The sequence below is a fragment of the Micromonospora lupini str. Lupac 08 genome (genome assembly GCF_000297395.2).
Classification (GTDB): domain Bacteria; phylum Actinomycetota; class Actinomycetes; order Mycobacteriales; family Micromonosporaceae; genus Micromonospora; species Micromonospora lupini.
Map to the genome: position 1 here is coordinate 6,476,053 of NZ_HF570108.1, position 91,106 is coordinate 6,567,158.

91 protein-coding genes, 4 tRNA genes and 1 riboswitch are annotated in these 91,106 nt (G+C 70.5%); of the genes, 13 read left to right on the forward strand and 82 right to left on the reverse strand.

What is annotated here, in order from left to right; translation table 11 throughout:
* On the reverse strand, positions 1–2,324 hold a 2,324-nt coding region (locus MILUP08_RS30690), incomplete at its 3' end, for a sensor histidine kinase (RefSeq protein WP_083915947.1).
* Positions 2,325–2,770: 446 nt separating this feature from the next.
* Between MILUP08_RS30690 and MILUP08_RS30695 the strand changes: the two genes are divergently transcribed.
* The gene (locus tag MILUP08_RS30695) at positions 2,771–3,952 is read left to right on the forward strand and encodes an ABC transporter substrate-binding protein (protein WP_007465184.1); all 1,182 of its coding nucleotides are present in this window, start codon (positions 2,771–2,773) and stop codon (positions 3,950–3,952) included.
* 195 nt (positions 3,953–4,147) lie between these two features.
* On the opposite strand, the gene MILUP08_RS30700 is transcribed toward MILUP08_RS30695, so the two are convergent.
* Complete coding sequence (locus MILUP08_RS30700; RefSeq protein WP_007465186.1) at positions 4,148–5,008, reverse strand: ABC transporter permease; 861 nt, start codon at positions 5,006–5,008, stop codon at positions 4,148–4,150.
* A 100-nt stretch (positions 5,009–5,108) separates the two neighbouring features.
* Entirely contained in the window at positions 5,109–6,140 is a 1,032-nt protein-coding gene (locus MILUP08_RS30705) for an ABC transporter substrate-binding protein (protein WP_039909027.1), read from the reverse strand.
* Positions 6,141–6,411: 271 nt separating this feature from the next.
* Between MILUP08_RS30705 and MILUP08_RS30710 the strand changes: the two genes are divergently transcribed.
* From MILUP08_RS30710 to MILUP08_RS30725, 4 genes are all read left to right on the forward strand, one after another.
* Positions 6,412–7,197, forward strand: a complete 786-nt coding sequence (locus tag MILUP08_RS30710; RefSeq protein WP_007465190.1) for an ABC transporter ATP-binding protein — start codon at positions 6,412–6,414, stop codon at positions 7,195–7,197.
* 2 nt (positions 7,198–7,199) lie between these two features.
* Positions 7,200–8,150: an LLM class F420-dependent oxidoreductase gene (locus tag MILUP08_RS30715; protein WP_039906933.1), complete on the forward strand. Its 951-nt coding sequence runs from the start codon at positions 7,200–7,202 to the stop codon at positions 8,148–8,150.
* Positions 8,147–8,455 (forward strand): cupin domain-containing protein, encoded by a 309-nt coding sequence (locus MILUP08_RS30720; protein WP_007465195.1) that lies wholly within the window; start codon positions 8,147–8,149, stop codon positions 8,453–8,455. Before MILUP08_RS30715 ends, MILUP08_RS30720 begins: the two co-directional genes overlap by 4 nt.
* A gap of 77 nt (positions 8,456–8,532) precedes the next feature.
* Complete coding sequence (locus MILUP08_RS30725; RefSeq protein ID WP_144057044.1) at positions 8,533–12,084, forward strand: hypothetical protein; 3,552 nt, start codon at positions 8,533–8,535, stop codon at positions 12,082–12,084.
* A gap of 100 nt (positions 12,085–12,184) precedes the next feature.
* Here MILUP08_RS30725 and thiC read toward each other — a convergent pair whose 3' ends face one another.
* The 7 genes from thiC to thiE all read right to left on the reverse strand — a co-directional run bounded on the left by thiC (position 12,185) and on the right by thiE (position 18,289).
* On the reverse strand, positions 12,185–13,777 hold the full coding sequence (gene thiC / locus MILUP08_RS30730) for a phosphomethylpyrimidine synthase ThiC (protein WP_007465199.1): 1,593 nt from the start codon (positions 13,775–13,777) through the stop codon (positions 12,185–12,187).
* A 17-nt stretch (positions 13,778–13,794) separates the two neighbouring features.
* Positions 13,795–14,580, reverse strand: coding sequence for a bifunctional hydroxymethylpyrimidine kinase/phosphomethylpyrimidine kinase (thiD, locus tag MILUP08_RS30735; protein ID WP_039906935.1), 786 nt, complete (start codon positions 14,578–14,580; stop codon positions 13,795–13,797).
* Positions 14,577–15,317 carry a thiamine phosphate synthase gene (locus MILUP08_RS30740; RefSeq protein ID WP_083916085.1) on the reverse strand — a complete coding sequence of 247 codons (741 nt, stop codon included), beginning with the start codon at positions 15,315–15,317 and terminating at the stop codon, positions 14,577–14,579. Before MILUP08_RS30740 ends, thiD begins: the two co-directional genes overlap by 4 nt.
* An 89-nt stretch (positions 15,318–15,406) precedes the next feature.
* On the reverse strand, positions 15,407–16,177 hold the full coding sequence (locus MILUP08_RS30745) for a thiazole synthase (protein WP_007465204.1): 771 nt from the start codon (positions 16,175–16,177) through the stop codon (positions 15,407–15,409).
* Between the two features lie 5 nt (positions 16,178–16,182).
* Positions 16,183–16,383 carry a sulfur carrier protein ThiS gene (gene thiS / locus MILUP08_RS30750; protein ID WP_007465206.1) on the reverse strand — a complete coding sequence of 67 codons (201 nt, stop codon included), beginning with the start codon at positions 16,381–16,383 and terminating at the stop codon, positions 16,183–16,185.
* On the reverse strand, positions 16,374–17,669 hold the full coding sequence (thiO, locus tag MILUP08_RS30755; protein WP_007465208.1) for a glycine oxidase ThiO: 1,296 nt from the start codon (positions 17,667–17,669) through the stop codon (positions 16,374–16,376). Before thiO ends, thiS begins: the two co-directional genes overlap by 10 nt.
* Complete coding sequence (gene thiE, locus MILUP08_RS30760; protein WP_007465211.1) at positions 17,666–18,289, reverse strand: thiamine phosphate synthase; 624 nt, start codon at positions 18,287–18,289, stop codon at positions 17,666–17,668. The genes thiO and thiE overlap by 4 nt, the downstream gene beginning before the upstream one ends.
* A riboswitch (TPP riboswitch) is annotated at positions 18,284–18,393 on the reverse strand. (Overlaps the previous gene by 6 nt.)
* Positions 18,394–18,684: 291 nt before the next feature.
* On the opposite strand from thiE, the gene MILUP08_RS30765 reads away from it, so the two are divergent.
* Positions 18,685–24,528 (forward strand): ThuA domain-containing protein, encoded by a 5,844-nt coding sequence (locus MILUP08_RS30765; RefSeq protein WP_007465212.1) that lies wholly within the window; start codon positions 18,685–18,687, stop codon positions 24,526–24,528.
* Between the two features lie 66 nt (positions 24,529–24,594).
* On the forward strand, positions 24,595–25,134 hold the full coding sequence (locus MILUP08_RS30770) for a hypothetical protein (RefSeq protein ID WP_420329265.1): 540 nt from the start codon (positions 24,595–24,597) through the stop codon (positions 25,132–25,134).
* A gap of 226 nt (positions 25,135–25,360) precedes the next feature.
* Here the strand turns inward: MILUP08_RS30770 and MILUP08_RS30775 are convergent, their stop codons facing one another.
* From MILUP08_RS30775 to MILUP08_RS30785, 3 genes are read right to left on the reverse strand one after another with little or no spacing between them, the layout of a single operon-like run.
* On the reverse strand, positions 25,361–26,323 hold the full coding sequence (locus MILUP08_RS30775; protein WP_193376589.1) for an aldo/keto reductase: 963 nt from the start codon (positions 26,321–26,323) through the stop codon (positions 25,361–25,363).
* A 37-nt stretch (positions 26,324–26,360) separates the two neighbouring features.
* Positions 26,361–28,040 (reverse strand): ABC-F family ATP-binding cassette domain-containing protein, encoded by a 1,680-nt coding sequence (locus MILUP08_RS30780; RefSeq protein ID WP_007465218.1) that lies wholly within the window; start codon positions 28,038–28,040, stop codon positions 26,361–26,363.
* 41 nt (positions 28,041–28,081) lie between these two features.
* Entirely contained in the window at positions 28,082–28,687 is a 606-nt protein-coding gene (locus tag MILUP08_RS30785; RefSeq protein WP_039906942.1) for a class I SAM-dependent methyltransferase, read from the reverse strand.
* 102 nt (positions 28,688–28,789) lie between these two features.
* Here MILUP08_RS30785 and MILUP08_RS30790 point away from each other — a divergent pair, with 102 nt between their 5' ends.
* Positions 28,790–29,875 (forward strand): hypothetical protein, encoded by a 1,086-nt coding sequence (locus MILUP08_RS30790; RefSeq protein WP_193376590.1) that lies wholly within the window; start codon positions 28,790–28,792, stop codon positions 29,873–29,875.
* 96 nt (positions 29,876–29,971) lie between these two features.
* Here the strand turns inward: MILUP08_RS30790 and truA are convergent, their stop codons facing one another.
* The 58 genes from truA to MILUP08_RS31075 all read right to left on the reverse strand — a co-directional run bounded on the left by truA (position 29,972) and on the right by MILUP08_RS31075 (position 75,233).
* The gene (gene truA / locus MILUP08_RS30795; RefSeq protein ID WP_007465223.1) at positions 29,972–30,802 is read right to left on the reverse strand and encodes a tRNA pseudouridine(38-40) synthase TruA; all 831 of its coding nucleotides are present in this window, start codon (positions 30,800–30,802) and stop codon (positions 29,972–29,974) included.
* Between the two features lie 71 nt (positions 30,803–30,873).
* On the reverse strand, positions 30,874–31,434 hold the full coding sequence (gene rplQ, locus MILUP08_RS30800; protein ID WP_007465225.1) for a 50S ribosomal protein L17: 561 nt from the start codon (positions 31,432–31,434) through the stop codon (positions 30,874–30,876).
* A gap of 34 nt (positions 31,435–31,468) precedes the next feature.
* On the reverse strand, positions 31,469–32,491 hold the full coding sequence (locus MILUP08_RS30805) for a DNA-directed RNA polymerase subunit alpha (RefSeq protein ID WP_007465227.1): 1,023 nt from the start codon (positions 32,489–32,491) through the stop codon (positions 31,469–31,471).
* 98 nt (positions 32,492–32,589) lie between these two features.
* Positions 32,590–33,216 carry a 30S ribosomal protein S4 gene (gene rpsD, locus MILUP08_RS30810; RefSeq protein WP_007465229.1) on the reverse strand — a complete coding sequence of 209 codons (627 nt, stop codon included), beginning with the start codon at positions 33,214–33,216 and terminating at the stop codon, positions 32,590–32,592.
* A gap of 13 nt (positions 33,217–33,229) precedes the next feature.
* Complete coding sequence (gene rpsK / locus MILUP08_RS30815; RefSeq protein WP_007073011.1) at positions 33,230–33,637, reverse strand: 30S ribosomal protein S11; 408 nt, start codon at positions 33,635–33,637, stop codon at positions 33,230–33,232.
* Positions 33,638–33,655: 18 nt separating this feature from the next.
* Positions 33,656–34,036 carry a 30S ribosomal protein S13 gene (gene rpsM / locus MILUP08_RS30820; RefSeq protein ID WP_007465236.1) on the reverse strand — a complete coding sequence of 127 codons (381 nt, stop codon included), beginning with the start codon at positions 34,034–34,036 and terminating at the stop codon, positions 33,656–33,658.
* Between the two features lie 266 nt (positions 34,037–34,302).
* Positions 34,303–34,416 carry a 50S ribosomal protein L36 gene (gene rpmJ / locus MILUP08_RS35025; protein ID WP_012184307.1) on the reverse strand — a complete coding sequence of 38 codons (114 nt, stop codon included), beginning with the start codon at positions 34,414–34,416 and terminating at the stop codon, positions 34,303–34,305.
* Positions 34,417–34,507: 91 nt separating this feature from the next.
* The gene (gene infA, locus MILUP08_RS30825; RefSeq protein ID WP_007073013.1) at positions 34,508–34,729 is read right to left on the reverse strand and encodes a translation initiation factor IF-1; all 222 of its coding nucleotides are present in this window, start codon (positions 34,727–34,729) and stop codon (positions 34,508–34,510) included.
* Positions 34,730–35,047: 318 nt separating this feature from the next.
* Positions 35,048–35,614: a DUF1707 SHOCT-like domain-containing protein gene (locus tag MILUP08_RS30830; RefSeq protein WP_051065846.1), complete on the reverse strand. Its 567-nt coding sequence runs from the start codon at positions 35,612–35,614 to the stop codon at positions 35,048–35,050.
* Between the two features lie 83 nt (positions 35,615–35,697).
* On the reverse strand, positions 35,698–36,549 hold the full coding sequence (gene map, locus MILUP08_RS30835; protein ID WP_007465254.1) for a type I methionyl aminopeptidase: 852 nt from the start codon (positions 36,547–36,549) through the stop codon (positions 35,698–35,700).
* 88 nt (positions 36,550–36,637) lie between these two features.
* Positions 36,638–37,291, reverse strand: coding sequence for an adenylate kinase (locus MILUP08_RS30840; RefSeq protein ID WP_007465256.1), 654 nt, complete (start codon positions 37,289–37,291; stop codon positions 36,638–36,640).
* Positions 37,292–38,620: a preprotein translocase subunit SecY gene (gene secY / locus MILUP08_RS30845; protein WP_007465258.1), complete on the reverse strand. Its 1,329-nt coding sequence runs from the start codon at positions 38,618–38,620 to the stop codon at positions 37,292–37,294.
* 231 nt (positions 38,621–38,851) lie between these two features.
* Positions 38,852–39,295: a 50S ribosomal protein L15 gene (gene rplO, locus MILUP08_RS30850; RefSeq protein WP_007465260.1), complete on the reverse strand. Its 444-nt coding sequence runs from the start codon at positions 39,293–39,295 to the stop codon at positions 38,852–38,854.
* On the reverse strand, positions 39,295–39,477 hold the full coding sequence (rpmD, locus tag MILUP08_RS30855; protein WP_007465262.1) for a 50S ribosomal protein L30: 183 nt from the start codon (positions 39,475–39,477) through the stop codon (positions 39,295–39,297). Before rpmD ends, rplO begins: the two co-directional genes overlap by 1 nt.
* Positions 39,477–40,091: a 30S ribosomal protein S5 gene (gene rpsE, locus MILUP08_RS30860; RefSeq protein WP_007465263.1), complete on the reverse strand. Its 615-nt coding sequence runs from the start codon at positions 40,089–40,091 to the stop codon at positions 39,477–39,479. The genes rpmD and rpsE overlap by 1 nt, the downstream gene beginning before the upstream one ends.
* A gap of 33 nt (positions 40,092–40,124) precedes the next feature.
* On the reverse strand, positions 40,125–40,514 hold the full coding sequence (gene rplR / locus MILUP08_RS30865) for a 50S ribosomal protein L18 (protein WP_007465265.1): 390 nt from the start codon (positions 40,512–40,514) through the stop codon (positions 40,125–40,127).
* Positions 40,511–41,053, reverse strand: coding sequence for a 50S ribosomal protein L6 (rplF, locus tag MILUP08_RS30870; RefSeq protein ID WP_007465267.1), 543 nt, complete (start codon positions 41,051–41,053; stop codon positions 40,511–40,513). Before rplF ends, rplR begins: the two co-directional genes overlap by 4 nt.
* Positions 41,054–41,069: 16 nt before the next feature.
* Positions 41,070–41,477 (reverse strand): 30S ribosomal protein S8, encoded by a 408-nt coding sequence (rpsH, locus tag MILUP08_RS30875; protein ID WP_007465270.1) that lies wholly within the window; start codon positions 41,475–41,477, stop codon positions 41,070–41,072.
* A gap of 116 nt (positions 41,478–41,593) precedes the next feature.
* Positions 41,594–41,779: a type Z 30S ribosomal protein S14 gene (locus tag MILUP08_RS30880; protein WP_007465272.1), complete on the reverse strand. Its 186-nt coding sequence runs from the start codon at positions 41,777–41,779 to the stop codon at positions 41,594–41,596.
* A 1-nt stretch (position 41,780) separates the two neighbouring features.
* Positions 41,781–42,347: a 50S ribosomal protein L5 gene (rplE, locus tag MILUP08_RS30885; protein ID WP_007465274.1), complete on the reverse strand. Its 567-nt coding sequence runs from the start codon at positions 42,345–42,347 to the stop codon at positions 41,781–41,783.
* Positions 42,347–42,667 (reverse strand): 50S ribosomal protein L24, encoded by a 321-nt coding sequence (gene rplX, locus MILUP08_RS30890; protein WP_007465276.1) that lies wholly within the window; start codon positions 42,665–42,667, stop codon positions 42,347–42,349. The genes rplE and rplX overlap by 1 nt, the downstream gene beginning before the upstream one ends.
* Positions 42,664–43,032, reverse strand: a complete 369-nt coding sequence (gene rplN, locus MILUP08_RS30895) for a 50S ribosomal protein L14 (RefSeq protein WP_007465279.1) — start codon at positions 43,030–43,032, stop codon at positions 42,664–42,666. The genes rplX and rplN overlap by 4 nt, the downstream gene beginning before the upstream one ends.
* Positions 43,033–43,129: 97 nt before the next feature.
* A complete protein-coding gene (rpsQ, locus tag MILUP08_RS30900; RefSeq protein WP_007465281.1) occupies positions 43,130–43,408 on the reverse strand; it encodes a 30S ribosomal protein S17 in 279 nt (92 codons plus the stop codon).
* Entirely contained in the window at positions 43,405–43,641 is a 237-nt protein-coding gene (rpmC, locus tag MILUP08_RS30905; RefSeq protein WP_007465283.1) for a 50S ribosomal protein L29, read from the reverse strand. Before rpmC ends, rpsQ begins: the two co-directional genes overlap by 4 nt.
* Positions 43,641–44,066, reverse strand: a complete 426-nt coding sequence (gene rplP, locus MILUP08_RS30910) for a 50S ribosomal protein L16 (protein WP_007465292.1) — start codon at positions 44,064–44,066, stop codon at positions 43,641–43,643. Before rplP ends, rpmC begins: the two co-directional genes overlap by 1 nt.
* A 3-nt stretch (positions 44,067–44,069) precedes the next feature.
* Positions 44,070–44,939 carry a 30S ribosomal protein S3 gene (gene rpsC, locus MILUP08_RS30915; RefSeq protein WP_007465294.1) on the reverse strand — a complete coding sequence of 290 codons (870 nt, stop codon included), beginning with the start codon at positions 44,937–44,939 and terminating at the stop codon, positions 44,070–44,072.
* On the reverse strand, positions 44,939–45,397 hold the full coding sequence (rplV, locus tag MILUP08_RS30920; RefSeq protein ID WP_007465297.1) for a 50S ribosomal protein L22: 459 nt from the start codon (positions 45,395–45,397) through the stop codon (positions 44,939–44,941). The genes rpsC and rplV overlap by 1 nt, the downstream gene beginning before the upstream one ends.
* A gap of 41 nt (positions 45,398–45,438) precedes the next feature.
* Positions 45,439–45,720 (reverse strand): 30S ribosomal protein S19, encoded by a 282-nt coding sequence (gene rpsS, locus MILUP08_RS30925; protein ID WP_007465299.1) that lies wholly within the window; start codon positions 45,718–45,720, stop codon positions 45,439–45,441.
* Positions 45,721–45,732: 12 nt separating this feature from the next.
* The gene (rplB, locus tag MILUP08_RS30930; RefSeq protein WP_007465301.1) at positions 45,733–46,572 is read right to left on the reverse strand and encodes a 50S ribosomal protein L2; all 840 of its coding nucleotides are present in this window, start codon (positions 46,570–46,572) and stop codon (positions 45,733–45,735) included.
* A 12-nt stretch (positions 46,573–46,584) separates the two neighbouring features.
* Complete coding sequence (gene rplW, locus MILUP08_RS30935; protein WP_007465304.1) at positions 46,585–46,887, reverse strand: 50S ribosomal protein L23; 303 nt, start codon at positions 46,885–46,887, stop codon at positions 46,585–46,587.
* On the reverse strand, positions 46,884–47,534 hold the full coding sequence (gene rplD, locus MILUP08_RS30940) for a 50S ribosomal protein L4 (protein ID WP_007465305.1): 651 nt from the start codon (positions 47,532–47,534) through the stop codon (positions 46,884–46,886). The genes rplW and rplD overlap by 4 nt, the downstream gene beginning before the upstream one ends.
* Positions 47,531–48,196: a 50S ribosomal protein L3 gene (rplC, locus tag MILUP08_RS30945; RefSeq protein WP_007465307.1), complete on the reverse strand. Its 666-nt coding sequence runs from the start codon at positions 48,194–48,196 to the stop codon at positions 47,531–47,533. Before rplC ends, rplD begins: the two co-directional genes overlap by 4 nt.
* A gap of 11 nt (positions 48,197–48,207) precedes the next feature.
* A complete protein-coding gene (gene rpsJ, locus MILUP08_RS30950; protein ID WP_007073037.1) occupies positions 48,208–48,516 on the reverse strand; it encodes a 30S ribosomal protein S10 in 309 nt (102 codons plus the stop codon).
* A gap of 352 nt (positions 48,517–48,868) precedes the next feature.
* The gene (gene tuf / locus MILUP08_RS30955) at positions 48,869–50,062 is read right to left on the reverse strand and encodes an elongation factor Tu (RefSeq protein ID WP_007465313.1); all 1,194 of its coding nucleotides are present in this window, start codon (positions 50,060–50,062) and stop codon (positions 48,869–48,871) included.
* Between the two features lie 213 nt (positions 50,063–50,275).
* Positions 50,276–52,372 (reverse strand): elongation factor G, encoded by a 2,097-nt coding sequence (gene fusA / locus MILUP08_RS30960; RefSeq protein ID WP_007465316.1) that lies wholly within the window; start codon positions 52,370–52,372, stop codon positions 50,276–50,278.
* Positions 52,373–52,449: 77 nt separating this feature from the next.
* Entirely contained in the window at positions 52,450–52,920 is a 471-nt protein-coding gene (gene rpsG, locus MILUP08_RS30965; protein WP_007465317.1) for a 30S ribosomal protein S7, read from the reverse strand.
* A gap of 1 nt (position 52,921) precedes the next feature.
* Complete coding sequence (gene rpsL, locus MILUP08_RS30970) at positions 52,922–53,296, reverse strand: 30S ribosomal protein S12 (RefSeq protein WP_007465318.1); 375 nt, start codon at positions 53,294–53,296, stop codon at positions 52,922–52,924.
* 501 nt (positions 53,297–53,797) lie between these two features.
* Complete coding sequence (locus MILUP08_RS30980; protein ID WP_007465320.1) at positions 53,798–54,178, reverse strand: hypothetical protein; 381 nt, start codon at positions 54,176–54,178, stop codon at positions 53,798–53,800.
* Between the two features lie 780 nt (positions 54,179–54,958).
* Complete coding sequence (locus MILUP08_RS30985) at positions 54,959–55,327, reverse strand: hypothetical protein (protein WP_007465321.1); 369 nt, start codon at positions 55,325–55,327, stop codon at positions 54,959–54,961.
* Positions 55,328–55,419: 92 nt separating this feature from the next.
* Entirely contained in the window at positions 55,420–59,307 is a 3,888-nt protein-coding gene (locus tag MILUP08_RS30990) for a DNA-directed RNA polymerase subunit beta' (RefSeq protein WP_007465322.1), read from the reverse strand.
* Between the two features lie 80 nt (positions 59,308–59,387).
* Positions 59,388–62,819 (reverse strand): DNA-directed RNA polymerase subunit beta, encoded by a 3,432-nt coding sequence (gene rpoB / locus MILUP08_RS30995; RefSeq protein WP_007465323.1) that lies wholly within the window; start codon positions 62,817–62,819, stop codon positions 59,388–59,390.
* 573 nt (positions 62,820–63,392) lie between these two features.
* Entirely contained in the window at positions 63,393–63,776 is a 384-nt protein-coding gene (gene rplL, locus MILUP08_RS31000; RefSeq protein WP_007465324.1) for a 50S ribosomal protein L7/L12, read from the reverse strand.
* A gap of 52 nt (positions 63,777–63,828) precedes the next feature.
* A complete protein-coding gene (gene rplJ / locus MILUP08_RS31005; RefSeq protein WP_007465325.1) occupies positions 63,829–64,377 on the reverse strand; it encodes a 50S ribosomal protein L10 in 549 nt (182 codons plus the stop codon).
* Between the two features lie 327 nt (positions 64,378–64,704).
* Entirely contained in the window at positions 64,705–65,394 is a 690-nt protein-coding gene (locus MILUP08_RS31010; RefSeq protein ID WP_007465326.1) for a hypothetical protein, read from the reverse strand.
* Complete coding sequence (locus MILUP08_RS31015; RefSeq protein WP_007465327.1) at positions 65,391–66,230, reverse strand: ATP-binding cassette domain-containing protein; 840 nt, start codon at positions 66,228–66,230, stop codon at positions 65,391–65,393. The genes MILUP08_RS31010 and MILUP08_RS31015 overlap by 4 nt, the downstream gene beginning before the upstream one ends.
* An 81-nt stretch (positions 66,231–66,311) precedes the next feature.
* Positions 66,312–67,028: a 50S ribosomal protein L1 gene (gene rplA, locus MILUP08_RS31020; protein ID WP_007465328.1), complete on the reverse strand. Its 717-nt coding sequence runs from the start codon at positions 67,026–67,028 to the stop codon at positions 66,312–66,314.
* 78 nt (positions 67,029–67,106) lie between these two features.
* Positions 67,107–67,538, reverse strand: a complete 432-nt coding sequence (gene rplK, locus MILUP08_RS31025) for a 50S ribosomal protein L11 (RefSeq protein WP_007465329.1) — start codon at positions 67,536–67,538, stop codon at positions 67,107–67,109.
* Between the two features lie 187 nt (positions 67,539–67,725).
* On the reverse strand, positions 67,726–68,448 hold the full coding sequence (nusG, locus tag MILUP08_RS31030; protein WP_007465331.1) for a transcription termination/antitermination protein NusG: 723 nt from the start codon (positions 68,446–68,448) through the stop codon (positions 67,726–67,728).
* Positions 68,449–68,487: 39 nt separating this feature from the next.
* Entirely contained in the window at positions 68,488–68,880 is a 393-nt protein-coding gene (gene secE, locus MILUP08_RS31035) for a preprotein translocase subunit SecE (RefSeq protein WP_007465334.1), read from the reverse strand.
* 213 nt (positions 68,881–69,093) lie between these two features.
* A tRNA-Trp gene (locus MILUP08_RS31040) sits at positions 69,094–69,166 on the reverse strand.
* A gap of 163 nt (positions 69,167–69,329) precedes the next feature.
* Positions 69,330–69,722 (reverse strand): MaoC family dehydratase, encoded by a 393-nt coding sequence (locus MILUP08_RS31045; RefSeq protein ID WP_007465335.1) that lies wholly within the window; start codon positions 69,720–69,722, stop codon positions 69,330–69,332.
* 1 nt (position 69,723) lies between these two features.
* The gene (locus MILUP08_RS31050; RefSeq protein WP_007465337.1) at positions 69,724–70,170 is read right to left on the reverse strand and encodes a MaoC family dehydratase N-terminal domain-containing protein; all 447 of its coding nucleotides are present in this window, start codon (positions 70,168–70,170) and stop codon (positions 69,724–69,726) included.
* Between the two features lie 124 nt (positions 70,171–70,294).
* Positions 70,295–70,462 (reverse strand): 50S ribosomal protein L33, encoded by a 168-nt coding sequence (rpmG, locus tag MILUP08_RS31055; protein ID WP_007073056.1) that lies wholly within the window; start codon positions 70,460–70,462, stop codon positions 70,295–70,297.
* 132 nt (positions 70,463–70,594) lie between these two features.
* Positions 70,595–70,667: transfer RNA gene (locus MILUP08_RS31060), tRNA-Met, on the reverse strand.
* Between the two features lie 24 nt (positions 70,668–70,691).
* Positions 70,692–70,764 (reverse strand) — tRNA-Thr (locus MILUP08_RS31065).
* 93 nt (positions 70,765–70,857) lie between these two features.
* Positions 70,858–73,383 (reverse strand): putative bifunctional diguanylate cyclase/phosphodiesterase, encoded by a 2,526-nt coding sequence (locus MILUP08_RS31070; RefSeq protein WP_007465341.1) that lies wholly within the window; start codon positions 73,381–73,383, stop codon positions 70,858–70,860.
* 58 nt (positions 73,384–73,441) lie between these two features.
* Positions 73,442–73,615, reverse strand: a complete 174-nt coding sequence (locus MILUP08_RS36185; RefSeq protein ID WP_007465343.1) for a hypothetical protein — start codon at positions 73,613–73,615, stop codon at positions 73,442–73,444.
* 1,534 nt (positions 73,616–75,149) lie between these two features.
* Positions 75,150–75,233, reverse strand: a tRNA-Tyr gene (locus MILUP08_RS31075).
* Positions 75,234–75,380: 147 nt separating this feature from the next.
* Between MILUP08_RS31075 and MILUP08_RS31080 the strand changes: the two genes are divergently transcribed.
* Complete coding sequence (locus MILUP08_RS31080) at positions 75,381–75,875, forward strand: YajQ family cyclic di-GMP-binding protein (protein ID WP_007465350.1); 495 nt, start codon at positions 75,381–75,383, stop codon at positions 75,873–75,875.
* 10 nt (positions 75,876–75,885) lie between these two features.
* Here MILUP08_RS31080 and MILUP08_RS31085 read toward each other — a convergent pair whose 3' ends face one another.
* Together MILUP08_RS31085 and MILUP08_RS31090 are read right to left on the reverse strand one after the other, a co-directional pair.
* Complete coding sequence (locus MILUP08_RS31085; RefSeq protein ID WP_007465352.1) at positions 75,886–76,413, reverse strand: dihydrofolate reductase family protein; 528 nt, start codon at positions 76,411–76,413, stop codon at positions 75,886–75,888.
* A 216-nt stretch (positions 76,414–76,629) separates the two neighbouring features.
* A complete protein-coding gene (locus MILUP08_RS31090) occupies positions 76,630–77,889 on the reverse strand; it encodes an MFS transporter (protein ID WP_007465355.1) in 1,260 nt (419 codons plus the stop codon).
* Positions 77,890–78,085: 196 nt separating this feature from the next.
* Here MILUP08_RS31090 and MILUP08_RS31095 point away from each other — a divergent pair, with 196 nt between their 5' ends.
* Both MILUP08_RS31095 and MILUP08_RS31100 read left to right on the forward strand, forming a co-directional pair.
* A complete protein-coding gene (locus MILUP08_RS31095; RefSeq protein WP_007465356.1) occupies positions 78,086–78,928 on the forward strand; it encodes a DUF6065 family protein in 843 nt (280 codons plus the stop codon).
* Positions 78,928–80,121, forward strand: a complete 1,194-nt coding sequence (locus MILUP08_RS31100; RefSeq protein WP_007465358.1) for an MFS transporter — start codon at positions 78,928–78,930, stop codon at positions 80,119–80,121. Before MILUP08_RS31095 ends, MILUP08_RS31100 begins: the two co-directional genes overlap by 1 nt.
* 66 nt (positions 80,122–80,187) lie before the next feature.
* Here MILUP08_RS31100 and htpX read toward each other — a convergent pair whose 3' ends face one another.
* The 7 genes from htpX to MILUP08_RS31135 form a co-directional block, all read right to left on the reverse strand.
* Entirely contained in the window at positions 80,188–81,063 is an 876-nt protein-coding gene (htpX, locus tag MILUP08_RS31105; protein ID WP_007465360.1) for a zinc metalloprotease HtpX, read from the reverse strand.
* Between the two features lie 111 nt (positions 81,064–81,174).
* Positions 81,175–82,653 carry an NADH-quinone oxidoreductase subunit N gene (locus tag MILUP08_RS31110; RefSeq protein ID WP_007465362.1) on the reverse strand — a complete coding sequence of 493 codons (1,479 nt, stop codon included), beginning with the start codon at positions 82,651–82,653 and terminating at the stop codon, positions 81,175–81,177.
* An 85-nt stretch (positions 82,654–82,738) separates the two neighbouring features.
* The gene (locus tag MILUP08_RS31115; protein ID WP_007465364.1) at positions 82,739–84,247 is read right to left on the reverse strand and encodes a complex I subunit 4 family protein; all 1,509 of its coding nucleotides are present in this window, start codon (positions 84,245–84,247) and stop codon (positions 82,739–82,741) included.
* Between the two features lie 55 nt (positions 84,248–84,302).
* Complete coding sequence (locus MILUP08_RS31120) at positions 84,303–86,237, reverse strand: NADH-quinone oxidoreductase subunit 5 family protein (RefSeq protein WP_007465367.1); 1,935 nt, start codon at positions 86,235–86,237, stop codon at positions 84,303–84,305.
* Positions 86,234–86,587, reverse strand: a complete 354-nt coding sequence (gene nuoK, locus MILUP08_RS31125; protein ID WP_007465369.1) for an NADH-quinone oxidoreductase subunit NuoK — start codon at positions 86,585–86,587, stop codon at positions 86,234–86,236. The genes MILUP08_RS31120 and nuoK overlap by 4 nt, the downstream gene beginning before the upstream one ends.
* Entirely contained in the window at positions 86,584–87,156 is a 573-nt protein-coding gene (locus MILUP08_RS31130) for an NADH-quinone oxidoreductase subunit J family protein (protein WP_007465371.1), read from the reverse strand. The genes nuoK and MILUP08_RS31130 overlap by 4 nt, the downstream gene beginning before the upstream one ends.
* A gap of 70 nt (positions 87,157–87,226) precedes the next feature.
* Positions 87,227–87,838, reverse strand: a complete 612-nt coding sequence (locus MILUP08_RS31135) for a 4Fe-4S binding protein (RefSeq protein WP_051065847.1) — start codon at positions 87,836–87,838, stop codon at positions 87,227–87,229.
* Between the two features lie 95 nt (positions 87,839–87,933).
* Between MILUP08_RS31135 and MILUP08_RS31140 the strand changes: the two genes are divergently transcribed.
* Positions 87,934–88,509 carry a Uma2 family endonuclease gene (locus tag MILUP08_RS31140; RefSeq protein WP_007465375.1) on the forward strand — a complete coding sequence of 192 codons (576 nt, stop codon included), beginning with the start codon at positions 87,934–87,936 and terminating at the stop codon, positions 88,507–88,509.
* Here MILUP08_RS31140 and MILUP08_RS31145 read toward each other — a convergent pair.
* Positions 88,490–88,918: an ester cyclase gene (locus MILUP08_RS31145; RefSeq protein WP_007465377.1), complete on the reverse strand. Its 429-nt coding sequence runs from the start codon at positions 88,916–88,918 to the stop codon at positions 88,490–88,492. The genes MILUP08_RS31140 and MILUP08_RS31145 overlap by 20 nt on opposite strands.
* Before the next feature lie 80 nt (positions 88,919–88,998).
* Here MILUP08_RS31145 and MILUP08_RS31150 point away from each other — a divergent pair, with 80 nt between their 5' ends.
* Entirely contained in the window at positions 88,999–90,018 is a 1,020-nt protein-coding gene (locus tag MILUP08_RS31150) for a glutathione S-transferase family protein (protein WP_007465380.1), read from the forward strand.
* Positions 90,019–90,027: 9 nt separating this feature from the next.
* Here MILUP08_RS31150 and MILUP08_RS31155 read toward each other — a convergent pair whose 3' ends face one another.
* Positions 90,028–90,990 carry a complex I subunit 1/NuoH family protein gene (locus MILUP08_RS31155; RefSeq protein WP_007465382.1) on the reverse strand — a complete coding sequence of 321 codons (963 nt, stop codon included), beginning with the start codon at positions 90,988–90,990 and terminating at the stop codon, positions 90,028–90,030.
* Positions 90,991–91,106 lie beyond the last annotated feature (116 nt).

Here is a 91,106-nt window from a genome sequence, read left to right on the forward strand (position 1 = left end):
AGCGCGTCGATCGTCGGGTACGCCACGGTCGGGCTGCCCACCGAGGTGCCGGTGCCGTTGCTGTACGCCGGACGGGCGGGCGGGACCGGGGTGGCCGGCGCGGCGGCCGGCGGCACCGTCGGACGGGGCCCGGTGTAGCCGCCTGCCTGCACGGCCGGGGCGGTGTCCCGCGCGTCGACCGGCGACTGCCACTGCGCGGGCGCCGGAGTGCTGGTCCGCCACTGGTCGGGCAGCGTCGCCGCCGCGGTGGTGGCGCCGGCGTACGACTCGGCGTGGTTGACCGGGGTGAGCGGCGTCTGCTCGACCGCCATCGGCTGGCGGGGCCGGGTGAGTACCTGCTCGCGGCCCCGGTTGCTGGGCAGGAGCACGGTGGCGGCGGGCAGCGTCACCTGGGCGACGGTGCCGCCCTCCACGTTGCGGCGCAGCTCCACCCGGATGCCGTAGCGGGAGGCGAGCCGGCTCACCACGGCCAGACCCATCAGCCGGAACGCGGCGACGTCCACGCTCGGCGGGGCCGCCAACCGACGGTTGAGCGAGTCGAGCTGGTCGTCGGTGAGGCCGAGCCCGCGGTCCTCGATCTGGATCAGGACGTAGTCGCGGATGCGGCGACCGTCGGCGACCACCGTCGTGTTCGGCGGCGAGAACCGGGTGGCGTTGTCCAGCAGTTCGGCGACGAGGCGTACCACGTCGTTTACCGCGTGTGCGGCCACGGAGATGTCGGTGTCGACGGTGCCGAACTCGATGCGGTTGTAGAGCTCCACCTCGGACTGCGCGGCGCGCAGGACGTCCACGACCAACGCGTCGTCGCGGCGCGGCACTGCCGAGTCGGCGCCGGCGAGGACCAGCAGGTTCTCGTCGTTGCGGCGCATTCGGGTGGCCAGGTGGTCCAGCTCGAAGAGCTGGGCCAGCCGCTTCGGGTCCTCCTCGCCGCGCTCGATCGCGTCCAGCTCGCCGATCATCCGGTCGACCAGGGTCTGACTGCGGCGGGCCAGGTTGAGGAACATCGCCGAGACGCTGGTGCGCAGCGCGGCCTGCTCGGCGGCGACCCGCACCGCCTCCCGGTGGACGACGTTGAACGCCAACGCCACCTGACCGACCTCGTCACGGCTGTTCAGTTGGATCGGGTCCCGGACCTGGCGGACGATCTCGTCCACGCCACCGTCACCCACGCTGCCCATGTTCTGCAGTCGCTGCACGGCGTCGGGCAGGTCGTGGTTGGCCACCGAGAGCGCGCCCTCGCGCAGCCGGCGCAGCGAGTGGTTCAGCGACCGGGCCAGCACCACGGCCAGCGACACGGCGATGATCAGGGTGAGCAGCACCAGGATCGACTCGACCACTGCCTGCCGGATGACGTCCGAGCGCGCCTGGTCGGCCTGCTCCAGCAGCCGGTCCTGCAGTTGGGTCTCGGCCCAGCGCATCAGGTCGTTGACCGCGCCGATGGCGGCGGTGGCGTCCTGCGCGCTCACCAGCGGGCGCTGCCCGACGGAGCGGGTGATGTCGGTGGCGACCCGGTCGGAGAGGCCGACGGCGTCACCGGAGACGGTGCTGTCGACGAGGGCCCGCTGCACGGGGTCGGCGGCGAGCGAGAAGGCGACCAGTGCCTCCTGCTGGCTGGTCAGCGTGGCCACGAAGGAGGAGAACTGCTCCGGGTCGAGCTGGCCGGCGGTCAGCGCCGTGAAGGCGACCGCCTCCTCCTCGGCGACGGACGCCTTGGCGCGGGCGAACGCGGCGACCGCCCGGCGGCTGTCCGACAGGCTCTCGTCGCCGGGCAACTGGGCCAGCCCGTCGCCGTAGGAGACCAGGTCGGTGAGGATGACGCCGTAGCGCAGCACCGCTTCGGCGACTGCCATCTGCCGGCGGTCCAGCACCTCCTGGCGGGTCCCGTCGAGGGTGGACAGGTGGTCGTCGATCGCCGCCAGCCGATCCTGCAACGCGGCCGGCACCTCGCCGATCCGGCCCCGCTCGGCGCGGTACTCGTCCACGCGCTGCTGCGTCTGGCGCACCCGCAGGTTGTACGCGTCGGCGGGCTGCTGGGGAGCGGCCAGGTAGGCCGCCGCGGCCATCCGCTCGGCGTGGAGGTCCTGGGTCAGCGCGCTGACGTCGATGGACAGCGCGGTGAGCGACCGGGCCCGGGTGGCGTCGTAGGCGCCCTCGCCCACCGAGATGAGTCGGACGGTGGCCAGCGCGATCACGGCGGCCACCGGAACGACCAGAATCAGCGCCAGCTTGGACCGGATCCGGGCGTCCCGCAGTCTCGGCAGGCGCCGGCGCGCAGGCCGAGCTTTCTCGCCGAGCGCGGGCAGGGTCGTCGGTCCGGTGCTCACGACATCGCCTCCGTCGTTTCTTCCCCGCCTGGCCCGCCGAACCGTGCCGTAAGCGGAGGGGACCACGCGCGGCACGGCCGCGATTTCATCAGAGAAGATCGTGTTTGGGAAGCCGCAGTGAGGTAGGAAACGGTCGGACGGCGCGGAACCCGTGATCCGGTCAACTGATACCTTCATTTCCGCAAGCCCCTGAACAGGGCATGTAACTCCAGAGTGGTCGCGCGTGTATGCAAAGTGAGCTTTTGCAAACATTGCGTTACCCCAGCATGTGGGATGGCCGTCCCGAAAATGCAACCGGGGTCCGCGCTTGACCACAGCGCCGGCCATTGGCAAGGTTTTGCAGGCTTCGCGCACACACCGTACGGCAGAGGAGATCCCGTCCTCCACTGAGGACGGATTAGCGGCGGTGACCGGGCAGCGCCCGCGCCCGCACCTGGAGGACTGAGTTGAGCCCCATCCGCTCCGCGACCATCGCGGCGCTCGCATCGGCCGTAGTGGCCACCACGCTCACCGGCTGCCAGTTCGGCGGGGCGGAGCAGGACACGAGTCCGATCGTGATCGCCGCGGACCTCGAACTCTCCGGCGCCGCCGCCCCCGTTGGCCGCGCATACCAGCGGGCCTTGGAACTCAAGGTCGAGCAGTTGAACTCCTCCGGCGCACTGAACGACCGGAAGATCGAACTGAAGGTGAAGGACAACCGTTCCGACGCCGCCGAGTCACTGCGCAACATCGCCGACTTCAGCAGCGATTCCCGGGTCAGCGCCATCGTCATGGGCGGCTGTAACGAATGTGCGGTCGGTGCCGCCGGTGTCATCAACGACAAGCGGATTCCGACCATTGCGCTCGCCGCTTCCGGGGCGATCGCGAGCCCGGTCGCCGAGCGGCGCTACGTGTTCAAGCTGGGCCCGAACGCGGCGGACAGCGCCGCAGCGCTCACCACCGAACTGCGCCGCAAGAATGTCCGCAAGGTGGGCCTGCTCGCCAGCAACGACGACTACGGCCGCGAGGGCGTGGTCGCGTTGCGCCGCGAACTGACCAAGGCCAACATCAAGGTCGCCGGCGAGGAGTCGGTGAAGACCACCGACACCGAGGTCGCCCAACAGGTCGGGAAGCTCACCAAGCTCAAGCTCGACGCGCTTGTCGTCTGGACCCCGCCGGAGCAGGCCGCGCTGGCCGCGACCAGCGCCCAGCAGGCCGCGTTCCGGGGAGCGCTCTTCTTCGACGCGGGCGCGGCCGGCGACCTCTTCCTCGGCGCGGCGGCCCGGGCCACCGAGAAGGCCACGATGATCTTCACCCAGACCATGGTGATCGACGACGTGATCGCCACCACGCCCGCGAAGGCGGCCCGGCGGCAGTGGTTCCAGGACTACACAGCCCGCTTCGGCGGCTACAACGGGTCCTCGTCCTTTGCCGCCGACGCCATCCAGCTGATCGCCGACGCCGAACTGCGTGCCGGCGGCCCGGCCGGGAAGGTCGACCGGGACGGCATCCGCGACGTGCTGGAGACGTCCCAGATCGACGGTCTCTCCGGCCCGATCCGCATGACGCCCGACAACCACTCCGGCCTCATGCCGCAGGCGCTCACCACGCTCGTCGCCCGCAACGGTCGTTGGCGTCTGGCGGGCTGACGGCTCCTTCCGTCGTGCTCCAGGTTGGGGGTTGTGGCCCACCGTGCCCGGCTCCGGGCGGTCAGGCTTGATCCCTGCGCCGGGCACGGTAGGCCAAACCCTTCGCTCCAGCGGCGTCGATGACGAGAGGGCCGGCCTCCTTGTGGGGGCCGGCCCTTTGCGTTGCCTTTGTTTGCTTTGCTCTGCCGATCGGGGTCAGCGGCTGCTTGTTGTTTCACGGACCCAGGGCAGGGCGATCCGCTCGACGAGCACGAGCGCGGAGTAGAGCAGGATGCTGACCAGCGCCACCAGCAGGATGGCCGCCCAGGCGGTGGCGTAGTCGCCGACGCCCGCGTACTGAAGGATGACGTAGCCCAGGCCGCTCTCCCCGGCCTGGAACTCACCGATCACCGCGCCGATGGCCGCCAGCGGCATGGCCACCTTGAGCCCGACGAAGATCTGCGGCAGCGCCGCCGGGAAGCGCACCTTGCGGAACGCCTGCCAGCGGGAGGCGTTCCAGGACCGGACCAGCTCGGCCAGGTCGGCCGGCGTGGTGGTCAGCCCGGTCGCGGTGGACAGCACGATCGGGAAGAAGCAGAGCAGGAACACCATGGTGAGGATCGGCTTCTGACCCCAGCCGAGTGCCACCACCAGCAGCGGACCCAGGGTGATCTTCGGCACCGCGTTCACGGCGACCAGCAGCGGGGTGAACATCCGCTCCACCGTGCGGGAACTGGCCAGGGACAGCCCGATCAGGACACCGGCGGCGACCGACAGGGCGAAGCCGACCAGGATCTCCAGCAGGGTGGCCCAGGTGTGCTCCAACATCTGGGCGGGCTTGTCGACGAACGCGCTGAACACGCCCCCCGGCGGTGGCAGGGCGGCCTCCGGGATCAGCTCGAAGCGGGCGATCAGCCACCACGCGGCCAGGGCCACAAGCATTCCGGCCGCGGGCAGGAGCACCGCCCCGGTCCTGGCGCGCAGGCCGGCGCCCCGACCCGCCCGACGCGCCTCCCGGCCGGCGCCCGGGGGTGGGGGCGCCGTCACCGCCGGCTCGGCTGAGCGGACGTCGGTCATCTTGTCCTCCTCGTGATTCGCCGGCCGCGGGGGCCGACGAGCGACGGGGGTACGCCCCACCGGATCCGGCGGGACGTACCCCCTGGTGACGACCGGACGATCAGGCCTTCGGCGCGAGGCTGAAGTCGATGATCTGCTCGGGGGTGATGTTCTGCTTGAGCGCGCCCGCGCCCTGCAGGATCGCGATGCTCTTCGCGACCCGGCCGCTGTCCAGCGTGCCGATGGCGGTGCCGGAGTTGCCGGAACGCACGTACGCGGCCATCAGGTCCAGCTCGGCGGCGGCTGCCACCGGGTTGGCGGCGTCGACGTTCTTCTTCAGGATCTCGCCGGCCTCCTTGGAGTTCGCCAGGCTGTACTCCAGGCCCTTGAGCAGCGCCGCGGTGAACCGCTTCACCATCTCGGGCTTCTCCTTGGCGATCTTGGAGGAGGTGATCAGCACGTTGCCGTAGAGGTCCTGCATCACGTTGCTGTACGGCAGCATGACGGCCTTCTTCTTCGACACCGCCTCGATCGTCGGCTGACCGACGACGAACTGGCCGATGCCGTCGACCGAACCGCTGGCCAGGGTGCCGATCAGCGCCTGCGCCTCACCGTTGACCCAGGTCACCTTGCTGGCGTCCACACCGGCGAGCCGGGCGTACGTCGGGAACAGGTTGCGGACCACGGAGCCGGGGGTGTCGGCGAGCTTCTTGCCCTCCAGGTCCTTGGGCGAGTTGATGTTCTTGCCCTCGACGGTGGCGATGCCGGCCATCGTGCGCTGCTGGATCGCGGCAACCGCCGTGAAGTCCTTGGCCTGGCCGTTGCCGAGCTGGAGCAGACCACCGGTGAGGTCGATCGGCCCGAAGTCCGCCTGGCCGCCGACGACGGTCTGGATCACGCCACCGGTGCCCTGGCCGGCCTTGATGTCGACGTCGAAGCCGGCCTCCTTGAAGAAGCCCTTGTCCTTCGCCACCCAGGCGTAGGAGTCACGGCCGAAGTTGCCGAAAGAGGTGAGGTAGGTCACCTTCTCCAGCGATCCGCCCTTGCCGCCCTTGGCGTCGTCGGACTTGTCCGACCCACTGCTGCAGGCGGAAACAAGGGCGAGGGCGGTGGCCAGCGCGGCCGTAGCGACCGTACGGGTCAGCCTTCTCATCAGTAGCACCATGTCCTTTCCGACCGGGGCCGCAGGCCACCGGAGGGGGTTGTCGCGACGGAACCGGCGGGAGGGGTCGAAGCCGGGCACCGCCATCGTGAGGGGACTCTTCGCGGGCACAGCGTACGAGAAACCCACAGTTGCGACGCCAGGCGTATCGGGTTGCGGAACGGAAACAACCTGACGACCACCCCGGACGGTGCGAGATGTCAACGGTGCAGCTAGCCTTTGTCGGATTCCTGACCGTCCACTCAGCGGAGGTACGCCGCAGATGATCCGACTGTCCGGGGTGTCGCGTACCTTCGAGGGCCGATCCGGCCAGGTCGAGGCCCTGCGCGGCATCGACCTCGACGTCGCCGAGGGCGAGTTCGTCGCCGTGCTCGGGCGGTCCGGCTGCGGCAAGTCGACCCTGCTGCGGCTGATCGCCGGGCTGCTTCCGTTGACCTCCGGCGAGATCACCGTGGCCGGAACGCCGATCACCCGGCCCCGCCGCGACATCGCCATGCTGTTCCAGAAGCCGGCGCTGCTCCCGTGGCGCAGCGTGCTGGACAACGTCCTGCTGCCGGTGGAGATCTTCGGCTGGAGCCGCGCCAAGCACCGCGAGCGGGCCCGGCAACTGCTCGACGTGGCCGGGCTGGCCGGGTTCGAGAAGCGGCTGCCGCACGAACTCTCCGGCGGCATGCAGCAGCGGGTGTCGCTGTGCCGGTCGCTCATCGGCGAACCCCGGGTGATGCTGATGGACGAGCCGTTCTCCGCGCTCGACGCGCTCACCCGCGAGGAACTCTCCGGCGAACTCCAGCGCGTGCACATGGAGAACAAGCCGACGATCGTCTTCGTCACCCACTCGATCGACGAGGCGGTGCTGCTCGCCGACCGGGTGGTCGTGCTGAGCCCCCGCCCCGGCCGGATCCGCAAGGTGGTCGAGGTGGCCATCCCCCGACCCCGCACCCTGGGCCGCAACGCCCACCTCGCCGACGTCGCCCGGGTCAGCGCCGACCTGCACGAGCTGTTGATGGAACGCGACCAGCCGGCCGCGGCCGGCGTGGAGGGACGATGACCATGCGGGTGTCGGTGTTCACCGAGCCGCACCGGGGTGCCGACTACGACACGCAACTCCGGTTCGCCCGACTGGTCGAGGACGGCGGGTACGAGGGCTTCCTCCGCGCCGACCACTACCAGTCGATGGGCGCCGACCCGGGCCTGCCCGGCCCGACGGACGCCTGGCTGACCCTCGCCGCGCTGGCCCGCGAGACCCGACGGATCCGGCTCGGCACCCTGGTCACGTCGGCGACCTTCCGACTGCCCGGCCCGCTCGCCGTGCTGGTGGCGCAGGTCGACCAGATGAGCGGCGGCCGGGTCGACCTCGGCATCGGCGCCGGCTGGTACGAGCGCGAGCACACCTCGTACGGCATTCCGTTCCCGGCCGTCGGCGAGCGCTTCGACCGACTGGCCGAACAACTCGAGGTGATCACCGGGCTGTGGGCCACCCCGGTGGGTGAGACGTACAGCTTCACCGGTGACCACTACCGGCTGGTGGACGCGCCCGCGCTGCCCAAACCGGCGCAGGTGCCCGGACCGCCGATCATCGTGGGCGGGCGCGGTCCCAAGCGGACCCCCGAACTGGCCGCCCGCTACGCCGACGAGTTCAACATGCCGTTCAAGTCCGTGGCCGAGACCGCCGCGGCGTACGACCGGGTGCGGGAGGCGTGCGACCGCGTGGGTCGCGCGGAGGCCGGGCGGGCGCCGCTGGTGCTCTCCGCCGGGATCGTGGTGGCCATCGGCCGTACCGACGCCGAGGCGCAGCTCCGGGCCGCGCCCCTGCACGAGAAGAGCGCGCTGCCCCCGGAGGACCCGGTGGTCGGCTCCCCCGCGCAGCTCGTGGAACGGCTCGGCGAGTTCGCCGAGATCGGCGCCACCCGGGTGCACCTGCGCATGACCGACCTCGACGACCTCGACCACCTCGAGCTGATCGCCGCCGAGGTGCTCCCCCAACTGGAGGCGGGACGATGACCGACGTGATCGACGGCACCGAACTCGGGCCGGTGGGCCAGGAGATCGTGTACGAGAACGACCGGGTCCGGGTCTGGCACATCCGGCTCGAACCGGGCGAGCGGCAGCCCCTGCACCGGCACGACCACCCCTACCTGGTGGTGGCGATCGAGGGTGCGAAGAACGTCGTACAGACCATCGACGGCACCCGGATCGACGCCGACGAGCCCACCGGCGGAGTCGTCTACCGGGACCCCGGTGCGGTACACATGCTCACCAATGTCGGGGACACGACATACCTGGCCCGACTGGTCGAACTCAAGTAGACCCGCCGGGCGCGCCCCGCCGCGCCGCGCGGCGCGCCGGTGGCGATCGGGTGTACCAGGTGCGTAACGTGCCGGACATGGCCTTTCGGACCTGGGGCAGACTACTGCTCACGGCGCTCGGGGTGAGCGTGCTGGCCGGAGCCGGCCAGCTCGGCGTCGCGTACGGCTTCGGCATCGTCCGACTCACCGGCGCCTTCACCGGCACGACCGTCAACCAGTGGCCGGCCCAGCTCGTCTGGGTGGGCTGGTTCGCCGCGAACGCCGCCGTCGCCGGCGCCGTCCTGACCGGGCGCCTGGCCCGCCGGGACGCACCGCCGCCCAGCATCGGCCGGCAACTGGCCATCGGCGGCGCGGCGGCGCTCGGCGCCACCGCAGTGGCCCCGCTCTGCATGCAGCCCGCCCGAGCCGCCGAGTTGATCTCGGTGGACCCGGTCTGGGCAGTCGGCATCTGCGCCATCCTCGGGGCGGTCATCGGAGCGGGCGCGGCCGTCGCCGTGCTGTTCCGACCGGAACTGGGCTGGAACATGGCGGCCGTGGCCGGTGCGGTCTGGCTGCTGGCGTTGATCTCCGTCCTGCCGTCGCTCGGCACGGCCGGCGCGTTGCCCACGGTCCGCCTCGGCGTCCTCGAACCGAACTGGCTGGACGACGCCGCCGCGCAGCGTCTGGCGCTGCTCCTGCTGCCCGTGGTGGCGCTGCTCACGGGCGCCGCGACCGCCGGGTTGGCCCGCTGGCGCGGCCAGGTTCCGCTGGTCAGCGGAGCGACCGGGGTGGCCGGTCCCGTGCTTGTGGCATTCGCGTACCTGACCGCCGGCCCCGGCGACGCGGTGGACCGCTACCAGACCACGCCCTACTACGGCGCGTTGATCGCGATCCTCGCCGGCGCCCTCGGCGCGGCGGCCGCGGCCCTGCTGCGCTGGCCCGTCGGCGCCCGCACCGCCGCCCCCCAGGCGATCGAGCCGACCGACATCCTGCGCCCGCTGCCCGCCGGCCCGCCCCTGCCGGGCACCGAAGCGGCGACGTCGACGGATCCGGTCGACGACCGCCGCGACACCGAGCCCACCGCCGAAACGGCCGCCGCCGGTGGACAACTGGCCGACACCGGTCCAGGTCCGCGCGCCGCCGACGACACCGCCACCGTACGCACCGTCCCCGCGCACTGGGACTGGCCGGCGACCACGGCCAGCGGCCAGCACGGCCCCGTCCCCGCCGACGCGACCCGCCCGGAGCAGGCGCCCCGGCAGGTCGGCCGCCGTCAGCGCACCCACACCGCCCCGGACGTACCGAAGGCGGGCGCCTCGACCGAGGACGCACTCCGCACGGGCGGGCAGCACGACCGTGGGACCAACCCACCGGCCCCCGCCTCCTGGCTGACCGACCCGACCGGCGAGTTCACCGCCGGGCGACAGTCGACGCCGTCGAGCCGGGACGGCGACACCCCGACCGTCCCGGCGTCCACGGCTGCGACGTCCGCCGCTGAGACGTCCACCCTCCCGGCCGGTGATACCGGAGCCGTCGACCCGACGCCCGACGCGGGCGGCGACGACCCGACCGGCAGGAACGAGCCGGGCAGCGACCATCCGACGACCGGCAACCCGGTCGCCCCCGTCACCGGCACGGCGGCCCAGGGCACCACGAGCACGTCGGTCGCGGGCAGCCCCAACACCCCGGTCGCGGACGACGGCCAGCAGGTCGCGGGCAGCACGAGCACGCCGGTCGCGGGCAGCACCGGCACGCCGGTCTTGGGTGACGGCCCGGCCGACTCCCCCGCACCCAAGCCGCGCCGTACGCGCAAGCCGAAGTCCGCTCCGGTCGGGTCGGGCACGATCGAGGGCACGGCACCGGCCGGACGGGAGTTGGCCGCCACCGAGGCGACCAGCGGCGGTGGGCCCACGGTGACCGGCGGCGGTACGCCGAAGGCGAGCACGCCGGATGGGGACTCCCCCGTCGCAGGGGCGGGCCTTCCCGCGCCCGCCGACTCGGACCCGAAGGTCGCCGACGGCGCCGCCCACGCCCCGACGGAGGCCGCCGCTGACGATGCGGCAGCACCGCCAGCCGGATTGACCTCTGGTCCCGTGGCGGCACCAGCCGCTGGATCGGCCACCGACAGCACGGCAGGTGCTGGATCGACCGGTGGACGCACGGCAGGTGTCGAGTCGGCCACTGACAGCACGGCAGGTGCCGGATCGACCAGCGGGCGCACGGCACCGGCCGCCGGAACCATCGGTGGGGGCATGGCGGCAGCCGCCGGATCGACCGGTGGGCGCACCAGGCGGCCGGCCCGGTCCGGCAAGGCCATCGACGTGACCGGCGCCGACTCCGCTGGTGCCGTCGACCAGGGCGCTCCCCTGCCCGGCCAGGACGCCGCGTCCGGCCAGGAGAACCAGGCCGACGGGAAAGATCCGCAGGGTCAGACTGCCGGGATGGGCGGAGAGAGCCGGCGCGCCGGGGTCACCAGCACCGAGCCGGAGGGCACCGACGTCGGGGGTGGTGATCCCGCACCGGTCGAGAGGTTTTCGACGGGCCGCGCCGAACCGTCCGCGACCGAGGGCGACGGCCGCGCTTCGTCGCTGTTCGGGGAGGCGACTGCCGACGCCCCGACGACCGACCGGTGGACTCCGGCGGCCCCGGCCTGGCCGGTCACCTCGGCGTGGACCACCGAGCCGGAGACGGAAACGACTGCCCCCGAAGCGTCCGCTTCGGATGCTCCAGTCGTCGCGGAGGACTGGACGCCGCGCTTCCGGCACCGGGCGCCGCTGCCGGACCTGAGCCGCGCCAGCACCTGGGACGCCTTCAACACCACTCGACGCACATCGGATCGGACCGCCAGCACGACGGACCAGGGCGCCAGCACGCCCGACCTGAGCGCCAGCACCCCGGAACTGAGCGTCGGCACGCCGGGACTGAGCGGGCCGACCGACCCGACCGTCAGCAGGCCAGGCCGGGGCGGGCCGACCGACTCGGCCGCCAGCACGACGGACCAGGGCAGCCCGTCCGCCGCCACGCTTGGCGGGACCCGGTCGAGAGACCGCGCCGCCAGCACGACGGACCAGGACTACAGCACGCCAGACCGAGGCAACAGCACGACGGACCGGGACAGCAGCACGACGGGCCGGGTCGCCGGCAGGCGCGGCCGGCTCGCCGACGCTGCTGGGGCATCCGCCGCGGCGGGACGTGTCGTGCCGCCGTCGGCCGGTCCGGGCATACCGGAGCAGGGTGGCACGTCCGGCACCGCCGACAGAGGCACGTCCGCCACCGACAGGGGCGCGTCCGCCACCGCCGACAGAGGCGCGTCCGCCACGGACAGGGGCGCGTCCGGCACCGCCGACACAGGCGGAACGGACAGCGACGGAGGGCCGGACAGCGATGCCCGGCGGGCCGAGGCGACGTCCACGGACGGCGTGGAGCAGCCCTCCCGGCGGGGACGGCTCGGTGGCCTGTTCCGGCGCAACCGGGCCCGGGCCGACGAGGAGAAGCGGCCCGCAGCGGATGCGGCGGAGCCGCTGGCCACGCAGGACGAGGAGTTCGTCGACTGGGTCGCCGGGCTCGGCAAGCCGATCGCGGACAACGAGCCCGAGCAGGAGAACGGCCGTCGCTCGCTGCGCTCCACCGGCCGGCATCACCGCGACTGACCACCCCAACGTGATCGACTCGGGTTCCTTGAATCCGGGCTGTCCACCGCGCTCGGACGCCCCGATTTCAGTGAACCCGAGTCGATCATGACGCACCAGGTCAGGCGAGCGGCAGATAGACCTTCCCGCCGCCGGAGACGAACTCCTCCGACTTGTCCTTCATGCCGCGGGCCGCGTACTCCTTGAGTTCTTGGGTGATCTTCATGGAGCAGAACTTCGGGCCGCACATCGAGCAGAAGTGCGCCGTCTTCGCCGGCTCCGCGGGCAGGGTCGCGTCGTGGTACGACCGCGCGGTCTCCGGGTCAAGCGAGAGGTTGAACTGGTCCTCCCAGCGGAACTCGAACCGCGCCTTCGACAGCGCGTCGTCCCACTCCTGCGCGCCCGGGTGCCCCTTGGCCAGGTCCGCCGCGTGGGCCGCGATCTTGTACGCGATCACGCCCGCCTTCACGTCGTCGCGGTCCGGCAGGCCGAGGTGCTCCTTCGGGGTGACGTAGCAGAGCATCGCGGTGCCAAACATGCCGATCATCGCGGCGCCGATCGCCGAGGTGATGTGGTCGTACGCGGGCGCGATGTCAGTGGTCAGCGGGCCGAGCGTGTAGAAGGGTGCCTCGTGGCACCACTCCTGCTGGAGGTCCACGTTCTCCTTGATCTTGTGCATGGGCACGTGGCCGGGGCCCTCGATCATCACCTGCACGTCGTGCTCCCAGGCGATCTTCGTCAGCTCGCCGAGGGTGCGCAGCTCGGCGAACTGCGCCTCGTCGTTGGCGTCGGCGATCGAGCCGGGGCGCAGCCCGTCGCCGAGCGAGAACGTCACGTCGTAGCGCGCGAGCAGCGCGCACAGCTCGGCGAAGTTCGTGTAGAGGAAGTTCTCCTCATGGTGGGCCAGGCACCACGCCGCCATGATCGAACCGCCCCGGGAGACGATCCCGGTGACCCGGTCCACCGCCAGCGGCACGTACGGCAGCAGCACCCCCGCGTGCACAGTCATGTAGTCGACGCCCTGCTCGGCCTGCTCGATCACGGTCTCCCGGAAGACCTCCCAGCTCAGCTTGACCGGGTCCCCGCCGACCTTCTCCAGGGCCTGGTAGATCGGCACCGTGCCGATCGGCACCGGCGAGTTCCGCACGATCGCCTCGCGGGTCTCGTGGATCCGCTTGCCGGTGGACAGGTCCATCACGGTGTCGGCGCCCCAGCGGGTGGCCCAGGTGAGCTTCTCCACCTCCTCGGCGACCGACGAGCTGACCGCCGAGGTGCCGATGTTGGCGTTCACCTTGACCAGGAACGCCTTGCCGATGATCGCCGGCTCGCACTCCGGGTGGTTGACGTTGAGCGGCAGCACCGCCCGACCGGCGGCGATCTCGGCCCGCACGAGTTCCGGGTCGACGTTCTCCCGGATCGCCACGAACTCCATCTCCGGCGTCACCACACCGGCCCGCGCGTACGCGAACTGCGTCGGACGACGTCCGTCCACACCGGCGAGCGGCGTACCCGCGCCTCGCACCGGCGCCACGTCACCCCGCTCGGCGATCCACGGACCGCGCAGCGCGGGTAACCCCACCGACGGGTCCGATCCCGGTCCGGACGTGTCGTAGAGCCGCACCGGCGGATGGTCGCCGGTCAGCGCCACCTCGGCGAACGGCACCCGCACATCCGGCCGTGACCCCTCGACGTACACCTTGCCTCGTGCCTGCATGACAACCTCCCTGGTGATCAGGCGGACCAGCCGAAGTGATCCAGCGGCCCGCGCCCCGCGCCCAGCTCCCAACTCCGCGCGCCGGACAGCGCGCGGAGCACGTACTCCTTGGCGGCCCCGACCGCCGCCGGCACCGGATCGCCAAGCGCGAGCCGCACGGCGATCGCCGCCGAGAATGAGCACCCGGTGCCGTGGGTGTGCCGGGTGTCCACGCGTGGCCCGCGCAGCAGGGTCGTGACGCCTCCCCCGTGCAGCACGTCGACCGCTTCGTCCCCACCCAGGTCACCGCCGGTGACCACCACGTGCTCCGGGCCGCCGGCCGCGAGGGCCTCCGCGGCGACGACCATCCCGGCCAGGTCGTCCACCGGGCGTCCGGTGATGGCCGCGGCCTCCGCGCAGTTCGGCGTCGCCACCCGGGCGTACGGGAGCAGCCGCTCCACCGCGCCCACCACGCCGAGCCGGTGGCCGCTCGTGGCCACCAGCACCGGATCGACGACGAGTTGGGGCAGCCGGCCGTCCCGGGCGGCCTGGGCCACCACGTCGGCGACGGCGGGCGTGCCGAGCATTCCCGTCTTGACCGCGCGCACGGTGAAGTCGGCGAGGACGCTGTCCAACTGCTCGGTGACCGTGCGCGGCGGCAACGGCAGGACGGCGTCGACACCCCTGGTGTTCTGGGCGGTGACAGCCGTGAGGACGCTGGTGCCGTACGCCCCGAGCGCCGCGAAGACCTTCAGGTCGGCCTGGATGCCAGCGCCGCCGCCGGAGTCGGAGCCGGCGATGGTGAGGATGGTCTTCGGGGTCACGGGCTTTCCCTGGTTGCGGTTGGGGGCTGCGGCCGACCGTGCCCACTCCGGGCGGTCAGGCTTGATCCCTGCGTGGGCACGGTCGGCCGCAGCCCTGACCGGGAGACCTCCGTGCGCCCGTGCCCGCTTTCGGGCGGCTTCGAGCTGACCGCCTTGACATATGCGCTGGTCAAGCTCGCCACTATTTCGGCGGGATCGGTGGCTCGCATGATCGCGCCCAGCACTGCCACTCCGGCGGCGCCCGCCTCTACACAAGCGGTTACGCGGTCCGGGGTTTCTACGCCGCCGAGCGCCAGGACGGGCACGGGGCTGCGCCGGATCAGGCTCGCGAGACCGTCGGGTCGCAGGGGCGGGCCGTAACCGGGTTTGCTGCGGCTCGGGAAGACCGGCGACAGGGTCGCGTAGTCCTCCCTGGTGAGTCGGAGCAACTCCGCCTCGTCATGGCAGGAGCGGCCGACGAGGCGGCAGCGCGGTGCCGGGTAGGGGCCGGCGGCCGGCAGGTGCACGGCGTCGCCGTCGAGCGGATCCGGGCCGGCAACGATGAGCGTCCCGCCCGCCTCCGCGAGGATCGGGCGCAGGTCGGCGGCGAGGGCAGCGCGCTCGGCTCGGGGCAGGTCCTTCTCGCGCAACAGGACGGCCCGCACTCCTCCGGCCACGGCAGCAGCCACGATCTCCGCGAGTGGTCGCCGTGCCTGCCAGCGGTCGGTCAGCACGACGATCCCCCCGATCGCCGAGATCTTGGTGAGAAAACGCCCCTCCAGGGGCCGTTTCGTACCAAGATCCGGAGCCGGCGAGCCCGCCGGCCCGGCTGCGCCCGTCCACCCGGTCACAGGTCTGGTCTTCCCTCGTCGGGGGTGGACGGGAGGGCGTGGAAGCGGCGGGCGATCCGGCCCGCACCGGCGGCCAGCCGGCCGGCCTCGACGGCGTACCGCATCGCCGTCGCCATCGCCACCGGGTCGGCGGCCCGGGTGACCGCGCTGGCCAGCAGGACGGCGTCGCAGCCCAGCTCCATGGCCAGGGCCGCGTCGGACGCCGTGCCGATGCCGGCGTCGAGGATCACGGGTACGTCCACGCTCTGGCGGATCAGCCGGATGTGGTGCGGGTTGCCGATGCCGAGCCCCGAGCCGATCGGCGCGCCGGCGGGCATCACCGCGGCGCAGCCCACGTCGGCGAGGCGGCGGGCGAGCACCGGGTCGTCACTTGTGTACGGCAGCACCGTGAAGCCGTCGGCGACCAACTCCTCGGCGGCGCGGAGCAGTTCCACGCCGTCGGGCAGCAGCGTCCGTTCGTCGCCGATCACCTCCAGCTTGACCCAGTCGGTGTCGAACGCGTCGCGCGCCAGCCGGGCCACCTTCACCGCCTCGGTGGCGGTGTGGCAGCCGGCGGTGTTCGGCAGCAGCCGTACGCCGCACCGGTCCATCAGGTCGAGCAACCCTCCGGCGGTGCCCGGGGCGGTGTCCACCCGGCGCAGCGCCAGCGTGACCAGCTCGGTGCCGGACGCGCGGATCGCCTGTTCCAGAACGTGCAGGTTCGCGGCACCGCCGGTACCGAGGATCAGCCGCGACGTGAAGGCCACCCCACCCAGGTCGAACGCCATGGCACTCACCCGCCCTGCGCGGCGGTGAGCACCTCGACGCGGTCGCCGTCGCGCAGCACAGTGGCCGGCCAACCGGCACGGGGCACCACCTCGCCGTTCACCGCTACCGCGACGCCACGCTGGTGCGGGGCGACGTCGCGGACCACGTCGGCCACCGACGCGCCACCGGGGACGCTGCGCCCGGTCCCGTTCACCGTCAACTCCACAGGTCCTCCTCGGTCGTCCGTCCAGGTCCGTCCGCCTCGCCCGCGCCGGGCCGGGCCACGTCGCCGGCCGACGAACCGACGGTGCGCCGGCGTCCGCTCAGGTCACCCGCGTCGGGTCGGGCCACGTCGCCGGTCCCGGCCGACGACGTGACGGTGCGCCGGGGTCCGCTCCGGTCGCCCGAGCGGGGACGGGCCGGTGGCGCGTCGGTGAACCGGTCCGCGCCGAAGGGTCCGAGCAGCGGGTCGGCCACGCCTGTGGTCACCAGGTCGGCGATCGTCTCGGCGGTGATCGGGGTGAGCACGATGCCGTGCCGGTGGTGCCCGGTGGCGGCCAGGACGTCCGGCCGGCCGGGCAGCGGCCCGAGGATCGGCGCGTTGTCCGGGGTGCCGGGCCGCAGGCCGGCGACCGCCTCGACCAGGTCGTACTCGGTCAGCTCGGGCAGCAGGTCGACACCTGCGCGCAGCAGCCGCTGCACGGCGCCCGCGGTGACAGTGGTGTCGGAGCGCTCCTCGACAGTCGCGCCGAGCACGACCTCGCCGTCGGCGCGGGGCACCAGGTAGACGTGCTCGCCGTCGGCGTACCCCCGGATCACGTGCCGGAAGCCCGGCGCGACGCCGCCGGGCGCGCGCAGCCGCAGGATCTGGCCCTTCACCGGCCGCACGGGCAGGCCGGTGAGGGCTGCGGCCCCGCAGCCGGCGGCGACCACTGTCACCCGGGCGTCCACGTCGGACAGTCGACGGACCGGCCGTGGCACGAACGCCGCGTTGGCCCGCTGCGCGGCCGTGCGCAGCGCCGGCACCAGCAGCCGGGGGTCGACCTGGTGGTCGGTGGGCGCGAGCGCGCCGCCGCGCACCCGAGGGGCGAGCGCCGGTTCGCGGTCGCGCAGCTCGCTCGGGCGCAGCGGTGTCACCGGCAGACCCAATCCCTGTTGGTACGCCCACAGCCGGCGCGCCTCGGCCAGGTCGTCGCCGGTCAGCCCGACCATCAGCGTGCCCTCGGTCCGGTAGCCGATCTCGACGCCGCTCGCCTCGGTCAGCTCGGCGGCGAAGCCGGGCCAGCGGGCGGCGGACGCGACCAGCAGCTCGGTCAGCCGCCGCTCACCGAAGTACGCCTCGGCGACCGGGGAGAGCATGCCGGCGGCGACCGCCGACGCCCCCGAGCCGGGGGCCGGGTCGTGCACCGCCACCCGTAGTCCGCGCGTGGCGCAGCGCCAGGCGATCGCGAGCCCGATCGGCCCCGCGCCGACCACCGCCACGTCCACGGCGGGGGCGGCCGATCCCGTCACGCCAGGGCCCGGAGCAGCTCGGCGGTGGCGGCGGCCGGGTCGGTGGCGGCGGAGAGCGCGCCGACCACCGCCACCCCGTACGCCCCGGCGGCCCGCAGCGCCGGCACCCGGGCTGCGGTCACCCCGCCGATCGCGATGACCGGCACGTCGACGGCGTCGGCGACGGCGCGGACGCCGGTGGGCCCGATGGGGTCCGGCAGGCCGTCCTTGGTGCTTGTGGCGTGGCACGGCCCGACGCCCAGGTAGCTGGCCCCGGCGGTGACCGCCGCGACAGCCGTCTCCGGCGCTCGGGCGGTGGCGCCGAGCACGCCGGTCGGGCCGAGCACGTGCCGGGCGGCGGCGACCGGCAGGTCGTCGGCCCCGACGTGCCCGCCTGCGGCGCCCACCGCGAGTGCCACGTGCAGCCGGTCGTTGACCAGGCAGGTCGCTCCGTACCGGGCGCAGAGCGCCAGCACCCGGCCGGCCAGGTCGTACGCCTCGCGGTCGGTCGCGGAGTCCTCCACCCGGACCTGCACGACGAGGTCGGCGCGGGCCGCCGTGAGGGCGGCCCGGACCACGGTGAGTGGGTCGCGCCCGGGTCGGGTGTCGGTGACGAGATGCAGTCGTCCAAGGGACGGCACGGCAACGCTCCTCCCTGCGCCGGCATTACCCGGATCAGGTTCGACGGTCGGGGGCTGTCAGCCCCCCTCTCAGCCCGGTACACCGGGCTCCCGTGGGTTACTTGCGTGTCACCGTACGACAGTTCCGACGGCCTGCCAAGGGAGGGGTCGTCGGCGCAGCTCGGCTAAATCGATTGGGCACTTTCTCCGGTCCTGTTCGGAATGTCGCCCGCCGTTGCAGAACCGTTACCCGCCGGCATCTTGCCCGACATCGATACACCAGAATTAATTTGTTCAGCGATTCGACAAAATGCCGGCGTGGACGCCCTGGCACGGTGTCCTGACCGGCTCCATCCGGGACGGTCTTCGGCGAGCCGGCCCCCGCGATTCCTGTCCACCGCGACATTGGAGGCGGCGTGTCCCGTTCTCGTCGTGCCCGTTTACCACTCACCGCTACCCTGCTGTCCCTGGCGCTCGCCTCGACGACCCTGCTCGGGTCGCCGGCGCAGGCGGCCCCGGCCGCAGCGCAGATCCCCCCGCGAGACGCGCAGGCCGCGGCTCCGGTCACCCAGGTCGTACCGAAGGCACCGAAGGCCGCAGCGGCCGACCCCTACTCCGTCCTGGTCTTCTCGAAGACCGCCGGCTTCCGGCACGACGCCATCCCCACCGGCATCGCCGCCATCCAGCAGCTCGGCGCGGCCAACGGGTTCACTGTGGACGCCACCGAGGACGGCGCGGCGTTCAACGACGCCAACCTCGCCAAGTACAAGGCTGTGATCTGGCTCTCCACCACTGGTGACGTCCTCGACGCCGACCAGCAGGCGGCCTTCGAGCGGTACGTGCGGGCCGGCGGCGGTTACGCAGGCGTCCACGCCGCCTCGGACACCGAGTACAGCTGGGCCTGGTACGGCGACCTGGTCGGCGCGTACTTCGCCAACCACCCGCAGAACCAGCAGGCCACCGTCAAGGTGGAGGACCCGGCCCACCCGTCCACCGCCGGACTGCCGGAACGCTGGTCCCGGTTCGACGAGTGGTACAACTTCCAGACCAACCCCCGGCCGGACGTGCACGTGCTGGCCAGCCTGGACGAGAAGAGCTACACCCCGGGCGCTGGCGCGATGGGCGCCGACCACCCGACCGCGTGGTGCCAGGACTTCGACGGTGGTCGCTCCTGGTACACGGGCGGCGGGCACACCCGGGAGTCGTACGCCGAGCCCGAGTTCCTCAAGCACCTGCTCGGCGGCATCCAGACGGCGGCCGGCGTGGTCGACGCCGACTGCGGCGCCTCGAAGACCTCCAGCTTCGAGAAGATCACCCTGGACAGCAACACCAGTAATCCGATGGAGCTGGACATCGCGCCCGACGGCCGGGTCTTCTACATCGAGCGCGACGGCCGGGTGCAGATCATCAAGCCGGACACCGGCAGCACCGTCACCGCCGTCGACCTGGACGTCTTCACCGGCAACGAGGACGGCCTCATCGGCATCCGGCTCGACCCGGACTTCGCCACCAACAAGTGGGTGTATCTCTACTACGCCCCGAACGACGGCGTCACGCGCAACCTGCTGTCCCGGTTCACGGTGACCGGCGACACCATCGACCCGGCGAGCGAGAAGCAGGTGCTGCGGGTCGACACCCAGCGCAACACCTGCTGCCACGCGGGCGGCAGCATGACCTTCGACAGCGCCGGCAACCTCTACCTGGCCACCGGTGACAACACCAACCCGTTCGAGTCGAACGCGTACGCGCCGCTCGACGAGCGTCCGGGCCGTCAGGACTACGACTCGCAGCGCACCGCCGCCAACACGAACGACCTGCGCGGCAAGGTGATCCGGATCCACCCGGAGGACGACGGGACGTACACCGTTCCGTCGGGCAACCTCTTCGCGCCGGGCACGGCGAAGACCCGTCCCGAGATCTACGCGATGGGCTTCCGCAACCCGTTCCGGATCGGCACCGACCCCAAGACCGACACCCTGTACGTCGGGGACTACGGGCCGGACGCCAACGCGAACAACCCGGACCGGGGCCCCCGGGGCCTGGTCGAGTGGAACGTCGTGACCCCCGGCAACTACGGCTGGCCGTACTGCACGGGGACGAACGAGGCGTACAACGACTACACGTTCCCGTCCGGCCCGAGCGGCCCGAAGTTCGACTGCGCCGCGCCGGTGAACAACTCGCCCAACAACACGGGCCTGACCAACCTCCCGCCGGTCGTCCCGGCCACCGTCGACTACGGCTACGCCGGTGACGCGCGGTACCCGGAGATCGGTGGCGGTGGCGCCCCGATGGGCGGCCCGGCCTACCGGTACGACGCCGACCTCAACTCCCCCCGCAAGTGGCCGGCCTACTACGACGGCAAGGCGCTGCTGGGCGAGTGGAACCAGAACAAGATGTACACGATGCAGATGACCGCCGACGGCAAATCGTTGGTGGACATCAACCAGCTGCTCACCGGCATGAAGATGATCCGGCCGATGGACTTCGAGTTCGGTCCGGACGGCGCCCTCTACCTGATCGAGTGGGGCACCGGGTTCGGCGGCAACAACGACGACTCCGGCATCTACCGGATCGACTACACCGCAGGAGACCGCGCACCGATCGCCGCGGCGTCCGCCAACCCGACCTCGGGCCCGGCGCCGCTCACTGTCACCTTCTCCAGCGCCGGCTCCCGGGACCCGGACGGCGGCGCGCTCACCTACTCCTGGACCTTCGGCGACGGGCAGACCTCCACCGAGGCCAACCCGACGCACACGTACGCGACGGCGGGCAACTACACCGCCCAGCTCACCGTGACCAACCCGAAGGGCCGTACCGCGGTGGCCAACGTGCCGGTGACCGTGGGCAACACCGCACCGACGGTGAGCATCGAGTTCCCGCCGGACGGTGGCTTCTTCAACTGGGGTGACCAGGTCCGCTACACGGTCAAGGTGACCGACCCCGAGGACGGGCAGATCGACTGCGACCGGGTGAACCTCCAGGTGCTGCTCGGTCACGACGAGCACGCCCACCCGCTGGAGCAGCACACCGGCTGCACCGGCACGGTCCAGACGTCGCTCGCCTCCGGGCACGGCGCCGAGGCGAACGTCTTCGCGGTCTTCGAGGCCACCTACACCGACGATGGTGGTGCCGGCGGCGCCGGCGCGCTCACCGGCCGGGACATCGAGATCCTTCAGCCCAAGCAGAAGCAGGCCGAGTACTTCACGGCCACCGGGCGGGTGCCGGGCGGCACTGGCGGCGGAGACGCCGGCGTGCAGCGTGAGGCCGGCGCCGACACCGCCGGTGGCGGCCAGAGCATCGCGTTCATCGAGGACGGCGACTGGTGGTCGGTCGTCCCGGCGGACCTGACGAACATCACCGAGATCCGGTTCCGGGCCGCGTCGGCCGCCGCTGGCGGTCGGATCGAGGTCCACGCGGGCGCTGTCGACGGACCGGTCGTGGCCACGGCCACGGTCCCGTCGACCGGGGCGTGGCAGACGTACACGGACGTGAGCGCGCCGGTCACCGGTGCCGCGAGCGGCTCGCTGTACTTCGTGGCCCGTGATCCGAACGGCGGAACGGGTTCGCTGTTCAACGTCAACTGGATGGACTTCGTCGGCCGCGGCGTCACCGAGAACGGGCCGCCGGTGGTCACCGCCACCGCGACCCCGGCCACCGGCACCGTGCCGGTCACCGTCGCGTTCGACGGCACGGCCACCGACGCCGAGGGCGACACCCCGCTGACGTACGCCTGGGACTTCGGTGACGGCGGCACGGCATCCACCCTGGACGCCAGCCACACGTACACAAGTGTGGGTGCCTTCACGGCCACCCTCACGGTGACCGACAGCAAGGGCGCCAAGTCGTACGCCACGGTGCCGGTGCGGGTGAACGCGCCGGACACGTCCTGCTTCGGGGCGCGTTCGGACGACTTCAACGGCACCAGCCTCGACAAGGGCCGGTGGACCAGCGTGGTCCGGGAGAACCAGCTCTACTCGGTGTCGGGTGGCGCGCTGAAGCTGCCCACCGGGGTGGGCGACCTCTACGGCGCGCGCAACGACGCCACCAACCTGGTGCTCCAGGCGGCGCCGACCGGCGCCTGGGAGATGACCACCAAGGTCACTCTGCCGGTGACTGCCAACTACCAGCAGGCGGGCCTGCTGGTGTACGGCGACGACGACAACTACGCCAAGGTGGACCTGCTCTACAACGGCAGCCGCCGGGTGGAGTTCATCCGGGAGACGGCCGCCACGCCGCGCAACGACGCCGCCGACGCCACCAACGCACCGGCGGGTGACACCGTGTACCTGCGGATCACCAGCGACGGGACGAACCTGACCGCGGCCGCCTCGGGCGACGGGCAGACGTTCACCCCGGTCGGCCGTTCGGCCGCGCTCGCCGGCATCACCAACCCGCGGATCGGGGTCTTCGCGCTCAACGGAGGCACCGAGGCGCCAGTGGTCGACGCCGCGTTCGACTCGTTCGTGGTCACGCCGGACGCCCCGGCCGGCCCGGTCGAGCCGTCGGACGAGTTCACCGGCGACACGCTTGACAAGTGCCGGTGGGACGCCGTGACGCGGGAGGACCCGAACGGCTACCGCGTCACCGGTGGCGCGTTGCGGATCGACGTGCCCAACGGTGACATCTACGGCACCGACAACACCGGGCCGAAGAACTTCATCCTCCAGACCGCGCCCTCGGGCGACTGGACCCTGGAGACGAAGGTCGACGGCAGCCTGCTGAACGAGCAGTACCAGCAGGCGGGTCTGCTCGTGCAGGCGGACGACGACAACTACCTGAAGTTCGACTTCATCGCGGACAACCAGGCCGGCCAGACGGTGACGCGGCGGATCGAGTTCCGCAGCGAGGTCGGCGGCGTCGTCCAGAACCCGCAGCCGGAGGCGACGAGCCTCACCTCGGCGGTCTGGCACCTGCGGCTGGCCCGCACGGGCGACACCTTCACGGCGTCGTACTCGGCCGACGGGACGACCTGGACCACGCTGGAGGCGCTCACCAACAGCGCGGTCGGGGCCACCCCGAAGGTCGGTCTGTTCACCCTCGGCGCCAACCAGACGGCGTCGAAGACCGCCTCGTTCGACTACTTCCGGCTGAGCACGACTGTCGCCGACGAGACCGCTCCGGTCACGACGGCGGCGGTGTCCGGCACCCCGACCGAGGGTTGGTACACCGGGCCGGTGACTGTCACGCTGACCGCCGCCGACGAGGCCGGCGGCAGCGGTCTCGCCGGCACGGAGTACCAGCTGGACGGGGCGACCACCTGGACGGCGTACACCGCTCCGGTGGCGGTGAGCGGCGACGGCGAGCACGAGCTGCGCTACCGCTCGACCGACAAGGCCGGCAACGTGGAGTCGACGAAGACCGTCTCGGTGAAGATCGACGCCACCGCTCCGGTCACCACTGCGACGTTCGCTCCGGCGAACGACGCGGGCTGGCACAACGGGACCATCCCGGTGGTGCTGACCTCGACCGACGCCGGTTCCGGGGTCAAGACGGTCGAGTGGTCGCTGGACGGCGGCGCGTGGACGCCGTACACGGCGCCGGTCTCCGTGACCGGTGACGGAGAGCACGAGCTGCTGTTCCGGTCGACCGACAAGGCGGGCAACGCCGAGACGCTCAAGTCGGCGGTGCTGCGCATCGACGGCACCAAGCCGACGCTGCTGGTGTCCGGGATCGCCGACGGCCAGCTCTACGGGGACAGCCAGGACGTCCGGGTGTCCTGGCAGGCCGTCGACCCGACCTCGGGCATCGCGTCAGTGGTCGGCCAACTGGACGGCAGGGCGTACGCCAGCGGCACCCTGCAGGCCATGTACGAGCTGCCGCTCGGCCTGCACGAGCTGACCGTCACCGCGACCGACAAGGCCGGCAACACGACGACCTCGAACGTCCGGTTCTTCGTCACCACCTCGTTCCGGGACATGCAGAACCTGCTGGACCGGTTCAAGGCGACGGGGCGGCTCTCGGCCAAGGCGCACAAGCAGTTGACGGCCAAGCTCGACGCGGCCCGTCAGGCCGAGGCGGCCGGCAACGACAACAAGGCGATCAAGCAGTTGACCGCATTCCGTGACCTTGCCGCCGACGCCACACTGGTGCCGGAGGCCGAGGTTCGGGACGTCCTGATCCGGGACGCCGACGCCATGATCGTTCGGCTCGGCGGCACGGCCAGCAAGGCCGGGGTCAAGGCGAACGACGGCGAATCGGTCAAGGGCACCGGACGGCTCGGTGGCGACGCCACCCGGCTGGCACCCGGTCGCCAGCTCTGATCCGATCGAGGCCCCTCCCCGACGCCACGGTGTCGGGGAGGGGCCTCCCTCATCCGTAGGGAGGAGATGTCCGTGACGGGTATCCGCAAGGTGGTGGCCGCCGTGTTCGCCGGACTGGCCCTGGCCCTGCTCTCCGCTGCCCCGGCGGCCGCCCAGGCCGACAAGCTCAAGTTGACGGTTGCCGGCGACGGGGCCGAGGGGGTCACCATCCAGGCCACCTACGCCGATGGCCGCCGGCTGGACCAGGTGGTGCGGCTGGTGCTCACCGCCACCGGCCCGGACGGGCAGCGGGTCGGTCCGGTGCAGTTGGAGCCGCAGCCCGAGGGGCACGGCTTCTACAGCAGCGGCCCGGTGCTCTCCACCGGCACGTGGAAGGTGACGGTGAACTCCCCCGCTCCGTTGCAGGGCAAGGCCACCGCCACGGTGCAGGCGAAGGCGGCACAGTCACCGCCGGCGCCCAGGCCGGTCGCGGTGACCAGGCCGACGGACGGAGGCGGGGTGGGCGGCTGGTGGCCGTTCGCGGCGGGCGGCCTCGTGCTTGTCGCCGCGGCGATGGGGGTGGCCATGCTCTTCGGCCGCCGCCGCACCGCCACGCCGAACGACTGACCGACCGGCGCTTCGGCGCCATCCACCGACCGACCGGCGCTTCGGCGCCATCGACGATCGGGCCGGGCCGCCACGAGCGGCCCGGCCCGTTTGTCGTCCGGTCGGCTGGTGATCGACTCGCGTTCCGTGAAGTCGGGGCATCCCCGACCGCAGGTCACCCCGCTTTCAGGAAACGCGAGTGGATCACGACCCGCCGACCGGCCGGCGCACCCACCGGCCGGCGCGCTCAGAGGACGGCGCGCAGCGCCGCCAGGTCGTCGTCGCTGGGCTCCCAGGTGCCGGCGGCGGCGTTGGCGTGCACCTGCTCGGGCGTGGTGGCGCCGGCGATCACCGAGGTCACCGCCGGCTGGGCGGCCAGCCCGCCGATCGCCACCTGGAGCATCGTCAGACCCCGCTCGTTCGCGTACGCCTCGATCGCCTCGATGGTGTCCCAGTCGGCCGCCGCGAGCCGCTCCGCGTACCGGCCCCCGCCGGAGAGCCGGCTGCCGGCCGGTGGCTGAGCCTCGCGCTTGTACTTGCCGGTGAGCAGGCCGTTGGCGAGCGGGAAGAACGGCAGCATGCCGAGACCGAACCGCTCACACGCCGGGATGATCTCGGTCTCCACGGACCGCTCCAGCAGGCTGTAGTGGTTCTGCGCGCTGATGAAGCGGGACCGGCCGTTGGACGAGGCGACCCAGTCGGCGTCGGCGATCTGCCAGCCGGCGAAGTTGGAGTTGCCCAGGTAGCGCACCTTGCCGTCGCGGACCAGGTCGTCCAGGGCCGCGAGGGTCTCGTCGATCGGAGTGCCCGGGTCGGGCTCGTGCATCTGGTACAGGTCGATGTGGTCGGTGCCGAGCCGGCGCAGCGACGCCTCCACCGCGCGGGCGATGTAGCGCCGCGCACCGCGTGCGCCGTAGTCCGGTCCGTTGAGGCCGTTCATGTCCATGCCGAACTTGGTGGCCACCACCACGTCGTCCCGGCGTCCCTTGAGGGCCTGGCCGAGCAGCTCCTCGGAGCCGCCCTGCGGCTCGCCGTAGATGTCGGCGGTGTCGAACAGGTTGATCCCGGCGTCCAGGGCGGCGTCCACCACGGCGCGGGTGCCGTCGAGGTCGAGCTTGCGGCCGAAGTTGTTGCAGCCGATTCCGACGACTGACACCACGAGCCCGGAGTCGCCCAGCCGGCGATAGGTCATCTCAGTCACGAGATCCACCCTATGCCGGCCGGACGCACCGCTGCCGGGTGACCGCTCAGCCCACGTCCCAGACCGGCTCCGGGGTCTCCACCACCTCGCTGTCGCCACGGAACAGCACGAACCGGTCGAAGGAGCGGGTGAACCACCTGTCGTGGGTGACCGCCACCACCGTCCCCTCGAACGCGTTCAGGCCCGCCTCCAGGGCCTCCGCGCTGGCCAGGTCGAGGTTGTCGGTGGGCTCGTCGAGCAGCAGCAGGGTCGCGCCGGACAACTCCAGCAGCAGCACCAGGAACCGGGCCTGCTGCCCGCCGGAGAGGGTGCCGAAGCGCTGGTCGCCCTGCCCGGCCAGCTCGTAGCGACTGAGCACGCCCATCGCCGCGTGCCGGTCCATCCCCTGGCGGTGTTCGTCACCCCGCCACAGGATCTCGACGAGCGTCTTCGCCGTCAGCTCCGGTCGGTCGTGGGTCTGGGAGAAGTGGCCGGGGCGGACCCGCGCGCCCAGCCGGACCGCGCCGTCGTGCGCCACCGGGGCGAGTGCGGCCGCCCCGTCGACCGGCCCGTTCGCCGGATCGGGATCGGTGCCGCCCCGGGCCAGCAGCCGCAGGAAGTGCGACTTGCCGGTGCCGTTGGCACCGAGCACCGCCACCCGGTCGCCGTACCAGATCTCCAGGTCGAAGGGGAAGGTCAGGCCGTCGAGCTCAAGCTGGTCGCAGACGACCGCGCGCTTGCCGGTCCGCCCGCCGGTCAGCCGCATCCGAATGTCCTGGTCCTTCGGCGGTACGGGCGGCGGCCCGGCCTCCTCGAACTTGCGTAACCGGGTCTGCGCGGCCTGGTAGCGCGAGGCCAGCCCGTCGTTGTACGCGGCCTTCTGCTTGTACATCAGCATCAGCTCGCGCAGCTTCTGGTGCTCCTCGTCCCAGCGCCGACGCAGCTCGTCGAGGCGGGCGTGCCGGGCCACCCGCGCCTCGTGCCAACTGGCGAAGCCACCGGGGTGCACCCACGCGCTGCCGCCCTCGACGGCCACCACCCGGTCGGCGCTCTGGGCCAGCAGCTCGCGGTCGTGCGAGACGTAGAGCACCGACTTCGTCGACTCGCGCAGTCGCGCCTCCAGCCAGCGTTTGCCGGGCACGTCGAGGAAGTTGTCCGGCTCGTCGAGCAGCAGCACCTCGTCCGGGCCGCGCAGCAGCAGCTCCAGAGCGAAGCGCTTCTGCTGGCCGCCGGAGAGGGTACGCACCGGCCGGTCCCGGACGGCGTCCCAGGGCTGGTGGAGCACGATCGTCGCGACGGTGTCGAAGAGCACCTCGGCGTCGTACCCGCCGGCCTCGCCCCACGCGCCGAGCGCGTCGGCGTACGCCAACTGGGCCTTGCCTGCGGCGCTGCTGAACTTGCCGCGGACCTCGGCGGCCCGCATGGCCGTCTCGGTCTCGGCGAGCCGGCTGCCGGCCGCGCGCAGCGGCGGTGGGGCCAGCGACAGCGCCAGATCGGCAAGTGTCGTCTCGTCGCCGATCATGCCGATGAACTGGCGCATCACGCCCAGCCCGCCGGCCCGCGCGACGGTGCCGGTACGCACCGGCAGGTCACCGGCGACCATCCGCAGCAGGGTCGTCTTCCCCGCGCCGTTCGGGCCGACCAGGGCGACCTTGCTGCCCTCCCCGACCCGGAACGACACGTCGGCGAAGAGTTCCCGACCGTCGGGCAGGATGTGCCCGACCGCTGCCACGTCCACGTATCCCACGCCGGGATCCTGCCCCAGCGAGGGCCGGGAGGGACATCCAATTACCGGGTGACCCGCAGCACCCGGAAGCCCTTCTGGCTGGCGTGCCGCTCGACCTGCCACCCCTGGTCGATGATCCAGCGCTGCAGCGAGTCCCCGCCGAGGTGGCGGGCGACGACGAGCCAGCCGACGCCGTCCGGCGCGAGTCGGGGCAGCCACCGCAGCAGCAGCTCGTGCAACTCGTCCTTGCCGATGCGGATGGGCGGGTTGGACCAGAGCTGCGCGAACCGCAGGTCCGCCGGCACGTCGTCGGGTGCGCTGACCCGGACCCGGTCGGCGGCGCCGATCCGGGCCGCGTTGGCGGCGGTCAGCTCGCGAGCGCGGGCGTTGACGTCGACCGCCCAGACGGTGCTCGCCGGTGCCACGTCGGCCAGCACGCAGGCGATCGGGCCGAACCCGCAGCCGAGGTCGAGCAGGTCACCGACGGTGTCGGCGGCGGGCAGCTCGGCCTTGCGCAGGAGCACCGCGGTGCCGGGGTCGAGGCGGCTGGCGGAGAAGACGCCGCCGGCCGAGACGAGCTGGTAGTCGCGGTCGGCGACGGAGAACTCGACCTCGCGCGCCGGAGCGTCGCTGGCGGGTTGAGCGGTGAAGTAGTGGTCGCCGGTCACGCCGGCAATTCTCGCACCGGCTCGGGCAGGCGACGACACGGCCCGCAGCCGCATTTCCCAATATTACCCCCTAAAGGGACAATGGCTCCTACTCTGGGCGACATGGTGTATCGGTACGAGTCCGAAGAGGACGCATACGAGGACCCGGAGCCCGGGTCCGACCTGGCCGTGCTCAGCGGTCCGCCTCCGCCGGCCGGCCCCTCACCGTCCCGCTTCCCCGCTCCGTCGCTGCCCCGGCCCAACCAGCTGATGCTGCCGTCGACCCAGGCGCCACGGCACCAGCCGCCGCCGGTCACCCGCGCCAGCAGCACCCCGGTCGCGGCCCCCCGCAGTGAGGTCTACACGTCGGCCCAGCCCGCCGAACCGCCCGCACAGCGCGGCGGCGGGCGGCTCTGGCAGGTGCTGGTCGGCGGCGCGGCCGTCCTGGTCCTGCTCGCGCTCTGCGGCCTGGGCGCCGCCGCGCTGCTCGTGGACGACGACCCGGCGCCACAGGCCACCCCGACGTACCAGCCGAACGTCGCCGCGTCCGCCCCGGCGCAGCGGCAGGATCTGGACTCGCGGGACACCGACCAGGCGCCGCTCACCGCGAAGGAGCTCTTTCCCGGCAAGGAGTTGAAGCTCGCCGACGGTCAGCCCGTCTACACGATCCTCAAGACGCACTCCAGCGGCAGTTGCGCCGTCGCCGCCACCGACGAGGTGGCCGACCTGCTGGTCCGGCTCGGCTGCAACCAGGTCGTCCGGGCCACGTTGCGGACTCCCGACGGCGACCACCTGGTCACCGCCGGCCTGTTCAACCTCACCGACAAGGTCAGCGCCGAACGGGCGCGGGACCGGATCCGGCAACTCCTCGACGACCGGCAGGGCCGGTTCCGGGGGCTGACCGCCGGCGACGACACCGACGTCCTGACCAGCGCCCCCGCACGGGTCGGGTGGCAGGTCCGGGGCCACTACCTGGCGTACGCGCTTGTGGTCCGCGCGGACGGGGCCGCGGTCAAGTCCGGCGACGCCAAGATCAGGGAAGTCCTGTTCGACATGATCGAGGTCCACCTCAGCCGGGGCGTCCTGCAACGGCGGGCCGACAGCGGCACGGCCGAACAACCAACGGCAGCGCCGACCGAGGGCAGCACGACCCCGAGCGGCAGCACGACCTCGAGCGGCAGTGACGACGGCGAGCTGCCCGGCGACTGATCCGCGACTCCGCCCGACGGGTGTGCCGCCGACCGGTGGCACACCCGTCGTCGCCCGCGACCCGCCGGTCGTCAGCCCTCGACGAGGCCGCCGTCCTCAGCCTTCGACGGGCACGCGCAGGCGGCGCGTCAGGTCGGCGCGGCGGGCGTAGTCGGCCGGGTCGGCCGGGTAGCCGACCGCGACCAGGGTGAGGCCGTGCGCCGGGGCCACCGTCACCTCGCTGGAGCGCTCCTGCCGGTCGAGCAGGCTGCCCGGCCACTGGACCGCCCTCCGGCCGTCGCCGGCCGCGAGCATCGCCCCCACGAGGCTGCGGACCATCGCCTGGCAGAACGCGTCCGCCTGCACGGTGGCGACCAGGATGCCGTCCGGGTCGCGCCGCCAGTCCAGCCGGGTCACCTCGCGCAGCGTCGTCGCGTTCTCCTTGCGCCGGCAGTACGCGGCGAAGTCGTGCTCCCCGACCAGACCCGCCGCGGCGGCGTTCAGGGCGGCCAGGTCCAGCGGTCGCGGCCAGGCCAGCACCTCGTGCCGGCGCAGCGGCTCGGCGCCGTACGGGGCGTCGGTCACCCGGTACTCGTAGCGCCGGAAGGTGGCCGAGAAGCGGGCGTCGAAGTCGGCCGGCACCTCCGTCATCGCGCGTACCCGCACGTCGGTGGGGAGCAGCCGCGCGAGCCGGCGCAACAGCCGACCCTCGTGCTCGCGCCACACCTCGGCGGGGAGGTCCAGGTGGCAGACCTGACCGGTGGCGTGCACCCCCGCGTCGGTGCGACCCGCGACGGTCAGACCGGTCGCCGTGCCCGCGCCGAGGACCAGGTCCAGCGTCTCGACGAGCACCCCGGCGACGGTCCGCCGGGTCGGCTGGGGCGCCCAGCCGGAGAAACCGGCGCCGTCGTACGAGACGTCCAGCCGCAGCCGGATCCGCTCGTCCACCTCGTACCTCCTGTTACGGGTCGGGCCCGACACCCCGTGAGGGGTGCCGGGCCCGGAAACGATGCCCGAGGTCAGGCCTTGTTCTCCTCGGTGGCGAGGTCGCTGTCCTCGCGCGCCTCGGCGGTGTCACCGGATGCCGACACCGGCGGCTCGGAGTCCTGGTCGGCCTGGGCCGACTGCGGGGCCTCCTCGGCCGGGGCGAGCGCCTCGACCTTGTCCTGCTGCGCGGCCTTGCGGGCGGCGGTCTTCTTGTTCACCTTCGGCTCGGCGACCTGAAGCTCCTCCACCAGCTCGATGATGGCCATCGGCGCGTTGTCACCCTTGCGCGGACCGGTCTTCACGATCCGGGTGTAACCGCCGGGGCGGTTGGAGTACCGGGGCGCGATCTGGTCGAACAGGGCGTAGACGACGTCCTTGTCCTTGACGACACCCAGCACCCGCCGCCGCGAGGCGAGGTCACCGCGCTTGGCCTTGGTGATGAGCTGCTCGGCCAGCGGACGCAGCCGACGGGCCTTCGTCTCGGTGGTCTGGATCTTGCCGTGCTGGAACAGCGCGGTCGCCAGGTTGGCGAGCATCAGCCGCTCGTGCGAGGGGCTGCCGCCGAGGCGGGGGCCCTTGGTGGGCGTGGGCATTTTTGGTGCTCCTCAGTTGTGGCGGCAGCGCGGACTAGAGCTGCTCGGTCTCGCGGTAGTCGTCGGTGTCGTAGTCGGCCTCGCCGAAGGTGTCCACGACGTGCGCCGGGTCGAAGTTCGGAGCCGAGTCCTTCAGCCCGAGACCCATCCCGGCGAGCTTCATCTTGACCTCGTCGATCGACTTCTGACCGAAGTTGCGGATGTCGAGGAGGTCGGCCTCGGTACGCCCGATGAGCTCACCAACGGAGTTGATGCCCTCGCGCTTGAGGCAGTTGTAGGAGCGGACGGTGAGGTCCAGCTCCTCGATCGGCAGAGCGAGGTCCGCCGCCAGCTGGGCGTCCTGCGGGGACGGCCCGATGTCGATGCCCTCGGCGGTCTCGTCCAGCTCACGGGCCAGCCCGAACAGCTCCACGAGCGTCGAACCGGCGGAGGCCAGCGCGGTACGCGGGCCCATCGACGGCTTGGTCTCGACGTCGATGATGAGCCGGTCGAAGTCGGTGCGCTGCTCGACGCGGGTCGCCTCGACGCGGTAGGTCACCTTCAGCACCGGCGAGTAGATCGAGTCGACCGGGATGCGGCCGATCTCGGCGCCGGACTGCTTGTTCTGTGCAGCCGTCACGTAGCCCCGGCCCCGCTCGACGGTCAGCTCCATGTCGAGCCGGCCCTTGCCGTTGAGGGTCGCGAGCTTGAGGTCCGGGTTGTGCACCGAGACGCCGGCCGGGGGCTGGATGTCGCCCGCCGTCACGTCGCCCGGGCCCTGCTTGCGCAGGTACATGCTGACCGGCTCGTCGTGCTCGGAGCTGACGCACAGCTCCTTGATGTTCATGACGAGCTCGACCACGTCCTCCTTGACACCGGGGATCGTGGTGAACTCGTGCAGCACGCCGTCGATCTTGATCGAGGTGACCGCCGCACCCGGGATCGACGACAGCAGCGTGCGCCGCAGCGAGTTGCCCAGGGTGTAGCCGAAGCCCGGCTCGAGCGGCTCGATGGCGAACCGCGACCGGGTCTCGTTGATCGACTCCTCGGAGAGGGAGGGTCGCTGGCTGATGAGCATGTTGTCTCTTCTCTTCCGGGACGCCCGCTATTTGACGTCCACGACACAAACTGTTCCGGTGGCCCGCCCCGAAGGGCGGGCCACCGCAACGAGCCCGACTACTTGGAGTAGAGCTCGACGATCAACTGCTCCTGGACCTGCGTGTCGATGACCTGCCGGGCCGGGAGGGAGTGCACGAGCACCTTCATCTGGCTGGGGATTGCCTCCAGCCAGGCCGGCACCGTCTTCGAACCGGCCTGAGCCTGCGCCACCACGAACGGGGTGAGCTCCTTGCTCTTGCCCCGGACCTCGATGATGTCGTGCTCCTTGACGCGGTACGACGGGATGTCGACCTTCTTGCCGTTCACCGTGAAGTGACCGTGCTTGACCAGCTGGCGGGCCATGTCCCGCGAGTGGGCGTAGCCGGCCCGGTAAACGACGTTGTCCAGCCGCGACTCGAGGATCTGCAGGAGGACCTCACCGGTCTTGGCCTGCTTACCGACGGCTTCCTCGTAGTAACCGCGGAACTGCTTCTCCAGCACGCCGTAGACACGGCGGGCCTTCTGCTTCTCGCGGAGCTGGAGCAGGTACTCCGTCTCCTTGGTGCGGCCGCGGCCGTGCTGCCCGGGCGGGAACGGCCGGGACTCGAACGGGCACTTCGGACCATCGCACTTGCTGCCCTTGAGGAACAGCTTCATCTTCTCCCGCCGGCAACGGCGGCAGTCAGCACCGGTGTAACGAGCCATCTCTCTCTACCTCTCAGACCCGGCGACGCTTCGGCGGACGGCACCCGTTGTGCGGCTGCGGCGTGACGTCGGAGATCTGCCCGACCTCGAGGCCCACGGCCTGCAGCGAACGGATGGCGGTCTCCCGGCCGGAGCCGGGGCCCTTGACGAACACGTCGACCTTGCGCATGCCGTGCTCCATGGCGCGACGCGCGGCAGCCTCGGCGGCCAGCTGCGCGGCGAACGGAGTCGACTTGCGGGAGCCCTTGAAGCCCACCTGGCCGGCGGAGGCCCAGGAGATGACCGCACCGGTCGGGTCCGTGATGGACACGATGGTGTTGTTGAACGTGCTCTTGATGTGCGCCTGCCCGTGGGCGACGTTCTTGCGTTCCTTGCGCCGGACCTTCTTGACAGCGGCTCCGGCACGAGCCTTCGGTGGCATAAGTCTTCTGCGCTCCTATTACTTCTTGCCGGGCTTCTTCTTGCCGGCGACGGTCCGCTTCGGGCCCTTGCGGGTCCGTGCGTTGGTCTTGGTCCGCTGGCCACGCACGGGCAGGCCCCGGCGGTGCCGGATGCCGGCGTAGCAGCCGATCTCGACCTTGCGGCGGATGTCAGCGGCGACCTCGCGGCGCAGGTCGCCTTCAACCTTGTAGTTGCCCTCGATGTGGTCGCGGAGCTGCACGAGCTCCTCGTCCGTGAGGTCCCGAGCGCGCTTGTCCGGCGAGATGCCGGTGGCGGCGAGTGTCTCCAGGGCGCGGGTACGACCGACCCCGAAGATGTAGGTGAGCGCGATCTCCATCCGCTTCTCGCGGGGGAGATCCACGCCGACTAGACGTGCCATGTGCGGGCGTACTCCTCGTGATGTGTGGCGGAGGTGTGGACCCGTCCCACCCCGCTACCGGCCGTCCCGTCTTTCCGACGCTGTCAGCGCCGGCGACCGGGAACGGTCGCTGCCCGAGCGGGCCCCGGCCTCCGACCGGGGGTCAGCCACGCAGAGGTACGTCTCGCGTACCGCTCGCGGCTGGGACGAGCATGTGTGATGTGTGTGTCGCTGAGGATCTGCCCGGACCGACGCCACCCGGCCGTGTTCCGGCCGGACGGACTGAGTCAGCCCTGGCGCTGCTTGTGGCGCGGGTCGGTGCAGATGACCATGACCCGGCCGTGCCGGCGGATAACCCGGCACTTGTTGCAGATCCTCTTGACGCTCGGCTTGACCTTCACGGTTGCCTTACTTCCCATCTGGCCCGGGAACGCGCGATGCGCGAGACCGGACGTCGAAGACGGACACGGGACTTCCCGGCCGCCGTCAGGACTACTTGTAGCGGTAGACGATGCGCCCGCGGGTCAGGTCGTACGGCGAGAGTTCGACGACGACCCGGTCCTCCGGCAGGATGCGGATGTAGTGCTGTCGCATCTTGCCGCTGATGTGAGCCAACACCTTGTGGCCGTTCGCGAGCTCCACCCGGAACATGGCGTTCGGCAGGGGCTCGATGACCCGACCCTCGATCTCAATGGCTCCGTCTTTTTTCGGCATGTCCTCCGCTGTCCTGACGTCGATTGCTCCGGGCGGCCCACAACGTCTTACACGGAAATCTGATCAGAATCAGAAGCCCGCGCCAGCCGCGGCTCCAGCTCCCACCGAAGCGCAGGGTGGGCATGCCGGAGTGGACGCTGTGCGCCGATCTGAAAGTGTACGCCGGCCTGCGCGCCGCCGCCAAACCGGCCACCCACCGTGTCCCCGGACCGACCTCCGCGCCCCCGCCCATCGCCTGTCGATCATGAGGTTGGCGGGCCGGAACACCGCGATCGACGACGCCAAGTCCATGATCATCGGCGGGTCTGGGGGGGTGGGTCAGGCGCTGGGCTCGGGGTCTTCCGGCTCGGTGGCGCGCAGCTCCCGGCGGCGCTCGCGCTTGGCCCGCTTGCGCTCACGCCGGCGTTCCCGCTCGATCGCCTGGCGACGGGGCTCTCCCCCGGCCAGCCCGCCGACCGTCCGGAGCACCAGCACCGCGCCCCAGGGGCCGGCCACCCACCCCGGCCAGAAGTAGAGCAGCTGCTGGCTCAGCAGCGAGGTCACGCCCCAGATGGCCACCACGATGGCGACCACCCGCACGTACGGCAGCCAGACCTCGGCCAGCCAACGCCTGACGTGGTCCCGCGCGAGCGGGGCGGGCCCGTCGACGGTCGGCTCGGCCGGCGCGCCGGCCGGCCGCAGGGCCGACTGCTCCGCGGGCGTCACCGGGGGCAGATCGGTGAGCAGGGCGTCCAGCTCGGCGTACGTCCGCGCCGCGTAGGCCCGCTGCACCCGCTCGTCGTACTCGTGCAGGTCCAACCGGCCCTCGCCGAGGGCGACCCGTAGCCGGTCGGCAACCACCTCACGGTCCGCGTCCGCGGCCCGCATCCCGTCGCGCCCGTCCATGCCGGCAAGCATGCCACCGCCGTGCCAGTTCCGTCCGACCGTGGTTGCCGGCAACTTCCTGAGCGACGGAGCCGCGCGGTGGGTCAGGGGGTGGTGGAGGCGGCGGGTTGGCGTGCGGTCACCAGGTCGCCGAGGCGGGCACGGCCCCCGTCGAAGGCCGTGAGCACCCACACGCCGTCGGGCAACAGCGCCATCGAGTGCTCGACGTGCGCCGCGACCGACCCGTCCCGCGTGACGACCGTCCAACCGTCGGCCAGTTCGACAGTACGCGGGGACGCCATGGTGATCATGGGCTCGATCGCCAACGCCATGCCGGGAACCAGACGCGGCCCCTTGCCCGGCCGGCCGTGGTTGAGCACGTGCGGGTCCTGGTGCATCTCGGTGCCGATGCCGTGGCCACCGTAGCCGTCGACGATGCCGTACCGGCCGCCCTTGCGGACCGCCGTCTCCACCGCGTGCGAGATGTCGGTGAGCCGCCCCTTGCCGCTGGCCGCTCCGCGCGCCGCGGCGGCGATGCCCGCCCACATCGCGTCCTCGGCGACCTCGGCCATCTTCAGCAGCGCCGGGTCGACGTCGCCGACCCCGACGGTGATCGCGGAGTCGCCGTGCCAGCCGTTCAGCACCGCACCGCAGTCGATCGAGATGAGGTCGCCGTCGGCGAGCACCTGCTCCGGCGAGGGGATGGCGTGCACGATCTGCTCGTTGACCGAGGAGCAGATCGACGCCGGGAAGCCGTGGTAGCCCTTGAAGGACGGGACGGCGCCCGCCTCCCGGATCGTCGACTCGGCGATGGCGTCCAGATCCGCCGTGCTCACGCCGGGCGCCACAGCCTCTCGCATCCGGCGCAGGGCCTCGGCGACCACGAGCCCGGCCGCGCGCATCTTCTCGATCTGGTCAGGGGTCTTCAGCTGGATGTCCAGCTGGGGACGACGCATGGAGCGGTTACCTTTCGTTGCCGAAAAGCGGGGCACGTCTCGCGTACCCCGCTTTTCGCACTCTATCCACCCCGGCGCGGGGAGGACCTCAGCCGCCGTACGACCGCAGAGCGTCGATGGCCCGGGTGGTGACGTCCTCCACCGGGCCGGTGGCGTCGATCCCGACCAGCTTGCCCTGGGCGCCGTAGTAGTCGACCAGGGGCGCGGTCTTCTCGCTGTATTCCCGCAGGCGGGTGGCGATGGTCTCCGGCTTGTCGTCGTCGCGCTGGAACAGCTCGGCGCCGCACCGGTCACAGATGCCCGGCCTGGTGGTGGCGTCGAACTCGACGTGCCAGATCTTGCCGCAACCCCGGCAGGTGCGCCGGCCGGAGAGCCGCCGGATCACCTCGTCGTCGTCGACCACCAGCTCCAGGACCAGGTCCAGGGCGGTGCCCAGGTCAGCGAGGAGCTTGTCCAGAGCGGCGGCCTGCGGAGTGGTCCGCGGGAAGCCGTCGAGCAGAAAGCCCTCGCTGGCGTCGGGCTCGGCCAGCCGGTCCCGGACCATGTTGATGGTGACCTCGTCCGGAACCAGCTCGCCTGCGTCCATGTAGCGCTTGGCTTCGACGCCGAGCGGCGTGCCCTGGGTGACGTTCGAGCGGAAGATGTCTCCGGTCGAGATCTTGGGTACCGACAGGTGCGCGGCAACGAACTCTGCCTGCGTGCCCTTACCCGCACCCGGCGGGCCAACCAGAACGAGTCTCATCTACCGCAGGAACCCTTCGTAGTTCCGCTGCATGAGTTGGCTCTCGATCTGCTTCACGGTCTCCAGACCGACGCCGACCATGATGAGCACAGCGGTGCCACCGAACGGGAAGTTCTGGTACTGCTGGCTGTCCAGCCAGATGAAGAAGAAGTTCGGCAGGATCGAGATGATGCCGAGGTAGAGCGCGCCCGGCAGGGTGATCCGGCTGAGGATGAAGTCCAGGTAGTCGGCCGTCGGCTTGCCCGGCCGGATACCCGGCACGAACCCGCCGTACTTCTTCATGTTGTCCGCGACCTCGGTCGGGTTGAACGTGATCGAGACGTAGAAGTACGTGAAGAAGATGATCAGCAGGAAGTAGACCGAGATGTAGATCGGGCTGTTCGGTGCGACCAGGTTGTTCTGGATCCACGCCTGGATCTTGCCCGGGTCGTTCTGGTCGAAGAACTGCAGGGCCAGCTGCGGGAGGTAGAGCAGCGACGAACCGAAGATGACCGGGATGACACCCGCCTGGTTGACCTTCAGCGGGATGTAGGTCGAGGTGCCGCCGTACATCCGCCGGCCGATCATCCGCTTGGCGTACTGCACCGGGATCCGGCGCTGCGCCTGCTCGATGAACGTGACCGCGGTGATGACCACCAGGACCAGCGCGATGACGAGGGCGAACTTGCCCCAGCCCTGTTGGGTCTTGATCTGCCAGCCCTCACCGGGCAGCCGGGCCGCGATCGAGGTGAAGATCAGAACGGACATGCCGTTGCCGACGCCCCGGTCGGTGATCAGCTCACCGAGCCACATGACCATGCCGGTGCCGGCGGTCATGGTGATCACCAGGATGGCCAGGGTCAGCCAGTCCGGGATGCCGGTGCCCTCGGGGATGATCGGGAACTGGTCGCAGCGGTTCTGGAACAGCTGCCCCGAGCGGGCCAGGGCCACGAACGCCGAGGCCTGCAGCACGCCGAGACCGAGGGTCAGGTAGCGGGTGTACTGCGTGATCTTCGCCTGACCGGCCTGGCCCTCCTTGCGGAGCTGCTCCAGGCGCGGGATCACGACGGTCAGCAGCTGCAGGATGATCGACGCGGTGATGTAGGGCATGATGCCCAGCGCGAAGACCGAGAGCTGTAGCAGCGCCCCGCCGGAGAAGAGGTTGAGCAGATTCAGCGGGCCCGTCGTGTCACCCGAGATGGAGTCGAGGCACTTCTGCACGTTGCCGTACGAGACGCCCGGGCTGGGGAGCGTGGCACCCAGCCGGTAGACCGCGATGATGCCTACTGTGAACAGCAGCTTCTTGCGCAGGTCAGGCGTACGGAACGCACTGAGAAAGGCGGACAGCAACTTCTTCCTCCTGCGCGAGGCGGGCCGCCGGTGAACCCTGGCGGGTGGGGGTGGATCACGGGCGAGTGCCCGCAATCCATGGCTGGGATGGGACTCTAACAGCCCTGTCCCGCTCCGGGCAGGTGTGCCCGGCTACATAAACCGAATCCGATATTACCGGGCGCACACGGCCCAGGCAGACCTAGGCGCCCGCCAGTTGCTCACAACCGACGGGCGCCGAGGTCGTACGCCTTACAGCTCGGTGGCGGAGCCACCGGCGGCAGCGATCTTCTCCTTGGCCGACGCGCTGAACGCGTGCGCCGACACCTGGAGCGCCACCCCGCCAAGGTCCCCGGTGCCGAGGACCTTGACCGGCTGGCCCTTGCGGACCGCGCCGGCCTCGACCAGCTCGAGCGGGCCAACCTGGCCACCGTTCGGGAACAGCTCGGCGAGCCGGTCCAGGTTGACAACCTGGAAGACCACCTTGAACTTGTTCTTGAAGCCCTTCATCTTCGGCAGGCGCATGTGGATGGGCATCTGCCCACCCTCGAACGCCGCCGAGATGTTCTTGCGGGCCTTGGAGCCCTTCGTACCGCGACCAGCGGTCTTGCCCTTGGAACCCTCACCGCGACCCACACGGGTCTTCGCGGTCTTGGAACCGGGCGCCGGGCGCAGGTGGTGCACCTTGATCGTCATTACTCGACCTCCTCGACCTTCACGAGGTGGCTCACAGTGAAGATCATGCCGCGGATCTCGGGCCGGTCCTCCTTGACCACCACGTCGTTGATCCGCTTGAGACCGAGCGAACGCAGCGACTCACGCTGGTTGTGCTTGGTCCCGATACCGGACCGGAGCTGGGTGACCTTCAGGCGTGCCATCAGCGCGCCACCCCCGCACGCGACGCCAGCATGGCGGCCGGCGCGACGTCCTCCACCGGCAGGCCACGACGCGCCGCGACCTGCTCGGGGGACTCAAGCCCCTTCAGGGCCGCCACGGTGGCGTGCACGATGTTGATCGGGTTCGACGAGCCGAGGCTCTTGGAGAGCACGTCGTGGATCCCGGCGCACTCCAGCACGGCGCGCACCGGACCACCGGCGATGACACCCGTACCGGCCGAGGCCGGCTTGAGCAGCACGACGCCAGCGGCGTCCTCACCCGTCACCGGGTGCGGGATCGACTGACCGATCCGCGGAACCTTGAAGAAGTGCTTCTTGGCCTCCTCGACACCCTTGGCGATGGCCGCGGGCACCTCCTTGGCCTTTCCGTAGCCCACGCCGACCGTGCCGTCGCCGTCGCCCACGATCACCAGGGCGGTGAAGCTGAAGCGACGACCACCCTTCACGACCTTGGCGACGCGGTTGATCGCGACGACCCGCTCAAGGTGCGGGGTCTTCTCGACGGGCGCGTTTCCGCGGCCGCCCTCACGGCGGTTGTCGCGGCGACCACCCTCGTTGCCACCGGACCCGCCGCCACGGCGCTGTTGACCTGGCATCAGCAGCCTTCCTTATCTCTCGTGACGGGGTTGTTAGAACTCGAGCCCGGCTTCGCGGGCGGCATCGGCAAGCGCGGCGACTCGCCCCGCGTACCGGTTGCCACCGCGGTCGAAGACGACCTTGGAGACGCCGGCGGCCTTGGCCCGCTCGGCGAGCAGGGCGCCCACCTTGCCGGCGAGGGCGCTCTTGTCGCCCTCCGTACCGCGCAGCGAGGAGTCCAGGGTCGACGCCGACGCCAGGGTGTGGCCCTTGGTGTCGTCGACGATCTGGGCAACCATGTGCCGCAGCGAACGGGTGACGACCAGGCGCGGACGCTCGGCCGTACCGCTGACGTTCTTGCGGACGCGGAAGTGCCGACGCGCACGCCCAACGGCGCGCTTGGCGGCGACGCCGCGGCGGCGCTTGAGCAGCGTGGCGCTCACTTCTTACCTGCCTTTCCAGCCTTGCGGCGGATGACCTCGCCCTGGTACTTCACGCCCTTGCCCTTGTAGGGCTCCGGCGGACGGATCTTCCGGATGTTGGCGGCGACCTCACCGACCTGCTGCTTGTCGATGCCGGCCACGTGGAACAGGGTCGGCCGCTCCACCGTGAAGGTGATGCCCGCCGGCGCGGGAACGACCACCGGGTGCGAGAACCCGAGCGCGAACTCGAGGTCCGAACCCTTGGCCGTGACCCGGTAACCGGTGCCGGCGATCTCCAGGCTCTTGCGGTAGCCCTCGGTCACGCCGACGATCATGTTGGCGACCAGGGTACGGCTCAGGCCGTGCAGCTCCTTGGCCTTGCGCTCGTCGTTCGGGCGGTTGACGTTCAGCTGCCCGTCCTCCGCGCGCTCGACCGTGATCGGGTCGGCGATCGTGTGCTGGAGCTCGCCCTTCGGGCCCTTGACCTTGACGGTCTGCCCGTCGATCGTGATGTCGACGCCGGCTGGTACCGGGATCGACTTACGTCCAATTCGCGACATTTCTACCAGTCTCCCGTTACCAGACGAAGGCGAGGACTTCCCCGCCAACACTCCGCTTGCGGGCCTGCCGGTCGGTCAGCAGCCCCTGGGACGTCGAAATGATCGCCACGCCCAGCCCACCGAGCACCCGCGGGAGCCCGTCCGACTTGGCGTACACCCGGAGACCGGGCTTGGACACGCGCTTGATGCCGGCCAGGCTCCGCTCCCGGTTCTGGCCGTACTTCAGCTCGACGACCAGTCGCTTGCCGACGGCGCCCTCCTCGGGCTCCTCGACCGACCAGGTGGCGATGTAACCCTCGGCCTTCAGGACCTCGGCGATGTTCGCCTTGATCTTGGAGTAGGGCATCTTCACCTGATCGTGGTACGCCTGGTTGGCGTTACGCAGACGCGTGAGCATGTCTGCGATCGGGTCGGTCATCGTCATGGATTTCGTCAGCCTTTCTCGCCGGGGTTCCCCGGGCATCAGCCCCGGGCCTACGGCGAAGAGCAATACCTAATCGGTGCAGGAGTTCCCGGCCGACGGCCGGGACGCGGTCGCCCTTACCAGGAAGCCTTGGACACGCCCGGCAGCTCACCACGGTGAGCCATCTCCCGGATGCAGACCCGGCAGAGCCCGAACTTGCGGTAGACCGCCTTCGGACGCCCGCACCGCTGGCAGCGGGTGTACGCGCGAACCGAGAACTTCGGCTTCGCGGCCGCCTTGATGATCAGCGCCTTCTTGGCCATCTCAGTTCTCCTTGAACGGGAAGCCCAGGAGCTTGAGCAGCGCCCGGCCCTCGTCGTCGGTCGTGGCGGTCGTTACCACCGTGATGTCCATGCCCCGCTGGCGATCGATCCGGTCCTGGTCGATCTCGTGGAACACCGACTGCTCGGTCAGACCGAACGTGTAGTTGCCGTGCCCGTCCAGCTTGCGCCCGTCCAGGCCGCGGAAGTCGCGGATACGCGGCAGCGCGATGGAGAGCAGCCGGTCCAGGAATTCCCACATCCGGTCGCCGCGGAGGGTGACCTTCGCGCCGATCGGCATGCCCTCGCGGAGCTTGAACTGCGCGATGGACTTGGTCGCCCGCCGCACCTGCGGCTTCTGGCCGGTGATCGTGGCGAGGTCGCGGACCGCGCCGTCGATCAGCTTGGCGTCGCGAGCAGCCTCGCCGACACCCATGTTGACGACGACCTTGACCAGCCGCGGCACCTGCATGGGGTTGCCGTAGCTGTTCTGCTCACGCAGCTGGGCCACGATCTCGTTGCGGTACCGCTCCTTGAGGCGCGGCAGGGTCTTTTCGGTAGCCGTGGTCATCACAGGTCCTTACCGGTGCTACGCGCGATGCGGACCTTCTGGCCGTTGTCGTCGATCCGGTAACCGACGCGGGTCGGCTTGCCGTCGGAGTCCAGGACCTGCACGTTCGAGACGTGGATCGGGGCCTCCTGGGTGACGATGCCGCCGGTCTTGGCGCCACGCTGGGTGGTGCTGATACGGGTGTGCTTCTTGACCCGGTTCACGCCCTCGACCAGGACCTTGTCCTGCCGCGGGTAGGCCGCGATGACCTTGCCCTTGGCACCCTTGTCCTTGCCGGCGATGACGACGACCGTGTCGCCCTTCTTGACCTTCACGGTCACAACACCTCCGGCGCGAGGGAAATGATCTTCATGAACCGCTTGTCCCGCAGCTCCCGGCCCACCGGGCCGAAGATGCGGGTACCACGCGGGTCCCCGCCGTCCTTGATGATGACGGCGGCGTTCTCGTCGAAGCGGATGTACGAGCCGTCCGGCCGACGCCTCTCCTTGGCGGTGCGAACGACGACAGCCTTGACGACGTCGCCCTTCTTCACACCGGCACCTGGGATCGCGTCCTTGACCGTGGCCACGATGACGTCGCCGATGCTCGCGTAGCGCCGACCCGAGCCACCGAGAACCCGGATGCACAGGATCTCCCGAGCACCCGTGTTGTCGGCGACGCGCAGTCGCGACTCCTGCTGAATCACGTCTATCTCCTATGTCTGCCGGTTCTCCGGCCGCCGTAGCGGCCGGCCGGAGCCTGGCGGAACCTACGCCCGACGCAACGCCGGGCTCGAGCCTTCGCTACTTGGCCTTTTCCAGGATCTCCACGATCCGCCAACGCTTGGTGGCGCTCAGCGGCCGGGTCTCCATGATGAGAACCCGGTCACCGGTGCCGGCGGCGTTCTGCTCGTCGTGCACCTTCAGCTTGGCCGTACGACGCATGATCTTGCCGTACAGCGCGTGCCGAACCCGGTCCTCGACCTCGACCACGACGGTCTTGTCCATCTTGTCGCTGATCACCAGGCCCTCGCGAACCTTGCGGCGCGCGCGGGTGGCGTCAGTGGTGGTGTTCTCGGTCATGATGCAGTCACCTCAGTCGGCGCGGCCGAGAGCCCCAGCTCGCGCTCGCGCATGATCGTGTAGATCCGGGCGATCTCCCGACGGATGACCTGCAGCCGCCGGTTGTTGTCCAGCTGCCCGGTTGCGGCCTGCACGCGGAGGTTGAACAGCTCCGCCTTGGCCTCCCGCAGCTTCGTGACCAGCTCCTCCTCGGAGAGCTCACGCAGCTCGGTCGCCTTAACGCCCGCTGCCATCAGGATTCACCCACTTCGCGCGTAACAATGCGGCACTTCATCGGGAGCTTGTGGATCGCGCGACGCATGGCCTCACGCGCGATCTGCTCGTTGGGGAAGGACATCTCGAAGAGAACCCGCCCCGGCTTGACGTTGGCGACCCACCACTCGGGCGAACCCTTACCGGAACCCATCCGGGTCTCGGCAGGCTTCTTGGTGAGGGCCTGGTCCGGGAAGATCGTGATCCAGACCTTGCCACCACGCTTGATGTGGCGAGTCATCGCGATACGTGCCGACTCGATCTGCCGGTTCGTCACGTACGCCGGCTCGAGAGCCTGGATCCCGAACTCGCCGAACACCACCCGGTTACCACCCTTGGACGCGCCACTGCGGTCCGGGTGGTGCGGCTTGCGGAAGCCCTTCGGGGGCTTGCGCGGCATCAGCATCTGTCAGCCCTCCTGCTGCGTTTCTGCCGGAGCAGCCGCGGCCGCGACAGCAGCGCTGTCGACCGGCTCGCCACTCGGCGTCTCGGCCTGCTGCGCGATGGTGGTCGCAGCAGCCCGGCCGGCCTCGGTGCCACCAGCGGTCGTGCCGGACGAACCGGACCGGCCACGGCGCGGACGCTCGGGACGGTCGCCGCGCTCACCACGACGCGGGCGCGACGGACCGGCCTCGGCCGGAGCCTCCCGGCCCGGAACCGCGTCACCCTTGTAGATCCAGACCTTGACACCGATCCGACCGAAGGTGGTACGGGCCTCGAAGAAGCCGTACTCGATGTTGGCCCGCAGCGTGTGCAGCGGAACCCGGCCCTCGCGGTAGAACTCGGTCCGGCTCATCTCGGCGCCGCCGAGGCGACCCGAGACCTGAACCCGGATGCCCTTGCAGACCGGGTTCTTCATGGCCGACTGCATGGCCTTGCGCATCGCCCGACGGAAGCTGACCCGGCTGGACAGCTGCTCGGCCACGCCCTGCGCGACGAGCTGAGCGTCCGACTCGGGGTTCTTCACCTCGATGATGTTCAGCTGGACCTGCTTGCCGGTGAGCTTCTCGAGCTCGCCGCGGATCCGGTCGGCCTCCGCACCCTTACGGCCGATGACGATGCCCGGCCGGGCGGTGTGGATGTCGACGCGGACGCGGTCGCGGGTGCGCTCGATGTCGACCTTGGAGATCCCGGCACGCTCGAGGCCCTTGGACATCATGCGGCGGATCTTGACATCCTCGCCGATGTAGTCCTTGTAGAGCTTGTCCGCGAACCAGCGGGACTTCCAGTCGGTCGAGATGCCGAGCCGGAACCCAGTGGGGTGAACCTTCTGACCCATTACTCGGCGTCCTCCGTCTTGCTCTGCGCTTCGGCCGGTGCGGCCTCCGTGGCCGGGGCGGCCTTCTTCGCCGCGGCCTTCCTCGGCGCTGCCGGCGCGACCGCCTCGACCGCCACGGTGATGTGGCAGGTGCGCTTGCGGATCCGGTACGCCCGACCCTGTGCCCGCGGCTGGAACCGCTTCATCGTCGGGCCCTCGTCCACGAACGCCTCGCTGACGAGCAGCGCGTCAGGGTCCAGCCGCTCGTTGTTCTCCGCGTTGGCGATCGCGCTAGCGAGCACCTTGTACACCTGCTCGCTCGCAGCCTGCGGCGCGAACTGCAGCACCGTGAGCGCCTCCTTCGCGGGCAGGCCGCGGACGAGGTTGACCACCCGGCGCGCCTTCATCGGCGAGATGCGCACGTGCCGCGCAACCGCCCGCGCGCCCGGAAGCACCGGAGCGTCGCCCTTTCCTGGCATCGCTGTAACCCCTTGTTCCCTCTATCCGTATGCCCGCGGCGTCAGCGCCGACGGCTCTTCCGGTCGTCCTTCTCGTGACCCTTGAACGTGCGGGTCAGCGCGAACTCGCCGAGCTTGTGCCCGACCATCGCCTCGGTCACGAACACCGGGACGTGCTTGCGTCCGTCATGCACGGCGATCGTGTGCCCCAGCATCTCGGGGATGATCGTCGAGCGCCGCGACCAGGTCTTGATCACGTTCTTGGAGCCCTTGTCGTTCTGTACTTCCACCTTCTTGAGCAGGTGGTCGTCGACGAACGGGCCCTTCTTCAGGCTGCGAGGCATGTCTTATCTCCCTCAGCCGCGCTTACGCGTGGCGTAGCGGCGGCGGACGATCAGCTTGTCGCTCGGCTGGCCCTTACGGCGGGTGCGGCCCTCGGGCTTACCCTGCGGGTTGACCGGGTGGCGACCACCGGAGGTCTTACCCTCACCACCACCGTGCGGGTGGTCGACCGGGTTCATGGCGACACCACGGACGGTCGGGCGCTTGCCCTTCCACCGCATCCGGCCGGCCTTGCCCCAGTTGATGTTCGACTGGTCGGCGTTGCCGATCTCGCCGACGCTGGCGCGGCAGCGCACGTCCACCCGCCGGATCTCGCCGGACGGCATACGCAGGGTCGCGTACGCGCCCTCGCGGCCGAGCAGCTGGATGCCGACGCCTGCGGAACGGGCCAGCTTGGCCCCGCCGCCCGGACGCAGCTCCACGTTGTGGATCGTGGTACCGACCGGGATGTTGCGCAGCGGCAGGTTGTTACCCGGCTTGATGTCGGCGCCCGGACCGGACTCGACGCGGTCGCCCTGCTTCATGTCCTTCGGCGCGATGATGTACCGCTTCTCGCCGTCGGCGTAGTGCAGCAGCGCGATGCGCGCCGTGCGGTTCGGGTCGTACTCGATGTGAGCGACCTTCGCCGGCACGCCGTCCTTGTCGACCCGCTTGAAGTCGATCAGACGGTACTGGCGCTTGTGACCGCCGCCGTGGTGCCGCGTGGTGATCCGGCCGTGGGCGTTACGCCCGCCCTTCTTCGGCAACGGAGCCAGCAGCGACTTCTCCGGCGTGGACCGGGTGATCTCGGCGAAGTCAGCGACGCTGGAGCCACGTCGGCCCGGCGTCGTCGGCTTGTACTTACGGATAGCCATTGTCTACACCCCTCAGCTGACCGGGCCGCCGAAGGCCTCGATACGGTCACCGTCAGCCAGCTTCACGATCGCCCGCTTGGTCGCCTTGCGCTGACCGAAGCCGGTCTTGGTGCGCTTGCGCTTACCCTGGCGGTTGAGCGTGTTGACCGTCAGGACGCGGACGTTGAAGATCTGCTGGATAGCGATCTTGATCTCGGTCTTGTTCGCGTCCGGGTGCACCAGGAAGGTGTACCAGTTCCGGTTCAGCTCGCTGTAGCTCTTCTCCGAGACGACCGGCGCCACGATGATGTCGCGCGGGTCGGCGATGGTGCTCACTTGCCACCCTCCTCGGTGGTCTCGGCGGGCACGCCCAGGAACTCGTCCAGGGCGTCCTTGGTGAAGACCACGTCGTCGGCCACCAGCACGTCGTACGTGTTCAGCTGGCCGGACTCGATCAGGTGCACCCGCGGCTCGTTGCGCAGTGACACCCAGTTCAGTTCGTCGGTGCTGCTCAGCACAACCAGGACCCGACGGGCCTCGGTGAGCTTGGTCAGCGTGGCCAGGGCCGCCTTGGTCGACGGCTTCTCGCCCGAGACGAACGCCTCGACGACGTGCACCTGCCCGGCGCGGGCCCGGTCCGAGAGGGCACCGCGGAGCGCGGCGGCCTTCATCTTCTTCGGGGTGCGCTGGCTGTAGTCGCGCGGCACGGGACCGTGCACCACGCCACCGCCGGCGAACTGCGGCGCGCGGATCGAGCCCTGCCGGGCGCGACCGGTGCCCTTCTGCTTGTACGGCTTCTTGCCGCCACCGGCGACCTCGCCGCGGGTCTTGGCCTTGTGCGTGCCCTGTCGGGCCGCCGCGAGCTGGGCCACCACGACCTGGTGCATCAGCGCGACGTTGGCCTGCACGTCGAAGATGTCCGCCGGCAACTCGACCGAGCTGCTGGTGGTGCCTTCGACGGTGCGCACGTCAACGGTGGTCACTTGGCCGCACCGCCCTTCTTCACCTTGCTCTTGGCCGCGGTCCGGACCAGAACCAGCGCGCCCTTGGGACCAGGAATGGCACCCCGGACGAGCAGCAGGTTGTTCTCGGTGTCGACCGCCTGGACGGTGAGGTTCTGCACGGTGTAGCGCACGCCACCCATCCGGCCGGCCATCCGGGTGCCCTTGAAGACACGACCCGGAGTGGCGCAGGCGCCGATGGAACCGGGCGAGCGGTGCTTGCGCTCGACACCGTGGCCGGCACCCAGACCGTGGAAGCCGTGCCGCTTCATGGGGCCGGCGTAGCCCTTGCCCTTGGTCTTGCCGGTCACGTCGATCGTGACGCCGGCCGGGAACTCTTCGACCGTGACCTCCTGGCCCAGCGAGTATTCCCCGGCGTCCGTGGTGCGCAGCTCGACGATGTGCCGGCGCGGCGCCACGTCCGCCTTCGCGTAGTGCCCGCTGACCGGCTTCTTGACCTTGCGCGGGTCGATCGTGCCGTACGCCAGCTGGACCGCGGAGTAACCGTCCTTCTCGGCGCTACGAACCTGGCTGATGACGCACGGGCCGGCCTCGACCACGGTCACGGGAACAACACGGTTGTTGTCCCAGACCTGGGTCATGCCGAGCTTGGCGCCCAGGATCCCCTTGACTTGCCTGTCCATTTGTCCGGTCCCTACAGCTTGATCTCGATGTCGACGCCAGCCGGCAGGTCGAGGCGCATGAGCGAGTCGACCGTCTTCGGGGTCGGGTCGATGATGTCGATCAGCCGCTTGTGCGTGCGCATCTCGAAGTGCTCGCGCGAGTCCTTGTACTTGTGCGGCGAGCGGATAACGCAGAAACGGTTGATCTCCGTGGGCAGCGGCACCGGGCCCGCGACCTGCGCCCCGGTGCGCGTCACCGTCTCGACGATCTTCCGAGCCGAGGAGTCGACGACCTCGTGGTCATAGGCCTTGAGCCGGATGCGGATCTTCTGTCCCGCCATGGTGGCTTCTGTTCCTTCTCTCGATGCCGCTGTGTTGCGGGCGCCTGTACCGGCTGGCACAGGCCCACTTCGCCGACCCCCGCGGTCGGGCGTGTCGCGCCCTCGGGCCGAGCTCCGCCCCGTGGTTCCGGAGTGGTGCTGACCGCGCGGTGGGTCAAGGCGCCGATCGCGCATTACCGCGACCTGAACGCCGTGCGAGGGTGGTTGGCGACTGGGCCGCCAACCACCCCACGCTCGACTGTCTCGCCACCCGGAGGTTCAGCGAAAGCCGAACACAGGCGACGTACTGTCGTTACGCAACCTGACTAGTATGCCGCACGACCGGCGGCGGGTCTAATCGGGGTTACCTAGCTCACTTGATGATCTTGGTGACGAACCCGGCGCCGACGGTGCGGCCACCCTCGCGGATCGCGAACTTGAGGTTCTCCTCCATGGCGATGGGCTGGATCAGCTTCACCGACATGGTGGTGTTGTCACCCGGCATGACCATCTCGGTGCCCTCGGGAAGGGTGACGACACCGGTGACGTCCGTGGTCCGGAAGTAGAACTGCGGACGGTAGTTCTGGAAGAACGGGGTGTGCCGGCCGCCCTCCTCCTTGGAGAGGATGTAGACCGTCGCCTCGAACTCCGTGTGCGGGGTCGTGGTGCCCGGCTTGACGACCACCATGCCGCGCTCGACGTCCTCGCGCTTGATGCCACGCAGCAGCAGACCGACGTTCTCGCCCGCGCGGGCCTCGTCGAGCAGCTTGCGGAACATCTCGATGCCGGTGCAGACCGTCTTCTGCGACTTCTCGCGGATACCGACGATCTCCACCTCCTCGTTCGGCTTGAGGATGCCGCGCTCGGCGCGACCCGTCACGACGGTGCCACGACCGGTGATCGTGAAGACGTCCTCGATCGGCATGAGGAACGGCCGCTCGGTCTCACGCTCCGGCTGCGGGATCGCGGTGTCGACCGCGGTCATCAGGTCCAGGAGCTTGCCGGTCCACTCGGGGTCACCCTCGAGGGCCTTCAGCGCCGAAACCCGGACGACCGGCAGGTCGTCACCCGGGTACTCCTGCGAGGAGAGCAGCTCACGGACCTCGAGCTCGACGAGCTCCAGGAGCTCCTCGTCGTCGACCATGTCGCTCTTGTTGAGCGCCACGACGATGTACGGCACGCCGACCTGACGCGCGAGCAGCACGTGCTCACGGGTCTGCGGCATCGGGCCGTCGGTCGCCGCGACCACCAGGATCGCGCCGTCCATCTGCGCGGCACCGGTGATCATGTTCTTGATGTAGTCCGCGTGGCCGGGGCAGTCGACGTGCGCGTAGTGCCGCGCCTCGGTCTGGTACTCGACGTGCGCGATCGAGATCGTGATGCCGCGGGCCTTCTCCTCCGGCGCCTTGTCGATCTCGTCGAACGGCGTGTAAGGGTTCAGGTCCGGGAACTGGTCGTGCAGGACCTTGGTGATGGCCGCCGTCAGCGTCGTCTTACCGTGGTCGATGTGACCAATGGTGCCGATGTTGACGTGCGGCTTAGTCCGCTCGAACTTCGCCTTCGCCACTGGTGTCCTCCTGTGGACTTCTTGGTTCGTACGCCCGGCGCGCCGGTCGGCGCTTAGGACTCTGTCGACAGCCTTTCCGGCCTGGCGGCCGGAGAGCTTTTGTGGGTTCTGCGGCGATGAAGCCTACAGGCCCGGTCTCACGCGATCCGATCGTGGTGGCCGCGGGCGGGTTGAACCACCCGCGACCGACCACGAATCACCTGCTCGGGGACGTTACTCGCCCGTTGCCTTCGCGATGATCTCCTTCGCGACGCTCTGCGGAACCTCGGCGTAGGAGTCGAACTGCATGCTGTAGCTAGCCCGGCCCTGGGTCTTCGACCGCAGGTCGCCGACGTAGCCGAACATCTCCGACAACGGCACCAGAGCCTTGACGATGCGGGCGCCACTGCGCTCCTCCATCGCCTGGATCAGGCCGCGGCGGGAGTTGAGGTCGCCGATGACGTCACCCATGTTCTCCTCAGGAGTGGTGACCTCAACGGCCATCATCGGCTCGAGCAACGCCGGGTCGGCCTTGCGGGCCGCGTCCTTCATCACCATGGAGCCGGCGATCTTGAATGCCATTTCCGACGAGTCGACCTCGTGGTACTGGCCGTCCAGCAGGGTCAGCTTGACGCCGACCAGCGGGAAGCCGGCGAGGATGCCGTACTGCATCGCGTCCTGGGCGCCCGCGTCCACCGACGGGATGAACTCCCGGGGGATACGGCCACCGCTGACGGCGTTGGCGAACTCGTAGGTCGGCGAGTCGTTGTCCAGCGGAAGCGGCTCGACGCTCACGATGACGCGGGCGTACTGGCCGGAACCACCGGTCTGCTTCTTGTGGGTGTACTCGACCTTGTCCACCTTGCGGCGGATGGTCTCGCGGTACGCCACCTGCGGCTTGCCGATGTTGGCCTCGACGTTGAACTCGCGGCGCATCCGGTCGACCAGGATGTCCAGGTGCAGCTCGCCCATGCCGGAGATGACCGTCTGACCGGTCTCCTCGTCCAGCTTGACGCGGAAGGTCGGGTCCTCCTCGGCCAGCCGCTGGATGGCGGTGCTGAGCTTCTCCTGGTCGGCCTTGGTCTTCGGCTCGATGGCGACCTCGATGACCGGCTCCGGGAAGGTCATCGATTCCAGGATGACCGGGTTCGCCGGGTCGGACAGCGTGTCGCCGGTGGTGGTCTGCTTGAGACCCTGCACCGCGATGATGTCGCCAGCCTGGGCCGAGCCGCGCTCTTCCCGCTTGTTGGCGTGCATCTGGTAGATCTTGCCGATGCGCTCCTTGCGGTCCTTGGTGGAGTTGACCACCTGGGTGCCGGTCTCGACCACGCCGGAGTAGACCCGGACGTAGGTGAGCTTGCCAAGGTGCTTGTCGGTCTGAATCTTGAAGGCCAGGCCGGAGAAGGGCTCCGCCTTGGAGGGCTTGCGCAGCAGCGGGGTCTCACCGTCGGTGGCCGTACCCTCGATCGCCGGGACGTCCAGCGGCGACGGCAGGAAGTCGACCACGGCGTCGAGCATGGGCTGGACGCCCTTGTTCTTGAACGCCGAGCCGCACAGCACCGGGTTGGCCTTGCCGGCGATGGTGGCACGCCGGATGGCGGCCTTGATCTCCTCGGGGGAGACCTCCTCGCCCTCCAGGTACTTCTCCATCACCGAGTCGTCGACGTCGGCGAGGGTCTCCATCAGCTTCTCGCGCCACTCGGTCGCGGAGTCGACCAGGTCGGCCGGGATCTCCTCGATCGCGTAGTCCTCACCCTTCTGGGTCTCCCCGCGCCAGGTGAGGGCGCGCATGCCGATCAGGTCGACGACGCCGATGTGGTCGCCCTCGAGCCCGATCGGGATCTGGAGCACCAGCGGGGTGGCGTTCAGCCGGTCGATCATCATCTGCACGCAGCGGAAGAAGTCGGCACCGGTCCGGTCGAGCTTGTTGACGAAGCACATCCGCGGGACGTTGTACTTGTCGGCCTGCCGCCAGACGTTCTCGGTCTGCGGCTCCACGCCGGCGACACCGTCGTAGACCGCGACCGCACCATCCAGCACACGCAGCGACCGCTCGACCTCGACCGTGAAGTCGACGTGACCGGGCGTGTCGATGATCTGGATCGTGTGGCCCTTCCACTCACACTTGGTAGCAGCGGAGGTGATGGTGATACCACGCTCCTGCTCCTGCTCCATCCAGTCCATGACGGCAGCGCCCTCGTGGACCTCACCGATCTTGTACGTGATGCCGGTGTAGAACAGGATTCGCTCGGTGGTCGTGGTCTTACCGGCATCGATGTGCGCCATGATGCCGATGTTGCGTACGTTGGCGAGCGCGTCTGCGGCGGCCACTTCAATCCCTACTTATCGTCGTCTCGACTCAACTGGTGGCGGTTCCGGCGCCCGGTGGGGGCGCCGGAACCAGGGTGTTACCAGCGGTAGTGCGCGAAGGCCTTGTTGGACTCGGCCATCTTGTGCGTGTCCTCGCGCCGCTTGACGGCGGCACCGAGGCCGTTGCTCGCGTCCAGCAGCTCGTTCATCAGCCGCTCGACCATGGTCTTCTCACGCCGGGCGCGGGAGTAGGTGACCAGCCAACGCAGGCCCAGGGTGGTCGCCCGGGTGGGGCGAACCTCGACCGGAACCTGGTAGGTGGCGCCACCGACACGACGGCTGCGCACCTCGAGGGTCGGCTTGACGTTGTCCATCGCCCGCTTGAGGGTGACGACCGGGTCGGTGCCGGACTTCTCGCGGCAGCCCTCGAGGGCCGCGTACACGATCGACTCGGCGAGCTGGCGCTTGCCGCGCAGCAGGATCTTGTTCACGAGCTGGGTGACCAGCGGCGAGTTGTACACCGGGTCAGCGACCAGTGGCCGCCGCGGAGCGGGTCCCTTACGCGGCATGTCAGCTCTTCTCCTTCTTCGCGCCGTAACGGCTGCGCGCCTGCTTGCGGTTGCGGACACCCTGGGTGTCCAGCGAGCCGCGGACGATCTTGTAACGCACGCCGGGGAGGTCCTTCACCCGGCCGCCGCGAACGAGCACGATCGAGTGCTCCTGCAGGTTGTGACCGACGCCCGGGATGTAGGCGGTCACCTCGATCTGGCTGCTGAGCTTCACACGAGCGACCTTGCGCAGCGCGGAGTTCGGCTTCTTGGGGGTGGTGGTGTACACGCGGGTGCACACGCCGCGCCGCTGGGGGGACCCCTTGAGCGCCGGGGTCTTGGTCTTGGTCGTCTTGGCCTGACGGCCCTTTCGGACCAGCTGCTGAATGGTGGGCACCGGGTTTCTCCGCTCCCTTCGGCCGCTGCACGCGGCCGCGCCGTCTGCTCGTTAGCCGGCCTGATGACCGGCTCTCCTACATTCCGACCAGGGCCACCTTGCGGAGGTCCCGGCACCCGCGGTCGGGCGTGTCGCCCAACTCACGGTCCCGGTGCGGACGCTTTCGCAGGCGTACCGGGTTTTCTGTCACCGGCACGCGGATCGCCCCGCCCCGGATCTCTGGCTTGTCGTGCCGCCGTCCGGACTCCGGATCCAGCGCACGCACGAGTTGCCCGGGCACGCCCGGGCACAAGGGGAAAGAGTACCTACCACAGCCGTCCAGGTCAAAACGGAATGGGTCGGCGACCGTCTCACACTCGCCGGCCGGATCTCGTCCCGCCTCGTCGCCCGCGATGGGCACCTACGGACACAAGTGTACCGGCTTCCCCGCCGGACCACCCGTCGCCCCCGGGCAGGCACCACGGACCCGGTGCCCCGGCGCCGCAGACCCGGTGTGCCGCGTCACGTCAGGGCGATCAGCAACGCCAGACCCAGGCCCAGCAGGCTGAGCAGGGCACCCGCCGCGCCGCAGCTGATGCCCGCCACCGCCAGCCCACGCCCGGTGAACCGGACCGACGACGGCGCGGCCGACCGGCCGATCTGCCGCCGACCGAGCAGGCCGGTGACGATCGCCGCCACCCCCGCGAGCACCCCCAGCACTGCGAAGGCGCCGGAGGCCCAGGCGCCCCCGTCGTTCGCGAACGCCACCCCGAAGCAGATCACCAGGAGCGAGACCAGGATCGACGCGATCCCCGCCACCAGCGCCCCGGTCGCCAGGCCGGAGGTGACCGGCGCCACGTCCAGGTGCACGACGCCGAACGGCGTGCCGGGCACCGCCTCCACGCGCTTCGGCGGCCGACGCTTGTCGTCCGTGGGCGGTGGCACCGGTCGGGCGGGAGCCACACCCCACCCGGGCGACGCCGGCTGCCCCCAGCCCGCCGGCGCACCGTGCCCCGGCTGCTGGCCCCAGCCCTGCGGAACACCGGGTTCCGCGGGGGGCTGGCCCCAGCCCTGCGGAACACCAGGCCCCGCGGGGGGCTGGCCCCAGCCCTGCGGAACACCGGACCCTGACGGCGGCTGACCCCAGCCCGGGGCAGACCCCGGCCCGGACACCGGGTGACCCCAGCCCTGCGGAACCACTGGACCCGACGGCGGCTGACCCCCGCCGGGGGCGGCCCCGGGCCCCGACACCGGGTGACCCCACGCGGGCGTTTGAGCACCGGGCCCCGCCGGCGGCTGACCCCAGGCGGGCGGCAGCGGCGCCCCGGAAGCCGGAGAGGGCTGGCCGTGTCCGGGCGGATGGACCCCGCCCCACTCGGCCGTGGGCGGACCCCACCCGGGCGGAGGCGACGCACCCCAGGCCGACTGTGGCGTACCCGGATCGGGGACGTCGGCCGCGGGTGGGGCGGGCTGCCCGTCCGGATCGGGTCGCGCCCAGTCGTTCGGTGCGGAGGGGGCCGGGCCCGGTGCCGGCGCGCCAGGGTGCCCGGCCGGTTCATCCGCCGGGGGCCGCGCCGGTTCCGTCACGAGGTCCTCCTGTCGACAGCCGCCGTGGGCGGCGGACACCGGCCAGGCTACCGCCGGAAGCGGCGCCGTCCGCGCCGGGCGTGGCGGGTGGAACGGTCAGTCCATGTTCGCCGGGTAGTCGTGGCCGAACGGCGTGCCGGCCAGTCGGACCACCCCGATCACCACGGCGACGACCACGCTTACCGCGACCAGCACCAGGCCGGTCCAGGCCAACCGCTCCCCCCGCCGCAGCCACACGCCACCGGTCAGGAAACCCCCCGAGGCGTACGCCTCCCGGCGGGCCTGCCGGGCCAGTTGCAGGGCCACCGTCGCCGGCACCACCCCGCCGATGAACAGCCCGGTCAACATGCCGAGCAGCCCCAGCGCGAAGACCGCCCGCGCCTTCGTGGCACGGGCCGGGTCCGGATCCAGCGGGTGGCGCAGGCCCTGGGACGCCACGGACACCTGTCCGGGTGCGGTCGTCATGCGTCCATCATGCCCAACCCGGTCGACGTCCGGGTCGGTCCGGACGCGACGAGGCCCCCGGCAGGTGCCGGGGGCCTCGTCGGTGTCGGTGCTTAGCGGTACGACCCGAAGTCGAAGTCGTCCAGCGGCACAGCCTGCCCGCTGGCCGGCCCGAACCCGTAGTCGGTCTCCGGGTAACCGGTCATCGAGTAGACCTTGGCCTTGGCCTCCTCGGTCGGCTCGACCCGGACGTTGCGGTACTTGCTGATGCCCGTACCGGCCGGGATGAGCTTACCGATGATCACGTTCTCCTTGAGGCCGACCAGCGAGTCGCTGCGCGAGTTGATCGCAGCGTCGGTCAGCACCCGGGTGGTCTCCTGGAAGGAGGCCGCGGAGAGCCAGGAGTCGGTGGCCAGCGAGGCCTTGGTGATACCCATCAGCACCGGACGGCCGGCGGCGGGCTCGCCACCCTCCGACACGAGTCGGCGGTTCTCCGACTCGAACAGCGCCCGGTCGACGAGCACACCCGGCAGGAACTCGGTCGAGCCGGAGTCGATGACCGTCACCCGCTTGAGCATCTGGCGGATGATGATCTCGATGTGCTTGTCGTGGATGAGCACGCCCTGCGAGCGGTAGACCTCCTGGACCTCCTGGGTCAGGTGGACCTGGACCGCGCGCGGACCGAGGATGCGCAGCAGCTCGTGCGGGTCGATGGTGCCCTCGGTGAGCTTCTCGCCGACCTCGACGTGACCGCCGTCGTGGGTACGGAGCTTGACGCGCTTCGAGATCTTGTCGTACACGATCTCTTCGCTGCCGTCGTCCGGCACCACGATGATCTTCCGCGAACGCTCGCCGTCCTCGATCCGGATCCGACCCGGGGTGTCGGCGATGGGCGCCTTACCCTTCGGGACCCGGGCCTCGAAGATTTCCTGGACACGCGGCAGACCCTGGGTGATGTCCTCACCCGCGACACCACCGGTGTGGAAGGTACGCATCGTCAGCTGCGTACCGGGCTCACCGATGGACTGGGCGGCGATGATGCCGACCGCCTCGCCGATGTCGACCGACTTACCGGTCGGCAGCGACCGGCCGTAGCAGGCCGCGCAGACACCCAGCTTGGACTCGCAGGTGAGCACGCTGCGCACCCGGACCGTCTCCACCCCGGCGGCGACGATCTTGTCGACCCCGATGGAGTTGATGTCCTGGCCGCGCTCGGCCACCACGGTGCCGTCCGGCCCCTTGATGTCGTCGGCAAGGGTCCGGGCGTGCACGCTGGTCTCGGCGTGGGTGTGGACGACGAGCTTGCCGTCCACCTTCTCGCCGATCTGCATCGGGATCGCCCGGTCGGTGCCGCAGTCCTCCTCGCGGATGATCACGTCCTGGGAGACGTCCACCAGACGACGGGTCAGGTAACCCGAGTCGGCGGTCCGCAGGGCGGTGTCGGCGAGGCCCTTACGGGCACCGTGCGTGGAGATGAAGTACTCCAGCACGGACAGACCCTCCCGGTAGCTGGCCTTGATCGGCCGCGGGATGATCTCACCCTTGGGGTTGGCCACCAGACCACGGATCGCCGCGATCTGCCGGAGCTGGAGCAGGTTACCGCGGGCACCCGAGTTGATCATCACCCACAGTGGGTTCTCCTGCGGAAGCGCGGTGTCCATCTCCTTGGCGACCTCGTTGGTCGCCTTGGTCCAGATCTCGATGAGCTCGCCGCGACGCTCCTCGGCGGTCATCAGACCACGCTGGTACTGCTTGTCGATCCGGTCGGCTTCCTTCTCGTACTTCGCCAGGATCTCCGCCTTGCGCGGCGGAGCGATGACGTCCTCCATGCCGATCGTCACTCCGGACCAGGTGGCCCAGTGGAAACCGGCCTCCTTCAGCCCGTCCAGGGTGGCGGCCAGCGCCACCTTGGGGAAGCGCTCGGCGAGGTCGTTGACGATCGCAGAGAGCTGACCCTTGCGGATCTCGTAGTTCACGAAGCGGTAGCCCTGCGGCAGCGTCTCGTTGAACAGCACCCGGCCCAGGGTGGTCTCCACGGTCAGCGGGTCACCCTCGACCCAGCCCTCCGGGGCGGTCCACGCCTCGGCGCCGGTGCCGTTGTCGACACCGACCACGCCGCGCAGCCGGATCCGCACCGGCGCCTGCAGGCCCAGCTCACCGTTGTCGAAGGCCATCTGCGCCTCGGCGTCCGAGCTGAACACCCGGCCCTCGCCCTTCTCACCGGGGGTGAGGTGGGTGAGGTGGTACAGACCGATGACCATGTCCTGCGTGGGCATGGTGACGGGCTTGCCGTCGGCCGGCTTGAGGATGTTGTTCGACGACAGCATCAGGATCCGCGCCTCGGCCTGGGCCTCGGCGGACAGCGGCACGTGCACCGCCATCTGGTCACCGTCGAAGTCGGCGTTGAACGCGGTGCAGACCAGCGGGTGGATCTGAATCGCCTTGCCCTCGACCAGCTGCGGCTCGAAGGCCTGGATGCCCAGACGGTGCAGGGTCGGCGCGCGGTTGAGCAGCACCGGGTGCTCGCCGATGACCTCTTCCAGCACGTCCCACACGACCGGGCGCTGACGCTCGACCATCCGCTTGGCGGACTTGATGTTCTGTGCGTGGTTGAGGTCCACCAGCCGCTTCATCACGAACGGCTTGAACAGCTCCAGCGCCATCTGCTTGGGCAGACCACACTGGTGCAGCTTGAGCTTCGGGCCGACCACGATGACCGAACGGCCGGAGTAGTCGACGCGCTTGCCCAGCAGGTTCTGGCGGAACCGGCCCTGCTTGCCCTTGAGCATGTCGGACAGCGACTTGAGCGGGCGGTTACCCGGGCCGGTGACCGGCCGACCGCGACGGCCGTTGTCGAACAGCGCGTCGACGGCCTCCTGGAGCATCCGCTTCTCGTTGTTGACGATGATCTCGGGAGCGCCGAGGTCGATCAGCCGCTTGAGGCGGTTGTTCCGGTTGATCACGCGGCGGTACAGGTCGTTCAGGTCCGAGGTCGCGAAGCGGCCACCGTCGAGCTGCACCATCGGGCGCAGGTCCGGCGGGATGACCGGGACGCAGTCCAGCACCATGCCGAGCGGCGAGTTGCGGGTGTTCAGGAACGCCGCCACGACCTTGAGCCGCTTGAGCGCCCGGATCTTCCGCTGACCCTTGCCGGACCGGATGGTCTCCCGCAGGCTCTCGGCCTCGGCGTCGAGGTCCATGTTCTGGACCAGCGCCTTGATCGCCTCCGCGCCCATGGAACCGGTGAAGTACTCACCGAACCGGTCGCGCAGCTCGCGGTAGAGCAGCTCGTCGGTGACCAGCTGCTTCGGCTCCAGCTTGCGGAAGGTGTCCAGCACCTCGTCCAGGCGGTCGATCTCGCGCTGGGCCCGGTCGCGGATCTGGCGCATCTCGCGCTCTCCGCCCTCCTTGACCTTGCGCCGGACGTCCGCCTTGGCACCCTCGGCCTCCAGCTCGGCCAGGTCGGCCTCGAGCTTGGCGGCCCGCTTCTCGATCTCCGAGTCGCGGCTGTTCTCGGACTGCCGCTTCTCGGCCAGGATCTCGTTCTCGATCGTCGAGAGGTCACGGTGACGCGACTCGGCGTCCACGCTCGTCACGACGTACGAGGCGAAGTAGATGATCTTTTCGAGGTCCTTGGGGGCGAGGTCCAGCAGGTAACCCAGCCGGCTCGGAACGCCCTTGAAGTACCAGATGTGGGTCACCGGAGCGGCGAGCTCGATGTGCCCCATCCGCTCACGACGGACCTTGGAGCGAGTCACCTCGACGCCGCAGCGCTCACAGATGATGCCCTTGAATCGGACGCGCTTGTACTTACCGCAGTAGCACTCCCAGTCCCGCTGCGGACCGAAGATCTTCTCGCAGAAGAGTCCGTCCTTCTCCGGCTTCAGGGTGCGGTAGTTGATCGTCTCAGGCTTCTTGACCTCGCCGTGCGACCACTGACGGATGTCGTCGGCGGTGGCGAGACCAATGCGCAGCTCGTCGAAGAAGTTGACGTCGAGCACTCTGTCCCCTATGTCGTCGTCTGTACTGCTAATTCTCGGGTGGGGTCGGGGGCCGGCGAGCCGGCCCCCGACCGCTCACCTCAGACCTCTTCGACCGAGCTCGGCTCGCGCCGGGACAGGTCGATGCCCAGCTCCTCGGCGGCCCGGAACACCTCGTCGTCGGTCTCGCGCATTTCCAGGGCCACGCCGTCGCTGGAGAGCACCTCAACGTTGAGGCACAGCGACTGCAGCTCCTTGAGCAGCACCTTGAACGACTCCGGGATGCCCGGCTCCGGGATGTTCTCGCCCTTGACGATGGCCTCGTAGACCTTCACGCGGCCGAGCACGTCGTCGGACTTGATCGTGAGCAGCTCCTGCAGGGCGTAGGCAGCGCCGTACGCCTGCATCGCCCAGCACTCCATCTCACCGAAACGCTGACCACCGAACTGCGCCTTACCACCCAGCGGCTGCTGCGTGATCATCGAGTACGGGCCGGTCGAACGAGCGTGGATCTTGTCGTCGACCAGGTGGTTGAGCTTCAGGATGTAGACGTAGCCGACCGCGATCGGGTCCGGCAGAGGCTCACCGGAACGACCGTCGAACAACTGCGCCTTGCCGGTACGACCGATCAGCTGCTTGCCGTCCCGGTTGGGCAGGGTCGACTCGAGCAGACCGGAGATCTCCTCCTCGCGGGCACCGTCGAAGACCGGGGTGGCCACGTTGGTGTCACCCTCGGACTCGTGGGCGTCGATCGAGCGGAGCTGGCGCTTCCAGTCGGTGTCGTCACCCTCGACCTTCCACCCGGTCTTGGCGACCCAACCGAGGTGGGTCTCCAGAACCTGGCCGATGTTCATCCGGCTCGGCACACCGAGCGGGTTGAGCACGATGTCGACCGGGGTGCCGTCCTCCAGGAACGGCATGTCCTCGATCGGCAGGATCTTCGAGATGACGCCCTTGTTGCCGTGCCGACCGGCGAGCTTGTCGCCGTCCTGGATCTTGCGCTTCTGGGCGACGTAGACCCGGACCAGCTCGTTGACACCCGGCGGCAACTCGTCGCCGTCCTCGCGGGAGAACGTGCGCACACCGATGACCGTGCCGGTCTCGCCGTGCGGCACCTTCAGCGAGGTGTCCCGAACCTCACGCGCCTTCTCACCGAAGATCGCGCGGAGCAGACGCTCCTCCGGGGTCAGCTCGGTCTCACCCTTGGGCGTGACCTTGCCGACCAGGATGTCGCCGGGAACGACCTCGGCGCCGATCCGGATGATGCCGCGCTCGTCGAGGTCAGCGAGCATTTCCTCGCTGACGTTCGGGATGTCGCGGGTGATCTCCTCCGGACCGAGCTTGGTGTCCCGGGCGTCGACCTCGTGCTCCTCGATGTGGATCGAGGTGAGCACGTCCTGCTGCACGAGGCGCTGCGACAGGATGATCGCGTCCTCGTAGTTGTGGCCCTCCCAGCACATGAACGCCACCAGCAGGTTGCGTCCGAGCGCCATCTCGCCCTCGTCGGTGCACGGACCGTCGGCGATGACCTGACCGGCCTCGACGCGGTCGCCCTCGAAGACCACCGGCTTCTGGTTGACGCAGGAGCCGGCGTTGGAGCGGCGGAACTTGTGCAGCAGGTACGTCCGGCGGTGGCCGTCATCCTGGTGGATGGTGACGTAGTCGGCGCAGAGATCCTCGATCACACCGCCGACCTCGGCGACCACCACGTCGCCGGCGTCGACCGCGGCCCGGTACTCCATGCCCGTACCCACGAGCGGCGCCTCGGCCTTGACCAGCGGCACCGCCTGGCGCTGCATGTTCGCGCCCATCAGTGCCCGGTTGGCGTCGTCGTGCTCGAGGAACGGGATCATGGCGGTCGCGACCGAGGTCATCTGCCGGGGCGAGACGTCCATGTAGTCGACGGCACCGGGGACGACGTCCTCGGTCTCGCCGCCCTTACGACGGCAGAGCACCCGCTCCTCGGCGAACGTGCCGTCCGCCTTCAGCCGCGCGTTGGCCTGGGCCTTGACGAACCGGTCCTCCTCGTCCGCGGTCAGGTAGTCGATCTGGTCGGTGACCCGACCCTCGACGACCTTCCGGTACGGCGTCTCGATGAAGCCGAACGGGTTGACCCGGGCGAAGGTGGACAGCGCGCCGATCAGGCCGATGTTCGGGCCTTCCGGCGTCTCGATCGGGCACATCCGGCCGTAGTGGGACGGGTGCACGTCGCGGACCTCGAAGCCGGCCCGCTCCCGGGACAGACCACCCGGGCCGAGCGCGCTCAGCCGACGCCGGTGGGTCAGGCCCGCCAGCGGGTTGGTCTGGTCCATGAACTGGGACAGCTGCGACGTCCCGAAGAACTCCTTGATCGCCGCCACCACCGGGCGGATGTTGATCAGGGTCTGCGGGGTGATCGCCTCGACGTCCTGCGTGGTCATCCGCTCGCGGACGACCCGCTCCATGCGGGAAAGGCCGACCCGAACCTGGTTCTGGATCAGCTCACCCACGGTGCGCAGGCGACGGTTGCCGAAGTGGTCGATGTCGTCGGCCTCGTAACCGTCCTCACCGGCGTGCAGCCGGCACAGGTACTCCACGGTGGCGACGATGTCGTCCTCGGTCAGCGTGCCGGTGGTGATCGGCACGTCGACTTCCAGCTTCTTGTTGAACTTGTAGCGCCCGACCTTGGCGACGTCGTACCTCTTCGGGTTGAAGAAGAGGTTGTCGAGCAGGGTCTGGGCGTTCTCGCGCGTCGGCGGCTCGCCAGGGCGCAGCTTGCGGTAGATGTCGAGCAGAGCCTCGTCGGCGCCGGCGATGTGGTCCTTCTCGAGCGTGGTCATCATCAGCTCGGACCAGCCGAACTTCTCACGGATCCGCTCGGCCGACCATCCGATGGCCTTGAGCAGGACCGTGACGGCCTGCCGACGCTTGCGGTCGATGCGTACGCCGACCGTGTCGCGCTTGTCGATGTCGAACTCCAGCCAGGCACCCCGACTCGGGATGACCTTGACGCTGGAGAGGTCGCGGTCGGAGGTCTTGTCCGGCTGCTTGTCGAAGTACACGCCCGGGGACCGGACGAGCTGGCTGACCACGACGCGCTCGGTGCCGTTGATGACGAAGGTGCCCTTGGGCGTCATCATCGGGAAGTCACCCATGAACACCGTCTGGCTCTTGATCTCGCCAGTGGTGTTGTTGGTGAACTCCGCGGTCACGAAGAGCGGAGCGCAGTAGGTCAGGTCCTTCTCCTTGCACTCCTCGATCGAGGCCTTGACCTCGTCGAAGCGCGGCGCCGAGAAGGAAAGTGACATGGTGCCGGAGAAGTCCTCAATGGGACTGATCTCTTCAAGGATCTCCGCGAGACCCGAGCGTGCGTGCGGGTCGTCCGCCGACCGGCCCTGCCAAGCCTCGTTGCCGACGAGCCAGTCGAAGGACTCGTTCTGGATGGCAAGGAGGTTGGGGACCTCGAGGTGTTCGGTGATCCTGCCGAATGAAACTCGGCGGGGAGCGAATGCGCTCGACGTACGACTGGTCTTCGCAGGGCGGGAAGCTGCCAAGATGCGTCCTTCCGAGGACCGGTGCTGCAGAACGGCTGGTACGCGTGCACTCCAATGACCCCACCAGAAATATCCGTAAACGGACATTTCCGAGCAGGGGTCAAGTCGGAAGGCAGCGCAAACTAGCAGTGTAGCCGAGAGGCTAACCGCTGTCCAGCCCACCCCGCAGGTCGTTCGCGGAACGCGCCTCGGCCCCCGTAAACCGGGGTCTGCCGGGCCGCTCAGAACGCAACGTCCCCACTGGGCCGCTCGGGTTGCCGCGGCCGATGGTGCCGCCGCTGTCATTACCCACGTCGTGGCCGTCGCAAGCGCGGTGTCTTGCTGGTGTTCAGCGTGCCTGGCAGCCCGGGGCCGCGTCAAGGGCCGGTATCCGGGTCGTCGGTTCTTTCCCACCTGAGGGCGACCGGGGCCGCTCGTCAGGTGGGCAGGCATCGACCAACGACGCCCAGCTCAGGACGGTTGTCGCCCGATCCACGAAACACGGCGGGCAGTGATCCGTGTCGGATCACCGCCCGCCGCGACGCGATCGTGTCCCGGCTCACCGAGCCGGGCACGCGCCTGTGGAACGTCAGGTCACTTGAGGGTGACCTTGGCGCCCTCACCCTCGAGCTTCGCCTTCGCCTTCTCGGCGGTCTCCTTGTTGACCTTCTCCAGGATGGCCTTCGGCGCGGACTCGACCGCGTCCTTGGCCTCCTTGAGGCCCAGGCCGGTCAGCTCACGCACGACCTTGATGACCTGGATCTTCTTGCCACCGTCAGCCTCGAGGACGACGTCGAACTCGTCCTTCTCCGGCTCGGCCTCGGCGGCGGCCGGGGCGCCACCGGCGGCGGCAACCGCGACCGGAGCGGCGGCGGTGACCTCGAAGGTGTCCTCGAACTGCTTCACGAACTCGGAGAGCTCGATCAGCGTCATCTCCTTGAACGCGTCAAGCAGCTCGTCGGTGCTGAGCTTCGCCATGTCTGGCGTCCTTTCTAAAGGTTGTTAAAGAACGTGGGTGCGCCGCGCGGCCTCAGGCCGCCTCGGCGCCCTCCTGCTCGCGCTTCTTGTCCGCCAGGGCGGCCGCCGCGCGGGCGGCCTTGGAGAGCGGAGCCTGGAACAGGGCCGCGGCCTTGCTCAGGTTGCCCTTCATCGCGCCGGCCAGCTTGGCCAGCAGCACCTCGCGGGACTCCAGGTCGGCGAGCTTCGTGACCTCGGCCGCGGAAATGGCCCGGCCCTCGAAGACGCCGCCCTTGATGACGAGCTTCGGGTTGGCCTTCGCGAAGTCGCGAAGCCCCTTCGCCGCCTCGACGACGTCGCCCGAAACGAAAGTCAGCGCGGTAGGACCGGTGAACAGCTCGTCGAGGCCGTTGATGCCCGCGTCCGTCGCGGCACGCTTCGCCAGCGTGTTCTTCGCGACCGTGTAGCTGGTCTCGGCGCCGAGCGAGCGCCGCAGCTGGGTGAGCTGGGAAACCGTCAGACCGCGGTACTCGGTCAGCACGGTGGCGCCCGCGTTGCGGAAGCTCTCGGTCAGCTCAGCGACGGCCGTGGCCTTGTCGGCCCGGATCGGCTTGTCCGCCATGTCCCTCCTCTCTCGTTACTCGAGGCTGGTCCCCGAAACGGCCGAAGCCGGAGCGGGGGCGGAGGCGACACGACAACGAAAAAACCCCGGCGCAGGGCGCACGGGGCGAGGGCCGGCGGATCAACACAGTCGGCGGACCATGTTCACTGCCGAGTTACGCTTGCCGCCCTACGCGGGTCGCCCGTTGTCGCGGGACCTTCGACCGTGCCGGAGCACGGTGACCAGCGGTCTCTGGGTGGTTCCTCATCCATGGAAACACGGATGACTGTTGAAGAGTACGCGGCCGCGTGACCAGCGCCAAATCGCCCCCGGTGAGCCGGGTCACAGTCAACCCTGGGCCCGCCTGCGCCACAGGTAGCCGCCGACAGCCGCAGCGCTCCACGCCAACCCCCAGAGCGTGAGCCCGAGCAGGGTCAGCGCGGCGGCGTCACCCGCGGTCGTCCGGGCGGTGGCCATGATCGGCGGCGCCAACCAGGGGGCCACCGAACCGCTCAGGCCCAGCACCACCGCGCCGACACCGCCGAGGGCCAGCACCGCCACGCCGTACGCGGCACCGCCCGCCGACGCCCGGCTGGCCAGCGCGCCGAGGGCGACCGCCGCGGGTACGGCGAGCAGGTGCGCCCACAGCCCCAGCGCGATGCCGACCGGCACCGACCGGTCCCCCGGCTCGACCGGGCCGGTGACCCCGCCCACCAACCACGGGAAGACAAGCGCGACCGCCACCGCGACAAGTGCCGCCACGACGGCCGCCAGGAGCCCGGCCAGGCGCTCCCGGGCCACCCCGACCGTCACCTGGGCGAGCCGGCGCTGCACGTCCGGCTCGATGTCCAACAGGATCTTGGTCTGCCAGGCGAGCACCGGGAAGAGCACCACCGCCGAGACGCCGTACGCCTCCGCCGGCTGGGCCCGGCCGCCGCCGTAGAGCGTGCCGAGCACGACGAGACCCGCGAGCAACGGCGCCAACGCCCGACCGGTCCGCAGGAAACCCGCCAGCCGCATCCGCACCAGGGCGCTCATCGGGCCTCCCCCGCTGCCTGCTCGACGGCGTCCGCGCCCTCGGGCTGGTCGAGGGCCGACGGAGACGACGGGGCCGAGGGATGAGCCTGCGGCGCGGTGGTGGAGGCGTCGGCGCGTACTCGAAGAATCTGGTGGCCCTCGGCGCGCAAGCGGGCGACGGTGCTGGCGACCCGCGCGGCCGGCACCGCGACCTCGACCACCGCGACGGCCTCGTCGGTCGGCGCGGTCTCCTCGGTCAGCGAGCCGGCGGCCACCGCCCAGCGGCGCGCGGCCGGCAGCCGGACCGTCTCCCCGCGGTGGTCGCTGACCAGGACCGTGCCGCCGGCGGCCAGCACCTCGTCGATCAGCCCGGGAACCAGGTCGCGGGTCGCGGCGTCGAGACCCTCCCACGGCTCGTCGAGCACCAGCAGGCCGGGTCGTCGCAGCATGGCCTGGGCGAGACCCACCTTCTGCGCCGTGCCCTTGGACAACTCCGGAAGCCGCACCGAGCTGAACGCGCCCAGGCCGAGCCGCTGCGTCCAGGTCGTCACCGCCTCGTCGGCTGCCGATCGCCCCAACCCGGCCACGCGGGCCATGCCGGTCAGGTAGCGGGAGACGGTGAAGGGCTGGTCGGCGGGGAAACGCTCCGGCACCCAGCCCACCCGGGCCGGCCGGTCGACGACGCGGCCCCGGCCCGGCCGCAGCACCCCGGCGGCCACCTGGAGCAGCGTGGACTTGCCCACGCCGTTGCGCCCCAGGACGACCGCGACCTCACCCGGACCGATCTGCACATCCACGCCCCGCAGCACCCAGGAACCACGCCTGTGGTACCGCAACCAGACGTTCTCCAGCCGCATGCGGTCGAGCTTGCCACACCGCAGACGCGCCGGGGCGCCGCCACGATCGTGGCGGCGCCCCGGTACGAGCGAGCTGTCGGCTCAGGCCTCGGTCTGGTCCTCACGGAGGTTCTTCACCAGGTTCGGGTCGACCGGAACGCCCGGGCCCATGGTGGTGGTGAGGATGACCTTGCGGAGGTACTTGCCCTTCGCCGCGGACGGCTTGGCGCGCAGCACCTCGTCGAGCACCGCCGCGTAGTTGTCCACCAGCTGGGTCTCCGTGAAGGAGGCCTTGCCGATGATCAGGTGCAGGTTGGAGTGCTTGTCCACCCGGAAGGTGATCTTGCCACCCTTGATGTCCTGCACCGCCTTGGTGACGTCCATGGTCACCGTGCCGGTCTTCGGGTTCGGCATGAGACCGCGCGGGCCCAGGATCCGCGCGATCCGGCCGATCTTGGCCATCTGGTCCGGCGTGGCGATCGCCGCGTCGAAGTCGAGCCAACCACCCTGGATGCGGGCGACCAGCTCGTCCGTGCCCACCTCGTCCGCACCCGCGGCGGCGGCCTCTTCGGCCTTCGCGCCACTGGCGAACACGATCACGCGGGCGGTCTTACCGGTGCCGTGCGGCAGGTTGACCACGCCGCGGACCATCTGGTCCGCCTTGCGGGGGTCGACGCCGAGGCGCATGGCGACCTCGACCGTGGCGTCGAACTTGACGTTGGTGGTCTCCTTGGCCAGCTTCACGGCCTCGGAGGGGGTGTAGAGCTTCGACCGGTCGATGACGTCGGCGGCCTTGCGGTAGCTCTTGCTGCGCTGCATTGCTTATTACTCCTGTGGTCTCTGGCGGGCCGCTCGGCGCGGGCCCTCCCACGGTCGGAACGTCGGCAGGGCCGAACGTCAGTCGCTGACGGTGATGCCCATCGACCGGGCGGTGCCGGCGATGATCTTCTCGGCCTGGTCCAGGTCGTTGGCGTTGAGGTCGGCCATCTTCTTCTCGGCGATCTCACGCAGCTGGGCGCGGCTCACCGAGCCGACCTTCTCGGCCTGCGGGACGCCCGAACCCTTCTGCACACCGGCGGCCTTGATCAGCAGCCGGGCGGCGGGCGGGGTCTTCAGCACGAAGCTGAAGGACCGGTCCTCGAACACGCTGATCTCGGCGGGGACGATGTCGCCCCGCTGGGACTCGGTCTGCGCGTTGTAGGACTTGCAGAACTCCATGATGTTCACGCCGTGCTGGCCGAGCGCGGGGCCGACCGGCGGCGCCGGCGTGGCCTGGCCCGCCGGCAACTGAAGCGTGAACGTCTTGACGAGCTTCTTCTTCGGAGGCATGTCACTTCCTGGGGCTTGGAGCTGGGAAAATGCGGCCGTCGCCGCCCTCGGGACGCGCACGGTCAGCGCGTTGCGACAGCGGCGACGTTCAAGAGTAGCGCAGGCCGCAGCCCACTCGTCCGCCGAGGTCGAGCGGGAGGGCGTACGCCGACGTCGGCGGCGGGCCGGGCCCGCCGCCGACGACCGGTCAGATCTTGGCGACCTGGTTGAAGTTGAGCTCCACCGGGGTCTCCCGGCCGAAGATCGACACCAGCACCTTGAGCTTCTGCTGGTCGGCGTTGATCTCGCTGATCGTGGCCGGCAGCGACGCGAACGCGCCGTCGGTGACGGTGACCGAGTCGCCGACCTCGAAGTCGAGGACCCTGATCTCCGGCTTGGCCTTCTTCTGCTCGGTCTCGACGGCCGGCGCCAGCCACTTCAGCACCTCGTCGAGGGAGAGCGGCGCGGGCCGGTCGGCCCGGTCGGTCGCACCCACGAAGCCGGTCACACCAGGGGTGTTGCGGACACACGAGTAGGACTCGGCGGTCAGCTCCATCCGGACGAGGATGTAGCCCGGGAAGACCTTGGCCTGGATCTGGGAACGCTTACCGTTCTTGACCTCGACCTCTTCCCGGGTCGGCACCTCGACCTGGTAGATGAAGTCCTCCATGTCGAGGCTCGTGATCCGGGTCTCGAGGTTGGTCTTCACCTTGTTCTCGTAACCGGCGTACGAGTGCACCACGTACCAGTCACCCGGGGCGTAGCGCAGCTTCTGCCGCAGCTCGGCGACCGGGTCGTACTCCTCGTCCGGCGCAGGCTCGGTGGTGGGGAACTCCGGCTCGCTGGCGGCCTCAACCGACTCGTCACCAGCCGCCGTCGCGACCGTGGACTGCTCGTCCACCGGTCCGGCGGTCTCGTCGTACTCAGGCACGCTCGCTCACTTCCGTCACTATCGGCTGGAGACAGCCGGTCAGTCCGAGTTGCCGAAGACGAACAACACGACCTTGGCGAAGCCGTAGTCCAGCACGCCCACGATCGTCAGCATCACCGCGACGAACGTGACCACCACGGCGGTGTACGTCAGCAACTCCTTGCGGGTCGGCCAGATGACCTTACGCAGTTCGGCAACGACCTCGCGGAAAAACCGGGCGATGCGGCCGAACACGCCCACCCGACCGGTTTCCGACCTCGTGGTCGGCCGGCTGTCCGCCGATTCCGCCCGGGCGCGGGACCGCGTCGCGGTGCCTCCCCGGGAGACCGGCTCGTCCGCGCTGGTGGCGTCGTCGTCGGCTACGTCGTCGACGACCTCGTCGTCCAGACGATCGTCGCCGGCGTCCTCGCCGCGCCGCTTGTTGTCGGCCACTTCGCCCTCCGTCGCGGAATCTCGGGTCACACGCCGGGTGGCGTGCGCGGCGCTGGTCACGCCAGCCGGGCCAAACCGTCCCGCGACGGGCCGCGGCCGGTGGATCAACCGGGGGCCCCGAATGCCTCGGAACCACCCCGCCGATGCCACCACCACGGGCCGGACGCCGCCTTGTCGGCGGCGCGACCCACGGGAACGGTCAGGCCTGAGGCGCAGGGGTGACAGGACTTGAACCTGCAGCCTGCGGTTTTGGAGACCGCTGCTCTGCCAATTGAGCTACACCCCTGTGCGGCAACACTCGCCCCACGCGGTCACAGACGACCGTGCAGGGGTCACTTGCCCCACGGCGGACCAGTGTACGGGTAGGCGCCCGACTTTCCCAACCGGTCTCCCCGCCACGCGTGGCGGACCCGGTCCGGCGTGTCGTCGCCGACGACCACCGGGGCATTTCAGCTCGCGGTGCGGATGGTCGCCCGCGCCTGCGAGACCACCTTCTCGCCCAGACAGGTCGCGGTCACATCGAGCCGCGTCAGCCCGTCCTCGGTCACCTCACGGACCTTCGCGGTGACCTCGATCTCGGTCCCCTGGTCGTCGTCGGGGACCACCACCGGCCGGGTGAAGCGAACGCCGTACTCGACCACCGCGTCGGGCGCCCCGGCCCACTCGGCGACCGCCCGACCGACCAGGGCCATCGTGAACATGCCGTGCGCGATCACCCCGGGCAGCCCCACCTTCGTGGCGACCCGGTCGCTCCAGTGGATCGGGTTGAAGTCACCCGAGGCGCCGGCGTAGCGGACCAGGTCCGCCCGGGTCACCCGGAACGTCTTGACTGGCAGCTCCATCTCAGCCCTCCCCGCGAATGACGTACCGGGCCCAGACGGCGACCACCGGTTCCCCGGCGACGGTGCTCACGTCGGTGCGGGTGGTCAGGAAGCCGTGCCCGCCCCGGTTGCTGACGTCCTCGATGGTGTTCGTGCAGACCAGCTCGTCGCCCGCGACCACCGGCCGGGTGTACGCGAACCGCTGGTCACCGTGCACCAGCCGGCTGTAGTCCACACCCAGGGCCGGGTCCTCGATGATCTGTCGGCTCGCCGCCATGGTGACGATCACCGGAAAGGTCGGCGGGGCGACCACGTCCGGGTGGCCCAGCGCCTGCGCCGCCACCGGGTCGTGGTGGGCCGCGTCGGTGGCGCCGATGGCCGTGGCGAACTCACGGATCTTTTCTCGGCCCACCTGGTAGGGGGCGGTCGGCGGATACGTCCGGCCGACGAAGGAAGGGTCCAGAGACATGCCGCGAACCTACACGGAAAGCACAATCGCCGATCTGCTCGGCAGGCGGCGGCAGAGCCGCGGCGTACCGGTCAGATCGGCGATTGGAAAGCCTCGTCAATGGCCGGCGTGTGCCGGCCAGAGATCAGCGGGTCTCGCGGTGAACCGTGTGCCGGCCGTCGCGCGGGCAGAACTTCTTCAGCTCGATGCGGTCGGGGTCGTTCCGGCGGTTCTTGCGCGTGATGTAGTTGCGCTCCTTGCACTCCACACACGCCAAAGTGATCTTCGGCCGGACATCGGTAGCCTTCGCCACGGCGGAGTGCCTTCCTCGCTAACGGAAACAACTACGACGCGTCAGCCTAGACGCTGACTGCGCGGACATGCAAAGTGGGCGCCAGTGGCGCCCATCTCCACGACGACCGGGAACGAGCCCGGAAGACGAGAGTAGCGGTGGCCGGACTTGAACCGGCGACACAGCGATTATGAGCCGCTTGCTCTGCCATCTGAGCTACACCGCCGCGGTGGGTCCAGCTGAACCCTCGAGCCCCCTTACGGAATCGAACCGTAGACCTTCTCCTTACCATGGAGACGCTCTGCCGACTGAGCTAAGGGGGCCTGCGCGATCTCCCCGTGGGGCGCGCAGAAGTAAGAGTACACGGCCCGGCTCGACAGGTGAAATCGGATCCCCGGTGATCGTCTACACCCAGCTCAGGGCACGACACGCAGGCGCGGAAGCTCCGCACCGGAGATCGTTTCGGGGTCGACCTGAGCGCCGAACCAGGCCGCCAACCGCTCGTACGGCAGCGGTCGACTGAACAGGAAGCCCTGGCCGATCTCGCACCCGATGTCCTGGAGGAGCTCCAGGGTCAGCTCGCTCTCCACACCCTCGGCGACCACGGCCAGACCAAACTGCTGAGAGAGCGTCACCACCGCGTTGACGATCGCCAGGTCCCCCGGATCGGTCGCCATGCCCTGCACGAAGGACCGGTCCACCTTCACCTCGTGCACCGGCAGCCGGCGCAGGTGGGCGAGCGACGAGTCACCGGTGCCGAAGTCGTCCACCGACAGCCGGACGCCGAGATCGCGGAGCCTGCGCAGCGTCGGGATCGGCCGGTCCGTGCCGTCCAGGACCCCCGACTCGGTGATCTCCAGGGTGAGGCGCTGCGCCGGCACCCCGTACTCGGTCAGCAGCTCCTGCACCCGGTCCGGGAAGTGCTGGTCGGTGAGCGTCCGGGCGGCGAGGTTCACGGCGATGGGCAGCGGCTGGTCCGCCTGGGCCCAGTCCCGGCTGCGCCGCAAGCCCTCGCGGAGGACCACCTCGGTGAGCCGGCTCAACTGGCCGGTGTGCGCGGCCACCGCCACGAAGTCCTCGGGAGCGACGGTGCCGTGCGTCGGGTGCTCCCACCGGGCCAGACACTCGACGCCGACCAGACGCCGGTCCCGCAGGGTCACCTTGGGCTGGAAGTAGACCTCCAGCTCGTCCTGGTCCAGAGCGCGGCGCAGGTCGCCGGCGAGGCCCAGCCGGCGCAGCGACCGGGACTCCAGAGCCGGATTGAACAACTGCACGCTGCCCGGCACCGACTTGGCGGCGTTCGCCGCCAGATCGACCCGGAGCAGCAGGGTCGCGGCATCGCTGCCGTGATCCGGGTGTACGGCGACCCCGACGGCGGTGTTCACGTCGAGGGTGAGCGCGTCGAAGACCATCTCGTCGCGGATCTGGTCGCGCAGTTGACCGGCCAGCTCCAGCGCCGCGTCGGCGTTCTCCAGGCGCAGCGTCACCAGGAACTCGTCGCCGCCGACGCGGCCGATCAGGGCCGACGACGGCGCGCTGGCCCGCAGCCGGTTCGCCACCTCGACGAGGACCTTGTCCCCGGCTGCGTGGCCGAGGGACTCGTTCACCTGCCGCAGCCCGTCGACGTCGAAGAGCAGCAACGCCACCACCTCGTCGGGCGCCCCGATCTTCACCGACTCGTCCAGCGCCCCGGTGACGCGCCGCCGGTTGGGCAGCCGCGTCAGGGTGTCGTGGTACGCGTCGTGCCGCAGGCGGTCGACCAGCCGGGAATTCTCCAGCGCCACCGCCGCGTGCGCTGCCACCGTCTCGAAGATGGGGATGTCGCCGGGGGCGAAGTGCCCGATGTCGCTGAGGCGGTTCGCCACCTCCAGAGTGCCGATCACGGCCTGCCCGGAGCGCAGCGGCACCACGATCACGTCTTTGATCTCGCTGGCGCTGACCTCGCGGCGCAGCTCCCCCTCGTCACCCAGCAGACGCCCCATCGACAGGGTCTTCGCCAGCTCCCGCGTCCGCTCACGAAGGATCGGCGGCGTCGGGGCGACGTCGAGCAGCCCCGGCATGTCGACCCGGGCCGTCAACAGCACCTCCGGATGCCGCCCCTGACGGGGAAGCCACAGGGTCGCGGACTCCGCCTGCATGAGAGCACGAACGCGGTCGAGCAGGACGTCGGCGAGCGCCGCGTCGGCACCGCTCGTGGTGATCAACCGGGCCAGGTCGTACATCCCGGTCAGGGTGCGGTGCTGCCTGAAGAACTGGGCGTACGACCGGTAGACCAGGGCGAGCGCGGCGAACAGGGCCGCCAACAGCAGCGCCGACCACCAGGTCTTGCGCAGCGCGATCAGCACAAGGAGACCGACGGAGGCGTTGATCGAGGTGGTGAGGAACACCGACGGAGTCGTCCGCAGCGCCTCGCGGCCAGCCTGCCAGCCCTGCAGAAGGACATGTACGCCGACCACCGAGACGAGACTGAACAGGGTGATGGCGTTGACCGCGAGGAAGAGACTGATCCACGTCCCGGGGCCCACGTCGTGCAGCGGGGGCAGTCGCAGGAGAAGCAGGCCGGCCAGCGACGTGGCCGCCGCGGCCCGCGCGACGTTGAACCAGAACTTGGCCGGAGGGAAGCGCTGCCTGGCGCTGTAGACCAGCGAGGCGAGCGTGTAGATCAGAACGACAGTCAACGGCGGCAGGAAGAACAGCGCCACCACGAGTGGGATCTCCGTGAGCGTCACGCCCACGGACTGCCGCCGTACGACGAAGTTCAGCACCGGAATGCTGATCCCGGCCATCGCCAGGAAGATCAGGAACGCCAGCCCCCAGTCCCCGTAGGGACGGTCCGAGATGACACTGATCGCGGTGCACGAGAGGATGGCGAACAGCGCCATGGGGCCAGTAATGAGCCAAGCGCGGTCCGTTGACTTACGCCGTTGGTCACGCTCGGCCATACCGCTCCCTCTGAAAGACGCCGCCCGCCGAGGCTGCCCTCACGGGCTACACCCCGAGTTACCGCGCGTCGGCCACGCCCCACAGCACATCGCCCAGACCCGCACCCCAGATGACGTCGGACATCTGGGCGCTGCCCCCGCTCGCGAGGGCGTCGGCGCCGATCAGTCCTACGAGGACAGCGGCGAACACGAGGAGCGAGCCGAGTGACCGGCCCAGCCTTCGACCAGACATGTTGGCTCCTGTCGGGGAAGTGTCACAGAGATGGTGGAGGTTCCACGATCGTGCCACACGGTGGGTACGCAGAAAAGCGATGAGGGGTGGACCAGTCCGAGCGTTGACGAGGTTGCGCCCTTCGGCCCACTACACCTCGACGGGCCGGACCAGATCAGGGCCCCTTCCTGCGACATCAACGCTGCACAGGGCGCTTGATGCGACCTTCAACACAATTCACCCATGCCAGTACGGCACCCGCCAACCTGATCCCGGCTGGTTGCTCTCCGTGACTGTCGCGACGATCTGGAGCGCACCGACGCGGACCCAGACATCGACCACCATACCTTCTAAGCGCATCGACACAAGGCGACGAGTGGCACCATTTCGACCGAGACTTGGTAGCGACTCCGGAGGCGGAAGCCGTACGCGCGCCCGAACGGCAGGGCGGATCAACCTGATCGGGCCTTCAGAGGCAAGGCCAACGCGACACACCACCATCTGCTCCCCGCCAGTCGTCTGCGGCTGGACGCAGCCGGACTCGGTCGGACCAGACGACAGCGGCCCCTGATCAGCATCTCTGCTGGTCAGGGGCCGTGTCTGCACCTGGTGGGGGGTAACGGATTCGAACCTCTGCAGCTTTCGCGACGGATTGCAGGGCGTCCGTGATCTTGCCTCGGTCAGCGGTTCTGAGCTGCGGGTTCTCAACCCTCGGCCGGCGGCGGCCGGTCAGCCGCCCACCATCGGCCCACGCCCACCGACCCATACGGCGAACAGTCACCGAAGTCGAACAGCCTAGTCGTTCAGGGTTCCCCCGGACCCGTGTAGCTGCGGCGGACGTGTGCTGCGCCGGTGACGCACGGCAGCCAACACGCTCTTACCGAAAAGCCAGAGTGTTACGACGAAAACTGGGACGACTGCCAGGATCGCCAAGTGCCCTCGCTCAGTACGTCTGGCACACGGATGGCCGCGAAAACGGCCAATAGACCCAGAAATGCAGGCCTCTTCCAAGACGTTCCTGACTTCGCCATCGCAAGCTGCTCCCTATCACTTCAAGGACCACCAAGGCGCCGCGCTACGCGCGGCGCAGGCGGTGAGCCGGCCGGGGCGGCAAGCCGCCCCGGCCGCCTCCGACGCCGGGGCGGAGAGCCACCGACTGCCGCCGGACCGCCGCCCCGGACCCCACTGATCCAGAAGCAGCACGACCCGGCCAGGCGGCACGGAAGCCGGCAGGTCGACCTGATCGAGGGCCAGGGCTTCCGATTGCCGCGCCAGTCCAACCCCGGGACTGGCGTGCCCCCGGCCTACCCACAGCAGCCCGACAGGCCCAACAGCAGCCCCTCAGGCGCGTCGCCGCGGGCACGACCCACGCCAGCCCAAGCGTGTCCCGGAGCGGGAGCATTCGCAGCCTCAGAAGAGCCCTCAGCGGCAAGATCGACCTGCCCACCATCTGCCCACAACCACTCGTCATCGGCTGAACTCAGCCGGACCTGGCCAGACGAACGACAACGGCCCCCGATCAGCATCTCTGCTGGTCAGGGGCCGTGTCTGCACCTGGTGGCGGGTAGAGGATTCGAACCTCTGTAGCTTTCGCGACGGATTTACAGTCCGCTCCCATTGGCCGCTCGGGCAACCCGCCAGGGCACCCCACCGCGTCGCAACGCGGCGGCGGAAGCAAGGATAGCGGCTCGCCCCAGGGCCGACGCAACCGGGTACGGTCAGGGGGTCGTGCCGCTGGTCGGCGGCCGACGGCACGCCCAGACCGCCGGACAGCAGGAGCAGACGCATGCCAGCGAACCCGTCTTTCGACATCGTGAGCAAGGTCGACCGCCAGGAGGTCGACAACGCCCTTCGGCAGGCCGAGAAGGAGCTCTCGACGCGGTTCGACTTCCGCGGCACGGGCGCGGAGATCTCCTGGTCGGGCGAGGAGGCGATCGGCCTCCAGGCGGAGACCGAGGAGCGCGTCCGCGCCGCGCTGGACGTGTTCAAGGAGAAGCTGGTCAAGCGGAACATCTCGCTGAAGTCGCTGGACGCCGGCGAGGCGCGCCCGTCCGGCAAGGTGTTCAAGATTGACTGCAAGGTCATCCAGGGCATCGAGACGGACAAGGCCAAGGCCATCAGCAAGAAGATCCGCGACGAGGGCCCCAAGGGCGTTCAGGCGCAGATCCAGGGTGACCAGCTGCGTGTCACCGGCAAGAAGCGGGACGACCTCCAGGCGGTCATCTCCCTGCTCAAGGGCGAGGACTTCGGCGTCGCCCTCCAGTTCACGAACTACCGGTAGTCGCCGCTCGTCAGCGGACGACGCTGTACCAGTGCTCGGTCTCGCCGGGGATCGGCACCAACCGCACCCGCTCACCGCCCGGGTCGTCGAAAATGGGCACCCCGTCCCCGAGCAGCACCGGCGCGAACAAGATCAGGATTTCGTCGAGCAGCCCGGCCCGGAGGCACTGCTTGGCGACGTCCGCGCCGAGGATGTTCACGTACTTCTCGCCGGCGGCCGCACGTGCCTGTGCGACGGCGCTGTGCAGGTCGCCGACGAAGGTGACGTCCGCTGGTGGCTCGGCCGGTGGGCGGTGGGTCAGGACGAACACCGGCCCGTGGTACTGGCCGCCGAACGCGCCTTCGCTGTCGGTGCCGCGGTTCGGGTCGTCGCCGCCGAAGGTGCGGTTGCCGGCCAGGATCGCGCCGATGTTGGGCAGCAGGCGGTCGGCGGTCGGGTTGTCGCCCGTGAGGTGTTCGGTCAGCCAGGACATGTCGCCGTCGGGGCCTGCGATGTACCCGTCGAGCGACGCGGTCGCGGAGTAGAGAAGCTTGGCCATCGCGTCAGTCTGGTGGCCCCCAGGTCACCGCGCCAGGTCTCGCGCCCGGCAGCCGGCCGCGCATGGAGATCGACTCGGGTTCCTGGAAGTCGGGGCATCCTCGGCAGCGGGACACCCCGACATCCTGGAAACCGCCCCGACGACGCCGGACGGCCCGACGCCGGACGGCCCGACGACGCCGGAAGGCCCGACGCCGGGGGGCCCGACGCCGGGAGGTCAGACCGGGACGGGCTCTTCGGCGCGTACCGCTGAGGCTTCTGCCCTGGCGATGGGCCCGGCGGGCAGCGCGGCAACCGCGGCCCCGACGGCCACGGCCGCCCCCGCGAAGACGAAGGCCCACGGCACGCCGCCGGCCCGGTCCACGATCAGGCCGGCCACCGCGCCACCGGCGGCGCTCGCCGCCACGGCGACCGTGACGACCCAGGTGTACGCCTCGTTCAGCATGCCGGCCGGGGCGATCCGGCCGACCAGGGTGTTCTCCAGGGTCAGCGCCGGCGCGATGGTGGCCCCGCCGACGACGAGCGCGACGCCCAGCGCCAGTGGCGTGGGCATCACCGCGAAGACGACGAAGGTGCCGGCAAGCGCGCCGAGCAGCAGGGCGAACTGCCTCGTCATGTTCGGTGCCGGTCGGCGGACGCCGAACCAGAACCCTCCGATCGCGCTGCCGATCCCCCAGACCGCCAGCAGCAGCCCGGCCAGGCTCTCCGGGTCGCCGGTGGTGGCGTTGCCGGCGTACGCCGGAACGATCACACCGGCGGCGCCGAACGCGATGCCCAGCCCGGCCACGCAGACCAGCAGGGCCGGAAAGCCGCCGACCCGCAGCGGGCCGAGCCCACGGGCGTGGTGTTCGCGCGGGTGTGGACGCCACCCGCGCATCACCCGGCCGAGGGCGACGGCGGTGGTGCCGACCAGGGTGACCACCGCTGCCCCGATCAGCGCGGCGGCCGCGTCGGCCACCAGCACGAAACCGGCCACGAGCAGCGGGCCGAGCACGAACACGATCTCGAACAGCGAGGTCTCCGCGGCCAGGGCGGTGTTGCGCAGGGCGTACCGGCCGGAGGCGGGGCTGGTCAGCTCGTTCCAGGCGCCGCGGATGGCGGCGGTGAGCGGCGGGTACGTCGCACCGGCGATCCCGGCTGTCAGATAGATGGCGGCGAGGCCGTCGTCGCCCGAGCGGCTGGCCAGCAGCAGTCCGGTGAGCGCCAACGGGTGGGCGACGGCGGTGACCAGCAGCACCGGGCTCGGGCCGACCCGGTCGGCGATCCGCCCGGCCACCGGGCTGAGCGCGGCGCCGGCGACGGCGTAGATGCCACCGGCGACGGCGGCCAGCGCGTACCGGCCGGTGACCTGCTCGACCACCAGCAGCAGCGCCAGTGGCGTCATGCCGATTCCGAGTCGCCCGATGATGCCGGTGACCAGCAGGATCGGCGCACCGGGGATCCGCCAGACACCCAGGTACTGGCGCAGTGCGGCCACGAGGTGCACCTCCGGGTGGGGACAGGTAACGGGTAGAAGCTCTTTCGACCCTAACTCCGGAGCTCACGTCGCGGATGGTCGACCCGCTCACAGCGCCTCACGGGCGGGACTGACCGGACCTGTCACAAGGGGGTAGGTTGCTGATCGAATTGGGTCCATGCGCGCGCCGGAACCGCATGACGAGGCAGGAGGTCTCATGACCGGGACTACCAGCACACCTCTGCGAGTCGAAATCTATTCGCTGTACGTCGACGCCAAGCCCAGTGAAGCCGCCTCGCCAAGCCTGCGCGGTTCCCTGCCGGCCCGGGCCGTGCAGCACTGTCCGCCGGTCGCGGCCGGCTCGGGATTCGGCTGGTACGTCTATCCGCCGGCCGACTTCGCGCTCCGCTGGGACGGGCAGGACACCGAGTGGACCCTGCTGGAGGAGAACGAGCCGGCAGGTTGGCGGTCGCTCGCCGGCGGTTACGACGGCAAGCTGCCGGACGCGGCCGCCCAGTTGGAGGCGGCGCCCGAGCAGTTCCGCGACGACCTGGACATCTTTCAGCGGTACGGGGGCAAAATCCCGTTCCTCGATGCCGACCCGCGCGCCGCCAACATGATCGAACTGGTCACCGGCGTGGTGGCCCGCACCTCCCCGGGCTGGTGCCTCATCGCCCGTGGCGTGCCGAACTGGCCTGTCCAGCGCGGCCTGCAGCTCTACGAGGGCGTGGTGGAGACCGACTGGTACACCTCCCTCCTGCCCACCATCCTGCGGCTCACCGAGGTCGGGCAGGTGGTGCGCTTCTACCGGAACATCCCCCTCATGTGCCTGCAACCGGTGCACCGTTCGACGCTGGAGGCCTTCCGCCATGCCGAACTTGCCACCGGGGAGGGACTGCCGGCGTGGCCGGAGGACGTCTGGTCGGACTTCGTGGCACTGCGCCGCCGCCGCCAGGACCCGGAGATCCGCAGCAGCTACCGTCGGGAACAGTCCCGCCGGGTCCGGGAGAACGCCAACTATCAGCCGATCGGGGTAACGGAAGCGGACCAGCCGACCTGATGCCCACCACCGACGAACAGCTCACGCCGCCCCCCGGCTACCGGGCACTGTTCCGGCATCCGGTCGCCGCCCGACTGGTCATCGCCCGGGGGATCTCGGAGCTGGGTGACTTCGTGGGCCTGGCCGCTCTGCTGCTGCTCGCCTTCGACCAGACGGACTCGGTCCTCGGCCCGGCGGCGGTCTACGCCGCGCGCACCCTGCCGGCCCTGCTGGTCGCCACCGTCTTCAGTGGCTGGCTGGACGTGCCGGCCCGCCGTACCCTCCTGGTCTGGCTGTCGGTGGCCGGGGCCGCGCTGATCGCGGTGCCCGCGGCGGTCCCCCAGCCGGTGCCGGCAATCGTGGCGGCCGGTCTGCTCGGGGCGGTACGGGCCGCTTACGCGAGCGTCAACGTGGCCGTCGCCGCCGAGGCGGTGGACGCTCCGCTGCGGCTGCCGCTGTTCGGCCTCAGCGCCTTCGCCAACCAGGCGGGCCAGGTGGTCGGCCTGCTCGCGGGCGCCAGCCTGACCGTGGCCCTGGGCTCCCGGGTGGCGCTCCTGGTCGACCTCGCGTCGTTCCTTGTCGCCGCGGTCGTGCTGGCCGGGCTGCCGAAGCATCCACACCGGGTGCGCGGGCCGCGCCCACCGGCGACCGCAGGCGTACGCATCATCGCCGGCCACCCCGTGCTGCGGGGCATCGCCCTGCTCACCCTGGCCACGGTGCTGTCCGGCGCGCTGCCGGAGACCCTCGCCCCGGATCTCGCCCGCGGAGCCTGGCGTCCCGCCGTGCTGGCGGCCTCGGCGTTGGGAGGCGCGGTCTTCGTCCTGGTGGTGGGCCGGTCCCGCTGGCTGGGTCGGCTGGCCGGCCAGGTGATCGTTGCGGCGGCGCTGGCCGGCGCGCTGCTGCTGGTCGGGGTCCTGGTCGCGGTCGACGCGCCGCTGTGGGCGCTGACGGTCGGCAACGCGTTGATCGGCGCGGGCGGCGGCTGGCTGATCGGTGCCCAGGCCACGTTCGCCCGACTGGCCCCTCCGGAACGGATGGGGCAGGTCGAGGTGACCATCGTCGCGGCGAACATCGTCGCCTCGGGATGTGGGATCTTCCTGCTGGGTGCCGTGGCGGCCGCGGTCTCGCCCGCCGCGTCGTACCTCACCGCGGGCGTCGTCCTGCTCGTCGTCGTGCTGCTGACCCGCCCGGACCGGCTGTCGGGCCCGCAGTGATCCTGGCACGACACCCCGGACGCGACTCCACCCGCGCCCGGAGGACGCGGGTGGAGGTGCCTGCGGTCAGCGCTGGAACTGCACAGGTCCGGCGTTCGCGGCCATCCGCTCCAGCCGGGCGACCCGGTCCTCCATCTTCGGGTGGGTGGAGAAGAGCGCGGCCACCGCGCCACCGGAGAACGGGTTGGCGATCATCAGGTGGGCGGTGCTGGTGAGCGTGCCCTGGGCGGGCAGCGGGCGTCGCCGGGCCACGGCGTCGATCTTGCGCAGGGCGCTCGCCAGGGCCAGCGGGTCGCGGCTCAGCTCGGCACCCGACTGGTCCGCCTGGAACTCGCGGCTGCGGCTGATCGCCAACTGGATCACGGTGGCCGCGATCGGGCCGAGGATCAGGGTCAGCAGCAGGACGGCCGGGTTCGGCGAATCCTCGTCGTCCCCACCGCCCAGCGGGATGAACCAGGCGATGTTCGCCAGGAAGGTGATGATGCCGGCCAGACCGGCCGCCACACTGGAGATCAGGATGTCCCGGTTGTAGACGTGGGACAACTCGTGCCCGATCACACCCCGCAGCTCCCGGTAGTCCAGGATCTCGGTGATGCCCTGGGTCACGCAGACCGCCGCGTGCTGCGGGTTACGCCCGGTGGCGAACGCGTTGGGCTGGGCGGTCGGGCTGACGTACAGGCGGGGCATGGGCTGCCGGGCCTCGGTCGCCAGCTCGCGCACCATCCGGTACAGCTCGGGGAACTGCGCCTCGCTGACCGGTTGCGCCCGCATCGAGCGCAACGCGAGCTTGTCGGAGTAGAAGTAGGAAATGCCGTTCATGACCAGTGAGATGAGGACGGCGATGACCAAGCCGCCACTGCCGCCGAACCCGTAGCCCACCGCGAGGATCAGGGCGGTGAGCAGACCGAGCAGCGCGGCGGTCTTCAGACGGTTGTGGTGCACGATCTCTCCTTCGGTGCACGGATCGCCGGGATCCGCTGACCGGTTCAACAACCCGGTACCCGTCAACCATCCGTCTCAACGCTGAGAGTTCACTGAGACTGGAGTCGCAGGTCAGCGGGCGGCGAGATCCAGCACCAACTGTGGCGCGAAGCCCAGCACCACGGCGGCCACCGTGGCCACCGCCAGCACCGCCGCCACCACACCCCTCACCGGCACGGCCGGAGCCGCGGCGCCCGGTGCCGTCGTCGGCGCCCACAGCGCGGCCGTCACCCGCAGGTAGTACGCCAACCCGATCACCGCGTTCAGCGCCACCACGAGCGCCAGCCAGGCCGCGCCGCCGTCCAGCAGGGACCGGACCACGGTCACCTTCGCGAACAGGCCGGCCAGGCCCGGCGGCAGCCCGGCCAGACCCACGAGCGCGAGACCGAGCGCCGCACCCCGCCACGGGTGCCGGCGGGCCGCCCCGCGCAGGTCGTCGAGCGTGCCGCCGTCCGCACCCACCGGGCGCAGCGCGGTCACCCCGGCGAACGCCGCCAGCTCAAGCACCACGAAGAAGACGGCGTACGCCACCGCGGCGGCGTACGCGGCGGACCGCGCCTCGCCCGTGCGGCCGGCGGCCAGCGCCAACGCGCCAAGCGGGGCCAGGATGTAACCGGCCTGCGCCACCGAGGACCAGGCGAGCAGCCGGACGGTACGCCGCTGGCGCAGCGCCACCAGGTTGCCGACTGTCATCGTGAGCACGGCCAGCAGGGCGAGCACCGGGCCGGTCTGGTCCGCCGGCAGCGCCCGCTGCACCACGGCAAGCAACGCGACGAGGCCGCCCAGCTTCGACGCCGTCGACAGGTACGCGGCCACCGGCAGCGGAGCGCCGTCGTAGGTGGCCGGCGCCCAGGCGTGGAACGGGACGGCCGCCACCTTGAAGGCCAGCCCGAGCAGCAGCAGCGCCACGGCGGCGGTGGTCAGCGGCAGGTCGCGCAGCTCCGGCCGTTCGGCCAGCAGCGCGCCGAGCCGGTCCAGGTGCAGCGAACCGGTCACCGCGTACAGCAGCGCGGCGCCGAGCAGGGTGACAGTCGTGGCCACCACGCTCGTCACGAAGAACGTCACCGCCGCCTCGGCGCTGGCCAGGCTGCCCCGACGCAGGCCGACGAGCACGTACAGCGGCAGGGTCAGCGTCTCCAACGCCACGATCAGGGTGATCAGGTCGCCGGCCGCGCCGAGCACCACACCGCCGGTCATCGAGCAGGCGAGCAGGAAGGCGTACTCCCCCACCGGCGACCGCCCGGCCCGCAGTGCCGGCACCGACAGTCCGAGCACGCCCAGGGTGAGCAGCGCCACCACCGCGGCGACCAGTGCCGCCCGCCCGCCGAAGACCCAGGAGCAGTCGGCGCCGACGCAGAACGTGCGTCGCTCGCCGCCCGCGCCGACCACCGCGGCGCCGACGGCGGTCCCGAGCGCGCCGAACGCGGCCACCGCGACCGTGGCCCGAGGCCGCGCCAGCACAAGATCGACAATCAGCACGAGTACGGCGGTGCCGGCCGCCAGGTACGCCGGCAGCAACGCCATGCTGTCCACGCTCTGCACGACGCTCATGCGGCCCTGCCCTCGGTCACGTCCACGCTCTGCGCGGCGCTCATCTCGGGCCTGCCCTCGTTCGCGTCCACCCGCGACGCCGCGTTCATCGGGAGACCACCCCGATGAGGGCGTCGACGGGCGCCTCGGCGACGCCGAGGACCAGCGCCGGGACCAGCCCGATGGCCAGCGCGAGCAGCACCAGCGGCGCCCACGCGGTCAGCTCCGCGCCGGCCAGACCGGCGCCGACCGGGCTCACCGCGGGGCTCGGCCGGCCGTGGGTGACCTGCCGCAACAACCGCAGGAAGTACGCGGCAGTGAGCGCGCCACCGACCGCCGCCAGCACCCCGAGAGTGGTCCACAGCGGGCCGCCCACCTGGATCGCCGCGACCACCGCGAACGCCTCCCCCCAGAAGCCGGCGAGCCCCGGCAGGCCGAGCGACGCGATCGCCCCGAACGCCAGCAGACCGGCCAGCCGGGGCGCGGTCTCCCGCAGCCCGGACAGCTCGGCGAGCGTGCCCGTGCCGGTGCGGTCCTTGACGGCCCCGGCGAGGAAGAACAGCAGACCGGTGATCACGCCGTGCGCGACGTTGCCGATCAGGGCCGCCTGGATGCCGGTGGCGGTGAGCGTGGCGACGCCCAGCAGCACGAAGCCCATGTGCCCCACGCTTGAGTACGCGATGAGCCGCTTCACCTCGGACTGGGCCAGGCAGACAAGCGAACCGACCAGGATCGCGGCGACCGCCAGCACGCCGAGCACCGGCGCGGCCCAGCGGGCGCCCTCCGGGGCCACCCCCACCGCCACCCGGATCAGGCCGTACGTGCCCATCTTGAGCAGCACGCCCGCCAGCACGACGCTGCCCACGGTCGGGGCCTGCGTGTGCGCGTCGGGCAGCCAGGAGTGCAGCGGCCAGAGGGGACTCTTCACCGCGAACGCGAGCGCCAACAGCGTGAAAGCGGCCAACTGGGTGCCCCGGGACAGTCCGCCCCCACCGGTAAGCGCGACCACGTCGGCGGTGCCCGCCGCGGCGACCACGACGTACACGCCGACAAGCAGCAGCACCGACCCGAACAGGGTGTAGAGCGCGAACTTGCGAGCCGCCCGCCGCCGGTCCGCGCCACCCCAGCCGGCGATGATCGCGTACATCGGCAGCAGGACGACCTCGAAGAAGAGGAAGAACAGCACCAGGTCCAGGGCGAGGAACGTGCCGAGGATGCCCACCTCGACCACCAGCAGCAGGGCCACCAGCGCCCGACCGTTGCCGCCGCCGGGCACCCGCCACACCGTGTACGCGCAGCAGAGCAGTGTGAGCAGCGCGGTCAGCACCACAAGCGGCCAGGAGATGCCATCGACGCCGAGGTGGAAGCGCAGGGCCAGACCGGGCACCCAGGGCAGGTCCACCTGGTGCCAGGGGCGCACCGCGGGCGTACCGGCCGACCAGGCGAACCATCCCCGCCCACCGAACACCAGCGGTACGGCGGCCAGCAGGGTCAGCGCCGCCGCGACGGTACCGACGATCCGCGCGGCCCGGTCCCGGGGAGTCGCCGCCACCGCGACCGCGCCCAGCGCCGGCACCACCAGCACGGCGACGAGCAGAACCTGCCCAAGCGTCATCGGATCGCCTCTGTTCGCGACTGCGGGGCTCGCAAACCCGGCTCACTCCTCGCGCTCACTGGATCACTCCCAGCAGGGCGGCGGCCAGGCCGATCAGCAGGGCACCGGCCAGCACACCTGCGGCGGCCCGGGGCAGCGCCGCCCGGTGCAGCGCGGCCAACCCGGCGCCCAGGCCGGAGGCAGCACGGCCGCTGCCCTCGACCACCCCGTCGACCACCACCTCGTCGCCGTTGCGGGCGAGGCGGGCCAGCGCCCGGACGGGGCGTACGACAAGTGTGTGCTGGGCGTCGTCGAGCCGGAACGCGCGGGCGAAGACCGGCCGCAGCGGACCCAGCGCGGTCGCCGGGTCGGCGGCCCTGTCCCGCTGCCAGCCCGCCCAGACCAGGCCCGCGCCGACCGCCAGCAGCGCCAACGGCAGCAGCAGCGCCGGCCCGACGTGGACCAGGCCGTCCTCCGCACCGGCGACCGGCACGGTGGCGAACCGCAGCCGGTCGGCGAACGCGCCCACGAACCCGGCCAGACCGAGCAGCGCGGCCGGCACGGCCAGCAGCAGCACCGGCCACCGCAACACCGCCGGAGGGTCGTGCGGCGTGACGAGCGGCAGGCGCGGCTCGCCGAAGAAGGCCCGCAGCAGCAGCCGACCCGCGTACCAGGCGGTGATCGCCACACCGAGCAACCCGGCCAGCCAGACCAGCCAACCCACCCACGACGGGGCCGGCCCGGTGCCCTCCAACGCGGCCGACTCGGCGACAGTCAACACGCCGTCCTTGCTCCAGAAGCCGGCCAACGGCGGCACACCGGCGAGGGCCCCGAGGCCGATCACGGTGCACCAGAACGTCACGGGCATGCTGCGCCGCAGACCACCCATCTCCGACATCAGCGTGGTGCCCACGGCGTGGATCACCGCGCCGGCGGCGAGGAACAGCAGCGCCTTGAACGCGGCGTGGGTGAGCAGGTGGAACAGCGCCGCCGACGGTGAGCCGACGGCCAGCGCGCCGGTCATGTAGCCGAGCTGGGACACCGTCGACCAGGCCAGCACCCGCTTGATGTCGTCCTGGGCGGTCGCGGCGAGCGCCCCGAGCAGCAGGGTGATCGCGCCGAGCACCCCGAGCACTGTCAACGTCACCGGAGCGGCAGTGAACAAGGGGTAGAGGCGGGTCACCGCGTACACCCCGGCGGCCACCATCGTCGCGGCGTGGATCAGCGCGGAGATCGGCGTCGGACCGGCCATCGCGTCCGGCAGCCAGGTGTGCAGCGGGAACTGCGCGCTCTTGCCGGCCACCCCGGCCAGCAGCAGCAGACCGGCGGCGGTCAGGGTCGCGCCGGAGTGGTCGTGGGCGAGCACGTCGGCGATCCGGAAGCTGCCCGTCGACACGCCGAGCAGCGCGATGCCGAGCAGGAAACCGACGTCACCCACACGGGTCACCAGGAACGCCTTCATCGCCGCGGCCGGCGCGCCCGCGAGCCGGCGGTCGTGGGCGATGAGCAGGTACGAGCAGAGACCCATCACCTCCCAGCCCACCAGCAGCATGATCAGGTCGCCGGAGACCACCACCAGCAGCATCGCACCGGTGAAGAGGCTGATCTGGGCGGCGTACGGCGGGTAGCGGTGGTCGACGTCGACGTCGTCGTGCGGGCCGCGCCGCAGGTAGCCGATCGAGTAGACCTGTACGGCCAGGGCTACCGCGGCGACCGCGACGGCGACCAGCGCGGCGGCGCCGTCCAGGCGTACGCCGAGGGTCACCCGCAGCCCACCGATGTCGACCCAGGTCGTCGACGTCTCGGTCGGACCGTCGACCGTCAGGAGCAGGGCGACTGCCAACGCCAGCGCGCCGGCGGCGCCGGCCACGCCGATCGTCACGGCGGCCGTCCGGGCCCGGTCACCGCCGGCCGCGCCGCCCGGGCGACGCGGGGCCGGCGGCAGCAGCAGACCGAGCAGACCAGCCACCAGCGGTACGGCCGGCAGCGCCGCCCCGAGCAGCCCGGTCACCGGCCCGCCTCCACGTCCCGGCCGACGGGCTGCGCCGACACCGGCGGCTCGGTCAACGCCACGTCGTCCACCGCCACGGTGGACCGCAGGCGGTAGAGCTGCAGGACGATCGCCAGCCCCACCCCGATCTCCGCGGCGGCCAGCACGATGACGAACAGCGCGAAGACCTGACCGGAGTGCGGCAGCACCGCACGGGCCGTGGTGTCCGCGGTGACCAGGATGAGGTTCACCGCGTTGAGCATCAGCTCGACAGCCATCAGCACCAGCACGGCGTTGCGCCGACGCAGCACGCCGTACACGCCGAGGCCGAACAGCAGCGCCGCGGTGACGTACGGGACGACGGGCCTCACCGGCGTACCCCATCCGCGCCGACCGTTTGCGGCGTCGACGTGTCGCCCGCCGTGTCGCCGCGCTGCGGGGCGGGCTGGCCGATGTCCGGCCGGGACAGCACCACCGCGCCCACCAGCGCGGACAGCAGCAGCACGGAGAGCACCTCGAACGGCAGCACCCAGGACCGGAAGATCTGCTCGCCCAGCCGCTCGGCGGTGCCCGCGCCGGGCATCGTGACGGTGCTCCAGCGGTACGCGTCGACGAGCAGGACGCTCAACCCCAGGCCGGCGCCGCCACCGATCAGCGCGGCGGGCCAACCCGGCCGGTCCAGATCGTCGGAGGCCCCGATCGGGGCCCGCGTGAGCATGACCGCGAACAGCAGCAGCACCACCACCGCGCCCACGTAGATCAGCACCTGCACCCAGGCGACCAGCTCGGCGCCGAGCACCAGGTAGTCGCCGGCCAGCGCGCCCAGGCAGACCACCAGGTAGAGCCCGGCCCGGACCAGGTGCTTCGTGCTCACCACAAGCACGCCGGCACCCACCGCGACCGCGCCCAGGGCGAGCAGCAGCAGATCCGCGCCGGTCACCGGGCCGCCCTTCCGCAGGGGCGAGCCGCGCCCCGGCCCGTCACGACGCGTCCCGCCTTGACGACGGCGGTCACGACGCGGGGCCCGGGTCGGCTTCGGGGCGTACCGCCGGTGGGACGGAACGGGCGGCCTTCTTGGCCGCCGCGGTCTCCTCCTTGGCCGGCTCGCCGTTCGGGTCGTGCGCCGGCGGCGGCGGAACGGTGGCCATCCACTGGCCCAGGTGGTCCTTGTCGTGCAGCAGGTCCTTGATGTCGTACTCGGCGTACTCGAATTCCGGGGACCAGTAGAGCGCGTCGAACGGGCAGACCTCGATGCAGATGCCGCAGTACATGCAGAGCGAGAAGTCGATGTCGAACTTGTCCAGGACGTTGCGCTGCCGGGGGCGGGCGGCGCCGGGCACCGCCACCTCCTCCTTGTGCGAGTCGATGTAGATGCACCAGTCCGGGCACTCACGGGCGCACAGCATGCAGACCGTGCAGTTCTCCTCGGACAGCGCGATCACGCCGCGCGAGCGGGGCGGCAGCTCGGGGGCGACGTCCGGGTACTGCTGGGTGGTCGAGCGGCTGGTCATCGTCTTGAGGGTGACCGCCAGCCCCTTCACCAGGCCCGCGCCGGGCAGGCCGCGATCGCTGGCGCCGCCGGCCGGGCCGCCGTGCTCGCTGGGGTCGGTCATGTGGACCATCCTGCCCTGTGGCCTCGGCGCGCGCGACCACCACCCACAGGTCGGCGGCGGTACCGTGGTCGCGGGGAGAACGACGCACCTGGAAGGACCCGCCCATGACCGCCGCGCTACAGAGCGACTACCCGCCCGAAGGCGAGTGGACGACCGACGATCTGGATGCGCTGCCCGAGGATGGCCGCCGCCGGGAACTGCTCGATGGAGTGCTGTTGATGTCCCCCTCCCCCACCCGCAAGCATCAAATCATCGCTGGGCTACTGATGGCCGAGCTGCACGCCGACTGCCCGGACGACTACGACGTCACCCAGGGGGTTGCGGTGCGCATCAACCGCACCCGATCCTTCATCCCTGACGTTCTGGTGACCACGTCGGTCGCCGCTGCCCGCGAGCCGTCGAAGTACGAGCCACACGAGGTGGTGCTCGCCGTCGAGATCGTCTCGCCGAGCACCCGCTCGATCGACCGGGTGTTGAAGCCGGCGCTGTACGCCCAGGCCGGTATCCCGTTCTACTGGCGGATCGAGACGGAGGGCGGCGCGTTGGAGGTCGTCACCTACCGGATCGACGCGGTGAACGAGGTCTACACCGAGACGGGGCGGTGGACGAAGTTCGTCGACACCGGCGAGCCGTTCCCGATCAACCTGCCGATCAGTCGGATCACGCCCCGGGTCCGCTGACGACGCTCGGTGGGAGCATCTCGACGCCGAGCTGTTGCAGGAGCTGGAACAGCTCGTTGCAGCTCCACACCTCGACGATCCGGCCCGCCGTGTCGAAGCGCAGGAATGTCGCCCCGGAGTAGCTGACGACCTGCCCGGTCGGGGGCACCGGCCCGAACTGCCCGGCGTGGGTGCCGGCCGCCCGCCAGTGCACGGCCACCCGCTCACCGGCGGCGACCACGTCGACGATCTTGTAGCGGAGGTCGGGGAAGGCCGCTCGCCGCTCGCGGTGCCAGGCCAGCGTCGCCTCCGGGCCGGTCCCGCCAAGTCCGGGGCACTCCGGGGCGATCAACTCGTGGGCCGACTCCTCCCGGCGGGCGTTCCACACGTCGGCGATGAAGCGCCGGGCCGCCGCCTCCACATCCGTCATGCCGGCAGGGTATCCGGCGTCGCTGAGCGGTAGATCCGTAAGGATGGGGTAGAGACACTGAACCGGACCGGGAGGGTGACGTGGGCGAGGAAACAGGCGGGAAGTACGTCGAGCCGGGTGGCGAGTTCACCCGGGACCAGCGGTACATCGCCACCCGGATCACCGCGGACGGGCGGGACGGCTACCCGGTGGAGCCGGGCCGGTACCGGCTGGCGGTCAGCCGGGCCTGCCCGTGGGCCAACCGGCTGATCATCGTGCGGCGGCTGCTCGGCCTGGAGGACGCCATCTCGATGGCGGTGGCCGGCCCGACCCACGACGCGCGGAGCTGGACCTTCGACCTCGACCCGGACGGGCGGGACCCGGTGCTCGGCATCGAGCGCATCCAGGAGGCGTACTTCAAGCGCTTCCCCGGCTACGAGCGCGGCATCACCGTGCCGGCGATCGTGGACGTGCCCACGGGGCAGGTGGTGACGAACGACTACGCGCAGATGAGCCTGGACCTGTCCACCCAGTGGACCGCGTACCACCGCGAGGGCGCCCCGCAGCTCTATCCCGAGCACCTGCGGGCGCAGATCGACGAGGTCAACGACGTGGTGTTCCGCGACGTCAACAACGGCGTCTACCGGTGCGGGTTCGCGGGCAGCCAGGAGGCGTACGACAAGGCGTACCACCGCCTGTTCGACCGGCTGGACTGGTTGACCGAGCGGCTGACCGACCAGCGGTACCTGGTCGGCGACACCATCACCGAGGCCGACGTGCGGCTGTTCACCACGCTGGTCCGCTTCGACCCGGTCTACCACGGCCACTTCAAGTGCAACAGGCAGAAGCTGAGCGAGATGCCGGTGCTGTGGGCGTACGCCCGGGACCTGTTCCAGACCCCCGGGTTCGGCGACACCATCGACTTCGACCACATCAAGCGGCACTACTACGAGGTGCACCGCGACATCAACCCGACCGGGATCGTGCCGCTCGGCCCCGACCTGTCCAACTGGGTCACGCCGCACGGACGGGAGGCCCTGGGTGGTCGCCCCTTCGGCGACGGCACCCCGCCCCCACCGCCAGCCGAGCCGGTCGACCCGGCCCACACCCCACTGCGCTGACCGGGGCTCCTAGAGGGCGACGCGGACGGCTGCCGTGAGGACCAGTTGCGCCAGGGAGGCGGGCACCAGGACCAGCCAGCAGAGGCGTTGGAGTTGGTCCTCGCGCAGCCGGGGGTAGGACACCCGCAGCCAGATGATCACGAAGGCCACCGCGAAGACCTTGAGCAGCGTCCACAGCCAGCCCAGGTGCTCGTCGGCGAACGGGCCCTGCCAGCCACCGAGGAACAGCACGGTGGTCAGCGCGGCGATCACCACGATGCCGACGTACTCGGCGAGCAGGAAGAACGCGAACCGCAGCCCCGTGTACTCGGTCATGTAACCGAAGACCAGCTCCGAGTCGGCCACCGGCATGTCGAACGGCGGCCGACGGATCTCGGCCAGCCCGGCGACGAAGAAGATGATCATCGCGGGCGCCTGCCAGAGCAGCCACCACGGCTGCCACGCCTGCACGATGCCGGACAGGCTGAGCGTGCCCGCCGCCATCGCCACCGAGGCGGCGGCCAGCACCAACGGCAGCTCGTAGCCGAGTAGCTGGGCGGCCCCGCGCAGCCCGCCGAGCAGGCTGTACTTGTTGGCCGACGCCCACGCCGACATCAGCACCGCCACCACACCGATGCCCACCACGGCCAGCACGAAGAACAGGCCGATGTCCAACGGTTGCCCGACCAGGTCGTTCGGGCCGAGCGGGATGACCAGCAGCACCAGCAGGTAGGGCACCAGCGCCACCGCGGGCGCCAGCCGGAACACCGCCCGGTCCGCCTCGCGCGGGGTGATGTCCTCCTTCTGCACGAACTTGACGCCGTCCGCCACGAGCTGCGCCCAACCGTGGAAGCCACCCGCGTACATCGGGCCGAGGCGACCCTGCATGTGCGCCATCACCTTGTGCTCGGCCTGGCCGACGAGCAGCGGCAGGGTGAGGAACGCGACGACCACGCCGCCGATCCGGAGCACCAGCTCCACCCAGAGCGGCATCAGGGCGTACCCCCGTCGTGGTCGGTCCGGTGATCGCGGGCCGGCGGGTCCGCGACGGGCTCGCCACGCGATGCGGTCGGGTCGGCCGGGCCTGCGCCGGGCGCGGGCTCGTCGGC

Bases quoted from the DNA above. Each gene is read 5' to 3' on its own strand.
- MILUP08_RS30700 (WP_007465186.1), bottom strand. From the start codon at position 5,008: ATGACCGACGTCCGCTCAGCCGAGCCGGCGGTGACGGCGCCCCCACCC.
- MILUP08_RS31015 (WP_007465327.1), bottom strand. From the start codon at position 66,230: ATGCGGCTGGAGAACGTCTGGTTGCGGTACCACAGGCGTGGTTCCTGG.
- rpsH (WP_007465270.1), bottom strand. From the start codon at position 41,477: ATGACGATGACCGACCCGATCGCAGACATGCTCACGCGTCTGCGTAAC.
- MILUP08_RS31085 (WP_007465352.1), bottom strand. From the start codon at position 76,413: ATGGCCAAGCTTCTCTACTCCGCGACCGCGTCGCTCGACGGGTACATC.
- MILUP08_RS30745 (WP_007465204.1), bottom strand. From the start codon at position 16,177: ATGGCGTTCGACCTGGGTGGGGTGGCCTTCACGTCGCGGCTGATCCTC.
- rpsG (WP_007465317.1), bottom strand. From the start codon at position 52,920: ATGCCGCGTAAGGGACCCGCTCCGCGGCGGCCACTGGTCGCTGACCCG.
- MILUP08_RS30985 (WP_007465321.1), bottom strand. From the start codon at position 55,327: ATGACGACCGCACCCGGACAGGTGTCCGTGGCGTCCCAGGGCCTGCGC.
- rpsS (WP_007465299.1), bottom strand. From the start codon at position 45,720: ATGCCTCGCAGCCTGAAGAAGGGCCCGTTCGTCGACGACCACCTGCTC.
- MILUP08_RS30710 (WP_007465190.1), top strand. From the start codon at position 6,412: ATGATCCGACTGTCCGGGGTGTCGCGTACCTTCGAGGGCCGATCCGGC.
- MILUP08_RS30705 (WP_039909027.1), bottom strand. From the start codon at position 6,140: ATGAGAAGGCTGACCCGTACGGTCGCTACGGCCGCGCTGGCCACCGCC.
- rplE (WP_007465274.1), bottom strand. From the start codon at position 42,347: ATGACCACGGCTACCGAAAAGACCCTGCCGCGCCTCAAGGAGCGGTAC.
- MILUP08_RS30770 (WP_420329265.1), top strand. From the start codon at position 24,595: ATGTCCGTGACGGGTATCCGCAAGGTGGTGGCCGCCGTGTTCGCCGGA.
- rplP (WP_007465292.1), bottom strand. From the start codon at position 44,066: ATGCTGATGCCGCGCAAGCCCCCGAAGGGCTTCCGCAAGCCGCACCAC.
- MILUP08_RS30830 (WP_051065846.1), bottom strand. From the start codon at position 35,614: ATGGACGGGCGCGACGGGATGCGGGCCGCGGACGCGGACCGTGAGGTG.
- map (WP_007465254.1), bottom strand. From the start codon at position 36,549: ATGCGTCGTCCCCAGCTGGACATCCAGCTGAAGACCCCTGACCAGATC.
- rplB (WP_007465301.1), bottom strand. From the start codon at position 46,572: ATGGCTATCCGTAAGTACAAGCCGACGACGCCGGGCCGACGTGGCTCC.
- rplV (WP_007465297.1), bottom strand. From the start codon at position 45,397: ATGCCAGGAAAGGGCGACGCTCCGGTGCTTCCGGGCGCGCGGGCGGTT.
- MILUP08_RS30715 (WP_039906933.1), top strand. From the start codon at position 7,200: ATGCGGGTGTCGGTGTTCACCGAGCCGCACCGGGGTGCCGACTACGAC.
- MILUP08_RS31080 (WP_007465350.1), top strand. From the start codon at position 75,381: ATGCCAGCGAACCCGTCTTTCGACATCGTGAGCAAGGTCGACCGCCAG.
- rplJ (WP_007465325.1), bottom strand. From the start codon at position 64,377: ATGGCGGACAAGCCGATCCGGGCCGACAAGGCCACGGCCGTCGCTGAG.
- MILUP08_RS31050 (WP_007465337.1), bottom strand. From the start codon at position 70,170: ATGTCTCTGGACCCTTCCTTCGTCGGCCGGACGTATCCGCCGACCGCC.
- rplO (WP_007465260.1), bottom strand. From the start codon at position 39,295: ATGACGATCAAGGTGCACCACCTGCGCCCGGCGCCCGGTTCCAAGACC.
- MILUP08_RS30840 (WP_007465256.1), bottom strand. From the start codon at position 37,291: ATGAGACTCGTTCTGGTTGGCCCGCCGGGTGCGGGTAAGGGCACGCAG.
- MILUP08_RS31045 (WP_007465335.1), bottom strand. From the start codon at position 69,722: ATGGAGCTGCCAGTCAAGACGTTCCGGGTGACCCGGGCGGACCTGGTC.
- rpmD (WP_007465262.1), bottom strand. From the start codon at position 39,477: ATGGCACGCCTGAAGGTCACCCAGCTCCGGTCCGGTATCGGGACCAAG.
- MILUP08_RS30725 (WP_144057044.1), top strand. From the start codon at position 8,533: ATGGCCTTTCGGACCTGGGGCAGACTACTGCTCACGGCGCTCGGGGTG.
- MILUP08_RS31010 (WP_007465326.1), bottom strand. From the start codon at position 65,394: ATGAGCGCCCTGGTGCGGATGCGGCTGGCGGGTTTCCTGCGGACCGGT.
- rplK (WP_007465329.1), bottom strand. From the start codon at position 67,538: ATGCCTCCGAAGAAGAAGCTCGTCAAGACGTTCACGCTTCAGTTGCCG.
- MILUP08_RS30790 (WP_193376590.1), top strand. From the start codon at position 28,790: ATGGTGTATCGGTACGAGTCCGAAGAGGACGCATACGAGGACCCGGAG.
- rpsJ (WP_007073037.1), bottom strand. From the start codon at position 48,516: ATGGCGGGACAGAAGATCCGCATCCGGCTCAAGGCCTATGACCACGAG.
- MILUP08_RS31070 (WP_007465341.1), bottom strand. From the start codon at position 73,383: ATGGCCGAGCGTGACCAACGGCGTAAGTCAACGGACCGCGCTTGGCTC.
- infA (WP_007073013.1), bottom strand. From the start codon at position 34,729: ATGCCGAAAAAAGACGGAGCCATTGAGATCGAGGGTCGGGTCATCGAG.
- rpsD (WP_007465229.1), bottom strand. From the start codon at position 33,216: ATGGCTCGTTACACCGGTGCTGACTGCCGCCGTTGCCGGCGGGAGAAG.
- MILUP08_RS36185 (WP_007465343.1), bottom strand. From the start codon at position 73,615: ATGTCTGGTCGAAGGCTGGGCCGGTCACTCGGCTCGCTCCTCGTGTTC.
- MILUP08_RS31140 (WP_007465375.1), top strand. From the start codon at position 87,934: ATGACCGCCGCGCTACAGAGCGACTACCCGCCCGAAGGCGAGTGGACG.
- rpsQ (WP_007465281.1), bottom strand. From the start codon at position 43,408: ATGACCGAGAACACCACCACTGACGCCACCCGCGCGCGCCGCAAGGTT.
- MILUP08_RS31095 (WP_007465356.1), top strand. From the start codon at position 78,086: ATGACCGGGACTACCAGCACACCTCTGCGAGTCGAAATCTATTCGCTG.
- rplL (WP_007465324.1), bottom strand. From the start codon at position 63,776: ATGGCGAAGCTCAGCACCGACGAGCTGCTTGACGCGTTCAAGGAGATG.
- rplA (WP_007465328.1), bottom strand. From the start codon at position 67,028: ATGCAGCGCAGCAAGAGCTACCGCAAGGCCGCCGACGTCATCGACCGG.
- MILUP08_RS31135 (WP_051065847.1), bottom strand. From the start codon at position 87,838: ATGGTCCACATGACCGACCCCAGCGAGCACGGCGGCCCGGCCGGCGGC.
- thiC (WP_007465199.1), bottom strand. From the start codon at position 13,777: ATGCAGGCACGAGGCAAGGTGTACGTCGAGGGGTCACGGCCGGATGTG.
- MILUP08_RS31100 (WP_007465358.1), top strand. From the start codon at position 78,928: ATGCCCACCACCGACGAACAGCTCACGCCGCCCCCCGGCTACCGGGCA.
- rplF (WP_007465267.1), bottom strand. From the start codon at position 41,053: ATGTCGCGAATTGGACGTAAGTCGATCCCGGTACCAGCCGGCGTCGAC.
- rpsE (WP_007465263.1), bottom strand. From the start codon at position 40,091: ATGCCAGGTCAACAGCGCCGTGGCGGCGGGTCCGGTGGCAACGAGGGT.
- rpsK (WP_007073011.1), bottom strand. From the start codon at position 33,637: ATGCCACCGAAGGCTCGTGCCGGAGCCGCTGTCAAGAAGGTCCGGCGC.
- MILUP08_RS31145 (WP_007465377.1), bottom strand. From the start codon at position 88,918: ATGACGGATGTGGAGGCGGCGGCCCGGCGCTTCATCGCCGACGTGTGG.
- MILUP08_RS30805 (WP_007465227.1), bottom strand. From the start codon at position 32,491: ATGCTCATCAGCCAGCGACCCTCCCTCTCCGAGGAGTCGATCAACGAG.
- rplQ (WP_007465225.1), bottom strand. From the start codon at position 31,434: ATGCCCACGCCCACCAAGGGCCCCCGCCTCGGCGGCAGCCCCTCGCAC.
- rpmC (WP_007465283.1), bottom strand. From the start codon at position 43,641: ATGGCAGCGGGCGTTAAGGCGACCGAGCTGCGTGAGCTCTCCGAGGAG.
- MILUP08_RS31115 (WP_007465364.1), bottom strand. From the start codon at position 84,247: ATGACGCTTGGGCAGGTTCTGCTCGTCGCCGTGCTGGTGGTGCCGGCG.
- MILUP08_RS30720 (WP_007465195.1), top strand. From the start codon at position 8,147: ATGACCGACGTGATCGACGGCACCGAACTCGGGCCGGTGGGCCAGGAG.
- rplC (WP_007465307.1), bottom strand. From the start codon at position 48,196: ATGGACAGGCAAGTCAAGGGGATCCTGGGCGCCAAGCTCGGCATGACC.
- MILUP08_RS30880 (WP_007465272.1), bottom strand. From the start codon at position 41,779: ATGGCCAAGAAGGCGCTGATCATCAAGGCGGCCGCGAAGCCGAAGTTC.
- rpsM (WP_007465236.1), bottom strand. From the start codon at position 34,036: ATGGCACGTCTAGTCGGCGTGGATCTCCCCCGCGAGAAGCGGATGGAG.
- MILUP08_RS31110 (WP_007465362.1), bottom strand. From the start codon at position 82,653: ATGAGCGTCGTGCAGAGCGTGGACAGCATGGCGTTGCTGCCGGCGTAC.
- rpsC (WP_007465294.1), bottom strand. From the start codon at position 44,939: ATGGGTCAGAAGGTTCACCCCACTGGGTTCCGGCTCGGCATCTCGACC.
- MILUP08_RS31155 (WP_007465382.1), bottom strand. From the start codon at position 90,990: ATGCCGCTCTGGGTGGAGCTGGTGCTCCGGATCGGCGGCGTGGTCGTC.